Source organism: Pseudomonas sp. A-R-19 (assembly GCF_019956575.1).
Lineage (GTDB): Bacteria > Pseudomonadota > Gammaproteobacteria > Pseudomonadales > Pseudomonadaceae > Aquipseudomonas.
On sequence record NZ_JAHBDR010000071.1, the window covers coordinates 115344 to 228493 of the forward strand.

Annotated in this window: 104 protein-coding genes and 1 pseudogene (1 of these 105 only partly in view); 43 read left to right on the top strand and 62 right to left on the bottom strand. The window is 60.2% G+C overall.

Annotated elements, in window-relative coordinates:
• The 9 genes from KGA88_RS20510 to KGA88_RS20550 all read left to right on the top strand — a co-directional run.
• Positions 1 to 953, top strand: the 3' portion of a protein-coding gene (locus tag KGA88_RS20510) for an NAD(P)/FAD-dependent oxidoreductase (protein WP_223593937.1). The gene continues 331 nt to the left of window position 1, outside the view; the window shows 953 of its 1284 coding nt (coding positions 332-1284); the start codon falls outside the window, past its left edge; its stop codon occupies positions 951 to 953.
• A gap of 363 nt (positions 954 to 1316) precedes the next feature.
• The gene (locus KGA88_RS20515) at positions 1317 to 2450 is read left to right on the top strand and encodes an ABC transporter substrate-binding protein (protein WP_110660055.1); all 1134 of its coding nucleotides are present in this window, start codon (positions 1317 to 1319) and stop codon (positions 2448 to 2450) included.
• Positions 2451 to 2686: 236 nt separating this feature from the next.
• Positions 2687 to 3601 carry an ABC transporter permease subunit gene (locus tag KGA88_RS20520; RefSeq protein ID WP_110660054.1) on the top strand — a complete coding sequence of 305 codons (915 nt, stop codon included), beginning with the start codon at positions 2687 to 2689 and terminating at the stop codon, positions 3599 to 3601.
• Positions 3602 to 3604: 3 nt separating this feature from the next.
• Positions 3605 to 4888, top strand: a complete 1284-nt coding sequence (gene livM / locus KGA88_RS20525) for a high-affinity branched-chain amino acid ABC transporter permease LivM (protein ID WP_110660053.1) — start codon at positions 3605 to 3607, stop codon at positions 4886 to 4888.
• A complete protein-coding gene (locus KGA88_RS20530) occupies positions 4885 to 5760 on the top strand; it encodes an ABC transporter ATP-binding protein (RefSeq protein ID WP_110660052.1) in 876 nt (291 codons plus the stop codon). The genes livM and KGA88_RS20530 overlap by 4 nt, the downstream gene beginning before the upstream one ends.
• Positions 5757 to 6473 carry an ABC transporter ATP-binding protein gene (locus KGA88_RS20535; protein WP_110660051.1) on the top strand — a complete coding sequence of 239 codons (717 nt, stop codon included), beginning with the start codon at positions 5757 to 5759 and terminating at the stop codon, positions 6471 to 6473. The genes KGA88_RS20530 and KGA88_RS20535 overlap by 4 nt, the downstream gene beginning before the upstream one ends.
• A 307-nt stretch (positions 6474 to 6780) precedes the next feature.
• A complete protein-coding gene (locus KGA88_RS20540; RefSeq protein ID WP_223593939.1) occupies positions 6781 to 7029 on the top strand; it encodes a hypothetical protein in 249 nt (82 codons plus the stop codon).
• Positions 7030 to 7326: 297 nt separating this feature from the next.
• A complete protein-coding gene (locus tag KGA88_RS20545) occupies positions 7327 to 8088 on the top strand; it encodes an SDR family oxidoreductase (protein ID WP_110660048.1) in 762 nt (253 codons plus the stop codon).
• A gap of 219 nt (positions 8089 to 8307) precedes the next feature.
• Positions 8308 to 9213, top strand: coding sequence for a cation diffusion facilitator family transporter (locus tag KGA88_RS20550; protein ID WP_223593941.1), 906 nt, complete (start codon positions 8308 to 8310; stop codon positions 9211 to 9213).
• A 138-nt stretch (positions 9214 to 9351) separates the two neighbouring features.
• Here KGA88_RS20550 and KGA88_RS20555 read toward each other — a convergent pair whose 3' ends face one another.
• The 7 genes from KGA88_RS20555 to KGA88_RS20585 all read right to left on the bottom strand — a co-directional run bounded on the left by KGA88_RS20555 (position 9352) and on the right by KGA88_RS20585 (position 14655).
• Positions 9352 to 10485, bottom strand: a complete 1134-nt coding sequence (locus KGA88_RS20555) for an AGE family epimerase/isomerase (RefSeq protein WP_223593943.1) — start codon at positions 10483 to 10485, stop codon at positions 9352 to 9354.
• Between the two features lie 173 nt (positions 10486 to 10658).
• Positions 10659 to 11231, bottom strand: a complete 573-nt coding sequence (locus KGA88_RS20560; RefSeq protein WP_223593945.1) for a HupE/UreJ family protein — start codon at positions 11229 to 11231, stop codon at positions 10659 to 10661.
• Positions 11232 to 11258: 27 nt separating this feature from the next.
• Positions 11259 to 11873 carry an urease accessory protein UreG gene (ureG, locus tag KGA88_RS20565; protein WP_103397139.1) on the bottom strand — a complete coding sequence of 205 codons (615 nt, stop codon included), beginning with the start codon at positions 11871 to 11873 and terminating at the stop codon, positions 11259 to 11261.
• Positions 11874 to 11896: 23 nt separating this feature from the next.
• Positions 11897 to 12571: an urease accessory protein UreF gene (locus KGA88_RS20570; protein ID WP_223593947.1), complete on the bottom strand. Its 675-nt coding sequence runs from the start codon at positions 12569 to 12571 to the stop codon at positions 11897 to 11899.
• Complete coding sequence (gene ureE / locus KGA88_RS20575; RefSeq protein ID WP_110662232.1) at positions 12568 to 13068, bottom strand: urease accessory protein UreE; 501 nt, start codon at positions 13066 to 13068, stop codon at positions 12568 to 12570. Before ureE ends, KGA88_RS20570 begins: the two co-directional genes overlap by 4 nt.
• A 268-nt stretch (positions 13069 to 13336) precedes the next feature.
• Positions 13337 to 13969, bottom strand: coding sequence for a TetR family transcriptional regulator (locus tag KGA88_RS20580; protein ID WP_110662896.1), 633 nt, complete (start codon positions 13967 to 13969; stop codon positions 13337 to 13339).
• 173 nt (positions 13970 to 14142) lie between these two features.
• Positions 14143 to 14655 (bottom strand): hypothetical protein, encoded by a 513-nt coding sequence (locus tag KGA88_RS20585; RefSeq protein WP_162437075.1) that lies wholly within the window; start codon positions 14653 to 14655, stop codon positions 14143 to 14145.
• A 387-nt stretch (positions 14656 to 15042) separates the two neighbouring features.
• On the opposite strand from KGA88_RS20585, the gene KGA88_RS20590 reads away from it, so the two are divergent.
• A complete protein-coding gene (locus KGA88_RS20590) occupies positions 15043 to 17112 on the top strand; it encodes an AsmA family protein (RefSeq protein ID WP_223593948.1) in 2070 nt (689 codons plus the stop codon).
• Positions 17113 to 17177: 65 nt separating this feature from the next.
• On the opposite strand, the gene KGA88_RS20595 is transcribed toward KGA88_RS20590, so the two are convergent.
• From KGA88_RS20595 to KGA88_RS20605, 3 genes are all read right to left on the bottom strand, one after another.
• The gene (locus KGA88_RS20595; protein ID WP_223593949.1) at positions 17178 to 17867 is read right to left on the bottom strand and encodes a hypothetical protein; all 690 of its coding nucleotides are present in this window, start codon (positions 17865 to 17867) and stop codon (positions 17178 to 17180) included.
• Positions 17868 to 17945: 78 nt separating this feature from the next.
• On the bottom strand, positions 17946 to 18725 hold the full coding sequence (locus KGA88_RS20600) for a hypothetical protein (protein WP_223593950.1): 780 nt from the start codon (positions 18723 to 18725) through the stop codon (positions 17946 to 17948).
• 205 nt (positions 18726 to 18930) lie between these two features.
• Complete coding sequence (locus tag KGA88_RS20605; RefSeq protein WP_223593956.1) at positions 18931 to 19845, bottom strand: LysR substrate-binding domain-containing protein; 915 nt, start codon at positions 19843 to 19845, stop codon at positions 18931 to 18933.
• 109 nt (positions 19846 to 19954) lie between these two features.
• On the opposite strand from KGA88_RS20605, the gene KGA88_RS20610 reads away from it, so the two are divergent.
• The 3 genes from KGA88_RS20610 (at position 19955) to KGA88_RS20620 (ending at position 21886) form a co-directional block, all read left to right on the top strand.
• On the top strand, positions 19955 to 20593 hold the full coding sequence (locus tag KGA88_RS20610; protein WP_223593958.1) for an FMN-dependent NADH-azoreductase: 639 nt from the start codon (positions 19955 to 19957) through the stop codon (positions 20591 to 20593).
• Entirely contained in the window at positions 20594 to 20899 is a 306-nt protein-coding gene (locus KGA88_RS20615; RefSeq protein ID WP_223593960.1) for a DMT family transporter, read from the top strand.
• A 96-nt stretch (positions 20900 to 20995) separates the two neighbouring features.
• Positions 20996 to 21886, top strand: coding sequence for an esterase/lipase family protein (locus tag KGA88_RS20620; protein ID WP_223593962.1), 891 nt, complete (start codon positions 20996 to 20998; stop codon positions 21884 to 21886).
• Between the two features lie 14 nt (positions 21887 to 21900).
• Here the strand turns inward: KGA88_RS20620 and KGA88_RS20625 are convergent, their stop codons facing one another.
• Positions 21901 to 22776 carry a DMT family transporter gene (locus KGA88_RS20625; RefSeq protein ID WP_223593964.1) on the bottom strand — a complete coding sequence of 292 codons (876 nt, stop codon included), beginning with the start codon at positions 22774 to 22776 and terminating at the stop codon, positions 21901 to 21903.
• 97 nt (positions 22777 to 22873) lie between these two features.
• On the opposite strand from KGA88_RS20625, the gene KGA88_RS20630 reads away from it, so the two are divergent.
• The 3 genes from KGA88_RS20630 to KGA88_RS20640 all read left to right on the top strand — a co-directional run bounded on the left by KGA88_RS20630 (position 22874) and on the right by KGA88_RS20640 (position 25232).
• A complete protein-coding gene (locus KGA88_RS20630) occupies positions 22874 to 23668 on the top strand; it encodes an AraC family transcriptional regulator (protein ID WP_223593967.1) in 795 nt (264 codons plus the stop codon).
• A gap of 64 nt (positions 23669 to 23732) precedes the next feature.
• Positions 23733 to 24041 (top strand): PsiF family protein, encoded by a 309-nt coding sequence (locus KGA88_RS20635; protein WP_110662477.1) that lies wholly within the window; start codon positions 23733 to 23735, stop codon positions 24039 to 24041.
• Positions 24042 to 24218: 177 nt separating this feature from the next.
• Positions 24219 to 25232 (top strand): AI-2E family transporter, encoded by a 1014-nt coding sequence (locus KGA88_RS20640; RefSeq protein ID WP_223593969.1) that lies wholly within the window; start codon positions 24219 to 24221, stop codon positions 25230 to 25232.
• A gap of 160 nt (positions 25233 to 25392) precedes the next feature.
• Here KGA88_RS20640 and KGA88_RS20645 read toward each other — a convergent pair whose 3' ends face one another.
• Positions 25393 to 26667 (bottom strand): Hsp70 family protein, encoded by a 1275-nt coding sequence (locus KGA88_RS20645; RefSeq protein ID WP_110658135.1) that lies wholly within the window; start codon positions 26665 to 26667, stop codon positions 25393 to 25395.
• Between the two features lie 297 nt (positions 26668 to 26964).
• On the opposite strand from KGA88_RS20645, the gene KGA88_RS20650 reads away from it, so the two are divergent.
• The gene (locus tag KGA88_RS20650; RefSeq protein WP_223593971.1) at positions 26965 to 27912 is read left to right on the top strand and encodes a DnaJ C-terminal domain-containing protein; all 948 of its coding nucleotides are present in this window, start codon (positions 26965 to 26967) and stop codon (positions 27910 to 27912) included.
• A 27-nt stretch (positions 27913 to 27939) separates the two neighbouring features.
• On the top strand, positions 27940 to 28245 hold the full coding sequence (locus tag KGA88_RS20655) for a chaperone modulator CbpM (RefSeq protein ID WP_057712199.1): 306 nt from the start codon (positions 27940 to 27942) through the stop codon (positions 28243 to 28245).
• Positions 28246 to 28370: 125 nt separating this feature from the next.
• Here the strand turns inward: KGA88_RS20655 and KGA88_RS20660 are convergent, their stop codons facing one another.
• Entirely contained in the window at positions 28371 to 29498 is a 1128-nt protein-coding gene (locus KGA88_RS20660) for a sensor histidine kinase (RefSeq protein WP_110658139.1), read from the bottom strand.
• A gap of 248 nt (positions 29499 to 29746) precedes the next feature.
• Between KGA88_RS20660 and KGA88_RS20665 the strand changes: the two genes are divergently transcribed.
• Positions 29747 to 35017 (top strand): dermonecrotic toxin domain-containing protein, encoded by a 5271-nt coding sequence (locus tag KGA88_RS20665; protein WP_223593974.1) that lies wholly within the window; start codon positions 29747 to 29749, stop codon positions 35015 to 35017.
• A 65-nt stretch (positions 35018 to 35082) separates the two neighbouring features.
• On the opposite strand, the gene ureC is transcribed toward KGA88_RS20665, so the two are convergent.
• From ureC to KGA88_RS20695, 6 genes are all read right to left on the bottom strand, one after another.
• Entirely contained in the window at positions 35083 to 36783 is a 1701-nt protein-coding gene (ureC, locus tag KGA88_RS20670) for an urease subunit alpha (RefSeq protein WP_223593976.1), read from the bottom strand.
• A gap of 142 nt (positions 36784 to 36925) precedes the next feature.
• Positions 36926 to 37231, bottom strand: a complete 306-nt coding sequence (locus KGA88_RS20675; protein WP_223593979.1) for an urease subunit beta — start codon at positions 37229 to 37231, stop codon at positions 36926 to 36928.
• The gene (locus KGA88_RS20680; RefSeq protein WP_223593981.1) at positions 37231 to 37764 is read right to left on the bottom strand and encodes a GNAT family N-acetyltransferase; all 534 of its coding nucleotides are present in this window, start codon (positions 37762 to 37764) and stop codon (positions 37231 to 37233) included. Before KGA88_RS20680 ends, KGA88_RS20675 begins: the two co-directional genes overlap by 1 nt.
• A 6-nt stretch (positions 37765 to 37770) precedes the next feature.
• Positions 37771 to 38304, bottom strand: coding sequence for a GNAT family N-acetyltransferase (locus KGA88_RS20685; RefSeq protein ID WP_110658149.1), 534 nt, complete (start codon positions 38302 to 38304; stop codon positions 37771 to 37773).
• A gap of 9 nt (positions 38305 to 38313) precedes the next feature.
• Positions 38314 to 38616, bottom strand: coding sequence for an urease subunit gamma (locus tag KGA88_RS20690; protein ID WP_007999380.1), 303 nt, complete (start codon positions 38614 to 38616; stop codon positions 38314 to 38316).
• 136 nt (positions 38617 to 38752) lie between these two features.
• Positions 38753 to 39592 (bottom strand): urease accessory protein UreD, encoded by an 840-nt coding sequence (locus KGA88_RS20695; protein ID WP_223593983.1) that lies wholly within the window; start codon positions 39590 to 39592, stop codon positions 38753 to 38755.
• 253 nt (positions 39593 to 39845) lie between these two features.
• Between KGA88_RS20695 and KGA88_RS20700 the strand changes: the two genes are divergently transcribed.
• On the top strand, positions 39846 to 41216 hold the full coding sequence (locus KGA88_RS20700) for a DUF4329 domain-containing protein (RefSeq protein WP_223593985.1): 1371 nt from the start codon (positions 39846 to 39848) through the stop codon (positions 41214 to 41216).
• Positions 41217 to 41234: 18 nt separating this feature from the next.
• On the opposite strand, the gene urtE is transcribed toward KGA88_RS20700, so the two are convergent.
• From urtE to KGA88_RS20800, 20 genes and pseudogenes are all read right to left on the bottom strand, one after another.
• Positions 41235 to 41933, bottom strand: coding sequence for an urea ABC transporter ATP-binding subunit UrtE (urtE, locus tag KGA88_RS20705; RefSeq protein WP_223593987.1), 699 nt, complete (start codon positions 41931 to 41933; stop codon positions 41235 to 41237).
• Positions 41934 to 42062: 129 nt separating this feature from the next.
• Positions 42063 to 42932 carry an urea ABC transporter ATP-binding protein UrtD gene (gene urtD / locus KGA88_RS20710; protein ID WP_110658157.1) on the bottom strand — a complete coding sequence of 290 codons (870 nt, stop codon included), beginning with the start codon at positions 42930 to 42932 and terminating at the stop codon, positions 42063 to 42065.
• Complete coding sequence (gene urtC, locus KGA88_RS20715; RefSeq protein WP_110658159.1) at positions 42929 to 44008, bottom strand: urea ABC transporter permease subunit UrtC; 1080 nt, start codon at positions 44006 to 44008, stop codon at positions 42929 to 42931. Before urtC ends, urtD begins: the two co-directional genes overlap by 4 nt.
• Positions 44008 to 45510, bottom strand: coding sequence for an urea ABC transporter permease subunit UrtB (urtB, locus tag KGA88_RS20720; RefSeq protein WP_110658161.1), 1503 nt, complete (start codon positions 45508 to 45510; stop codon positions 44008 to 44010). Before urtB ends, urtC begins: the two co-directional genes overlap by 1 nt.
• A 164-nt stretch (positions 45511 to 45674) precedes the next feature.
• A complete protein-coding gene (gene urtA, locus KGA88_RS20725) occupies positions 45675 to 46940 on the bottom strand; it encodes an urea ABC transporter substrate-binding protein (RefSeq protein ID WP_007996683.1) in 1266 nt (421 codons plus the stop codon).
• Positions 46941 to 47269: 329 nt separating this feature from the next.
• Positions 47270 to 47692: a hypothetical protein gene (locus KGA88_RS20730; protein ID WP_110658167.1), complete on the bottom strand. Its 423-nt coding sequence runs from the start codon at positions 47690 to 47692 to the stop codon at positions 47270 to 47272.
• 212 nt (positions 47693 to 47904) lie between these two features.
• Positions 47905 to 48000 (bottom strand): annotated as a pseudogene (locus tag KGA88_RS20735) (transporter substrate-binding protein); the annotation flags it as partial.
• Positions 48001 to 48243: 243 nt separating this feature from the next.
• Complete coding sequence (locus tag KGA88_RS20740) at positions 48244 to 48657, bottom strand: hypothetical protein (protein WP_223593989.1); 414 nt, start codon at positions 48655 to 48657, stop codon at positions 48244 to 48246.
• 200 nt (positions 48658 to 48857) lie between these two features.
• The gene (locus KGA88_RS20745; protein ID WP_223593992.1) at positions 48858 to 49868 is read right to left on the bottom strand and encodes a FecCD family ABC transporter permease; all 1011 of its coding nucleotides are present in this window, start codon (positions 49866 to 49868) and stop codon (positions 48858 to 48860) included.
• Positions 49865 to 50824: an ABC transporter substrate-binding protein gene (locus KGA88_RS20750; RefSeq protein WP_223593994.1), complete on the bottom strand. Its 960-nt coding sequence runs from the start codon at positions 50822 to 50824 to the stop codon at positions 49865 to 49867. The genes KGA88_RS20745 and KGA88_RS20750 overlap by 4 nt, the downstream gene beginning before the upstream one ends.
• Positions 50821 to 51609, bottom strand: coding sequence for an ABC transporter ATP-binding protein (locus KGA88_RS20755; protein ID WP_223593996.1), 789 nt, complete (start codon positions 51607 to 51609; stop codon positions 50821 to 50823). The genes KGA88_RS20750 and KGA88_RS20755 overlap by 4 nt, the downstream gene beginning before the upstream one ends.
• Positions 51610 to 51727: 118 nt before the next feature.
• Positions 51728 to 53107 carry a PepSY-associated TM helix domain-containing protein gene (locus tag KGA88_RS20760; protein WP_223593997.1) on the bottom strand — a complete coding sequence of 460 codons (1380 nt, stop codon included), beginning with the start codon at positions 53105 to 53107 and terminating at the stop codon, positions 51728 to 51730.
• Positions 53108 to 53217: 110 nt separating this feature from the next.
• Positions 53218 to 55335: a TonB-dependent copper receptor gene (locus KGA88_RS20765; RefSeq protein ID WP_223594000.1), complete on the bottom strand. Its 2118-nt coding sequence runs from the start codon at positions 55333 to 55335 to the stop codon at positions 53218 to 53220.
• Positions 55336 to 55527: 192 nt separating this feature from the next.
• Positions 55528 to 55971 (bottom strand): DUF2946 domain-containing protein, encoded by a 444-nt coding sequence (locus tag KGA88_RS20770; RefSeq protein ID WP_223594001.1) that lies wholly within the window; start codon positions 55969 to 55971, stop codon positions 55528 to 55530.
• A gap of 21 nt (positions 55972 to 55992) precedes the next feature.
• Positions 55993 to 56472: a copper chaperone PCu(A)C gene (locus KGA88_RS20775; protein ID WP_223594003.1), complete on the bottom strand. Its 480-nt coding sequence runs from the start codon at positions 56470 to 56472 to the stop codon at positions 55993 to 55995.
• A 47-nt stretch (positions 56473 to 56519) separates the two neighbouring features.
• Positions 56520 to 56918, bottom strand: coding sequence for a DUF2946 domain-containing protein (locus KGA88_RS20780; protein WP_110657383.1), 399 nt, complete (start codon positions 56916 to 56918; stop codon positions 56520 to 56522).
• A 258-nt stretch (positions 56919 to 57176) separates the two neighbouring features.
• Positions 57177 to 57899, bottom strand: coding sequence for a cobalt-precorrin-6A reductase (locus KGA88_RS20785; RefSeq protein ID WP_223594005.1), 723 nt, complete (start codon positions 57897 to 57899; stop codon positions 57177 to 57179).
• Positions 57896 to 58993 carry a cobalt-precorrin-5B (C(1))-methyltransferase gene (locus KGA88_RS20790; protein ID WP_110657379.1) on the bottom strand — a complete coding sequence of 366 codons (1098 nt, stop codon included), beginning with the start codon at positions 58991 to 58993 and terminating at the stop codon, positions 57896 to 57898. Before KGA88_RS20790 ends, KGA88_RS20785 begins: the two co-directional genes overlap by 4 nt.
• Positions 58986 to 60197, bottom strand: a complete 1212-nt coding sequence (cbiE, locus tag KGA88_RS20795; protein ID WP_223594007.1) for a precorrin-6y C5,15-methyltransferase (decarboxylating) subunit CbiE — start codon at positions 60195 to 60197, stop codon at positions 58986 to 58988. Before cbiE ends, KGA88_RS20790 begins: the two co-directional genes overlap by 8 nt.
• A gap of 158 nt (positions 60198 to 60355) precedes the next feature.
• On the bottom strand, positions 60356 to 61003 hold the full coding sequence (locus tag KGA88_RS20800; protein ID WP_110657375.1) for a hypothetical protein: 648 nt from the start codon (positions 61001 to 61003) through the stop codon (positions 60356 to 60358).
• A 270-nt stretch (positions 61004 to 61273) separates the two neighbouring features.
• Between KGA88_RS20800 and cobG the strand changes: the two genes are divergently transcribed.
• The 7 genes from cobG to KGA88_RS20835 all read left to right on the top strand — a co-directional run bounded on the left by cobG (position 61274) and on the right by KGA88_RS20835 (position 68352).
• Positions 61274 to 62596: a precorrin-3B synthase gene (cobG, locus tag KGA88_RS20805; protein ID WP_223594009.1), complete on the top strand. Its 1323-nt coding sequence runs from the start codon at positions 61274 to 61276 to the stop codon at positions 62594 to 62596.
• A complete protein-coding gene (locus KGA88_RS20810) occupies positions 62589 to 63215 on the top strand; it encodes a precorrin-8X methylmutase (protein ID WP_223594011.1) in 627 nt (208 codons plus the stop codon). Before cobG ends, KGA88_RS20810 begins: the two co-directional genes overlap by 8 nt.
• The gene (locus tag KGA88_RS20815) at positions 63215 to 63946 is read left to right on the top strand and encodes a precorrin-2 C(20)-methyltransferase (protein WP_223594077.1); all 732 of its coding nucleotides are present in this window, start codon (positions 63215 to 63217) and stop codon (positions 63944 to 63946) included. The genes KGA88_RS20810 and KGA88_RS20815 overlap by 1 nt, the downstream gene beginning before the upstream one ends.
• Positions 63946 to 65649, top strand: coding sequence for a precorrin-3B C(17)-methyltransferase (gene cobJ / locus KGA88_RS20820; protein WP_223594013.1), 1704 nt, complete (start codon positions 63946 to 63948; stop codon positions 65647 to 65649). The genes KGA88_RS20815 and cobJ overlap by 1 nt, the downstream gene beginning before the upstream one ends.
• A 238-nt stretch (positions 65650 to 65887) precedes the next feature.
• Positions 65888 to 66655 (top strand): hypothetical protein, encoded by a 768-nt coding sequence (locus tag KGA88_RS20825; protein WP_223594015.1) that lies wholly within the window; start codon positions 65888 to 65890, stop codon positions 66653 to 66655.
• Between the two features lie 152 nt (positions 66656 to 66807).
• The gene (locus KGA88_RS20830; RefSeq protein WP_223594017.1) at positions 66808 to 67617 is read left to right on the top strand and encodes a hypothetical protein; all 810 of its coding nucleotides are present in this window, start codon (positions 66808 to 66810) and stop codon (positions 67615 to 67617) included.
• A gap of 51 nt (positions 67618 to 67668) precedes the next feature.
• Positions 67669 to 68352, top strand: coding sequence for a hypothetical protein (locus tag KGA88_RS20835; RefSeq protein WP_223594020.1), 684 nt, complete (start codon positions 67669 to 67671; stop codon positions 68350 to 68352).
• Positions 68353 to 68370: 18 nt separating this feature from the next.
• On the opposite strand, the gene KGA88_RS20840 is transcribed toward KGA88_RS20835, so the two are convergent.
• From KGA88_RS20840 to gcbA, 14 genes are all read right to left on the bottom strand, one after another.
• Positions 68371 to 68967 (bottom strand): MarC family protein, encoded by a 597-nt coding sequence (locus tag KGA88_RS20840; RefSeq protein WP_223594022.1) that lies wholly within the window; start codon positions 68965 to 68967, stop codon positions 68371 to 68373.
• 65 nt (positions 68968 to 69032) lie between these two features.
• Complete coding sequence (locus tag KGA88_RS20845) at positions 69033 to 71810, bottom strand: hybrid sensor histidine kinase/response regulator (RefSeq protein WP_223594025.1); 2778 nt, start codon at positions 71808 to 71810, stop codon at positions 69033 to 69035.
• 100 nt (positions 71811 to 71910) lie between these two features.
• Entirely contained in the window at positions 71911 to 73206 is a 1296-nt protein-coding gene (gene purD / locus KGA88_RS20850) for a phosphoribosylamine--glycine ligase (RefSeq protein ID WP_110657359.1), read from the bottom strand.
• 157 nt (positions 73207 to 73363) lie between these two features.
• Positions 73364 to 74971 (bottom strand): bifunctional phosphoribosylaminoimidazolecarboxamide formyltransferase/IMP cyclohydrolase, encoded by a 1608-nt coding sequence (gene purH / locus KGA88_RS20855; protein ID WP_110657356.1) that lies wholly within the window; start codon positions 74969 to 74971, stop codon positions 73364 to 73366.
• Between the two features lie 82 nt (positions 74972 to 75053).
• Positions 75054 to 75374: a DNA-binding transcriptional regulator Fis gene (fis, locus tag KGA88_RS20860; RefSeq protein WP_015093301.1), complete on the bottom strand. Its 321-nt coding sequence runs from the start codon at positions 75372 to 75374 to the stop codon at positions 75054 to 75056.
• Positions 75371 to 76381 carry a tRNA dihydrouridine synthase DusB gene (gene dusB / locus KGA88_RS20865; protein WP_103397188.1) on the bottom strand — a complete coding sequence of 337 codons (1011 nt, stop codon included), beginning with the start codon at positions 76379 to 76381 and terminating at the stop codon, positions 75371 to 75373. Before dusB ends, fis begins: the two co-directional genes overlap by 4 nt.
• Positions 76382 to 76565: 184 nt before the next feature.
• A complete protein-coding gene (locus KGA88_RS20870) occupies positions 76566 to 77810 on the bottom strand; it encodes a DUF3426 domain-containing protein (protein WP_223594027.1) in 1245 nt (414 codons plus the stop codon).
• Between the two features lie 30 nt (positions 77811 to 77840).
• Positions 77841 to 78719, bottom strand: a complete 879-nt coding sequence (gene prmA, locus KGA88_RS20875; protein ID WP_223594029.1) for a 50S ribosomal protein L11 methyltransferase — start codon at positions 78717 to 78719, stop codon at positions 77841 to 77843.
• Positions 78720 to 79001: 282 nt separating this feature from the next.
• Positions 79002 to 80360: an acetyl-CoA carboxylase biotin carboxylase subunit gene (gene accC / locus KGA88_RS20880; protein WP_110662154.1), complete on the bottom strand. Its 1359-nt coding sequence runs from the start codon at positions 80358 to 80360 to the stop codon at positions 79002 to 79004.
• A gap of 17 nt (positions 80361 to 80377) precedes the next feature.
• On the bottom strand, positions 80378 to 80836 hold the full coding sequence (accB, locus tag KGA88_RS20885) for an acetyl-CoA carboxylase biotin carboxyl carrier protein (RefSeq protein ID WP_110662153.1): 459 nt from the start codon (positions 80834 to 80836) through the stop codon (positions 80378 to 80380).
• Positions 80837 to 80860: 24 nt separating this feature from the next.
• Positions 80861 to 81316: a type II 3-dehydroquinate dehydratase gene (aroQ, locus tag KGA88_RS20890; protein WP_110662152.1), complete on the bottom strand. Its 456-nt coding sequence runs from the start codon at positions 81314 to 81316 to the stop codon at positions 80861 to 80863.
• Positions 81317 to 81448: 132 nt separating this feature from the next.
• Complete coding sequence (locus KGA88_RS20895) at positions 81449 to 83194, bottom strand: protein-disulfide reductase DsbD (protein WP_110662151.1); 1746 nt, start codon at positions 83192 to 83194, stop codon at positions 81449 to 81451.
• 208 nt (positions 83195 to 83402) lie between these two features.
• Positions 83403 to 85349 carry a methyl-accepting chemotaxis protein gene (locus KGA88_RS20900; RefSeq protein WP_110661296.1) on the bottom strand — a complete coding sequence of 649 codons (1947 nt, stop codon included), beginning with the start codon at positions 85347 to 85349 and terminating at the stop codon, positions 83403 to 83405.
• Between the two features lie 52 nt (positions 85350 to 85401).
• Positions 85402 to 87072, bottom strand: a complete 1671-nt coding sequence (gene gcbA / locus KGA88_RS20905; protein ID WP_110661297.1) for a diguanylate cyclase GcbA — start codon at positions 87070 to 87072, stop codon at positions 85402 to 85404.
• Between the two features lie 486 nt (positions 87073 to 87558).
• On the opposite strand from gcbA, the gene KGA88_RS20910 reads away from it, so the two are divergent.
• From KGA88_RS20910 to KGA88_RS20935, 6 genes are all read left to right on the top strand, one after another.
• Entirely contained in the window at positions 87559 to 88626 is a 1068-nt protein-coding gene (locus tag KGA88_RS20910; protein ID WP_110661298.1) for a DUF2333 family protein, read from the top strand.
• 3 nt (positions 88627 to 88629) lie between these two features.
• Complete coding sequence (locus KGA88_RS20915) at positions 88630 to 89187, top strand: NUDIX hydrolase (protein ID WP_110661300.1); 558 nt, start codon at positions 88630 to 88632, stop codon at positions 89185 to 89187.
• 301 nt (positions 89188 to 89488) lie between these two features.
• Positions 89489 to 89860: a translation initiation factor Sui1 gene (locus tag KGA88_RS20920; protein ID WP_007991289.1), complete on the top strand. Its 372-nt coding sequence runs from the start codon at positions 89489 to 89491 to the stop codon at positions 89858 to 89860.
• Between the two features lie 218 nt (positions 89861 to 90078).
• On the top strand, positions 90079 to 91992 hold the full coding sequence (gene speA / locus KGA88_RS20925; RefSeq protein WP_103397199.1) for an arginine decarboxylase: 1914 nt from the start codon (positions 90079 to 90081) through the stop codon (positions 91990 to 91992).
• A 231-nt stretch (positions 91993 to 92223) separates the two neighbouring features.
• Positions 92224 to 93543, top strand: coding sequence for a type VI secretion system Vgr family protein (locus tag KGA88_RS20930; RefSeq protein WP_223594031.1), 1320 nt, complete (start codon positions 92224 to 92226; stop codon positions 93541 to 93543).
• Positions 93540 to 94340: a DUF4123 domain-containing protein gene (locus KGA88_RS20935; RefSeq protein ID WP_223594033.1), complete on the top strand. Its 801-nt coding sequence runs from the start codon at positions 93540 to 93542 to the stop codon at positions 94338 to 94340. Before KGA88_RS20930 ends, KGA88_RS20935 begins: the two co-directional genes overlap by 4 nt.
• A gap of 16 nt (positions 94341 to 94356) precedes the next feature.
• On the opposite strand, the gene KGA88_RS20940 is transcribed toward KGA88_RS20935, so the two are convergent.
• Together KGA88_RS20940 and KGA88_RS20945 are read right to left on the bottom strand one after the other, a co-directional pair.
• Positions 94357 to 95706, bottom strand: coding sequence for an MATE family efflux transporter (locus KGA88_RS20940; protein WP_110659979.1), 1350 nt, complete (start codon positions 95704 to 95706; stop codon positions 94357 to 94359).
• Positions 95707 to 95900: 194 nt separating this feature from the next.
• A complete protein-coding gene (locus tag KGA88_RS20945; RefSeq protein WP_110659980.1) occupies positions 95901 to 96194 on the bottom strand; it encodes a hypothetical protein in 294 nt (97 codons plus the stop codon).
• A 173-nt stretch (positions 96195 to 96367) separates the two neighbouring features.
• On the opposite strand from KGA88_RS20945, the gene KGA88_RS20950 reads away from it, so the two are divergent.
• The 5 genes from KGA88_RS20950 (at position 96368) to KGA88_RS20970 (ending at position 100783) form a co-directional block, all read left to right on the top strand.
• Entirely contained in the window at positions 96368 to 96670 is a 303-nt protein-coding gene (locus tag KGA88_RS20950) for a MazG-like family protein (protein WP_007971343.1), read from the top strand.
• Positions 96670 to 97419: a methyltransferase domain-containing protein gene (locus KGA88_RS20955; protein ID WP_223594042.1), complete on the top strand. Its 750-nt coding sequence runs from the start codon at positions 96670 to 96672 to the stop codon at positions 97417 to 97419. The genes KGA88_RS20950 and KGA88_RS20955 overlap by 1 nt, the downstream gene beginning before the upstream one ends.
• Before the next feature lie 12 nt (positions 97420 to 97431).
• Positions 97432 to 98040: a DUF4136 domain-containing protein gene (locus KGA88_RS20960; RefSeq protein ID WP_223594045.1), complete on the top strand. Its 609-nt coding sequence runs from the start codon at positions 97432 to 97434 to the stop codon at positions 98038 to 98040.
• A 55-nt stretch (positions 98041 to 98095) separates the two neighbouring features.
• A complete protein-coding gene (locus KGA88_RS20965) occupies positions 98096 to 98659 on the top strand; it encodes a DUF4136 domain-containing protein (RefSeq protein ID WP_223594047.1) in 564 nt (187 codons plus the stop codon).
• 141 nt (positions 98660 to 98800) lie between these two features.
• Positions 98801 to 100783, top strand: coding sequence for a pilus assembly protein TadG-related protein (locus KGA88_RS20970; protein WP_223594050.1), 1983 nt, complete (start codon positions 98801 to 98803; stop codon positions 100781 to 100783).
• Here KGA88_RS20970 and KGA88_RS20975 read toward each other — a convergent pair.
• Complete coding sequence (locus KGA88_RS20975) at positions 100780 to 103521, bottom strand: PAS domain-containing sensor histidine kinase (RefSeq protein WP_223594052.1); 2742 nt, start codon at positions 103519 to 103521, stop codon at positions 100780 to 100782. The two genes, KGA88_RS20970 and KGA88_RS20975, sit on opposite strands and share 4 nt — an antisense overlap.
• Positions 103518 to 103958, bottom strand: coding sequence for a TadE/TadG family type IV pilus assembly protein (locus KGA88_RS20980; RefSeq protein WP_223594055.1), 441 nt, complete (start codon positions 103956 to 103958; stop codon positions 103518 to 103520). Before KGA88_RS20980 ends, KGA88_RS20975 begins: the two co-directional genes overlap by 4 nt.
• Before the next feature lie 75 nt (positions 103959 to 104033).
• On the opposite strand from KGA88_RS20980, the gene KGA88_RS20985 reads away from it, so the two are divergent.
• The 3 genes from KGA88_RS20985 to KGA88_RS20995 all read left to right on the top strand — a co-directional run bounded on the left by KGA88_RS20985 (position 104034) and on the right by KGA88_RS20995 (position 106643).
• The gene (locus KGA88_RS20985; RefSeq protein ID WP_223594058.1) at positions 104034 to 104504 is read left to right on the top strand and encodes a prepilin peptidase; all 471 of its coding nucleotides are present in this window, start codon (positions 104034 to 104036) and stop codon (positions 104502 to 104504) included.
• A 114-nt stretch (positions 104505 to 104618) separates the two neighbouring features.
• Positions 104619 to 105392 carry a response regulator transcription factor gene (locus KGA88_RS20990; RefSeq protein ID WP_110662346.1) on the top strand — a complete coding sequence of 258 codons (774 nt, stop codon included), beginning with the start codon at positions 104619 to 104621 and terminating at the stop codon, positions 105390 to 105392.
• A 945-nt stretch (positions 105393 to 106337) separates the two neighbouring features.
• Entirely contained in the window at positions 106338 to 106643 is a 306-nt protein-coding gene (locus tag KGA88_RS20995) for a DUF6124 family protein (protein ID WP_223594060.1), read from the top strand.
• Here the strand turns inward: KGA88_RS20995 and KGA88_RS21000 are convergent.
• From KGA88_RS21000 to cpaB, 5 genes are read right to left on the bottom strand one after another with little or no spacing between them, the layout of a single operon-like run.
• Entirely contained in the window at positions 106640 to 107530 is an 891-nt protein-coding gene (locus KGA88_RS21000; RefSeq protein WP_223594062.1) for a type II secretion system F family protein, read from the bottom strand. The two genes, KGA88_RS20995 and KGA88_RS21000, sit on opposite strands and share 4 nt — an antisense overlap.
• A gap of 2 nt (positions 107531 to 107532) precedes the next feature.
• The gene (locus tag KGA88_RS21005; protein WP_223594064.1) at positions 107533 to 108417 is read right to left on the bottom strand and encodes a type II secretion system F family protein; all 885 of its coding nucleotides are present in this window, start codon (positions 108415 to 108417) and stop codon (positions 107533 to 107535) included.
• A 9-nt stretch (positions 108418 to 108426) separates the two neighbouring features.
• Positions 108427 to 109707, bottom strand: a complete 1281-nt coding sequence (locus tag KGA88_RS21010) for a CpaF family protein (protein WP_223594066.1) — start codon at positions 109705 to 109707, stop codon at positions 108427 to 108429.
• Entirely contained in the window at positions 109704 to 110894 is a 1191-nt protein-coding gene (locus tag KGA88_RS21015) for a CpaE family protein (protein ID WP_110661096.1), read from the bottom strand. Before KGA88_RS21015 ends, KGA88_RS21010 begins: the two co-directional genes overlap by 4 nt.
• A gap of 26 nt (positions 110895 to 110920) precedes the next feature.
• On the bottom strand, positions 110921 to 111865 hold the full coding sequence (gene cpaB, locus KGA88_RS21020; protein WP_223594068.1) for a Flp pilus assembly protein CpaB: 945 nt from the start codon (positions 111863 to 111865) through the stop codon (positions 110921 to 110923).
• Between the two features lie 324 nt (positions 111866 to 112189).
• On the opposite strand from cpaB, the gene KGA88_RS21025 reads away from it, so the two are divergent.
• Positions 112190 to 112399 (top strand): Flp family type IVb pilin, encoded by a 210-nt coding sequence (locus KGA88_RS21025; protein ID WP_110661098.1) that lies wholly within the window; start codon positions 112190 to 112192, stop codon positions 112397 to 112399.
• A 65-nt stretch (positions 112400 to 112464) separates the two neighbouring features.
• Positions 112465 to 112878: a response regulator gene (locus KGA88_RS21030; RefSeq protein ID WP_110661099.1), complete on the top strand. Its 414-nt coding sequence runs from the start codon at positions 112465 to 112467 to the stop codon at positions 112876 to 112878.
• Positions 112879 to 113150: the final 272 nt, after the last annotated feature.

Consider the following 113150-nt stretch of genomic DNA (forward strand, 5'->3'; position numbering starts at 1 on the left):
TGGATAAATACAACATCGATTGCCAGTTGCGCCGCGAAGGCACGCTGCACATGGCGCACAACGCCCGTGGCGAAGCCGACTTGCGCAGTCGTGAAGAACAGTGGAAGCGTCGCGGCGCGCCGGTGGAACTGCTCACCGGTCAGGCCTGCGAGCAAGCCACCGGTACCAAAAAGATCGCCGCCGCGCTGCTCGATCGCCGCGCCGGCACGCTCAACCCGATGGCCTACACCACGGGCCTGGCCAAGGCGGCCATCGGCCTGGGCGGTCAATTGTTCGATCATTCCCCGGTCACCCGGCTCGAACGCCAGGGCCAGCGCTGGTCGGTGCAAACCGCCCAGGGTTCGGTCATGGCCGAGAAAGTGGTGATTGCCTCCAATGCCTACACCGAAGGCGACTGGACGGAACTGCGGCGCAATTTCTTCCCCGGTTATTACTACCAGGTGGCCTCGGTCCCGCTGACCGAAGAGGCTGCGCAGCAAATTCTTCCCGGCGGCCAGGGATCCTGGGACACCCGCCAGGTCCTGAGCAGTATTCGTCGGGATAAAGACGGACGCCTGCTGCTGGGCAGCCTCGGTAATGGCAATCAGAAACCGGCCTGGTTTCTCAAGGCCTGGGCCGACCGGGTGCAGCAGCACTATTTCCCGTACCTCAATCCGGTGGAGTGGGAGTGCACCTGGACCGGTTGCATTGCCTTCACCCCCGATCATTTGATGCGTCTGTTCGAGCCGGCGCCCGGTTTAGTGGCCGTCACCGGTTACAACGGGCGAGGCGTGACCACGGGAACGGTGGTCGGCAAGGCCTTTGCCGATTACCTGTGTAACGGAAATCCTCAAGCGCTACCGATTCCTTTTGCCCCCATGCAGCCTTTGGCCGGGGTGGGGTTGCGCAGCTGTCTGTATGAGGCGGGGTTCTCGCTGTATCACGCAGGCCAGTGCCTGCGGATCGTGATCTGAAGGTTGATTTTTGCAGTGGAAAGCGGCGCTTTTTCGATCTGCAGCTAGCCTGTAGTGGTGCGGGTTGTAGCAGTCCCGCACCAGCAGTGTGCACTTCGGTGACGCACGTTGTTACAGGCTGGTTGCACGTCGTTTAAAGCCGCGGTTGCAATGATGGCGCAGGCGGGTTGCGCCTCAAAAAAATAATGGTTTTACCTTCCGCGGTTTAGACGGTTGCACGCCCAATGAAAATGGGTCCGAAACAGTCGAAATAACAAGAAAGCAGCGACTTTTTTCAGAATAAAAAACCGATGGCACGGCCCTTGCTCTGAGCATTCAGTGAAGTCGCAGTGCCAACTAAAAAAAACCATGGAGCACCACCTCATGTCCCAGACGTTTTACAAGAAAGGCTTTCTGGCCCTCGCAGTGGCAACTGCGTTGGGTGTTTCTGCGTTTGCTCAGGCTGACATCAAGATCGGCGTAGCGGGACCAATGACGGGCGCCAACGCGGCATTTGGCGAACAGTATATGAAGGGTGCACAGGCGGCGGCCGATGCGGTCAACGCGTCGGGCGGCGTGAACGGGGAAAAAATCGTACTGGTCAAGGGCGATGACGCTTGCGAACCGAAGCAGGCTGTGACGGTCGCCAAGGATCTGACCAACCAGAAAGTCGCCGGCGTGGTCGGTCACTTCTGCTCTTCCTCGACCATCCCGGCCTCCGAGATCTATGACGAAGCGGGCATCATCGCCATCACCCCAGGCTCCACCAACCCGGCCGTTACCGAACGCGGCCTGAGCGCCATGTTCCGTATGTGCGGGCGTGACGACCAGCAAGGCATCGTGGCCGGCGACTACATCGTCGACGTGCTCAAGGGCAAGAAAGTGGTCGTGCTGCACGACAAGGACACCTACGGCCAGGGCCTGGCTGATGCCACCAAGGCTCAGCTTGAAAAACGCGGCGTGAAGCCTGTGCTGTATGAAGGCCTGACCCGTGGCGAGAAAGACTTCAGCACCATCGTGACCAAGATCCGCGGTGCCGGCGCTGACGTCGTCTACTTCGGTGGCCTGCATCCGGAAGCCGGTCCTCTGGTGCGTCAACTGCGTGAACAAGGCCTGAAGGACGTCAAGTTCATGTCCGACGACGGCATCGTGACCGACGAGCTGGTGACCACCGCTGGCGGTCCGCAATTCGTTGACGGCGTGCTGATGACCTTCGGCGCCGACCCACGCCTGCTGCCAGACAGCAAGACCGTGGTAGATGCGTTCCGCAAGGCCGGTACCGAGCCTGAAGGCTACACCCTGTACGCCTACGCTTCGGTGCAGACCCTGGCTGCAGCCTTCAACGGCGCCAAGTCCAACAAGGGCGAAGACGCAGCTGCATGGCTGAAGAAGAACCCGGTCAAGACCGTCATGGGCGAGAAGACCTGGGATTCCAAAGGCGACCTGAAAATCTCCGACTACGTGGTTTACCAGTGGGACAAGGATGGCAAATACCACCAGCTGGAAAAACAGAAGTAAGGGCTGACTCGACAGGCTGAACCCCACAGATCCCTTGTGGGAGCGGGCTTGCCCGCGAATGCGCCAGATCAGTCGACATCAATGTTGGCTGATACACCGCTATCGCTGGCAAGCCAGCTCCTACAAAGGGGGGCTGCCTGATCGTGATTGACATTGCTCCGACGTATATCTGTATTTTCCTTAGAAGAACCGCACCCCCCTCAGGTGTGCAGGTTCTCATTGCGTGAGATTGCGTTATGGATGGTATTTTCCTGCAGCAACTGGTCAATGGCCTGACCCTCGGGTCGGTCTATGGCCTGATCGCCATCGGCTACACAATGGTCTATGGCATCATCGGCATGATCAACTTCGCCCACGGTGAGGTTTACATGATCTCCGCTTACCTCGCGGCGATCAGTCTGGCTCTGCTGGCTTACTTCGGTATCGAATCTTTCCCGCTGCTGATGCTTGGCACACTGATCTTCACCATCATCGTCACGGCGGTGTATGGCTGGGTCATCGAGCGTGTCGCCTACAAACCCCTGCGCAACTCCACCCGACTGGCACCGCTGATCAGTGCGATCGGTATCTCCCTGATCCTGCAAAACTACGCACAGATCGCCCAGGGCGCGAAGCAACAAGGTGTTCCGACTCTGCTCACGGGTGCCTGGCGCGTTGATATCGGTACCGGTTTTGTGCAGTTGACCTACACCAAGGTCTTCATCCTGATCGCCGCGTTTGTCGGTATGGGACTGCTGACCTACATCATCAAGTACACCAAGCTCGGCCGCATGTGCCGTGCAACCCAGCAAGACCGCAAGATGGCTTCGATTCTGGGGATCAACACCGATCGGGTGATTTCCTACGTGTTCATCATCGGTGCAGCGATGGCGGCCCTGGCCGGCGTGCTGATCACCATGAACTACGGCACATTCGACTTCTATGCCGGCTTCATCATCGGGATCAAGGCGTTCACTGCCGCGGTACTCGGCGGGATTGGCTCACTGCCTGGCGCGATGCTCGGCGGGATCATTCTCGGCATTTCCGAGTCGCTGTTTTCCGGTCTGGTGAACTCGGACTACAAGGACGTTTTCAGCTTCTCGCTGCTGGTCCTCGTTCTGGTCTTTCGGCCTCAAGGCCTGCTCGGCCGTCCTCTTGTGTCGAAGGTGTAAGCGATGTCTTCAACCACTAAAAAAACCATTGATATCAAAAAAAGTCTGGTTGACGCGATTCTTGCCGGCCTCATTGCCCTGATTGTGTTCGGGCCGATTGTCGGCGTCGTTCTCGATGGCTATGGCTTCAACCTGGAAACCACCCGGGTGGCGTGGATCGTGGCGATCGTCATGGCCGGTCGCTTTGCCTTGAGCATGTTCCTGCAGACACCCAAGGGCCTGAAAATCCTCGAAGGCTTTGAATCGACAGGCTCCGGGGTGCACGTGCTGGCGCCTGACTACAAGTCGCGGCTGCGCTGGATCATCCCGCTGGTCATCGTGATCGCCGTGGTGTTCCCGTTTTTCTCCAACTCCTACCTGTTGGGCGTGGTCATCCTCGGACTGATCTATGTGCTGCTGGGGCTGGGGCTGAACATCGTGGTCGGCCTGGCCGGCCTGCTTGACCTTGGCTACGTGGCGTTCTACGCCATCGGTGCCTACGGTCTGGCGCTCGGTTATCAATACCTGGGGCTGGGGTTCTGGACGGTGCTGCCGCTGGCGGCGATCACCGCCGGCCTGGCCGGTTGCATCCTCGGTTTCCCGGTGCTGCGCCTGCACGGTGACTACCTGGCGATCGTGACCCTGGGCTTCGGTGAGATCATCCGCCTGATCCTCAACAACTGGTTGTCGCTGACTGGCGGCCCGAATGGCATGCCGGCACCGCTGCCGACGTTCTTCGGCCTGGAGTTCGGCAAACGGGCGAAGGATGGCGGCGTGCCGTTCCATGAGTTCTTTGGCCTCACCTACAACCCGGACGTGAAGTACTACTTCATCTACGCGGTGCTGTTCCTGGTGGTGCTGGCCGTGCTGTACATCAAGCATCGCTTGACCCGCATGCCGGTCGGCCGCGCCTGGGAAGCCCTGCGCGAAGATGAAATCGCCTGTCGTTCCATGGGCCTGAACCACGTGCTGGTCAAGCTCTCGGCGTTCACCATCGGTGCCTCGACGGCGGGTCTGGCCGGGGTGTTCTTCGCCACCTACCAGGGTTTTGTAAACCCGACCTCGTTCACCTTCTTCGAATCGGCCCTGATCCTCGCCATCGTCGTACTCGGCGGCATGGGCTCAACCATCGGTGTGGTCATCGCGGCCTTCGTATTGACCGTGGCTCCGGAGCTGCTGCGCGGCTTTGCCGAGTACCGTGTGCTGCTGTTCGGCATCCTGATGGTGTTGATGATGATCTGGAGACCGCGCGGCCTGATTCGGATCAGCCGTACCGGTGTGACCCCGCGTAAAGGAGTAGCGCCATGAGCGAAGTCGTACTCAGTGTCGAAAAGCTGATGATGCACTTCGGCGGCATCAAGGCGTTGAGCGATGTCAGCCTGAAGGTCAAACGCAATTCGATCTTCGCCCTGATCGGCCCCAACGGCGCCGGCAAGACCACCGTGTTCAACTGCCTGACCGGGTTCTACAAGGCCTCCGGCGGCAAGATCGAACTCAACATTCGTGGGCAACAGACCAACGTCATCAAACTGCTGGGCGAGTCGTTCAAACCAACGGATTTCGTTTCGCCGAAATCCTTCGCCAGTCGGCTGTTCTACAAGGCGTTCGGTGGCACTCACCTGGTAAACCGCGCCGGGCTGGCGCGTACGTTCCAGAACATTCGCCTGTTCAAGGAAATGTCGGTGCTGGAAAACCTGTTGGTGGCCCAGCACATGTGGGTCAACCGCAACATGCTGGCCGGCATCCTGAACACCAAGGGCTACCGCAAGGCCGAAAGCGATGCGCTCGACCATGCGTTCTACTGGCTGGAAGTCGTGGACCTGGTGGACTGCGCCAACCGCCTGGCCGGCGAGTTGTCCTACGGTCAGCAACGCCGTCTGGAAATCGCCCGTGCCATGTGCACCCGTCCGCAGATCATCTGCCTCGACGAACCGGCTGCCGGCCTCAACCCTCAGGAAACCGAAGCGCTGAGCGCGATGATCCGGCTGCTGCGCGACGAGCACGATCTGACCGTGGTGCTGATCGAACACGACATGGGCATGGTTATGAGTATTTCCGACCACATCGTGGTGCTGGACCACGGCATCGTCATCGCCGAGGGCGGACCCGATGCGATTCGTAACGACCCGAAAGTGATCGCGGCCTACCTGGGCGCCGATGAAGAGGAAGTGGTGCTATGAGCCAACCCATCCTCGAACTCAAGAACCTGGACGTGTTCTACGGGCCGATCCAGGCCCTGAAGAAAGTCTCGCTGCACATCAACGAAGGGGAAACCGTCAGCCTTATCGGCTCCAACGGCGCCGGCAAGTCGACCCTGCTGATGTCGATTTTCGGTCAGCCAAGGGCGGCGGACGGGCAGATCCTCTACCAGGGCGTGGACATTACCCACAAGTCGTCCCACTACATCGCTTCCAACGGCATCGCGCAATCGCCGGAAGGGCGACGGGTGTTCCCCGACATGACAGTCGAGGAAAACCTGCTGATGGGCACCATCCCTATCGGTGACAAGTACGCCAAGGAAGACATGCAACGCATGTTCGAGCTGTTCCCGCGGCTCGAAGAGCGACGCACCCAGCGGGCGATGACCATGTCCGGCGGCGAGCAGCAGATGCTCGCCATCGCCCGTGCCCTGATGAGCCGGCCCAAGTTGTTGCTGCTGGATGAGCCGAGCCTGGGCCTTGCGCCGATCGTGGTGAAGCAGATCTTCGCGACCCTGCGGGAATTGGCCAAGACCGGTATGACCATCTTCCTGGTGGAGCAGAACGCCAACCACGCACTGCGGTTGTCGGACCGGGCGTATGTGATGGTCAACGGTGAAATCCGCATGACCGGCACCGGCAAGGAGCTGTTGGTCAACGAGGATGTGCGTAACGCCTATCTCGGCGGGCACTGAGTTTCAGTGGTTATACACAAGCCCCGGCGCGCAATCGCCGGGGCTTTTTTATGACACTGATTCACTGCAAATCTCCTGTAGGAGCGAGCTTGCTCGCGAAGGTCTCCAGGGCAACGCATTCATCCAGAATGTTCGCGTTATCGTTGACGCCCATCGCGAGCAAGCTCGCTCCTACAGGGGGCGGTGGCGGCATTCGGGGAAATTGTGGAAAACAAAATTTCCGAGCTCCGAAACCGCGACATAAAGCCGCTGCAAATAGTTGTTTTGCCACGGTTTTGACTTGTCCCCGTTTGCTGTGGAACCGGTTGTGAATAACGTGGGAGTAGCTGGCTGTAGGCCTTTCAAACCGTGGCTTGCAGGGCTGTGGCTATTTTTTGATCAAGTGTTTTTGCGCAGCTTTAAGGCCGCTTTGTCAACCTTTTTGTTCGGGGTGAAAGTCCGTGGAATCGCTGTCGGCAAGGCTGTGGATAAGTCTGTGGTTAAACTCTGGAAAGACTCGGCTGAAGGCCGTGGTTACTGGCTTGGCGCCATCGCTGGTTTGACCCGCCAGTCATGAAAATCGCCAAGGGCTACACAGCGGACGGTTGAGGGTCAAGCAAAAAAGTTTCAAAACCCCGCGCAGAGCCTTGTAGATAGCGGCTTGCAGCTTTTTCACTTGCCCCCAAAGACTGTGGACCGGCCTGTGGATAACGTGCGCGCACATGGCTGCAGGCCACGCTGGCCAAGGGTTTGCCTGGGTTGAGCGTTTTTTGAACAGTTTGAACGGTGGTTGCCGCTGTGAACAAGGCCGGGCATGCTGCCTGCTGATTTTCTATTCCAATGGCTGGCGATCAGCCGAAGCAAGGAGAACACGATGTCCAACACCCTGTTTATTACCGGCGCGACCTCCGGTTTTGGTGAAGCCTGTGCCCGTCGTTTTGCCGAGGCCGGCTGGAAACTGGTGCTGACAGGCCGTCGTGAAGAGCGCCTCAATGCGCTGTGTGCCGAGCTGTCGAAGCAGACCGAAGTCCATGGCCTGGTGCTCGATGTGCGTGATCGCAAGGCCATGGAGGAGGCGATTGCCAATCTGCCGCCATCCTTTGCCAAACTGCGCGGGTTGATCAACAACGCCGGGCTGGCCCTGGGTGTTGATCCGGCGCCCAAGTGCGACCTGGACGATTGGGACACCATGGTCGATACCAACGTCAAGGGCCTGATGTACAGCACCCGCCTGCTGTTGCCGCGCCTGATCGCTCACGGTCGCGGTGCTGGCATCGTCAACCTGGGCTCCATCGCCGGCAACTACCCGTACCCGGGCAGCCACATCTATGGCGCGACCAAGGCGTTCGTCAAACAGTTCTCCCTGAACCTGCGCTGCGACCTGCAGGGCACGGGCGTACGGGTCAGCAACATCGAACCGGGCCTGTGCGAGAGCGAGTTCTCGCTGGTGCGTTTTGCCGGTGACCAGGAGCGCTACAACGCCACTTACGCCGGCGCCGAGCCGATTCAGCCGCAAGACATCGCCGAGACTATTTTCTGGGTGCTCAACGCTCCGGCGCACATCAACATCAACAGCCTGGAACTGATGCCGGTCAGCCAGACCTGGGCCGGGTTTGCTATCGAGCGCAAGTCTTAATTGTGGCGAGGGGGCTTGCCCCCGTTGGGCTGCGAAGCAGCCCTGAAACCATAACTCTCATTTTTTCAGATGTACCTTATCCTCCGGTTTGCGACTGCTCCGCAGCCGAGCGGGGGCAAGCCCCCTCGCCACAAGAGCTGTCTAAACCGGACATCAGCTAGACTCCTCCCTCAAGCAGCCCGCCACACCCGGCGGTCTAGAGGTATTAGAGGAGATCCAGTGAGTAATCGAGGCGAGCAGTCGCTGCTCAAACAATCGACCTTCCTGATGCTCGCCGTGACGTTCGCCGGGATCATCACCGGTTTTGTTTCGGGCGCCCAGTCCATCCTGTTCGATGGCTTCTTTTCGTTAATCGCGGCCTTCATCAAGGTGCTGATGCTGATCACCGCCAAGCTGATCGCCAAGGAAAGCAATCAGCGCTTCCAGTTCGGTTCCTGGCACCTGGAACCCATGGTGCTGGTGATCGAGGGTTGCTTCATTTTCCTGGTCGCCATTTATGCCTTTCTCAACGGTGTGTTCGGCATCATCAGTGGTGGCCGAGAGGTCGAGCTCGGGCTGGTGATCTTCTACGCTGCGTTCTTCACTGTCGTTGAGCTCATTTATTTCTTTTACGTCCGCCATCGCAATCGCACACTCAAATCATCGCTGATCCAGTTCGACAACATCAGTTGGCTGGTGGACGCGATGCTGTCGGCGGGACTGTTGGTGAGTTTCCTCATCGCGCTGCTGCTCAAGACTCAGGGTTACGACCAGTGGGCGGTGTATGTCGACCCGATGATCCTGATTCTGCTGGCCTTGGGCATGCTTCCCCCGGCCTTCAAAATCCTCGGCCCGGCATTGCGCGATGTGTTGGGGATCGTCCCGGATCAACTGGACGACAAGGTGCGTCAGGTAATGGAAGTTGCGAAGGTCGAGCATGGTTTCGAAGACTACATTTCCTACGTGCAGAAACACGGCAGGGCCTGTTTTATCGAGATTCACATCGTATTGCCGAAGGATTACTGGCTCGATGGTGTGGGGCAACTCGACAGCTTGCGCGAGGAGATATCCACAAAGCTTGGCGAGCCGGATGCCGCAAGATGGCTGACCATCAGCTTTACCGGGGACCGCAAGTGGATTGAGTGATTGGTATCCACTTTGTGGCGAGGGGGCTTGCCCCCGCTGGGCTGCGAAGCAGCCCCAAAACCTGGTTCCCGGGTATTTCTTGTTGCAAATACACGGTTGCTGCGCAACCGAACGGGGGCAAGCCCCCTCGCCACAAAGTCAGCCGAGATATTCCGCCAACCCGTGATAACAGGTCGCCAGGTGATAAGGCGTGGTCGACGGCATGTCGCGGCGGCTGACTTCACCGTGCTCGTCACGGCACTCAAACCAGCCGCCGGTATGCAGCGAGCGTTGCTGCAATGCCTGCAATTGACGCAGAACAGCCGCTTCGCTGTCCGGGCGCAGCGTCAACGCGCGCAGGTATTCGGCCTGGGCCCAGATACGCTGCGTGGCGTCCCGCACGCCGCCATCCGATTCAAGGTCGAGCATCGCCCGTACGGCGCCAGTCTGCTCTTCGACGCCCACTTGCTCGGTAAAGGCGAAGGCCCGCTCCAGATCGGCGTGCAGCGTCGAAGTGCGCAACAGCGCCGAGGATTCCAGCAGGAAATACCATTCGAACTGGTGCCCCGGTTCAAACCAGTTATCCACAGACCCCAGCGGCTTTTCCATCAATACGCCGTGCTGCGGATCGATAAACCGCGCGTGCATGGCTGTGCATAACTCGACGAGCGCGTGTTGCACGTCGAGGTCCTCACGCACCGACAGAGTGGCGAGGAACGCTTCGGCCAGGTGCATCAGCGGGTTTTGCAAAGGGCCGCTGTCCAGCGATGCCCAGTCGCGGTCGAGCGTGGCTTCGTACAGACCGTCGTCCGTGGCGAAACGCTGCGCAATCACTTCCAGCGAGGCGTTGAGTACCGACTCGACCAAGGGCTCGCGGACCTTGTCCCAGTAATGGGCGCAGGCGAACAGGATGAAGGCGTGGGTATAGAGGTCTTTACGCTGATCCAGCGGCGAACCTTGCGCATCGACGCTGTAGAACCAGCCACCGTGCTCGGCATCGTGGAAGTGCCGTTGCAACGAGCGGAACAAGGCGGCGGCACGCTCTTCGGCGCCCGGCACCTGATCGATCAGGCTGGCAAACAGATACAACTGCCGCGCACAGGCCATGGCCCGATAGCGTTGCGGTGGCAGCGGCTGGTGTTCGGCATCCAGCGCCTCGTAGGGCAACGCCATGTCGGCGTTCCAACCCGGACCTTGCCAAAGCGGCACGATGACGTTCAGGAAGTGCTGTTGCACCGAGGCGAACAGGGCGGTCAGTTCAGGCTGAGAGGCGGAGCGGGAAACAGGCGGCATTGGCTGGCGTCGTCACGGCAGGGGCGATTGCGCGACATGTTAGCAGGCCTGAGAGGGGTGGTGTCTGTCAGGCCGCTTTCGCGAGCAAGCCCGCTCCCACAATGGAGTTGTGTACACAGCACCCATGTGGGAGCGGGCTTGCTCGCGAAGAGGCCGTGGAAGGCGCTAGAGAATTAACCTGCCAGCAACCACACCCCGGTCGCCGCCGAACCCGCGCCGGCCAGTCGCACCAAGGGTGCCGCCGCCTGCGGCAACACTCGCACCAGCGCATAACCCGCCGCGTGCAACACCGCGGTCGCCGCGACAAAACCTGTGGCGTAGGTCCAGGGACTCGACATGTCGGGCAGTTCCAGTCCGTGCGCGACGCCATGGAACAGCGCAAACAACGCCGTCGCCCCTACCGCCATCGCCAACGGTGGACGCACTGCCAACGCAACCGCCAGGCCCAGCGCCAGCACCGACGTAGCAATCCCGCTCTCCAGCCCCGGCAGGTTCAGTCCTTCAAAACCCAGCAATCCGCCGATCAGCAGGGTGCCGACGAAGGTGCACGGCAGCGCCCAGCGTGCGGCGCCTTGTTGCTGTGCGGCCCACAGACCGACCGCGAGCATCGCCAGCAAGTGGTCGAGACCGCCAAGGGGATGGCTTATACCGGCGATCAAACCGTTGTCGCCGTGCCCCGGGTGGGCGAAGGCGAGGGCCGGGGTCAGCAGCAGGGCCAGGGCGCCGAGAATGCGTTTGAGTGTCATGGATAAGCTTCCTTGTTGAAATCGTGATCAGGCCGCGGTCAGCAAGCCCTGGCGTTCGATGAAGGCGATGATCTGTTCCAGACCCTGGCCGGTTTTCTGGTTGCTGAACACGAACGGCTTGCCGTTGCGCATGCGCGTGGTGTCACTGTCCATCAGCGTCAGCGACGCCCCTACCAGCGGCGCGAGGTCGATCTTGTTGATCACCAGCAGGTCGGACTTGCAGATCCCCGGTCCGCCCTTGCGCGGCAGCTTGTCGCCGGCCGAAACGTCGATCACGTAGATGGTCAGGTCGGACAGTTCCGGGCTGAAGGTGGCGGAGAGGTTGTCGCCACCGGACTCCACCAGAATCAGGTCCAGGCCCGGAAAGCGGCGGTTCAGTTGATCCACGGCTTCGAGGTTGATCGAGGCGTCTTCGCGGATGGCCGTGTGCGGGCAGCCGCCGGTTTCCACGCCAATGATGCGTTCGGGCGCGAGGGCTTCGTTGCGCACCAGAAAGTCGGCGTCTTCGCGGGTGTAGATGTCGTTAGTGACGACGGCCAGGTTGTAGCGCTCGCGCAGGGCCAGGCACAGGGCCAGGGTCAGGGCGGTTTTGCCGGAGCCGACCGGGCCGCCGATGCCGACGCGCAGGGGTTGTGTGTTCATGTGATTCTCCAAAACAAGGGGCCCTAGGAACGGAACAGGCGGCTGTATTGGCGCTCATGGGCCATACACGCCAGGGACAGGCCGAAAGCGGCGCTGCCGTAATGGTCGGGATCGATTTGCGTGGCGTTGTGTTGAGCTTGTTGAAGCAGCGGCAACAGTTCGCTGGTCAGGCGCTGGGCGGCTTGCTGGCCCAATGGCAAGGTTTTCATCAGCACCGCCAGCTGGTTTTCCAGCCAGCTCCACAGCCACGCGGCCAGAGCGTCTTGCGGGCTGATCTGCCAGGCACGCGCGGCCAACGCCCAACCCAGGGCCAGGTGGGGCTCGGTGCGTTGTTCGAGAAATGCGCGAGCCGCAGCGTCAAGCTCCGGCAAGCCGTTGAGCAATTGCTGCAACGAGTAGCCCATCTGCCGGCTCTCCTGATGCAACTCGCGGGTTTCGCGACTGGCGCGGTGTTCTTCGCAGCGTTGCAGCAACTCGTCCCAGTTGTCCTCGCTGGCGGCCACGCAATGGGCGAGCAATAACGGCGCTTCGAAGCGCGCCAGATTCAACAGCAACTGATCGCTGATCCAGCGTCGCGCACTGTCGGGGTCGTGTACGCGGCCGTTATCCACAGCCATCTCCAGCCCTTGGGAGTAGCTGTAGCCGCCAATCGGCAATTGTGGACTGGCCAGGCGCAGCAGCGCCCAGGCCGGGTTCATGGACGTACGCCGAACTGGTGCAGTTTCGGCGCGTAGTTGAAGTCTTCATCGCCATGGCGCGAATGATGATGTCCACCGCCGTAGGCGCCATGTTCCGGCTGGAACGGTGCTTCAATGTTCTGGGTATGGGCGCCGAGTTGTTCGAGCATGGCCTTGAGCACGTAGTCGTCGAGCAGGCGTAACCAGCCGCTGCCGACTTGCAGGGCGACATGGCGGTTGCCCAGGTGATAGGCCGCGCGGGTCAGTTCGAAGGCATTGGCGCAGGTGACGTGCAGCAATTGTTCGGGGCGGGCGCAGACACGCACGATTCGCCCGTCTTCGGCTTGCAGGTATTCGCCGTCAAACAACGGCGGCTGGCCGCGCTCCAGAAACAACCCGACGTCCTCGCCCTCGGCACTGAAACAGCGCAAACGGCTTTTGCTGCGGGCCTCGAACGTCAGGTGCAGTTCGGCGGCCCAAAGGGGTTGAGGGTCGATTCTGCGATGAATCACCAGCATCGGAAGGCTTCCAGCTATGGACAATGCTCAGGCTAGAGCAAGGGGCTTGCCAATCGACGCGATGTGTAGGAAATGGCTGTGGGATAGGTCGGATAAGTTGCGAGGTGATGGGCTTTTTGGATGAAGTTGGTGCGCTGTTTTTGATTTGCGCACCAAGTTGAGGCGGTGAGGTTCAGTGTGGGAGCGGGCTTGCTCGCGAAAGCGGAGTGTCTGTCACATGAATGCTGAATGTGCTGGCGCCTTCGCGAGCAAGCCCGCTCCCACGGGTTTATTCGGTGCTTCCCAGCCCTTGCCAATGCTTGAGGCCGATAAAGATAAACCGCAGCTGCTGGGTGATTTTCGCCTGGGGCGTCAGGTGTTCGGGCAAGGCCTCGGCTGGCGGATCGATGATGTCCGGCAGGGTGGCGAACACGCTTTTGACGATCAGGTCCGCCATGACGCTCAGGTCGTCGATGTCCAGATGCTGCAGTTTTGGCATCAGCGACAAATCCGCCGCCAGGTCCGAACTGATGTTTTCACGCAAGCGGCCGATGGCCTGGCGCACCGGCAACGAACCACCGTATTGCTCGCGGGCGAGAAACAGGAACTGCGAACGGTTGGCGCTGACCACGTCGAGAAAGATCCGCACCGAGGCATCGATGATGCCGCCCATCACGAACTCGTTGTGCCGTACCAGGCGAATGGTTTCGCGGAATGTCTGGCCGACTTCGCTGACCAGCACCAGGCCCAGTTCATCCATATCGGCAAAATGGCGATAGAAACCGGTCGGTACGATGCCGGCGGTTTTCGCGACTTCGCGCAGGCTCAGGCTGCCGAATCCTCGGCCGCCATCCATCAGGCGCCGGGCAGCGTCCATCAGGGCGTTACGGGTCTGTTGTTTCTGTTCGGCGCGGGGCAGCATCGCAAGGGCGTTTTCTGGATGGGGACGCGGCGCACTCTAGCAAATCGGCTTTGCCGGCGTCGAACGACTGTAGGGGGGATCAAGCGGGGAGGTGCGATATCTATCAAGCGGACCGCTGAAAAGTCAAAAGCCCAATCCGGGGATTGGGCTTTTTTTCAGGGCGGCCATGGGGCTTAGCTCAGGGCGCTGTTGCGTTCGATCACACGGTCACCACCGCCTTCAGCAAGGGTTTGACCTTGTGGAGTGCGATCCGAACCGTCAGCAGCCAGGGTCTGGCCTTGTGGAGTGCGGTCGGAACCATCAGCAGCCAGGGTTTGACCTTGTGGGGTGCGATCGGAACCATCAGCAGCCAGGGTTTGACCTTGTGGGGTGCGATCGGAACCATCGGCAGCCAGGGTTTGACCTTGTGGAGTGCGATCGGAACCATCGGCAGCCAGGGTCTGGCCTTGTGGCGTGCGGTCCGAGCCATCCTGGGTGATCAGGCCTTTTTCTTTCAGGCGATCGTTACCGCCTTCGGCAAGGGTCTGGCCTTGAGGTGTGCGGTCCGAGCCATCGGCGGCGACGGTTTGGCTGAACACCGAGCGGCTGTCTTTCACTTGAGGAGTCGCCTGGTCAGCGGCAGGCAGTGCAAAAGCAGTGCTGGCCAGCATCGAGAGGGTAAGGCTAAGCAGTAGTTGGCGTTTCATGATTGTTTTGCTCCTTGGGAGGGCGAAAAAGTGGGTACGAGGGCAATGCTACTCTCGATAAGTCGATATAAAAGTTCATAAACGCAATGGTAATAATCAACGGAATTGATTGTTTGCTGCGCAGGCTCTAGAACGGGCGTTTCCGGCGAGTTGTCTTGCACCGGTTTGGGTATTTTCGACTCACCTGTGCCATGCAGAAGTGCGGGGCCGGTAACGCTGAATGACTGATGGGTCAGTATTGGACTGGTCGAATTCGGCGAAATCGGTCTTTCGATTAAACCTGCCGGGCTTTTATCAGTCGTAGACTTCATGGCGAGCCGCTTCCGGCTCACCGTTTCACATGTGCGTCGCAGTCGGGGCGCTCAGTCGTATCAGGAGCCCTGTGCAATGACGCGCACTCAAAAGACGTTTGTCTGGACCCTTTCCACTTTTCTGACCTTGCTGGTGGTGCTGGTATTGATCATCGTGTTCTTCGACTGGAACCGGATCAAACCGCCGCTCAACGCCAAAGTTTCCGAAGAACTGCACCGCGCTTTTGCCATCAACGGCAATCTGTCGGTGGTCTGGCGGCCCGAGCCCGATGAAAGCGGCTGGCGCGCCTGGGTGCCGTGGCCCCATGTGGTGGCCGAGGACCTCAGCCTGGGTAATCCGGACTGGTCGAAGCAAGCGCAGATGGTCACCCTCAAGCGAGTCGAGTTGCGTATTTCACCCCTGGCATTGCTGGCGCAGCGGGTGGTGATCCCGCGTATCGATCTCACCGAACCGAATGCCGAGCTGCAACGCCTGGCTGACGGGCGTGCCAACTGGACGTTCAAGTTCGACCCTAAAGACCCGACCGCAGAGCCATCCAGCTGGGTGGTGGATATCGGCGCGATCGGTTTCGACAAGGGCCACGTCACCCTCGACGATCAGAGTCTGAAGACTCAACTCGATGTGCTGATCGATCCATTGGGCAAACCGATCCCGTTCAGCGATATCGTCGGTGATAAAGCGGCGAAAGCCGCGCAGGAAAAGGGCTCCTCACCCCAGGATTATGCGTTCGCCCTCAAGGTCAACGGCCAGTACCACGGCCAGAAACTCGCGGGCCAGGGCAAGATTGGCGGGCTGTTGGCGCTGCAGGACGCGGCGCGGCCGTTTCCGCTCCAGGCACAGGTGAGGATTGCTGATTCCAGCGTTGAATTGGCCGGTACCCTGACCGATCCGCTGAATCTCGGCGCTCTGGACCTGCGCCTGAAACTGGCCGGCACCAGCCTGGGCAACCTCTACCCGCTGACCGGCGTGATCCTGCCGGACACACCTCCCTATGCCACCGACGGCCATCTGATCGCCAAGCTGCATGAAACCGGTGGCGCGGTGTTCCGCTATGAAGAATTCAACGGCAAGATCGGCGAGAGCGACATCCACGGCAATCTGACCTATGTCGCCAGCCAGCCACGGCCAAAACTCAGCGGCTCGCTGCTGTCCAATCAACTGCTGTTCGCCGATCTGGCGCCGCTGATTGGTGCCGATTCCAACGCCAAACAGAAGGCCCGTGGCGGTGACAGCAAACAACCGGCGGACAAAGTGCTGCCGGTCGAAGAGTTCAAGACCGATCGCTGGCGCGATATGGACGCCGATGTCGAGTTCACCGGCAAGCGCATCGTGCACAGTGAAAAACTGCCGTTCAACGACCTCTATACCCATCTGGTGCTCACCGATGGCGTGCTCAGTCTCGAGCCGCTGCGCTTCGGCGTGGCCGGCGGCAAGCTGGATGCGCAGATTCGCCTGAACGGACACACCGACCCACTGGAAGGCCAGGCAAAACTGACCGCGCGCGGGTTCAAGCTCAAACAGTTGTTCCCCGGTTTTGAGCCAATGAAAACCAGTTTCGGCGAACTCAACGGCGATGCCGATATCAGCGGGCGCGGCAACTCGGTGGCCAAGCTGCTGGGCAGCGCCAACGGCAATCTGAAAATGCTCATCAACGATGGCGCCATCAGTCGCGAATTGATGGAGTTGGCGGGTTTGAACGTCGGTAACTATGTGGTCGGCAAGATCTTTGGCGACAAGGAAGTGAAGATCAACTGCGCGGCCGCCGACTTCGGCATCCAGTCCGGCCTGGCCAGTACCCGCTTGTTTGTGTTCGACACCGAGAACGCAGTCGTCTACATCGATGGCACCGCGAACATGGCGACCGAACAACTGGACCTGACCATCACCCCGGAATCCAAGGGTTGGCGCCTGATTTCATTGCGCTCGCCACTGTATGTGCGCGGCAAGTTCATCAAGCCCGATGCGGGGGTCAAGGCCGTGCCATTGATGTTGCGCGGGGCCGGGATGGTGGCACTGGGGGTGATCGCCGCACCGGCGGCCGGGTTGTTGGCGCTGGTGGCGCCGAGTGGTGGCGAGCCGAATCAGTGTGCGCCGTTGCTGGAGCAGATGAAGATGGGCAAGGCGCCCAAGACGGTAAAAAACTGAGGGTGCCGGTGAACAGTTCAAGCGCCCCGATTCGGGGCGTTTGAACGTATTGCAGGCTCGATCTTTCAGTTCAAGTCGGGGGGGGCAGGGATGTGCAGCAGTTTTGTTTCAATTTTGCACCCGAGTTTCTTGAGAACATCTTCTCGTATCTCATTGTAATAACGCTCATCCAGTAAACAGCACAACTGCCAACTGTTGGTCTGGTCGTTATTGATGGCGTTCAGTACAGGCTGGACGAGTAGTTCGCTTTCCAGCTCGTGGGTCGTTTCGAATGTCACTTGCAGGGTGACTACGGTTTTATCGTTGCGAATAATTGTGAGCAATGCAGCCGTTGAAGCCGTTGCATGGGGGTTGGATTCACTCACGGTAGCGTTTCTTTGAAGTTTCTCGACGATTGCCCTGATCGCTGGTGAGTCAGGCTGGAGATTTGTCAGGTGACCCCATGCATTGGTGAGCGCTTGCCGTTCATCTTTTGACAAGGTACTCCCTGCGCATTCTCCAATGAGACTCAACAGACTGCTGTTTTCAAAGTCGAGGCGCTGGTTCCCTCGGCTATTACCCATCCAGCCAATTTTTTGAACGGTAGCTGTATAAGTTGGCCAGGAAACCACAGGGTTATCGCTTTTTTTTGACGCTACCAGTTCGCCAAACAGGCTGGACGATAAGATGTCTTTTTTAAAGCTGTCTTCGTGCGATCCACAAAAAACTGTTATGTTTCCATTAATTAGCCAAGTGTCGAAAATGATATTTTTCATGTGTTGTCCTGCGCGAAAGTGTGCACAAAAAGTTGTTTAAATCGGAAGGTTAGGCCGATTTAAACATGTTGGTGGCGGTTACATTTCATCGAGGTCAGGCATATCGATAATGTACTTCTTGCCGGTCGCGCTGAATTTGTTGTACAGGTCATCGCGCAGGCCGGAAAAAACTTTGCTGTCCAGGTAAGTACGAACAGCGCCGGTTTTTATTGTGGTGGACTGCTGGGTCGACTTCCAGAACAGAATGCCGCGGGTGCTCTCCCTTGCATCCAGGGAAATGCAGTTGAGGACCATATTCGGTTGCATGTTGTTGTCCACCCAGATCGGTGCAATGTCGAATTTCGCCTGCTTGCCCAGCTTTTGGTTACGATCAAACAACTGAATGGCGCCGGGATTTTTCTGCACTGCTTCGACGGTCTTTTTAGCAACATCAGCCAGAACCTTTGCAGCATTGCCGCCAATCAACCCTGCGGTCACTTCGAGCGCAACCTGATCCATCGTCAGGCCAACTTTCCGGATGGTGACTTCCTGGATATTCCTGTTTTGCGTCACCCAGCCCAGTTTGCTCAGGCCGTCGACATAGTAGCGGTACCATTCGAAAAGTTGCGCATCTTCGGGGAATTTTTTGGTGGCCGCGTTCTGCATGACGAGTTTGCACAAGTTGATGTCGCTGATGTTTTCCTTCGAAACGCCGGGCAGGAAGGCGTCGATAGTGCCGGGCATTACACTGGCGGTTGGTTTGTTGATGTCGTGCTCAGGTTCATTTGAAAGCGAATCAGAGTAAAATGCCGAACGCTGTATCTGGATCGGTAAGGACGGCAGGGAGTCAATGAATTCCAGTCGTTGTTCAAGTAGCATAAAAGTAATCCTTTACTTGTTTGTGTGAATAGCCGGTTGGCTGGAGTTGTTAGGATAATTCCATTATTCTTAAAGTCTAGTTGAGGTTTGTAACTTGGATTTTTTAGTTGTGTTTAGTGTTGGTGGTGTGTGGTTGTTTTTAGTGTGCGGGGCAATCTAAAGTTATTGCTCAACTAAAAACTATTTGAACTGTTGTCGATTCCGCTCAGCGCACCGCATGCCCGGACAACAATGCCTCTTCACGCAACCACGCAAAAAACGCCCGAACCGGTGGATGCCGCTCACGCCCCGGCACACACAATGCGCTGTAGCCGGCGCCATCGACCTGAATTTCCCCCCGGTACGGCAACAACAGCCCGCTGGCCACGCTTTCCGAGACCAGAATATTGCTCGCCAATACCAGGCCTTGCCCGGCAATCGCCGCTTGCAGGGCGTAGTGCTCTTCGTCGTATTCACGCACGGCGGGCTGGCCGTTCAGCCATGTTTCACCGGATCGCGCACACCAGGCTTCCCAGCCGTGGGCATAGAGCTTGGAGTTGTGCCAGCGCACGCTGATCAGCACCGGTGTGCGACTCGACGCCAAGGTCACCTGTTCCGGCGAACCGTAGACACCGAAGGACTCATCGAACAGGCACTGGCCGTACAGGTTCGGGTAATCGTCGAGGCTATAGCGCACCACCAGATCGACACTGGCGTCCTGATGCAGGTCGATGACTTCGCAATGGGTATCGAGGCGCACGCTGATGTTCGGGTGCCGGGCGTAGAAACGTCCCAACCGTGGCACCAGCCACAGCGCGGCAAAGGCCGCGGTGGTGGAGACCGTCAGGTTGGCGCTGCTGCGTTGCGGGCGCAGGGTATCGACACTTTGCGCCACTTCGAGGAAGGCCCCGTGCAGGCTCTGGAACAGCCGTTCGCCGCATTCAGTCAGGCGCACCTGACGTGGCAGGCGCTCGAACAATGGCACGCCGAGCCAACTCTCCAGCGAGCGGATCTGATGGGACACCGCCGTCGGGGTGACCGACAGTTCTTCGGCGGCGGCCTTGAAGCTCAACAGGCGGGAGGCGGATTCAAAGGCCCGCAGGGCGGTCAACGGCAACGAAGCAAACATTGAACACTCCATGGATGAAATAGATTCATCCAGACTGATTTCTGCTCATTTGAACGAGAACGGTGGTGAGCTTCAAGCTGCAAGCCACAAGCCGTTTGAGTTTAACCCTGAGGAGATTCAGATGAGTAAAATTCTTGCCGTTCATGCCAGTCCCCGTGGTGATCGCTCGCACTCGCGCCGTTTGGCCGAAGTATTTCTGTCGGCCTGGCAGGCCCGTTATCCACACTCACAGTTGACCCGACGCGAAGTCGGTCGGGCGCTGATTCCACCGGTCAACGAGGCATTCGTGGCCGCCGCGTTTTACCCCGAGCCCGACGCTCGGCCGTTGTCGATGCAGGCCGATCTGGCGCTCAGCGACGAGTTGGTCGGCGAACTGCTTGGCCACGATGTGTTGCTGATTTCCACGCCGATGCACAACTTCAGCGTTCCGAGTGGCCTCAAGGCCTGGATCGACCAGATCGTGCGGGTCGGCCTGACGTTCGATCACACCCTGGACAATGGCGTGGCCCAGTACCAACCGTTGGTGCAGGGTAAAAAAGCCCTGATCATCACCAGCCGTGGCGGCTTCGGTTTTAGCCCGGGAGGTGAACTGGAAGCGATGAACCATGCCGACAAGCTACTGCGCACGGTACTCGGGTTCATCGGCATCACGGATGTCACCGTGGTGGCTGCCGAGGGTGAGGAGTCCGCCGAGCGCACCTTCGAAATATCCTCCGCCGAGGCCGAACAGCGCTTGTTGGCGCTGGCCGGGGAGTTCTAGATGGCCTGGCTGTTTCTGCTGATCGCCGCCGGGTTCGAAGTCACCTTCGCCATGGGCATGAAGTACGCCGAGGGCTTCACCCGGCCCTGGCCTTCGGTGATCACGGTGGTGGCCGCTGTGGCCGGGATCTACTTCCTGACCCTGGCCATGCGTGAGTTGCCGGTGAGCATCGCCTACCCGATCTGGACCGCCATCGGTTCGCTGGGCACGGTGTTTCTCGGTTTCGCACTGCTGGGCGAAAGCCTGAGCGTGATCAAACTGGTCTCGGTCGGGCTGATCGTCGCGGGTGTGGCGGGGTTGAAGTAGGGCGCATGACATAGACTTGTCATCTTCGCTGGCGATGCTTGGCGGATGTCTTGCATCCCGCCTTGCGTCACCACCCGACCACAAGGATGTCCGCCCATGTCCCAAGGTTCTGCCCCGCTTTACCCGCTGGTGTTGGTCCCGGGAATGCTCGGGTTCATCCGCCTGGTGCTTTACCCGTACTGGTACGGGATCGTCGAGGCGCTGCGCCGCGCCGGTGTGGTGGTGTTCGCCGTGCAGGTCTCGCCGCTTAATTCGAACGAAGTGCGCGGCGAGCAACTGCTGGCGCGTATCGACGAAATCCTGCGCGAAACCGGGGCCGCCAAGGTCAACCTGATCGGTCATAGCCAGGGTTCGCTGGCCGCCCGTTATGCGGCGGCCAAACGCCCGGACCTGATCGCCTCGGTCACTTCGGTAGCGGGGCCGAATCACGGTTCGGAACTCGCCGATTACCTGCACGAGCATTACCCCCATGACAGCGCACGTGGTCGTCTGCTGAGCTTTTTGCTGCGGGTGATCGGCGCGCTGATGGGGTGGCTGGATACCGGTTACCGCGGGCCGAGGCTGCCGGTGGATATCCATGCGTCACACCACTCCCTTACCACCGCTGGCGTGGCGCTGTTCAACCAGCGTTATCCACAGGGCTTGCCTGAAACCTGGGGCGGTCACGGGCCGGAAGAGGTCAATGGCGTGCGCTATTACTCCTGGTCCGGCACCTTGCAACCGGGCATTACCGATCGCGGGCGCAATCTGCTGGACGGCACCAACCGCAGCTGCCGGCTGTTCGCCAAAACCTTCGTCCGCGAAGCCGGGCATTGCGATGGCATGGTCGGGCGCTACAGCTCGCACCTGGGCACGGTAATTGGCGATGAGTATCCGCTGGATCACTTCGACATCGTCAACCAGTCGCTGGGGCTGGTGGGCAAGGGGGCCGAGCCGATTCGCTTGTTTGTCGAACATGCGGCGCGACTGAACGCGGCAGGGCTGTAGACCGCCACAAAAAGCTAAGTGCGCCCCAACACCGTCGTCCAACGCTCCGAAACAATCACCCCACCCAAGGTCAACACCCCGCCCACCAGGTGATACAGCGCCAACTGCTCATGCAGCACCACCGCCGCGATCAGGGCGGTAATCAACGGCAGCAAATTGAAAAATTGCGTGGTCCGGCTCGGCCCCAAACGCACCACGGCCTGCATCCACGCCAGCGGCGCGACCATCGAAGCCAGCAGGCAGGCATACAGCACCAGCGGAATGTTCTGCAGGGTCGGGCCGATTTTCGGTGAGGCGAGGAACAACGGAAACAGCACCACCACGGCCACCAGCACCTGCAAATACAGGAGCACCAGCGGCGGCAGTTTCAGCTGCCATTTTTTCAACAGGGTGCTGTAGATCGCGTAGGCCAGGGTGGCGATCAGCATCATCGCGTCGCCCAGGTTGACCCCATGTTCGAGCAGTGCGCCAAGGCTGCCGGACGACACCACCACCAGGACGCCGGTGAATGACAGCACCGCACCGGCCAGGGCACCCATGGTCAGGCGCTGGCCGAGGCTGATGATCGCCATGGCAAGCGACATCAGCGGCATCAGCGACAGGATGATGCCCATGTTCGTGGCCGAGGTCAGGCTGGCGGCGAAGTACGCCAGGCTTTGATACACCGCCATGCCGAGAACACCAAGGACAAAGACCTTGCCCAGGTTCGGGCGGATCAGCGGCCAATGGGTGAGCACCGGTTTGAGCATGAAGGGCGTGAACAGCAACCCGGCCAGCAGCCAGCGGTAGAAACCGATCTCGGCGGGGAAGATCGCCCCGGCCGACATTTTGGTGATCACGGTGTTGCCGGCCCAGATGAAAATGGCCAGCAGGGGATAAGCGTATTGCATCGGGAAAAACCAGAACGTTAATGAAGGGCAATTATCCGCTTGTCTGGATACAAGCCTATACTTCGATCCAGACAACCGGCCCCTGATGACGGACAGCATGAGCAGTAAACACATCGACCTGCTGGATTTCAGCGAGCTGCCGTCGGCGGTGTACTTCCGCTACGCCGATTTCGACGCCCATGAATACGCCGCGCCCCACCGGCATCCCTGGGGGACGCTGGAGTATGCCGCCCACGGCGTGCTGCACATGGACGTCGACGGCAGTCGCTTCATGTCGCCACCGCAATACGCGGTGTGGGTGCCGCCGCAGATCGAGCATAGTTTCTATAGCCACCAGCCGGTCAACTACCGCGCCGTCTGCCTGGCACCCAAGGTCTGCGCCGATCTGCCATCGCGCGCCTGCACCCTGGCCATCAGCGACATCCTCAAGGCGATCCTCAAGGACTTCGCCGCCCGCGACGTGAAAATCCCCGAACAGGTTGCCGACCAGCGTCTGGCCCAGGTATTGGTGGACCAGTTGCAACAGGCTCCGGTGCACGAGTGCTATCTGCCCTACGCCAGCAGCCCCGGACTGCTGGGGATCCTGGAGGCGTTGCAGGCCGAGCCCGGGGATAACCGGCCCCTGTCGCAATGGGCCGCACGCATCCATGTCAGTGAACGCACCCTGGCGCGGCAGTTCGTGCGGGAGCTGGGCATGAGTTTCGGCGAGTGGCGCCAGCGCCTGCGGTTTCTGGCGGCGATCGAAGCGCTGGACAGTCAGCGCCGCATTCAGGAAATCGCCTTCGACATGGGCTACAGCACCGGCTCGGCGTTTATCGCCATGTTCCAGCGCCAGGCCGGATGCACACCGGAGCAATATCGACGCAGTCACCTGGAGAACAGGAAGGTGTAACAGGGGTTGTCTACACTCCAGTACGAGGCCGCGTCCTTCGGTGCGGCAACAAGGAGAAAACTCCATGAAGCTAATGCGCGTCCCTTTGTTGATGATCGGTTTGCTGCTCTGTTCCCAGGGCTTCGCCGCCACAGCCCAACAGGAAAAGATGACTACCTGCAACGCCGACGCCACGACCAAGAGCCTCAAGGGCGACGAGCGCAAAGCCTTTATGAGCACGTGCCTGAAGGCTACTCCGGCGGCAAACGATGCCGGCAAGGCCCTGACTCCACAGCAGGAGAAAATGAAAACCTGCAACGCCGACGCTGCCACCAAAGCCCTCAAGGGTGACGAGCGCAAGGCGTTCATGAGTGATTGCCTGAAGAAAAAATAATCTGCACTTGCAGGAGCCGGCTTGCCGGCGATGAAAATGACGCGGCGTATCAGGTCACCGTGGTGAGCCTATCGCTGGCAAGCCAGCTCCTACAGGTCGCCCCACACAATCCTAGTGCTCGCCCCGGATCGCTGGCAGACTGCCAATCCTTTTTATGCCGTTCGTTGTTGAGGCTGTATGCCAACGTTTTCTCAGCGTCAAGTTTTGCTGGTCATCAGCTGGGTCATCATTTTTGGCGGGCTGCTGCTGGTCCTGCCGCTGCGGTTGCTGCCGAGCCTGCTCGCCGGGTTGCTGGTGTTCGAACTGGTCAACATGCTCACCCCGCAACTGCAACGACTGATCGAGGGCCGACGTGCGCGCTGGCTGGCGGTGGCGTTGCTGGGGACTCTGATTGTCAGCGTACTGTCGCTGATCTTTGCCGGCGCCATCAGCTTCCTGCTGCACGAGGCGGAAAACCCCGGCGCTTCCCTCGACAAGTTCATGGGGGTGGTCGACCGCGCACGCGGGCAACTGCCGCCGTTCATCGACGCCTATCTGCCGGCCAGTGCCGCCGAGTTCCGCGTGGCGATTGGCGAATGGGTCAGCAAGCACCTCAGCGATTTGCAACTGGTCGGCAAGGACGCAGCGCACATGTTTGTGACGTTGCTGATCGGTATGGTGCTGGGTGCGATCATCGCCTTGCAGCGTGTGCCGGACCTGACCAAGCGCAAGCCATTGGCCGCCGCATTGTTCGATCGCCTGCACCTGCTGGTCCAGGCGTTTCGCAACATCGTGTTCGCCCAGATCAAGATTTCCCTGCTCAACACCTTCTTCACCGGGATTTTCCTGGCCGTGGTGCTGCCGATGTTCGGCATCAAGCTGCCACTGACCAAGACCCTGATCGTCCTGACGTTCCTGCTCGGCCTGCTGCCGGTGATCGGCAACCTGATGTCGAACACCCTGATCACCATCGTCGGTCTGTCGCTGTCGATCTGGGTGGCCATGGCGGCGTTGGGTTACCTGATTTTCATCCACAAGCTCGAATACTTCCTCAACGCGCGCATCGTCGGCGGGCAGATCAGTGCCAAGTCGTGGGAGTTGCTGTTGGCGATGCTGGTGTTCGAGGCAGCGTTCGGCCTGCCGGGGGTGGTGGCGGGGCCGATTTACTACGCGTATCTGAAGAGTGAGTTGAAGCAGGTGGGGATGGTTTGATCCGCTGTTGATCTGATTGTGGCGAGGGGGCTTGCCCCCGTTCGGTTGCGCAGCAACCGCAGTCAGTTTGAATCAACAAATCTGACTGTACGCGGTGTCTGATTTCGGGGCTGCTGCGCAGCCCAACGGGGGCAAGCCCCCTCGCCACAGAGATTTCGGATCAGTCCATCGAGCCGTAACGCTTGGCAGCCTCGATCGCCAGACCACTGCCGATGCTGCCAAAGATATTCCCTTCCACATGCCGAGCATTCGGCAACATCGCCGAAACACTGTTGCGCAGCGCCGGAATCCCGCTCGAACCACCGGTAAAGAACACCGTATCCACCTGATCGACCCGCACGTCGGCGTCTGTCAGCAATTGGGTGACGCTGTTGCGCACCCGCTCCAGCAGATTGTCGATGGCCGACTCGAACAGTACACGGCTCAAGTCCACGCTCAGGCCCGCTTCAATGCGATCCAGCGGCACGTGGCGGTTGTCGGCGTGGGTCAGCTGGATCTTGGTTTCTTCCACTTCCATGGCCAGCCAGTGCCCGGCGCGTTGCTCGATCAGCTTGAACAGGCGGTCGATGCCACCAGTGTCTTCGATGTCATAGCGCATGCTGCCCAGGGCCAGTTGGGACTTCTGCGAGTACACCGAGTTGATCGTATGCCAGGTCGCCAGGTTCATGTGGTGGCTGGTGGGCATGTAGGCGCCGCTCTTCATCCGGCTGCCGTAGCCGAACAGGGGCATCAGGCCGGCCAGCGAGAGTTGTTTGTCGAAGTCGGTCCCGCCGATGTGCACGCCACCGGTGGCGAGGATGTCGTCCTGGCGGTTATCCACAGCGCGACGTTCCGGCGACAGGCGCACCAGGGAGAAGTCGGAGGTACCACCGCCGATGTCGACGATCAGCACCAGCTCTTCTTTCTCGATGGTCGACTCGTAGTCGAATGCCGCGGCAATCGGTTCGAACTGGAAGGAGACTTCCTTGAAGCCGATCTTGCGCGCCACATCGACCAGGGTGTCTTCGGCTTCCTTGTCGGCCATCGGATCATCATCGACAAAGAACACCGGACGACCCAGCACCACTTCTTCGAATTCCCGACCGGCGGCGGCTTCGGCGCGGTTCTTGAGCTGGCCGATGAACAGCCCGAGCAGGTCCTTGAACGGCATCGCCGTGCCGAGGACGCTGGTGTCGTGCTTGATCAGCTTGGAGCCCAGCAGGCTCTTGAGCGAGCGCATCAGGCGGCCTTCGTAGCCTTCCAGGTACTCGTGCAGCGCCAGGCGGCCGTACACCGGGCGGCGTTCTTCGATGTTGAAGAAGACCACCGACGGCAGGGTGATCTTGTCGTCCTCCAGCGCGATCAGCGTTTCCATGCCGGGGCGCAGCCAGCCGACGGTGGAGTTGGACGTGCCAAAGTCGATACCCACGGCACGGGCTGGAGATGCGTTGTTCATGTCTTTCAGGTTCCGGTTAAAAAACGGCCGCGCAGTGTATGTCAGAGCGCGCCAGATTCGAAGGCCGGTTATCTGCTAATTCTTCGCAAACAATGCCTTGAAAGATGGGACATTCTCCCCAAACTACCCTGCATCAACCGGACAGCCGCGGGAGTGCTCGCAAGAAGCCCCGCCTGCTGCCGATAAACTTCTGCTGCGCCAGCCGGTCACAAACTTGAGATCGGTCGGACCAATGGCTGCAAACAAGCGCATGCTGTGGCCTGTGGCGCGATTTGATAACGGATGGTGATTCCCGCGATGGACTTTAAAGACTATTACAAGATTCTCGGTGTGGAACCGACCGCAGACGATAAGGCGATCAAGGCCGCCTATCGCAAGCTGGCGCGCAAATACCACCCCGACGTCAGCAAGGAAAAGGATGCCGAGTCCAAGTTCAAGGACGCCTCGGAAGCCTATGAAGCGTTGAAAAGCGCCGACAAACGCGCCGAATACGATGATTTGCGCCGCTATGGCCAGCACGGCCAGCCGTTCCAGGGACCACCAGGCTGGCAGAGCCGTAGTGGTTTCGGTGGTGGCGGCCAGGACACGGGCGATTTCTCGGACTTTTTCAGTTCGATATTCGGCAACCGTGGGCCAGGCTTTGGTGGTGGAGAACAGTCGCGTCGCAGCACCGGACGTCGAGGGCAGGACGTGGAAATGGAACTTGGGGTTTTTCTCGAAGAAACACTGTCGACCGAATCGAAGAAGGTCACCTTCCAGGTACCGCAGTACAACGCGGCCGGCCAGCATGTGAGCAACACCAGCAAGAGCCTGAACGTGAAGATTCCCGCCGGCGTGACCGACGGCGAGCGCATTCGCCTCAAGGGGCAGGGCGCTCCGGGTGTGGGTGGCGGGGCCAATGGCGACCTGTACCTGACGATCCGTTTCGCACCGCACCCGAAATTCGACGTCGAAGGCGAGAACCTGATCATCACCTTGCCATTGGCTCCGTGGGAGCTGGCGCTGGGTGCTGAAGTCGCCGTGCCGACCCTGACCGGCAAGATCAACCTCAAGGTCCCGGCCGGCAGCCAGAACGGCCAGCGCATGCGCGCCAAGGGCCACGGCCTGATGAACAAGGCCGGTGAGCGCGGTTACCTGTTCGTGCAACTGAAGGCCGTGATGCCGAAGAAGTCCGACGAAGACACCAAGGCCCTGTGGCAGGAGCTGGCGAAAAAAGCGGCATTCGATCCGCGTGAGAATTTTTGATCCCTTAGAACCAAGGAGTCACTGACAATGAGCAGTCCCCTGATCGTTCAACTGGACATGGCAGAATTCTGTGAGGCGACCGAGCTGTCGGACGTCTACGTGATCGAAATCGTCGAACACGGCATCCTCGAACCTCAGGGCGCTCAGCCCAAGGACTGGGTTTTCAACGACTACGAGCTGACCCTGGCCAAGCGCGCCGCCAAGCTGCGGCGCGACCTTGACCTGGAATGGGAAGGCGTCGCCCTGGCGCTGGACCTGCTTGAGGAAGTCCAGCAACTGCGGGCCGAGAACCGGATGTTGAAGCAGCGGTTGGGGCGGCTGGTGGTCGAGTAGGTATGCTGTGGCTTTTGCAGGGCCTGTCAGGCCGATTTCGCGAGCAAGTCCGCTCCCACAGGGGAATGCATTTCAAATGTGGGAGCGGGCTTGCTCGCGAAGAACGATAACGCAGTCTCCCGACCTCACACCTTCCTCGGCAACACCACGGTAAACATCGTGCCATCCATCTCGCTGGAGCTGACTTCAATCGTCCCCTGATGGGCGTCGACCACTTCCTTGACGATAAACAGCCCCAAGCCAAGGCTGGTCGTGGGCTCACCGAGTTCTTCGCTGGCACTGCGCACCAGCGGGTCGAAAATGGTCGGGATCGCATCGGTGGGAATCGGGACGCCATCGTTGTGCACGGTCAGTCGAATGCTGTCGGCCTCGCCCTTGAGGCATAGCTTCACTTCACGTTTGCTGGAACCATGCTGCAAGGCATTGCCGATCAGGTTTTGCAGCATCTGATCCAGCCGGCGCGGGTCCCAGGTGCCGCGGGTGTCACCCTGTACATCCAGGGTCGGATCGCATTCCGGTTGACCGGCGCACGCCCGGGCAATCGCTTCCCGTGCCGCATCGGCCATGTCCATGGGCGCCGGTTCGATCGGCAGGCGCTTGCTCAGGCGGCTACGCACCAGTTCCAGCAAATCCCCAACCATCACCGCCAGGTGCCCGGTACTGCGCTGGATATTGATCGCGCACTTGAGTGCATCACCCTCGAGGGCGGCTTTGCGCAGGAGTAATTCGGTGGACATGCTCACCGCTTGCAACGGCGCACGCAGGTCATGGCCGAGGATCGCCAGAAAGATATCCCGCGAGCGATTGACCATTTCGGCGTAGGTGGCGGTGGACTCGGCGAGCGCTTCGTCGATGGCTTCGTTGAAACGGATCATGTCCTGGAAGTAGGCCAAGTCAGGCGATTGCAGGCTGTTGACCCACAGGCGGATGACGCAGGCGCGCAAATGACGGAATTCACTGGTCATCTGCACCAGGTCAAAACCCACGGTATGGCGCAATTCGCCATGGCTGGCCCCGGCCTCGTTCAGGCTCGGGGTTTTTTCCGGCCCTTCACCGCGTGCCTTGGCCGCTTGTTCGGAGGGTGTCTGGGGTTTGCACATGTCCCGGGCCGCGGCCAGCAGGATCGACCGGGCATGGTCGCGCAAGGCGACGCTGTCCATGGTCTCGGCGGCCGGAGTGATGGTTTCGGCAAACAGCTCCCACTCATCGACGATGCGATCAACGTGCGACACGATGAATTCGGAAAGACGCATGGCGGTTACCTGGGCATGAATCGGGGGCAGCGAATCGAATAGTAGTCCCTTTGCCGGAAAAAACACGACCGCTCATGCCGTGGCATAAACCAACGCCTCCATGGCGGTACTTATGTGTTGAAGGCTCTTTGATTTTCGAACGATGGGAGCCCTTTTCGAGGGCTGGTCCAACCGTTTTTTGCACTTTTGTTTGAGGGCAAAGTTGTTGAACCTGTGGGCTCCCATCCAGCCATCAAGGTGATGAAGCAGTGTCTGAATTGCATGGAAGCCATTCACAGCAAACGATTGAAGCCGCGGGCGGCGAACACAACGGCGTGCATTTTCGCCGTGTGTTTGACGCGATACCGGGCGCCATAAAAAATGCCCCGCTAGCCAGGCTGAAATCCCTCGAAACCCGCAAGCCCGCGATTCCAGATTGGTTCAGCGGAGCACGGGTCATTGACCGCCAGTACCTGAAGCAATTGATCGACGAGCGCTGGCGTGCACAAGGCGTACTGGACAAGACCCTGGGTAACTTGCAGGACGACATCCAGGCCTTCGCCGAACCGCTGGTCAGTGAGAAATTGCAGGCGAATTACCCATCGGTCGAACGAATCAGCGAACTGACTGTACAGCTCGAAGTGCCCAGCACCATCGGCTTCGTCATCGACATCGGTGCCAGCCGTGTCCGGCAGTCCACATTACTGGAGGCGGCGCTGCACAACTTTGAGGAAGCTGAAACCGCCGAAGGTGCGTTTCGAAACAGTTCCGGTATTTACCGCAAGGACAATCAGGGCAGTCTCAGCCTTGAACCGGCCATCAGCCTCCCGGCGTTTGCAACCCTGTGCCGCAGCCTCGACATCGGCGGGCAATACCAACGGCACATCAAGTCCGTTTTGTCGCCTGGTACCGAAAAGGCACGAAAAACCCTGCAAAAGGATTCGGTCACCAGTGAAAAGGCCGCCTTTCATGTGGCCGCACTGATTGCCCGTTTGAAGGGAGACATCAGTGATCATGCCTACGGCAAACTGGGGCAGATGCGTGAGGGGCAGCCAAACATCACGCTGTACGAGCTGCCTTTGCAGTGTCATCGGTTGTCGCTGATGGGCTGTCGATTGACCGGTATTGTGTTGTTCAGTGCGGTCAGCGATCCATCGCAAATAGAGCGCGAAGTTAAAGCGTTGACGCCGACCCTGTTGAGCTTCTGGATAAACTGGTCGCGCCGCATCCCTGTTCTGCCAGGCCAGGAATACGACAAATTCAAACTGCTGCAGGCCTTCTTTGCCAATGGGCCGCAAGGTTTGAGCGATGAGCTGTTGCGCCGCGAAGATATATTTAAGCAGAGCCGATTGAGCGGCCCATTGATCGCCTATGTCCCGGACGATCCAGACCATCCCTTGAAGGAGTATCCCTCGCTCACCGCGTTCATGAAGGTGCTCCTGGGGCAGTTGAGAAGTACGGATTACCAGTCCTTTTTCAGCCGCTTTGTGGCGCAAAAGGACAAAGGGCTGTTTTTCACCCGGGTCAAAGAGCGTCTGACGACCGTCACCTGGCATGAGCGCGAACCGCTGGACATGGGCCCGTGGTGGCGTGAAACAGCGGTCGAAAATCCCGATGCGGAACCGGTCACTAACCAGATCGCGGATGATCTGTGGGTCACGCTGTTTCTGGAGCGGCGCGACAAGGCCATCGCCGATGCCCGGCTGATTGCCGTACCAACCGACGACGAGGATGCCAACGCACGCTTCAAGCGCCTGACCAGTTACCTTTCAATCGGCTGGAATGTGTTCAATTTTGCCGCAATGCTGGTCCCCGGCCTGGGTGAAGCCATGCTCGGCATCATGGTCGCGCAGATGCTCGCCGAGGTGGCCGAAGGGGTCGAGGACTGGAGCAAGGGTGACAAAGAAGAAGCCTCTGCCTACTTCAACGGGGTATTGATCAACTTCGCGCAATTGGCGCTCATGGGGGCCGGCCATGTGTTGCCGGGCGCCAGTGTCGCGCCAGTCAAGGTTTCGTCATTTGTCGAGGGCCTCAAGCCCGTAGAGGTTGGCGGCAAGACGCGATTATGGAACCCGGACCTCGGCCCTTATGAGCAACCAATCGTGTTGCCTGAAGAGGCACAGGCCGGCGATCAAGGGCTGTATCGACATCAGGATCAGGACCTGCTGCGCCTTGATGACAAATGCTATGGGGTCAAGCAAGACCCGGGCACCGGCGAGCATCGTTTGCAACACCCGACCCGCGCCGACACTTATCAGCCGCTGCTGGAACACAATGGCGCCGGCACCTGGAAGACCGAACTCGACCAGCCACTCGAATGGGACAAGCGCCAGTTGCTCAGGCGGCTGGGCGCTTCGGTGGACGGGATCTCCGATGAGGCCCTGGAGCAGATCCTGACCGCCAGTGGCGTGCATGAAAATGCACTGCGCAGGCTGCATGTCGATCATGAAACCCCGCCCGCGCTGCTTGGCGACACACTCACGCGCTACAGGGCCGATGTCGATGCGGCGGGCTGCGTGGACGAGATCCTGGGCAACCGGGTGGGCGAGGAATGGGCCGATTGTGCTGTGCGTTTCATGACGGAGTTGCCGGGCTGGCCAGGCGACAAAGCCATCGAGGTGTTCGAGAAGCCAGGGCTGCAAGGTGCAAGGATCAAGGAAGGCTTTGCCGATGCGACAGCGGTGAATGCGTTGCAGTTGACCTGGGAGGAGCTGCTTGGCGGCAAGCTGCCCGAGCGTGTGGTCGAGTTTCTTGATGAACAGGCGCTGCGTGAAATGTTGGGGGAATGGTATTCCAGTGATCGGGAAGCGCGGATCGAGGCCCTGCGCGATCGTTTCGCCGAGCACGCACGAGGGCAGAAAAAGCGCCTGTTCGATTTGCTGTACTTGCGCCGTACGCGCTCGACAGACTCGTCAGTGAACCTGCTCAAGAACGACTGGGCCGAACTCTCGACCCGTCAGGCGCAAGAACTTCTACAGCGCGCAGACCCGTCGGATGTGAAGTATCTGGCGGAGAAAAAGCGCGTGCCCCTGAGGCTCGCCCAACAAGCCCGGGAAGCCTCAGAGCAACTGCGCGTGACGCGGGCCTATGAGGGCCTTTACCTCGACGCGCTGCACAACAGCGATACCCTGCACTTGCAATTGCACTCATTGGAAACCCTGCCGGGTTGGCCGTCGGACCTGCGCCTGGAAGTTCGCGAGTACGGTTTGAACGGCGTATTGAAGGACAGTATCGGTGCGGAGGATGCATCGGTGCGCAAGGTCCTGGTGCTGGCTGAGGACGGGCGCTACGAGGCGCGTGACGCGCAAGATCAACAACTGCACGGCGCCGACGATTTTTATGCGTCGGTCCTGCACGCCTTGCCCGACTCGCCGCGCAAGGCCCTGGGCTTCGAGATCCACGAAGGCTCGAGGCTTGAGCAAGCGATCAGGTCCCGGCCACTGGAGCGTTCGCTGTTCGAGCCCGTCCTGCGGGACAACCCCAACGTCAAACCGGCCTTCGACCCAAAGGCCATGCGTCTGCGTGGCGGCATGCCCGGCTACGCACGACAGGTGCCGCGAGGGCGGGGATATCGACATCGGCTGCGTGCGTTACATCCGGGTTTTACAGATGAAGAAATTGAAACGCGACTGACGCAGTTCAGTCAGAACGATGGATCGGTGGAGGCTAACCTCACCGCTCGGGAGAGCGCGTTCAATCAATTCAACCGTGACATGCAACGCTGGATGAACTCACCGACGGCCTCCTTTCGGTTCTCCCCGGCGGGTGTTGCGGAGTGGGTTTCGCGAAACAGGTTTTACGCGGCGCTCAGGCAGTGCTTGCAGCGAACGGGACCGGAAGGGGTACAGATTGCGGGGATAATGCGGCCGCAAGCCTTGGTGCTGGACAACATTGCTCACTTGGGCCGGCATCTGGAGACGCTGCCCAGGCTGGAGGCCGACTTCAGTCACGTTACCAGCCTGACCATGCGCAACTGCGGGCTCGGTGTCGAGCACATGCCTTTTCTCGATTCGTTCCGCCAAGTGCGCTATCTCAACCTGCAAGACAATCTGCTGACGGCCGTTCCGCAAGTGCTGAAGGACATGCGTCATCTCACCGATCTGTCCCTCAACAACAACCGCATTGAACTGGATGTACTGGCGGTGGATCGTCTGAAGAATCTGACGCGCTTGAGGGCGTTGGGGCTGCGCGGCAATCCATTGAAGCTCATACCGGATGTCAGTCGGATGCCGCATTTGCAGGTGCTGGTGTTGACTGATGCCGGTCTGGACACTTGGCCTGTCGGGCTGTTTGCTCAATCGCGGCCACGCAGTATTTTCATTGAACTGAGCCGCAATCCCATCAGCCGGATACCGGAAGTTGCACCCGGATCGTTTCGCGCCGAGTTGCTGGCACGCACGGTGATCAGCCGTGAGCCAGAGTGGATCTCGGCGGAAAACCTCGACATCCTGAAGTCTTACATCGAGTCGGTCGGCATGGACCCGGAGCGTCCTTATCCGCCCCGTGGCGTGCTCGACAGTTCGGACTGGGCGGCGGGCATGACCGAGCGGCAATGGCAGGAAAAACAGCAAGCCTGGAACGCAGTCGAGGATGAGTTCGATTCGGTGCCGTTTTTCAACGAAGTCCGCAGGCTCACCGAGTCCGCCGACTTCAAGGCCGGCGGCACCTATCAAACGGAACTGACGGCCAAGGTCTGGCGCATGCTTGAGGCCATGGCCAGCGACACTGAACTTCGAGTCAATCTGTTCGGCGAAGCTGCAGTTCCCGCCCGATGCGTGGATGGCGGCACGCAGCTGTTCAACGCCATGGGCGTGCAGGTGTTGGTCCACGAAGCTTACGCCCTGGAGCGAGCGGACTTGATCGAAACACAATTGCTGGAATTGGCCCTGGGCAAATCCCGGCTCGATGAACTCGGCGCCATCGCCCGTCACCGGGTGTCCGAGCGGTTGGCGAAGGGAGAGCAGCTGCGTCGGACCGGCGCCGATGGCGAGGTGACCGGCACTATCGATGAAGTGGAAGTGCACCTGGCCTACATGACCGATCTGGCTGAGCGCCTGGATTTGCCATGGCAGGCTCGGGGCATGCAGTTTCGTGGTATCGCCGAGGTCAGCAAAGAGTTGATCGAGGCAGCGTTCCAGCGGATCAAGGCGTTGGAGGAGGGTGATCTGCTGATCGAACGGATCTTCGAGCAACCACTCTGGAAAACCTGGCTGGAGTCGACTTACCGCGAGGAATTGAATGGCTTGAAACACCAGATCGATGCCACCACCGATTTGCAGGATGCGTTGCAGCGCAGGGCCGAAGGCGCACGGCTCACGGCAAAGGAAAAAGCGGATGTGGAGGTAGAAATAACAGCGCTTTGCCGCGAACTGGGCAAAAGTGAAAGTGATTTCGCGGATGGCCAGATCATGACGGACGAGGCGTATTTTCAAGCCTTGAATGACATCGACGGGCGAATCACGGAGCAACTGAAAACGTTGACCCGAGAAGCGATGATTCGCGCCAAACTGGACCGGCTGCGGATTTTATCCACTCAATAACCACAAGCAAGGCAAAGGCCTCGACACACTGTGTGCGAGGCCTTTGTGTATGGCGCAACAAAGCTTCAGAACAGGAAATAACGCTGGGCCATTGGCAAGGTGTCTGCCGGCTCGCACCACAGCAACACGCCGTCGGCCTTGACCTGATAGGTCTGCGGATCGACGTCGATTTTCGGCAGGTAATCGTTGTGGATCAGGTCGGTTTTCTGCACGTCGCGGCAGCCTTTGGCCACGGCGATTTTCTTCTTCAAACCCAGCGCCTCGGGCAAGCCTGCATCCTGTGCGGCCTGGCTGATGAAGGTCATGCTGGTGGCGTGCAGCGAGCCGCCGAAGCTGGCGAACATCGGACGGTAGTGCACCGGTTGCGGTGTCGGAATCGAGGCGTTGGCGTCGCCCATCAGGCTGGCCGCAATGGCACCGCCCTTGAGAATCAGCGTCGGTTTCACGCCGAAAAATGCCGGGCGCCAGAGCACCAGGTCCGCCCATTTGCCCACTTCTACCGAACCCACTTCATGACTGATGCCGTGGGTGATCGCCGGGTTGATGGTGTACTTGGCGATGTAGCGCTTGGCGCGGAAGTTGTCGTTGCCGGCGCCATCGCCGGGCAGCGGTCCACGCTGTTTTTTCATTTTGTCGGCGGTCTGCCAGGTGCGGGTGATGACTTCGCCGACGCGGCCCATGGCCTGGCTGTCGGAGCTGATCATCGAGAACGCGCCGAGGTCGTGGAGGATGTCTTCGGCGGCAATCGTCTCGCGGCGGATGCGGCTCTCGGCGAAGGCAACGTCTTCGGCAATGCTCGGGTCGAGGTGGTGGCAGACCATCAGCATGTCGAGGTGTTCGTCGATGGTGTTGCGGGTGAACGGCCGGGTCGGGTTGGTCGAACTCGGCAGCACGTTGGCAAACCCGCAGGCCTTGATGATGTCCGGCGCGTGCCCGCCACCGGCCCCTTCGGTGTGATAGGTGTGAATGGTGCGGCCCTTGAAGGCGGCGAGGGTGGTTTCGACGAAACCGGATTCGTTGAGGGTGTCGGTGTGGATCGCCACCTGCACGTCGAACCGGTCGGCCACGCTCAGGCAGTTGTCGATGCTTGCCGGGGTGGTGCCCCAGTCTTCGTGGAGCTTGAGGCCGATGGCACCGGCCTTGACCTGTTCGATCAACGGTTCCGGCAGGCTGGCGTTACCCTTGCCGGTGAGGCCGATGTTCATCGGAAACGCATCGGCAGCCTGAAGCATGCGCGCCAGGTGCCACGGCCCCGAGGTGCAGGTGGTCGCATTGGTGCCGGTGGCCGGTCCGGTGCCGCCGCCGATCATGGTGGTGACGCCGCTCATCAATGCCTCTTCGATCTGCTGCGGGCAGATGAAGTGGATGTGCGTGTCGATGCCACCGGCGGTGAGGATCATGCCTTCGCCCGCGATGACTTCGGTGCTGGCGCCGATGGCGATGGTGACGTTGGGCTGGATGTCCGGGTTGCCGGCCTTGCCGATGGCGGCGATACGCCCATCCTTGAGACCGACGTCGGCCTTGACGATACCCCAGTGGTCGATGATCAGCGCATTGGTGATCAGGGTGTCGACCACCTCGGCGGCCAGCAACTGACTCTGCCCCTGGCCGTCACGGATGACTTTACCGCCACCGAACTTCACTTCTTCGCCGTAGGTGGTGAAGTCCTGTTCCACTTCGATCCACAACTCGGTATCGGCCAGGCGCACCTTGTCACCGACGGTGGGGCCGAACATGTCGGCGTAGGCTTGACGGGAAATCTTCATTCGTTCGCCTTGAGATTCAATTGAATTTGAGACTGTTCGCTTCGCTCACAGATTCGCGAGCAAGCCCGCTCCCACATTTGGAATGCATTCCCCTATGGGAGCGGGCTTGCTCGCGAAGGCGTCAATAGGGACACCGCATGACTCAGAGGTCACCCATAATCCTGCCGGCAAACCCGAACACCCGACGATGCCCCGCCAAATCCACCAACTCCACCTCGCGGCTCTGCCCCGGTTCGAAGCGCACGGCCGTTCCGGCAGGGATGTTCAGGCGCATGCCACGACTGGCGGCGCGGTCAAATGTCAGCGCGTCGTTGGTTTCGAAAAAGTGGTAGTGCGAACCGACCTGGATCGGCCGGTCGCCGCTATTGGCCACCTTCAGGCTGATCGTGCGCCGGCCGACGTTGAGCTCGATTTCGCCGGGTTCGATCTGGTATTCACCGGGAATCATCAGTGGGCTCCCTGGAGGATCTTGTAGTAGAGGGCGGTCGGCTTGTAGCGGCCGCTCGGGTCGCAGGCGTAGTCGGGGATTTCACCGGCGCGGGTATAGCCCAGCGATTGATAGAAATCTTCGGCGGGCGAGCCGGCCTCGGTGTCGAGGAAGAGCATGCCGCGCTTGTACTGCAGGGCGGCCGCCTCCAGGGAGCTCATCAGTTGCTGGCCCAGGCCGCGCCGCCGCGCATGTTCACGCACCAGCAGTTTCTGCACTTCGGCGCGGTTCAGGCCGTTGGCTTTCTGGCACAGGCCCAGTTGCACGCTGGCCTGCACCTGCTCGTCCTTGACCACCACCCACAGCAGCACGTTGCCCTTGTTGAGGTTGTCCTGGACCTCATCGAAATAGGCGTGGGCCTGAGTCGCATCAAGGTCAGCCATGAAGCCGACACTGGCGCCGTAGCCGACGGCATCGAGCAGCAGGTCGATCAGGCCCTGGCGATAATGCGCAAAGCTTTCAACGTTGACGCGTCGCAGTTGAGCGGCGTTCATCGGGCATTACTCCTTGTGGGCGCTTGGCGGCTCGGCGCCTGGGTTGAGGGTCAGTTGCATGAATGTCAGGTCCAGCCAGCGGCCGAACTTGGTGCCCACCTGGGGCATCTGCCCGGTGGTGATGAAGCCGACGCGTTCATGCAGACGGATCGAGGCAGCGTTACCGCTTTCAATGGCCGCGACCATCACGTGTTTGCCGCAGCCCCTGGCGCGTTCGATCAGCACGTCCATCAGTTTCGGGCCGAGGCCGTTGCCGCGTTGGTCGCTGCGCACATAAACCGAATGTTCGACGGTGTGACGGAAACCGTCGAAAGGCCGCCAGTCGCCGAACGAGGCGTAGCCGAGCACCGTGTTGTCGACATCAACGATCACCAGGATCGGATAGGCCTGGGACTGCCGGGCGCTGAACCAGGCCTGGCGGTTGCCGAGGTCGACCGCCTGTTCGTTCCAGATCGCCGTGGTGTTGAGCACCGCGTCGTTGTAGATGTCACGGATGGCCGGTAGATCGGCATGCACGGCATCGCGGATGTGGTAAGTCATGGCGCGGCCTCAGGCGATGGGTTGGTGGACGGTGACCAGTTTGGTGCCGTCGGGAAAGGTGGCCTCGACCTGGATTTCCGGGATCATTTCCGGGATGCCTTCCATCACCTGTTCGCGGGTCAGCAGGGTGGTGCCCAAGTGCATCAGGTCGGCCACGGTCTGGCCATCGCGGGCGCCCTCGAGCAGTGCCGCGGAGATGTAGGCCATGGCCTCCGGGTAGTTGAGTTTCACGCCGCGAGCCAAACGCCGCTCGGCCACCAGGCCGGCGGTGAAGATCAGCAGCTTGTCTTTTTCGCGTGGGGTCAGGTCCATTGTAGACATCCATCTGGGCAGATTAAAAAGTGTTGGATCTGTTAATACCGACCCTGTAGGAGCTGGCTTGCCAGCGATGCCTTTGGCGTCGGCAAGTACGCCTTCGCTGGCAAGCCAGGTCCTACAGGGATCGGTGTCAGGTGTTCCATATTCTTGGAGGTATTGCTTCGCGACCAAGCAACGCGGGCCTAAGCAACCGCCACAAATCGATAAGCCACCCCCGCGCCAACAGCGCTTCACTCGCCAGGCACCGTGCAACCAGTAAGCCCGGTAACTGAGTCAGATCCCCGCGCACATCGTTGGGCAGCGTGCGGCAGGTTTCCAGCAGCTCGCTATCAATTTCACCCGTCACCAACAACGTCGCAAACACCGGTTGCCCGTCGAGCCCGATGGGCGAATCAAGCAAACCGTCCGCCCCGACAATGCGCTGGCGTTCATGCCAGAGCAACTGGCCGTCGCGGCGGATGTCCAGTTGCGCCTGGAAGTGCCCAAGATCGAAGCGCTCGCCGCTGGCTGGCCGGCCCAGGGCCACGACGTCCCAGTAGAACAGTCGCGCATCGCCCTCAAGGTCGATGCAGGTACTGAGCTGTGCCTGGGCCGCGCTGAAAATGATCGTTTCCTGGGGCAGCCATTCCAGTGTCGCGCCGGCCGCCACCTTCAAGTGCAACTGCTGATAGGCCGGGCCGGCAGCGCGATACCACTTGGCCGCGCCGGGGCTGGTGATTTGTGCCCAGGCATCGCCCTCGACGCTGGCCGAGATGTCCAGCCGATCGCCACCGGCAATCCCGCCGGGCGGGTGGACAATGATGTGCTGGCAGACTTCTGGCCCTTCGGCATAAAGGTGTTTTTGTACCCGCAACGGACCCTTGTGACGGCGCTGGACTGGGCGCGTGGTGTTGTCGAACCGGGCATAGCCCAGTTCCAGTTCGGCGTGCCAACTGGGAGTGAACAAGGCGCCGGAAGCGGGAAGGGTCATAGTCAGTGCTTATCGTGAGCTCATCAGGATGTTTGCAAAGGCTGTGCCGCAAGGTATCCCCCGGCAGGACACAGCTATTGCGTGGCTCGGTGCACCAACAAGAGGCGCGCCATGAAATGTTGCGCAACAAATTGGTGCTTCGCTCGTCTTTCCAGACATACATATGTACCGCCATCCGTGCCCCCGGAAAACTCAGGATCCTGGCGTGCGCTTCCTCTTTCTGCGGGGCGACCGAACAACCTGGAGTTTCTTGATGACTACCGATACAGATCGTGAAAATGCACGCGAATTACTTGAGCAACGTGAACAACCACCGCATGAACAACCACCGACGACTGCGCCGGTGTTGCCACCCGTTAGCCAACCCTTTATTTGCGCAGACGATGCTGCGAATTGGTTTCACCAGCATGAGCGCGTGACTGACAGAGAGAGCGGTTCACTGATTTTGCAGCGCCCGGATGGCAAGTTTGTCGCGACTACCCCCATACAGGATGAGACGAACACTTTTGATTTTGAGCGTTTGCTTTCTTACGACCGAGTTACCCGAACGATCAGTCATCCAGCGGGATATCTTTGCGTGGGCAAATGCCATAGCCACCCGGACATTTCCGAGTGGATTGCCAAGAATTACCGCACCTTCAACGAGGGACAGGTCAAACTGTTAAATTCGCTCCCTTCGTTACCCGATCTCCATACTGCGTTCAATCAGAGAGATTTCTTTAAACACAGTTATGTTTCAGGTCCATCTGGTTCTCTGGTGGCTTACTCCATCAATCCGCCGGACTCACCCTATAGCCCCATATACCTTATGGGGCCGCCCCCCGAAGATCGGGTCAGGAGGATTGCGGCCATCGGCCAGATTCGTGTCCTTGATCCAGGCACGGTCTGGGGTGGGTTTCGCGGCCGCATCACTTCTGAATGGATTCCCTTCCAACCGGCCATACCCGGACCTCCCACTCTCCAACCGTTCTATACGTCGGTTTTTGAAGACCCGGCCTCTGCGTTGAACGATGCCTTGCGTCGTGTGCCAGCGATAGCGGAACACCAGCGCGTAGGGTTTATTCTCAAACGCCACGACCGTGAGGAATACATCGCGACATTGCCGCTCCACCGACCTGATGGACTGTTGGCCATCGAGCAGGTGTTTCCAGCCATTCCAGACGGTTTTCTGTTGCCAGACAATCAGACGTTGGCAGGTATGTATCTGGGGCCAGAGCGGTTGGCGACGCCACTACCGGAAAAAGACGCTGACCTGTATCGACAGTTTTTCTCGCCCCAGCAATTGGTATTCAGTGTCCAGCAGGCTCGGGAATCAAGGTTGGTGGACAGCTCCTTGGGTTATTCGGTGTTCCTCCAGACCCCGGATGGTGCATTGCTGAAGTACCACAGCACGTTTTCTGAAGCCGAAGCCTGGGTTATCAAGACCGAAGGGGCGATGGGCGCCAACATCGATAAGCTCTTGCTGGGTGGACATCTGAGCGCTAAGGATTTTGTCTTGAGTGTTGCCGTAACGGGCGTGCTGACGGTCGAAAACAGCAGCCCGCTCTGGGATGTTGGCGGCGTTGTGGGTTCTGGATGGTTGCCCTATGCAGGGACAAGCCGCATCACCCCGGACCCTGAATGAGCGCTGATAGATAACGGCTCAGATCGTGACCAACCCGCGCACACCCTCGGCTTCCATGTTTTCACCGCGGCCCTGTTGCACGATCTCGCCCCGGGACATCACCAGGTATTGATCGGCCAGTTCGGCGGCGAAGTCGTAGAACTGCTCCACCAGTAAAATCGCCATATCGCCCCGGGCCGCGAGCTTCTTGATCACGGCGCCGATCTCTTTGATCACCGACGGCTGGATGCCTTCGGTGGGCTCGTCGAGGATCAACAGGCGAGGGCGGCTGGCCAGCGCTCGGCCAATCGCCAATTGCTGTTGCTGGCCACCGGACAGATCGCCGCCGCGCCGCTGTTTCATTTGTAGCAGCACTGGGAACAATTCGTAGATGAACGCCGGCACTTCCTTGGCTTCGCTGCCCGGGAAACGTGAAAGTCCCATCAGCAGGTTTTCTTCCACGGTCAGGCGGCCGAAGATTTCCCGGCCTTGCGGCACGTAGGCGATGCCGGCATGCACGCGTTGGTGCGGCTTGAACGTGGTGATCGGTTTGCCTTCCCAGTTCACCGCGCCTTCCTTGGCCGGCAACAGGCCCATAAGGCATTTGAGCAGGGTGGTCTTGCCCACGCCGTTGCGGCCGAGCAGGCAGGTGACTTCGCCGACCTTCACGTCAAACGTCAGGCCGCGCAGGATGTGGCTACCGCCGTAGTACTGGTGCAGTTTTTCGATTTGCAGCATGTTCGAATTCCTCTCCGCCTCTGTAGGAGCCGGCTTGCTGGCGATGGCGGCGTACCAGCCACCAACAATATTGCCTGACCCACCGCTATCGCCGGCAAGCCGGCTCCTACAGGGGTATGTATTTGCAGATTAACGACCGAGATAAACCTCGATCACCCGCTCGTTGTCCTGCACCTGCTCCAGCGATCCTTCCGCCAGCACGCTGCCCTGATGGAGCACCGTGACGTGGTCGGCAATCGATCCGACAAAGCCCATGTCATGTTCCACCACCATCAGCGAGTGCTTGCCAGCCAGGCGCTTGAACAGTTCGGCGGTGAACTCGGTCTCGGCGTCGGTCATGCCCGCGACCGGTTCGTCGAGCAGCAGCAATTGCGGGTCCTGCATCAGCAGCATGCCGATCTCCAGGAACTGCTTCTGCCCGTGGGACAGCAGGCCGGCCGGGCGATTGACCGACGAGGTCAGGCGAATGGTTTCGAGCACTTCGGCGATGCGGTCTTTTTGCTCGCCGCTCAAGCGTGCCCGCAGGCTGGCCCACACCGACTTGTCGGTTTTCTGTGCCAGTTCCAGGTTCTCGAACACACTCAAGGCTTCGAACACCGTCGGCTTCTGGAACTTGCGACCGATGCCGGACTGGGCGATCTGCACTTCGCTCATTTGCGTCAGGTCCAGGGTTTCGCCGAACCAGGCCTTGCCGTGACTGGGACGGGTCTTGCCGGTGATCACGTCCATCAGCGTGGTCTTGCCCGCACCATTGGGGCCGATGATGCAGCGCAACTCGCCGACGCCGATGTACAGGTTCAGATTGTTCAGCGCGCGGAAACCGTCGAAGCTGACGCTGATGTCTTCCAGGGTCAGGATGGTGCCGTGGCGCGTGTTCAGGCCTGGCCCGACGCGTTGGCCAAGGCCGATGGCATCGCGGCTGCTGCCGGCGTCCTTGTTCGGTTCCACAGGAAAGAACGCCGGTTCGAGCATGAATTCAGCGGTTGCAGTGACTCTCATTGCTCACCTCTTTTCTTCAACAGGCCGATCACGCCCTTGGGCAAATACAGGGTCACGACGATGAACAGCGCGCCGAGGAAGAACAGCCAGTACTCGGGGAATGCCACGGTGAACCAGCTCTTCATGCCGTTGACCACACCGGCACCGAGCAACGGACCGATCAAGGTGCCGCGACCGCCAAGCGCGACCCAGACGGCTGCCTCGATAGAGTTGGTCGGCGACATCTCGCTCGGGTTGATGATTCCCACTTGCGGCACGTACAGCGCACCGGCGAGGCCGCACAACACCGCGCTCAAGACCCAGACAAACAACTTGAATCCGCGCGGGTCATAGCCGCAGAACATCAGGCGGTTCTCCGCATCGCGCAGCGCGGTCAACACCCGGCCGAATTTGCTTTGCGCCAGGCGCCAGCCGATGTACAGGCTCGCCACCAGCAACAGCACCGTGGCGAAAAACAGCACCGCGCGGGTGCCCGGTTCGGTGATGCCAAAACCAAGAATCGTGCGGAAATTGGTGAAGCCGTTGTTGCCGCCGAAGCCGGTTTCGTTGCGGAAAAACAGCAGCATGCCGGCGAAGGTCAGGGCCTGGGTCATGATCGAGAAATACACGCCCTTGATCCGCGAACGGAAGGCGAAGAACCCGAACACCAACGCCAGCAACCCCGGCGCCAGTACTACCAGGCACAAGGTCCAGAGGAAGCTGCTGGTGCCGGTCCAGAACCACGGCAGCTCGGTCCACGACAGGAACGTCATGAACGCCGGCAAGCCATCGCCCGAGGCCTGGCGCATCAGGTACATGCCCATGGCATAACCACCGAGGGCGAAGAACAGGCCGTGACCGAGGGACAGCAGGCCGGCATAACCCCAGACCAGATCGAGCGCCAGGGCGACGATGGCGTAGCAAAGAATCTTGCCCACCAGCGTCAGCGTGTAGGCGGAGACGTGCAGCGTACTGTCCGCCGGTAACAGCGACAGCAGTGGCAGCGCCAGCAACAGAACGAGGATCACCACACCGACGGCAATCGTGACTTTCGGGCCGGCCTTTTGCGTGGCCGTGAGCATCAGGGGCTGGTTCATCAGTCGATCACCCGTCCTTTGAGCGCGAAGAGGCCTTGCGGACGTTTCTGGATGAACAGAATGATCAGCGCGAGGATGAGGATTTTGCCGAGCACGGCACCGATCTGCGGCTCGAGAATCTTGTTGGCGATGCCTAGACCGAATGCGGCCAGCACGCTACCGGCCAATTGGCCGACACCGCCGAGCACCACCACCAGGAACGAGTCGATGATGTAGCTCTGGCCGAGGTCCGGGCCGACGTTGCCGATCTGGCTCAGGGCCACGCCACCGAGGCCGGCAATGCCCGAGCCGAGGCCGAAGGCGAGCATGTCCACACGCCCGGTGGGCACGCCGCAGCAGGCAGCCATGTTGCGGTTCTGCGTGACTGCACGCACGTTCAGACCCAGGCGGGTCTTGTTCAGCAGCAGCCACGTAAGCACCACCACAAACAGGGCAAAAGCAATGATGACGATGCGGTTGTACGGCAGCACGAGGTTGGGCAGCACCTGAATCCCGCCCGACAGCCACGCCGGGTTGGCCACTTCGACGTTCTGCGCGCCGAACACCAGGCGCACCAGCTGGATCAGCATCAGGCTGATGCCCCAGGTGGCGAGCAGGGTTTCCAGTGGACGGCCGTAGAGGTGGCGAATCACCGTGCGCTCCAACGCCATGCCGATGGCCGCGGTGACGAAAAACGCCACCGGCAGCGCGATCAGCGGATAGAACTCGATCGCCTGTGGGGCGAAGCGCTGGAACATCAGTTGCACCACGTAGGTCGAGTAGGCGCCGAGCATCAGCATCTCGCCGTGGGCCATGTTGATCACGCCCAGCAGGCCGAAGGTGATCGCCAGTCCCAGGGCGGCGAGCAGCAGGATCGAGCCCAGTGACATGCCACTGAAGGCCTGGCCGAGTATCTCGCCGATCAGCAGTTTGCGTTTGACCTGGGCGAGGCTGGTCTCGGCAGCGGTGCGCACGTTGGCGTCGGTTTCGACCCCTGGATCGAGCAAGCTTTCGAGGCGAGTGCGGGCCAGCGGATCACCGGTTTCGCCGAGCAGGCGCACAGCAGCGAGGCGCACGGCCGGATCTGCGTCCACCAGTTGCAGGTTGGCCAAGGCGAGGCTCAATGCTGCGTGGACACCTTCGTCGTGCTCACCAGCGAGTTGCTGATCGAGGAATTTCAACTGCGCCGGCTTAGCGCTTTTCTGCAATTGCTGGGCGGCGGCCAGTCGGATTTTGCCGTCGACAGCGAGTAACTGATGACTGGCCAGGGCCGTATCGATCAGACCCCGCAGACGGTTGTTCAGGCGTAGGGTTTTCAGTTGGCCATCGATGGTCAGTTCGCCTTGCTGCAGGGCGTTGATCAACTCGATACGGGCCGGATCGGGCTGCGCGGCCCAAGACTCCAGCAGCCTGGCTTGCTGCACGGGATTGGCGGCGACGAAGTCTTCGGCGTCGCCGGCGTGGGTGGCCATCGGCAACAGCAGGGCGATGGCGAAAATGAAGCGGTAAAGGGCGGTGGGCATGTCTAACGTCCTGGTCATGCGCGGACCCTGTAGGAGCCGGCTTGCCGGCGAAGGCATCAGCTCGGAGCATCAGGTGCACCGAATCGTTTGCATCGCTGGCAAGCCCGCTCCTACAGGTGTTGTGTCGGGCCCGGCGGGAGTGTCCGGGCCCAACATCGCGGGGCTTAGTTGCTCTTCACCGCATACTCCGGCTTCTTGTCGTTGCCCGGGATGAAGGGGCTCCACGGCTGGGCGCGGATCGGCCCTTCGGTCTGCCACACCACGTTGAACTGACCGTCAGACTGGATCTCGCCGATCATCACCGGCTTGTGCAGGTGGTGATTGGTCTTGTCCATGGTCAGGGTGTAGCCGGACGGCGCGGCAAAGGTCTGGCCGGCCAGGGCTTCGCGGACTTTGTCGACGTCGGTGGATTTGGCTTTTTCCGCCGCTTGCGCCCACATGTGGATACCGACGTAAGTGGCTTCCATCGGGTCGTTGGTCACCGCTTTGTCGGCGCCCGGCAGGTTGTGTTTCTTCGCGTAGGCCTTCCAGTCGTCGACGAACTTCTTGTTGACCGGGTTCTCCACCGATTCGAAGTAGTTCCATGCCGCGAGGTTGCCCACCAGTGGCTTGGTATCGATGCCACGCAGTTCTTCTTCACCGACCGAGAACGCCACGACCGGAACGTCGGTGGCCTTCAGGCCCTGGTTGGCCAGCTCCTTATAGAACGGCACGTTGGAATCGCCGTTGACGGTGGAGATGACCGCGGTCTTGCCACCGGCCGAGAACTTCTTGATGTTGGCGACGATGGTTTGATAGTCGCTGTGACCGAACGGCGTGTAGACCTCTTCGATGTCCTTGTCGGCCACGCCTTTGGAATGCAGGAACGAACGCAGGATCTTGTTGGTGGTGCGCGGGTAGACGTAATCGGTGCCGAGCAGGAAGTAGCGCTTGGCGCTGCCGCCTTCTTCGCTCATCAAGTATTCAACGGCAGGGATCGCTTGCTGGTTCGGCGCGGCGCCGGTGTAGAACACGTTCGGCGACATTTCTTCACCTTCGTATTGCACCGGGTAGAACAGCAAGCCGTTGAGTTCTTCGAACACCGGCAATACCGATTTGCGCGACACCGAGGTCCAGCAACCAAACACCACGGCGACCTTGTCCTGAGTCAGCAACTGACGGCCCTTTTCAGCGAACAGTGGCCAGTTCGAGGCCGGGTCGACCACAACCGGCTCGAGCATCTTGCCGTTGACGCCGCCCTTGGCGTTGATCTCGTCAATGGTCATCAACGCCATGTCTTTCAACGACGTTTCTGAGATTGCCATGGTCCCGGACAACGAATGCAGAATACCGACCTTGATGGTCTCGGCGGCCTGGACAGTCCAGGTCATGCCCATAGCGGCAATGGATGCCGAGAGAGTGAAAGCCTTGATCAAACTGCGACGCTTCATTGTGCGATCTCCATGAACTTATGAGTTTTCTTGGTTGGCAGATGCGGACTACTGAAGGTGTGTTTTGCAAGGGCTGTGCCCGGTCGGCAAAAGGCAGGGAAACGTCGTTTTAGAGCGGTTGAACAGTTTGAAGGCGCACCATGAAGGATCGCGTCCGGCGCGTTGGTGCGCAGAGTTGCGCCAGATTGGGGCGAAGAGTTTGTGGGCAACAAAAATCAACTGTGGGAGCGGGCTTGCTCGCGAAGAGGGTGTGTCAGACAACATAAATGGTAACTGAAACACCGCATTCGCGAGCAAGCCCGCTCCCACAAGGTCAGCGGCGCATCAACTCAGCTTTTGATGCAGGTTTCAAAACCATGGCCGCCCCCTTCGTACTCCGGGCCGTAATAGTATTTGGTGAATGAAGTTTTTCCGTCAGAAGTTGTAGCAATTTTCGCAATCCCGACACCGTAATCCTTGAGGGACGGATCCGTATGGGCAAAGTAAATCGCCAGGGAACTCAAATTGGCGGCAGCGAATCCGTCATACCGGGAATTGTCGAGCAACGTCAGGGTAAAACCGTAGGCACCGTGTTCACCGGTACTTTGTTTGGCATTGAGCTTCATCTCTACAACACCCTCAAACGGACCGATATGGCTGTCCACTCCGGTGCATTGATACCGGCCACTGTAATCAACGCCAGTAAAGGGTGGTTGCACTGCCCATGCGGGCGCTGAAACAAGTGCAATGGATGCAATGAGTTTCTTGAACATGCTTGCCTCTTTCCGTTCTTGTAAGAATTGTGGCGATTAAATTGTAGGAATAATCGCCATTGAAGTGCGCGAGCGTTTTATAGTTGAACTCGCGAGTGCGGAGTATGAACATGATGGTTAACTTTTTAAGCGTTAACTCAATGCGAGGTTTTTCCAGGCGTAAATGCAGTCTTGAAACTCTTTAATTAAAAATGGCGTTAACGACGTCGCACGACCGATTCGAAGTAGTTCCAAGCCGCAAGGTTGCCCACCCATGGCTTGGTATCGATGCCGCGCAGTTCTTCCTCGTCCACCGAGAACGCCACGACCGTGTTTCGCAAGGGCTGTGCCCGGTCGGCAAAAGGCATGGAAGTGTCGTTCTAGAACGGTTGAGCGGTTTGCTGGCGCACCATGAAGGATCGCGTCTGGCGCGTTGGTGCGAAGAGGTGCGCCAGATTGGGGCGAGTAACATCGATCAAGTGTGGGAGCGGGTGTGTCAGACAACATAAGTGGCAACTGAAACACCGCGTTCGCGAGCAAGCCTACTCCCACAAGGTCAGCGGCGCATTAGCTTAGCGTTTAATGCAGGTTTGAAAACCATGGCCGCGACCTTCGTACTCCGGGGTGTAATAGTATTGGGTAAATGAAATTTTCCCGTCAGAAGTTGTACCAATTTTCGCAATCCCGACGCCGTAATCCTTGATCGACGGATCCGAATGGGCAAAGTAAGTTGCCAGCGTACTCAAGTTGGCGGCAGCAAACCCGTTAAACCAGGCGTTGTTGGGCAGCGTCAGGGTAAAATCATAGGCGCCATGATGGCCGGTACTTTGTTCGGCATTGAGCTTCATGTCGAGGACAGCACCGATGTCGCTGTCTTGTCCGGTGCAATGATATTGGCCGCTGTAGTCAACGCCAATAAAGGGTGGCTGCACTGCCCATGCGGGCGCTGAAACAAGTGCAAGGGATACGATGAATTTCTTGAGCATAGTTACCTCTTTCCGCTTTTGTGGGAGTTATGACGATTTAAGTGTAGGAATAATCGTCATTGAAGTGTGTGAGTGTTTTATTGTTCAAACTTGCGGAGGCAGAGTATGGCCGTGGCAGTGAGTTTGTTAAGCGCTAACTCAATACGAGGTTTTTCCAGGCATAACTGCAGTTCTGAAGTTTGTTTTAATTAAACATGGCGCTAACGACGGCGCATCAAACCGATGAAAAACAACCCGCCAATCGCCGCAGTGGCAACACCGATGGGCAAGTCTTCGGGGGCGATCAGCGTCCGTGCTGCGACGTCGACCCAGACCAGAAACAGACTGCCGAGCACCACGCACACCGGCAGCACTCTTCGGTGTTCGGCCCCGACCAGGCGCCGTGCGATATGCGGCACCATCAACCCGACAAATCCGATCGAGCCGCTGATCGACACGAGCACGCCGGTCATCAATGACGCGATCAAAAACACTCGCAGGCGCACGGTGCGCGTATTCAGGCCGAGGGTCACCGCCGTCTGCTCACCGGCCATCAGCGCATTCAATGGTCGCGCCATGCCCAGCAGTAAAACCAGCCCGAGCAACACACTGGCTGTCGGTACCGCCAGCAATTCCCAGCGTGCCAGCCCGAGTCCGCCGAGCATCCAGAATATCACCGTCGAACTGGCTCGATGGTCGCCCATGAACAGCAGCAGATTGGCCATCGCCATCATCACGAACGACACCGCCACGCCGCACAGCAACAGCCGATCACTGTCGAGGCGACCGTGGCGGCTGGCGATCATCAACACCACCAGCATGCTCAGCAATGCACCGATAAAAGCCGCGATGGGCAAGGTCAGCAAGCCAGCGATTTCCCCGACATGCAGCACCACGATCACCGCGCCCAACGTCGCGCCGGAGGTGACGCCGAGCAAGTGCGGGTCCGCCAGCGGGTTGCGCGTCACCGCTTGCAGCACTGCGCCGATCAACGCCAGGCCGGCGCCCACCAGCGCGCCGAGCAGCATGCGCGGGACGCGGATCAGCCAGACGATGTGCTCTTGTCCGGGGTTCCAGTCCGGCACAGCGAAACCGAACAGTTTGTGCAACAGGATGCGCCACACCACATCCAGCGGCACCCGTGCCGGGCCGAAACCCAGGGACACCACGCATGACACCAGCAACAGCGCAGCGAGGGCAATCAACAACAAGGCGTAGCGACGGTTGATCATTCGCCGTGGAAGCCCTTGGCCAGGGTTGCGACCGCCAGCACGTTATCGATCCCCGGCGTGGCTTGTACGTAAGGGATGACGATGAAGCGCCGCTGCTTGATCGCGTCCACCGATTGCAGGGCTTTGTTGGCCAGCAGGAATTGAATCTTCTGTTCGGCGGTGATTTCGCTGTAGTCGACGATCACGATCACCTGCGGATTGTGCTCGACCACGGTTTCCCAGTTGACCCGGGTCCAGCTCGCGTCGACATCCTCCAGAATATTGCGCCCGCCTGCGGCGTCGATCAGCGCCTGTGGCATACCTAGACGGCCTGAGGTCATGGCCCGGTCTTCGCCGCTGTCATACAGGAAGACCCGTGGTTTTTCCGCGGGCAGGTCTTTGCCAATGTCCGCCACTTGCGCCTGCATGTTGGCGATCAGGGCGTTGGCGCGATCCTGCACGTCGAAGATTCTGCCGAGGTTGCGCAGGTCGTTGTAGGTGTCTTCGAGGCTGGCCGGCGGGCGCTTCATCACGAAGGCGCAGGATTCACTCAACTCATACACATTGATGCCCAGCGGTTGCAGGGTTTGCGGCGTGAGGTCGCCGCCGATGCGCATGCCGTAGTCCCAACCGGCGAAGAGAAAATCGACGTTGGCATTGAGCAGGGTTTCCACCGACGGGTACTTGGCCGCCAGCTCCGGCAGGCCTTCGAGAATGCCCTGCATCTGAGGTGTCACGGCCTTCCAGCCACTGATGCCGCTGTAGCCGGCCATCCGGGGCTTGAGGCCGAGGGCGAGCATCATCTGGGTCATGTTGATGTCGTGGCTGAGGGCGTGTTGCGGTGCCTGCTTGAAGGTCACTTCGCGGTTGCAGCTTTTGATGGTCAGCGGGTAATGGGTGGCTTCGGCCAAGGCTTGAGCGCTGCCCAGCAGCATCACGAGAGAGAGGCAGGAGCGCAGCAGGGAACGCAAAGTCATGATTGGGTTATCCAGGTAATTCGTGGGTAGCCGTGCAGCGGATGTTCATCGATCAACGCTTCGACACCAAACACATTGCGCAGCAATGCAGCCGTCAGGACTTCCTTCGGTGTGCCGCTGGCGACGATACGGCCATGGTTGATCACGTACAGCCGATCACAAAAAGCCGCGGCCAGGTTGAGGTCGTGGATGCTCGCCAGGGTGCCGATGTGCAAGCGCTTGACCAACTGCAACAGCTCCAGCTGATAGCGTGGATCGAGGTGATTGGTCGGCTCGTCGAGGATCAGCAACTGTGGCTGCTGGGCCAGGGCGCGGGCGAGGATCACCCGCTGTTTCTCGCCTCCGGAGAGGGTGGCGAAGCCGTGGTCTTCGAACCCCTTGAGGCCGACCGATTCCAGGGCCTGATGAATGAGTTTCGAGTCCTCAAGCGTGTCGCCATCGAACAATCCTTTGTGCGGTGTGCGGCCCATGGCAACCACTTCCTCGACGGTGAGGCCGAAGGCGTCGGGGAACTCCTGCAAGACCACGGCGATGCGTTGTGCGCACCAACGCGAGGACTGTTTCCAGACGTTCTGGTGATCGAGCCTGGCCTCGCCGCTTTCCGGTTTACTGAAGCGCCAGGCACAGCGCAACAGGCTGGTCTTGCCACTGCCGTTGGGGCCGATCAGCCCGACGAACTCACCGGCGGCTACGTGTAGCGAGGCATCACGCAGCTGGAATTGGTGGTGGCAATGGCCGTGTCCCAGTGGGGTCCAGGTCAGGTTTGTGAGGTTCAGCGAGGTCATGCAGTGACTCTTGAGGTGATGCTGATGGCCTCATCGCTGGCTTGCCAGCGATGGGGCCCAAAAGGGTGAAACGCGGGGGAAGTCTACATTGCTGACCCCTGTACGCATCTCGCCTGTTTCATGATGAAGATGAGGCGCTCTCAGTCTGCCGGGTAAAACGCGACAACAGCACGCGATCCAGCACCCACACCACCACCAGCGAAGCCCCCACCAACGGGAAGGCCACCGCCAGGGCGAACATGATCACCATGGCGGTTTTCCATTTCGGCAGGTCGTGGCGCAGTGGCGGTACGCCGAGTTTTCCTTGCGGGCGACGCTTCCACCAGATCACCACACCGCTGACGGCACTGAGCAGGATCATCAGGCAGATCAGCAGTACGATGATCTGATTGAGCGTGCCGAACATTTTGCCTTCGTGCAGCATCACACCGATTTCCGTGGCGCGGGCGACGGTGCTGTAGTGCTCGAAACGAACATCGGCCAGGACCTTGCCGGTGTATTGATCGATGTGCAGCGTGGCGTCATTGCGCGGGTCGTCAGCGAACACGGCGATGGTGAACACCCCGGTCGCGGTGGTCGGCAGGGTGATGCTGTAACCCGGTTCGACCTTGCGCTCGCTGGCGATGTTTTGCACGTCTTGCAGGCGGATTGTCGGCGCGGCCGGGCCGGCCGATGCACCGTCGTGGGCCATGTGTTCGGCGTGGTCGCCGGACATCGGCATCGGCGTGTTTTCCATGGCCCACGGCACGGTCTGGCGGGTCGCGGTGTTGAGGCTGCGCGCCTCGATATCGGACTTCGGCACGTCATCCCACATGGCTGCCGGAAACACGTTCCACACTTCGGCGTATTGCTTGCCCCAGAAGCCGGTCCAGGTCATGCCGCTGAGCAGCATCACCAGCAGCAGGGACGCGCCCCAGAACCCGGTGACCGCGTGCAGGTCGCGCCACAATACGCGACCACGACTGTTCAGGCGTGGCCACAAGATGCCTGCCGCCTGACCGCGCGGCCACCACAGGAAGATGCCGGACACCACCAGCACCACGCCCCAACCGGCGGCCAGTTCGATCAGTCGATCACCCACGGTGCCGATCATCAGTTCGCCGTGAATCGCACGGGCAATGGCTTGCAGGTTCTTCTTGGCGTCTTGCTCGCCGAGGATATCGCCGTGGTAAGGGTCGACGAAAACGTTCAGCTCCTTGCCATCGTTGAGCACGACAAACTGTGCGCTGCGCTCGGCGTTGACCGGCGGCAGGTATTGCGTGACCTGGCCTTGTGGATAAGCCGTTTTCACCCGCGTCAGCAGGTCGTCGGCCGGCACGGTGTGATGCCCGGCCGGGACGTTGAGCAGGCTGCTGTACATCAACGAGTCGAGTTGCGGTTTGAACAGGTAGATGGTGCCGGTCAGGGCCAGCATCACCATGAAGGGCGCCACGAACAATCCGGCATAGAAATGCCAGCGCCAGGCCAGGTTGTAGAAATTCACTTTGGGCTGTTTCATCACGTGTGCTCCGCTTGGCTGGATCTTTTAGTTGTTTGTTTTGCGGTTGCCTTGCAACCGATCGCGGGCAAACCCGCTCCCCTGTAGGAGCGAGCTTGCTCGCGAAGCTTTTAGAAGCTCATGTCCACCTTGGTCCAGAGCGTGCGCCCCGGTTCCTTGATGGCTTGCGGGTCATTGGCGGGGTAGCCGAAACCGGCGTTGCCGGCCAGGTTCAAGTGCTCGGCGTACGCCTTGCCGAACAGGTTGTCGACGCCGCTGCTGACCTTCCAGTTGCTGTTGATCCGATAGGCACCGTTGAGGGAGAACACGCCGAAGCCCGGCGTCTTGTCGAAGTCCTTGCCGACCACGTTGCCCTTGTTCTGGTCGATGCGGTTTTGCGCGGTGACCACTCTCCACAGTGCGCCGGCGCTCCAGTTGTCTTCGCTGTAGGTCAGGCCGAAACGGGCATCCAGCGGCGGCATCTGCGGCAATGCACTGCCATCGCTGCTGTTCTTGCCCCAGGCGTAGGCCAGGGTCGCGTCGGCTTTCCAGTTGTCGGTGAAGTTGTAAGCGGCGCCCAGTTCGCCGCCCATGATTCGCGCGTCGATGTTCTCGGCTTGCGAGGTCATGCCCATCATCGTCGGGGTGTAGTTGAACAGGATGTAGTCGCGTACCTGCCCGACGTAAGCCGAGGCCCAGGCTTCGAGGGTTTCGGTCTTGTATTGCAGACCGAAATCGAGCTGGGTGGTTTTTTCCGGCTTGATCGAATCGAAGGCATTCACTGAGCCGGCGGGGCCGGAGTTGGGTGAAAACAGCTCCCAGTAATCCGGGAACCGCTGGGTGTGACCGAGGCCGGCATACAGCGTGGTCGGGCTATCGGCCAGGTCGTGCTCGTAGCGGATGAAGCCGCTCGGCAGGGTATCGGCGCGGGTGTCGTCGGCGGTCGGGTTCGGGCGGGTCATCATGCCCGAGCCGGTGGTTTGCCGATAATCCTTGGCCGAGGCGCGGTCCAGGCGTGCGCCGCTGATCAAGCGGTCACGGTCGGCGGCGTACCAGGTCAGTTCGCCGAACACACCGTAGTTATGGAAGTCGGCATCCTTGGTGTACGGCAGGTCCTTGTAGGTGTCGACGCCCATGGCGCTGCGCTGACGATGTTCGTTGGTCTGCGCGTCGATGCCGCTGACCAGCTGCACATCAGCCCAACGCCAGGTGGCCTTGACCCGTGCACCGAGGGTGCGGCGGTCGACGTTGGAGGCCATGGGGCCGGCCATCATTCCGGTGCCGGACGGCGTGCGCAGGGTGTAGTTGTCCATCACGTGGTCGGCGTAGTTGTAGTAGACCTGCGCTTCGACCTTATCCAGTACCTCGCCGATGTTGGACTGCTCGAAACGCAAGCCGAGGCTTTCGCGCAGGAATTGCGCACCATCCATGCCGCGGCCGGCGTACCGGGCATCACCGTCGCCACGGCCGGCGGTCAGTTCCAGCAAGGTGTCGGCATTCGGCGTCCAGCCTAGCGCCACATCGCCGTTCCATTTTTCATAGCGCGACGCCACGGTGTCGTTGTTGCCGTCCTGATAGTCGTCGGAGTGCGCGGTGTTGCCGATGACCCGTATGTAACCCGACTGGCCGCCGGCTGCGGCGTCCACCAGTTTGTCAAAACGGCCGTAGGAGCCGGCCAGCACGCTGGCGTTGACCCGTGTGCCAAGTTCGCCGAAGTGCTCCGGCTCGCGCTCGAACAGGATGGTGCCGGCCGAAGAACCCGGCCCCCACAACACGGTTTGCGGGCCTTTGATCACGGTGAGCTTGTCGTAGGTTTCCGGCGAGATGTACGAGGTCGGGGCATCCATCCGGCCCGGACAGGCACCGAGCATCATGCTGCCGTTGGTGAGGATGTTCAGCCGCGAACCGAACATGCCGCGCAGCACCGGATCGCCGTTGGTGCCGCCATTGCGCACCATGGCGAAGCCGGGGATGGTTTTCAGGTAGTCGGCGCCGTCGCTGGCCGGCACCGGTTGGCGCGGGTCCTTGGGATTGGTGACGATGGTCAAGGGTGAGCTGGGCGCAATGGCGGTAATCACCGTCGGGCTCAATTCTTCACGATGACCGGCATGTTCATCGGCGAGCGCAGAGGGCGCCAGCAAAGCACCGCACAAAATCGCGGTGGCGTGCCTGAAACGAACGCCGGATTCGTTCAGGGCATAAGAGGCTTGGGCAGGGCTCAAGCACGGGACAGCAGAAAAGCTGGACATGACAATTTCCATCGAACAGTCGTAAACGACACGGCCGACAGCCTGCGCAATTCCCTGTAGTAGCGGGCTTGCTCGCGAAGAGGGCGTGTCAGTCAACACAGATGTCGCCTGGCACACCGCTTTCCCGAGCAAGCCCGCTCCCACAGGTTGCTGTGGCTGTCTTGCGGACCGTGTGAAATCAGATGTGAGTGTTTACGCGACGACGGGCGGGGCGCGGGTGCGGGCGCCGGGGAAGAAGGTTTGCCGGGCATGGCCCAGGCGCGGAGAGGGTGTGGTGAAGGTGTTGACGGGCGGGATGACGAAGTTGGCGAAAGACACGCCACCGGTCAGTGCCGGGCAATTGAACAGCAGGCTGCAATAGCCGCACTTTTCCCACAGCACGTGGTGCCCCGGGGCTGGCGGGCAATGCTCGGCAGTGGCTTGCGTGCCATGGTCGGCATGCTCCATCGCCGACATGTCCATGCTCATACCCACTGGCATGGTCATCGACATGGCGCGCGAATCCATCGGCATCGACTGGGAAATCAGCGGACCGATAAAGATCATCAGCATGGCGAACAGGCTGATCCAGCTGCCGCGTGTCAGACTCAATGCCTGATTGCGTGACCTGGATGACCTGGCGCTAAGCGGGCGCATGGGCGTTTTCAGCTCAGGCGATTACGGATTGTGCACGTGCGCTTGCATGCTGTCCGGCGCCTGCTTCTGCACCGCGACTTCGACCGTTACATTACCGGCCTTCTCGAAGTGCAGCGTCATCGGGAAGCGCTTGCCATCAACCAGCAGGCTGCGGTCCTTGAGGCCAAGCAACATCACGTGATAGGCCATCGGGGCGAAAGTGACCTCGCCACCGGCGGGCACTTCCACGCTCGGTACGTGCTGCATTTTCATCACGTCGCCTTGCATCAGGTGCTCATGCAATTGCGCTTCGCCGGCAATGGGGGTGTCGACGCTGAGCAGGCGGTCCGCGGTCTGGCCTTTATTGTCGATCACGAAATACGCCGCGACAGTAGGCGCATTGGGTGGCAATTCCTGGGACCACGGATGAGCGATTTCCAGTGTGCCGACCTTGTATTCGTGGGCATTGGCAAAGCAGGCAGGCAGCAGCAACGCGGCCAGAACGATGAATTTGTTCAACATGGCAGTTCTCCGGAACGATTTAAACGCAGGTCAATTGCGAGAAAAAATCACACCAGAGGGGACGCGCGGGGGTTGAGACTCGGCCATTGCTGGCGCGGTGACGGGCTTTGGAGAGAGGTCGCAGGCAGGCTTCGGTTGGACTCGAAGTGCGCGAAATACATCTGTGGCGTATGCCCTGGCAACGCCACCAATGGCGCCGAACCCGAGCAGCACCAGCAATGCTGCATGTTGGAATGATCGTCGTTTTGCGGGGCTTTCTGTTCAAGGTCGCCGATGGAAATCGCCACCATCCTGGTGCCGCTGGAGCTGCAGAAGCTGCCCCACAACAATTGCTCGGCGGATGACTTCGCCGTTTGCGCCATCGCTCCGGACATCGGCATGGCGAGCAGGTTGAACAGCACTGCGAAGCAGGCTATCCAGGCAATTGCGAGCCGTTGTCGGGACATGGGACAAAATCCGTTTGGGTGGGCGATCAGGCGCGGGCTATTTAGCCTGATCAGGGCCGATAAGTAAAAAGGCGACGTGCGGTGTGGTGTCGCAGCGCGATCCTTTCGTAGCTTTAATGATAGTCGTGAATTTCAAAGTGCCAGTAGTGCTTGAGCTTTGTTCAGATTCCGCCGGACTATAGGGTTGGAATCCGGGAATGGATAATCGGCGTGCTCCGAAAGAGCCGTAAGAAAAATCTCGGCGGGTAGGGATCAAGATCAGTCGAAGAGCGACAAGGCGGTCAGGATTTCTGTCACCCTTTCAAACTCCCGATCAACTCCCGGCAACGTCGGCCGTTTCAATACAATCACCGGCAGACCACGCTCACGCGCCACTTCCAGCTTCGGCTCGGTCGCCGTGCTGCCGCTGTTTTTGCTGATCAGCACGTCGATGTTTCGCCGTTCGAACAGCTCACGTTCATCGTCAATCAGGAAAGGCCCCCGTGCGCCGATCACTTCGCAGCGCTCGTTGCCCGGATACACGTCCAGTGCGCGCAGGGTCCAGAATTGCTCCGGGGGAATTTCATCCAGGTGTTGCAGGGGCTCGCGACCGAGGGTGAACAGCGGCCGGCGGAAAAGCTTCAGGGCTTCGATCAGTTCGCCCCAATCGGCGACTTCCCGCCAGTCGTCTCCCACCTGGGCTTGCCAGGCCGGACGCCGTAGCGCCCAGCAGGGAACGCCGCTCAAGTGCGCGGCAGTCGCGGCGTTCTGGCTGATCTGGGCGGCGTAGGGGTGAGTGGCGTCGAGCAGCAGATCGATCCCTTCATCGCGAATGAATTGCGCCAGGCCCTCGGTACCGCCGTAGCCGCCGACACGAACCTGGCATTGCAGATCGGTCGGCACCCGACCGACCCCGGCCAGGCTGTAGATATGCTGCGGTCCCAGCGTGCGGGCAATCGCCATGGCTTCGGTCACACCGCCGAGCAACAGGATGCGCTTCATTGAAAAGCTCCCGCATGGCCGACAATCCCGCCCTGGCGATCGATGGCAAAGACTTCCACCTGGACCTGAGTCGGCACCACGCTGCGGGCAAAATCCAGGGCGTGCTGACAGACTGCATCACCCAGGGCGACCCCGGCGGCGGCGGCCATGGCCAATGCCTGCTGGCTGGTGTTGGCCTCGCGGATGCTCTGCTGCAACGCCGCATCGGCGCCGACCTGCGCTGCCCATAGCGCCAGTTGCGGCAGATCGATACTCGAATGGCGACTGTGCAGATCCATATGCCCGGCCGCCAGTTTGCTGATCTTGCCGAAACCACCGCACAGGCTGAGTTTATCCACAGGGACTTTGCGCAGGTGCTTGAGCACGGCGCCAACGAAGTCGCCCATTTCGATCAGGGCGATTTCCGGCAGGTTGTAGACCCGGCGCATGGTGTCTTCGCTGGCATTGCCGGTGCAGGCGGCGATGTGCAGGTAACCGTTGGTTTTCGCCACGTCGATCCCCTGATGGATCGAGGCGATGTAGGCCGCGCAGGAAAATGGCCGGACGATGCCGCTGGTGCCAAGGATCGACAGGCCACCAAGAATGCCCAGGCGCGGGTTCATGGTTTTCAGTGCCAGTGCCTCGCCGTCCTCGACATTGACCGTGACCTCGAAACCACCGCTGTAGCCGAGTTCGTCGGCCAGTCGGGCCAAGTGTTCGCTGATCATTTTGCGTGGCACCGGGTTGATCGCGGGCTCGCCGACACCCAGCACCAGCCCGGGCCGGGTCACGGTGCCCACGCCGCGGCCGGCATGGAAGCGAGTCCCCGGCTCGGGGCTCAGGCGCACCTGGGAGTAGAGCAGGGCGCCGTGGGTCACGTCGGGATCGTCACCGGCATCCTTGAGGGTTCCCGCTTCGGCGCCGTCCCCGGTGAGGCGACAGAATTCCAGGCGCATCTGCACCTGCTTGCCTTTGGGCAGCACGATTTCCACTGCATCGGCCGATGTGCCATCCAGCAGCAGGCGCGCGGCGGCGAGGCTGGTAGCCGTGGCGCAACTTCCGGTGGTCAGGCCACTGCGCAGGGGGGCGGGTTGTTCGGCGGTTTCGTCACGCATCGAAGGGTTTCGTCACGTCCAGCAAGGTAATCGGCAAGGCCTGGCGCCAGGTGTCGAAGTCGCCCAGCGGTTGTGCCTGCGCGATATGAATGCGGGTCAACTCCCCGCCATGTTGCTCGCGCCAGGTCATCAGGGTCATTTCACTTTGCAGGGTGACCGCGTTGGCAATCAACCGGCCGCCGGGCTTGAGTTCGGCCCAGCAGGTATCGAGCACGCCTTCGCGGGTGACACCGCCACCGATGAAAATCGCATCCGGCCGCTCCAGCCCGGCCAATGCCTGTGGCGCGCTGCCGCGAACCAGTTGCAGGCCGGGAACGCCGAGGGCATCGCGGTTGTGTTCGATCAACGCTTGTCGGCCCGCATCGGCTTCGATGGCCAGCGCGCGACAACTTGGGTGAGCGCGCATCCATTCGATGCCAATCGAGCCGCTGCCGGCACCGACGTCCCACAACAACTCGCCGGGGACTGGGGCCAGGCGCGCGAGGGTGATGGCGCGCACATCGCGTTTAGTCAGTTGGCCGTCGTGTTGGAAGGCCGAGTCCGGCAGGCCGGCCAGTCGCGACAGGCGTAGCGTGTTCGGCTCGGCGATGCACTCGATGGCGATCAGGTTCAGGTCGGCGATCAGCGCATCGTCCCAGCCGCTGGCCATGCCGTCGACACGCCGCTCGGCTTCCCCGCCCAGGTGCTCCAGCACGGTGAGGCGGCTAGGGCCGAAGCCACGTTCGCGCAACAGTGCAGCGATGGCGGCGGGACTGCGGCCGTCGTTGCTCAATACCAGCAAGCGCACGCCGCTGGACAGGTGGGCGTTGAGTGCGGCGACAGGCCGGGCCACCACCGACAGAGTGACCACATCCTGCAGGGGCCAACCCATTCGCGCTGCGGCCAGTGAGCAGGAGGACGGCGCGGGAAGCGTCAGCATTTCGGCCGCGGGGAGTTGCCGGGCGAGGCTGGCGCCGACGCCGAAGAACATCGGATCGCCGCTGGCCAGCACGCAGACGGGGTCGCCACGTCTGGTCAAAATCGCTTCAAGGGTAAAAGGACTTGGCCACAACTGCCGTTCCCCACGGATGCAGGCTGGCAGCAGATCCAGTTGCCGTTGACCACCTATGATTCGCGAAGCGTTCAGCAGAGCATGCCGGGCATTTTTTCCAAGCCCCTTGAAGCCGTCCTCTCCGATGCCTACTACTGTCAGCCAGGGGGTCATGCTGTTCCTCATCTATCAATCGAAGCCAAATCACGGTGCCGGTCCGTGACGGGCGGGCGGTTGCGCATCATACCTCGGTGTGGCAGTCGCCTGTCGTCATCGAGTGAAAGCGTGCTTTTGACAGTGATGAAAGCGTTCAAGTGCTAGGGTGTTCAATCTTATGTTGGTTTGCGCAGTTCAAATCTCCTCATGGTGATTTCGCGAAGCTTTTTTTTAACCAGCGATCTTTTGTCATCGTATTTGTTTGTATCAAATTTAAAACTGGCTCGCCTCTGGATGATTTGTGATTCCTGATCTTCCCAGTCCCAGAACAGGAAGCTACTTTTCCTTGTGAGCACTTCCAGTTCAAGATTAAAGACGGCTATTTCCAGATCCCCGCTCGAATTGTAGCGTGCCGGTATTACCTGAAAGCTTTTTCCCATATTGCTCTCTTCGTCCAGTGAAAATAGCGCCGGCCTATCGGGCTTCAGCGCGTCGAGCGTGTCAATCATGGCATTTCCTTGGCGGGAGTCGCGCATGCCTTGGGCGCTTTGCACCAGAAACTCCGCAACGCTGTGTGAGATGACGATGCTGGTGCGGGTGAAAATCGCGTTTTCAAAGACAGACCAACCCAGGAAGTCCAAGGTAGTTACATATTCATGCATCCACTTTAACGAATCAGCGAAACGGCTGCAGACCATGTCGGCGGACTTTGTGGCTAATTGAGTGCAATCGGTAAGGTCTTCATGGGCTTGCAGTGATAGTTCGTCTATACATGAAGTAATATTGTGTCCGGTTAGTACTCCGGAGATATTGTTTTTGTTCATATGTTGCTCCTGATATTTAATTATGTCTTTGTGGGTGGTTGCTCATGATTGAAAGTACAGGAGTCAATAGGGAGAATTAAATAAGAACAGGTTGTGGGGGGTTTTTTTGTTGTTAGTGTTTTTTGCGAACTTTTATTCCTGCCAATTCGGGCGTCAGAACAGACAGCCTTGCACGGGCCCAAGCGCTTTTCGTCGTCAAGCTGCCCGGACTTTTCATCCTGCCAGACAAAGCAGGCATAATGCTGCCCTTCGTCTCGTACCGGACATCCAGTGAATTCTCGCCAGAAATCCAACCCCTTACGTCCTTCGGCCTGTCCCGGGTTGCTGCGTATTGTCCCGGCGTTGGACGGCGGCATTTGCCGAATCAAACTCAGCAGTGGTTCCATCAGCGCACAGCAGGCCGTCGCGGTGGCCGATGCAGCCGAGCGATATGCCGGTGGCGTGATCGAAGCGACCAACCGCGCCAACCTGCAGATCCGTGGAATCGGCAGCGAACAGGCAGCCTTGATCGACTGCCTGCTAGCCGCAGGGTTGGGTCCGAGCAATGCGGCGGGCGACGATGTTCGCAATCTGATGCTCAGCCCAGCTGCCGGGTTCGATCGGCAGATGCTGTTCGATACCCGTGCGCTGGCCGAGCGAATTTTGACCACGGTGCAACAGCACGAACGGTTTCACGATCTCAGCGCCAAGTTCGCCGTGCAGCTCGATGGCGGCGAAGCCCTGGCAATGCTTGAGCATCCCCACGACCTGTGGCTCGCAGCCTTCGAGCGAAACGGTGAGCGACGGCTGGCGTTTGGGATGGCCGGATGCCCGACGGACACACCGGCAGGTTCGGTCGCGCTCGACGATGGCCATGCCCTGGTCGTCGCGGTGCTTGAGCTGTTCCTTGAACTGGCGCGTCCCGAGCAGACGCGTATGCGTCATTTGCTGGCCGAGTACTCGGTCGAGGGCCTTCTGCTTCGGTTGGCTGGGCGTGTATCGCTGCAAGCGGTCGTCGATTGGCAGCGGGTTTCGGGTGGCGCTGATTTGCACATTGGCGCACATCCCCAGGCCGAGCCTGGTGTTGTCTATGTAGGGGCTGTCCCGCCGTTGGGGCGGCTCGATCCGACGATGCTGCGCGGTGTGGCACAACTGGCACGCGAGTTCGGTGATTCCAGTCTGCGCTTCACGCCCTGGCAAAGCCTGCTGCTGCCCAACGTCCGCGCGAAAAACGCCGCTGAGGTCATTCGGCAATTGCAATGTCTGGGCTTGCAGTGCGAAGCCGATCAACCCTTGTCCCGGTTGATCGCCTGCACCGGCTCAAACGGCTGTGGTAAAGGCCTGGCCGAGACCAAGGGCGATGCCCTGAAACTGGCCGCGCTGCTGCACCGCCATGGACCGGCGCTGAACATACACCTGAGTGGCTGTCCGCGTTCCTGCGCTGCCGCACATACCGCGCCCGTCACACTGTTGGCCGTTGCCCCCGGCCACTACGATCTCTATTTTCGCGATGCAGCGCAGCCAGGTTTCGGCGCGCTGCACGCACACAACCTTACTATTGAAGCGGTCGCGACCTTGCTCGACGCCCGCTCACGGAGCCCCCTTGATGCTTGATTACATCCGCGATGGTCAGGAGATCTATCGCAACTCCTTCGCGATCATTCGCGCCGAGGCCAACCTCGACCGAATTCCGGCCGATCTGGAGAAACTCGCCGTTCGTGTGATTCACGCCTGCGGCATGGTCGAGGCCATCGACGGTTTGCAGTTTTCCGAAGGGGCGGGCAAGGCCGGGCGTGATGCGCTGGCGGCCGGCGCGCCGATTTTGTGCGATGCACGGATGGTCTCCGAAGGTGTGACCCGCGCGCGCCTGCCGGCGAACAATGCAGTGATCTGCACCCTGCGTGATGAGAGCGTTTCAGGGCTTGCCCTTGAATTGGGCAATACCCGCTCAGCCGCTGCGCTGGAGCTGTGGCGTCCACATCTGGAAGGCAGTGTAGTGGTCATAGGCAACGCTCCGACGGCGCTGTTTTACCTGCTGGAAATGCTCGACGCCGGTGCGCCGAAGCCGGCGCTGATCCTCGGTTTTCCGGTGGGCTTTGTCGGCGCCGCCGAATCCAAGGCTGCGCTGGCGGCTGACAGCCGGGGTGTGCCTTTTGTCATCATGCAAGGTCGGCTGGGCGGTAGCGCCATGGCCGCCGCCGCTGTCAATGCCCTCGCCACGGAGATCGAATGATGCAGCAACCTGGACGTTTGATCGGCCTCGGCGTCGGCCCTGGTGATCCGGAACTGATTACAGTCAAGGCGCTGCGGTTGCTGCGCGAGTCGCCTGTAGTGGCGTACTTCGTCGCCAAGGGCAAGAAAGGCAACGCCTTCGGCATCATCGAAGCGCATCTGCAGGAAGCACAGAATCTGTTGCCACTGGTGTACCCGGTGACCACCGAAGCCTTGCCGGCGCCGTTGTCCTACGAGCAAGTGATCAGCGACTTTTATGATGACGCTGCGCAAGAGCTGGCGGCGCATCTGGATGCCGGTCGCGACGTGGCGGTGATTTGCGAAGGCGATCCGTTCTTCTACGGCTCCTACATGTACCTGCACGACCGGCTTGCCGAGCGTTATCAGGCTGAAGTCGTGCCGGGCGTGTGCTCGATGCTGGGTGGCGCCTCGGTGCTCGGTGCACCACTGGTGTATCGCAATCAGAGTCTGTCGGTGTTGTCCGGTGTGTTGCCGCACGACGAACTCAAGCGTCGCCTGGCCGATGCCGATGCGGCGGTGATCATGAAACTGGGGCGCAACTTTCCCAAGGTGCGCCAGGTGCTGGAAGAACTCGGCCTGGCCGAACGGGCGCTGTACGTCGAGCGTGCGACCATGGCCAATCAGAAGATCGTGCCGCTGGATCAGGTCGAGCCGATGTCATCGCCGTATTTCTCGTTGATCATCGTTCCCGGTGAAAGGTGGCAAGGCTGATGAACCGTCCAGTTCCGGCGATTGTCATTCTCGGCAATGGTAGCCTCGCGACCGCGCGCCGTATTCAGCAGGTGTACCCCGAAGCCCAGATCCTTGGCCTGGCCGAACGGGTCGAAGGCGCGGATCGGGTCTATCACGAATTCGGCGCGACCCTGCGCGAGCTCTATCAACAGGGCACACCGATCATTGCCCTGTGCGCGGCCGGGATCGTGATTCGCACGCTGGCGCCCTTGTTGCTGGAAAAAGGCGCCGAACCACCGGTATTGGCGGTGGCCGAAGACGGCAGCGCCGTGGTTCCACTGCTAGGCGGTCTCGGTGGGGTGAATGTGATGGCGCGCGAGATTGCCGCCACGCTTGAAGTCGCTGCGGCGATCACCACCAGCGGCGAGTTGCGTTTTGGCACCTGCCTGCTCAATCCGCCCAGCGGCTATGCCTTGGGCGATCTGGAACTGGGCAAGCGTTTCGTTTCCGATTTGCTCGCCGGGGAAACGGTGCGCATTGAGGGTAAGGCCCCGTGGCTGGCGCAGGCGCAGTTGCCTGAAGATGCGCAGGCCCGATTGGCGGTGCACGTCAGTCATGCCGAACGGGCACCCGCAGCCAATGAACTGTTGATCTACCCGCGCAATGTGGTGGTCGCTGTTGAGGTTGGTCTGGTTAACGTAGCGGTGGTAGTTCGCGAGGTATTGCATCAGGCCAAAATCGCCGTGCAGTCGCTGGCCTGTCTGTTGGCCGCCGATACCGAAATGGCCAGTCCGGCGCTGCGTGAAGCGGCGCTTGAGTTGGGCGTGCCGTTGCGCTTTGGCCAGACTGGGAAGGTCCTTGGCGAACGTCTGCGTACTGCCGTGGGTCAACCTGTTTCCCTGCTTGGTAACGACACCGTTGCCATTGCGATAGCAGAGCAGCCGCTGGACTCGTTGCAGATTGGCCGGCCTCGTGGACGGTTGGCGGTGATCGGCCTTGGGCCGGGCGCTGCTGAACTGATGGTGCCGGCAGTGAAGGCGGAGCTGGCCCGCGCCAACGATGTATTGGGCTACGAAACCTACGTGCGCATGGCTGGGCCGTTTCGCGCCGATCAGGTGCTGCATTGCACCGACAACCGCGAAGAGATGCAGCGCGCCCGTCACGCTTTCGAACTGGCGGCCCAGGGACGTTCGGTGGTGGTGGTTTCTTCGGGGGATCCGGGGGTTTTTGCCATGGCCGCGGCGGTGCTGGAGGCGCTGCACGAATCCACTGACGTCCATTGGCACAACGTCGATCTCGAGATTTTGCCGGGAGTTTCCGCCTCGCTGGCGACGGCTGCCCAGGCCGGCGCACCGCTGGGGCATGACTTCTGTGTGCTGTCGCTCTCGGATAACCTCAAGCCTTGGTCGATTATCGAGAAACGCCTGGATTTGGCCGCTCAAGCCGATCTGGCCCTGGCCTTCTACAACCCGATCTCGCGTTCACGGCCGTGGCAGTTAGGGAGGGCGTTAGAGATAGTCGCCGAGCATCGCGCGCCTGAAACACCAGTGGTCCTGGGTCGGGACATTGGTCGTCCGGGCCAGACCTTGCGCGTTACGACGCTGGGGCAGTTGACCCCGGATCAGGTTGACATGCGCACCATGGTGCTGATCGGCTCGTCCACCACCTGCTCTTTCCCTCGTCCTGGGGGGGGCGAATGGGTCTACACGCCGCGTTGGTATGGCGACAAACCCGCTTCCTGAATCAAGACGCCTCTTTGGAGGCGTTTTTTTTGCGAAGTATCCTGCATCAACAAGTTTCTGGTTTGTGGGTTTTTTTTGCTGGAAATATAAGTTTAAATATTGAAAGTATTTATAAGTGGCTGTTTTGATATTGTGTGGTGTGCCTGTTGATAACGATTTCTTGGCGTATGTTTTTATATGTCGGGAATTTCGTTGTTTCGATAGGGTGTGCAATATGTGTTAGTGGAGAGCAATAAATATGGATTTTGATTTTTCTGTTATCCCTAATCTTGAACAACGCCTTGAGTTTATTCGGAGTATGGACCTTCTTCGTGTCCAGCGTTCAGGCAAGATCAGGAAGTTTGCCGTTGGCGATAACGTCGGGGCATATGATGATCGAGCGCAAAGTGCGATGTTGATTGGCAGAACGCTGCTGGGCTGTATGGCAGGCTTGAGCCGGGAAGAAAAGAAAGAAATCAAGAACAGCATCAAGATTGCCAGTCTGCTGTGTGATACATACGAAAATGAGGAACTTGGTCTTGGCGATTGGCTGAATCGCTACGCGAGAACGCTTAATCATTTTGGATGGTATTCGGATCGACATCCGGGTGAAAAAGTTTATAAGGACCTGTCCAGTACAGTTTCCGGGAAAATGATTGAAACGGTTCGGCAACTGGGTAACGAACCCATGCTGACCAACAGTATAGCGGCATTCAAGGCGCTAGAATCTGACTCTCGTGGGCTGACGGCTTATGCCGGAGCTACGCTGTACGGCAAATCCTTTCAAGTTGCACCAGCAGGGCGTGATAGTAAGGGGAGACTGACGATGGAGCTTAATCATGCGCGGTTGAACGTCAAGCGAAAAACCGAGAGTTTCCTGTTTGTCAGTTGGCAGAAGGGTGAGGCCGAGTTGCAGCATAATTACCGAAGCTTTTATCTCGACAGAAACGCTTACGCGGACACGAAAGAGAAGTTGGAGGCTGTCCTCGAGGAAAACGATATGGCCGAAATCGAGCTAAGGCTTTGAAAGCACGTTGCCGCTATTTTGTAAGTAGTGGTTATTGTGATTTGTTGTGTGTCGTTTTTAAATTTGGCCGGTATTGACACTCAGTTGTGAATTGATTAGCTTTGGTTTTGGGCCGGGATTGGCTCTTTTAATACATTATATGGATATTCAAAATGACTAATATTACTGCAGTAGAAATGAACGAAGCGCAATGTCTGGAGTTTATCGAGGAAAGTCTGAATGAAACTTTGCCTGTCATTCAGCAGCAGAACTCCGGTGGACGAGTTCGCCGTGCCGCCGGCGGGGTTATTGATACCGATAAGTTGAATGCGGCAATTCTAAACTCCACGATGGTTTCGTTACCCGTGGGCATGAGTTCCCGCAATAAAACAATCATAAAGCGAACCTTTTTGTTTGCCGACCTGTCTGCGCAGATCAAGTTTCCCAACGAGCAAGATCAGGTTCAACGCTGGGAACACATGCTTAAAGGGATGCGGGTCATGGGCTGGACCATGTTCGGCAACCCGACGATCAATTACCAGGAGTCGGCGAGCGGCCTGCTAATGTCCAACCTGGTGCTGGACATTGCCAAATCGATGATAGGCGGTCTTGGCGGTGGTCTAGGACCTATCTTGAAGCTAGGGGCGGAAAAGGCGATCGAAGGTCTGCAAGCCAATAAAGAAGCATTGAAGCTCTATGAAAATAACGGCAAGAAAGGCGATGGCGCAAACTTCGGTCTCGCAAGCTGTGCACAGGATAGCGATGGTGAAGTCAGCCTGGTGATGAGCGCTATCAGTTATTACACCACGTCCGGAAATACCAAGATCGCTTTCTTTGACAAGACCTCTTCATCTGGCAGGTTGTTTCAATCCAAGGGTGTTTTCAGCATCCATGCCGATGACTATACCGAGAGGAAGGAGGATGCAGCCAACAAGTTCTATGAGGCTGTCGATAAGCGTCTGGAAATGGAGTTTGGTATCTGATTTCCAGTCTGGTCAGGTGCGCTGCACCTGACCTTTTACGGAGTGTGCAGTATGAGTAGTAGTGGTTATGTTAATGCAGGGTGCTTATTGGTCATTTCATCATCGCTGTCGGCATCGGTGCGTGAAGATGTCCTTTCTTCATTTCTCTATGCACAATTGACCTCGACCAAGAGTTACCCGGAATTCAAGGACTTCAACGCGTGGAATGCCAGGTGTACCGAGGCATTGAAATTTCTTCTCTATAAAGAATCGGGCCGGGTGGGGGATGGTTTCTTTTCGTCTTCTGTGGATAAAAGCGTAACGTTCGAGAGCCTTGTCAGGCAACGGCTGACGCCTTTGTTGGCGCCTGATGAATGCTGCTCGTTGGATCTTTTGCTGCAACACGCCTTGAGTCTTGGAGTGCAGAGCCCTGGTCTCGATTTGTTGACGCGATACGCCGTGGAGGCGGGAGGGACGGATAGCGGTAGTGCCCAAGTTGTCAACCGTATCAGGATCCATGCCGGCGTGGTGGATGAGTCTGCAACCCTGAGAATGCTGACAATCAACCTCGCTACCCGTACACCCATTGAACCGGGTTTTCTCAACCAGAGTTTCATGTTGAGCGAGATTGTCGGAGATGTTGAAACGAGATGCGTTGTCGCCCAACTGGGCGAAGACTACGCAGAGTACAAAAGAAAGAGGGTGCTCGACACTCTCGGTGGACGGCGTGAAAAGGAGGTTGAAAGACTTTACTGATGTGTTCTTGTTAACCCATCACGGCACCAGATAACCCTTCACCCCGGTAAAAATGATCTGCGCCGCCAGCGCACACACGAACAACCCCATCAAGCGGCTGACGATCTGCAGTCCCTGGTCGCCAAGAATGCGCTCGATGCGACCAGATAAAAACAGCACCACGCCCACGGTAAAACTGGCCAGGGCAATGCCGACAATGGCGGTGAGCTTGTCGTCCCAGTGCGGCTGGCTCACGCCCATCACCAGTAAGGCACCGATGGTGCCGGGGCCGACGGTCAGGGGAATGGTCAGCGGGACGATGGTCACATCCTGCTGCACGTTGTCAGTCTGTACCGCCGACTTGCCTTGCGCCATCCCGAGTGCCGAGATGAACAGGACGCTGCCGGCGCCGATGCGGAAGGCGTCCACGGTAATGCCGAAAACACTGAAAATCACTCGGCCGAACAGGTACAGCAGCACACTTGAGACCAGTGTGGCGACCGCTACCTTCCAGGCCAGCCGACGCTGTTCCTTGCGCGAGTAACCACGGGTCAGGCTGATGAAGCAGGACAATACGAAGAATGGGCTGTAGAGCACCAGCATCTTCAAGTAAACGCTGAACAACACTTGGAGCATGATGCCGGGCTCACTGGCGAGGGAAGTCGAGGGGGAGTCTATCAGGGGTTGCGCAGTCTGTCGGCTCAGGACGTTTGGGTCGTTGCCCGATTCTGTTGGTCACGTTGGGCGACCCAGTGTTCGATCAACTCGCGCAACTGCGACAGTTCGACCGGTTTGGCCATGTGTCCGTCCATGCCGGCCTGCCGTGCCCGTTCTTTGTGTTCGGCCAGGATATGGGCGGTCAATGCCACTATGGGCGTACGGACACGCTGGTTGCCGACTTCCCAGGCACGCAATTGCTGGGTGGCCGAGAAGCCGTCGAGGATCGGCATTTCGCAGTCCATGAGCACCAGGTCATAACGCTGGGCTTTCATCGCTTGCAAGGCTTCTTCGCCATTGCAGGCGGTATCCGGTTGCAGGTTGAGCTTGCTCAGCATGCCGCGGATCACCTTGGTCGAAATGCTGTTGTCTTCGGCCACCAGAATACGGAAATCGCTGGGGACCTTGACCGGCAGGGCAGGGCCGCTTGGCAGTGGCTGGGTGACGACCAGACCTTTGTTGCGTTGGGTCAGCTCGTCGGCCAGGGTGGTCTTGAGGGTGTAGCCGGCCACCGGTTTGGCGAGGATGCGCTTGATCCCGGAGTTGCGCGCGATGATCTTGCTCGGCGCATTGCTGATGCCGGTGAGCATGATCAGCAGGATGTCGTGGTTCAGGCTCGGGTCTTCCTTGATCTTGGCCGCCAGTTGCATGCCGGTCATGCCGGGCATGTTCTGGTCCAGCAAGACCACATCGAAGTAATCGCGCAAATGCGCCTTGGTGCGCAGCAGTGCCAGTGCTTCCTTGCCGGAAGGCGCGGCGCTGACGTTCAGGCCCCAGGCGCTGCATTGCTGCACCAGCACCTTGCGACAAGTGTCGTTGTCGTCCACCACCAATACCCGCGCACCTTGCAGTGGGCCGTCGAGGTCGGAGGTCGGGTGTTCGAGGCGATCCGGGTCCAGCGGCAGGGTCAGCCACAGGGTGCTGCCCTGGTTGCTGCCACTCTTGATTCCGAACTCCCCTTGCATCAAGCGGATCAGCTGGCGGGCAATCACCAGCCCCAGGTTGCCGCCCAGGTGGGTGGCCGACAGAAAATGCCGGCTGTGCAGTTCGGCGTGCATCAGGGCGTCGCGCTCTTCGGCGTCCATGGGCTCGCCGCTGTCCTGTACGGCGATACGCAGGCGTTGTTTGGAGTTGCGCTCATCGAGCGCCACGACGATGAGGATTTCGCCTTCATCGGTTTTTTTCAGGGCGTTTTCCAAAAGGCTCAACAGCGTCTGGCGCAGGCGTGTCGGATCACCGCTGATCACCCGCGGCACTTGCGGCTGGATGAAACTGATCAACTCGACGTTTTGCTGTTCGGCCTTGGCGCGGAAGATGCTCAGGCAGTCTTCGATCAGTGCGTTGAGGTCGAACTGCACATCGTCCAGCTCGATCTGTCCGGACTCAAGTTTGGAAATGTCGAGAATTTCGTTGATCAGGGTCAGCAGCTCGTTGCCGGCGCTGTGGATCGTCTGCACATAGTCGCGTTGCTTGACCGAAAGCGGTGTGCCCAGCAGCAGCTCGGTCATGCCAAGGACGCCGTTCATCGGAGTGCGGATCTCGTGGCTGATCTTCGCCAGGAACTCGGCCTTGGCGTTGATCTCGGCGTTGCTGGCCGCCAGGTCTCGGCTGATGCTGAAACGGTCTTCGGTGATGCGGCGCTGACGCTCGCTTAACGCAATGCTCATCAGCAGGCCGCTGATGCAGATGAATGCCAGCAAGGTGGTGATCAGGCCATGGGGTTCGATCAGGGTCAGCCCCAGCAGTGCGGGCAGGATGACCAGCGTCCCGAGGTTGAACACCACCATGGCTGCTACGAAGAGGCGAGCCGGGCGATAACCCTTTTGCCAGTGATAGGCGCTGATGAACAGCATGGTCAGGCCCGCCAGGGCTACCAGGCCATAGGTAATGAAGTTCAGCGGCAAGGTGTTGACGAACAGCAGCATCAATCCGCAGGCGGTGATGAGCAGGACCTCGCCGAGCAGCAACCGGTTCAGCGGGTGCGGCCCGAGCGGGGAGAAGAAGCGATAGGCGAGCATCAGGCCGCAGGGCGCAGTCAGTAGCAATGCCAGATAAGCCCCCGGCGTTTGCAGTGCGTGCCAGTCCGGGAGCCAGGGGCCGGCGAGGTTCAGCAACAGTAGCAGGCTGAGCATCAGCAGCCCTTCGCACGCCGCCAGCCAGAGGGCGCTGTGCGAACGAGTGTAGGCGTAGCGGATGAGGTTGTGCAGGATCAACATGGCGATGCAACCGAACAACAGGCCATAGATCAGCGTCTGGTTGTGGTTGGCCGCTGCGATGACCGCCGATTGCAGGGTGATGTAGGGTCGCAACTGATGGTCGGAGGCCAGCCGCAGGTATACGTCCAGGGGGCTGTCGCTTTGCGGTAGGGCCAGCATGAAGTCGCTGCTGGGCAATGGCCGCTCGGATTGGGGCTGTTCGTTGCCTGTGCTGGATTGATCGATCAGCTTGTCGCCGTCCAGCACATACATGTTGAACTGGCGCAGGTCAGGCGCGAACACCCGCAGCACCTGTTCGTGTTTGCCCGGTGCAAGCTTGAATCGCAACCATAACGCGCCATCGGGCTCGGCCGCGGTGATGCGGTCGAGTTCGATAGGGCTGAATTGATTGGTGTAGCGTGCGGAACGGATGTCGCTCAGTTGCAGGTCGCCCTGTTCGTCGAGCAATACTGCCCAGCCACTGCCTTGCGCGGCCTGGGCCGGTAGCATGCAGAGCAAGGTCAGCAACGTGACGGTCAAGCTTATGGCGATCCTGAGCCAGCGCACGGCGAAATCCCTTCGTTAGGTTGATGCCAGAATATAACGATGCGCGGCGCCAGAATAGCCAGGCAATAAACGGTGTTCATTGCCTGGCGCGGTGTTTACCTTATTCCTGGTTTTCGCCACGCTCGCGGGCGATGGCACGGTAGCCAATGTCCTTGCGATAGAAACAGCCTTCCCAGTCAATCGCTGCCGCCAGCTTGTAGGCCTGCTGCTGTGCAGCGTCGACGCTGGCACCCATGGCTGTGGCGCACAGCACACGACCACCGGCCGTCACTACCTGGCCATCCTTGAGCGCAGTGCCGGCGTGGAAAACCTTGCCTTCCAGTGCGGCGGCTGCATCCAGGCCATTGATGGCCACGCCTTTGGCGTAGTCACCAGGATAGCCGCCAGCGGCCAGGACGATACCGACGCTTGGGCGTGGATCCCATTGTGCTTCTACTTTATCCAGTGCCTGGGCCAGGGCGGCTTCGACCAGCAGTACCAGGCTCGACTGCAGACGCAGCATTACCGGTTGGGTCTCAGGGTCGCCGAAACGGCAGTTGAATTCGATGACTTTTGGGTTACCAGCCTTGTCGATCATCAGACCAGCGTACAGGAAGCCAGTGTAGACGTTGCCTTCCTCGGCCATGCCGCGCACGGTCGGCCAGATCACCAGGTCCATGACGCGCTTGTGCACGTCGGCGGTGACCACTGGCGCCGGGGAGTAAGCACCCATGCCGCCGGTGTTTGGACCGGTGTCGCCGTCGCCGACGCGTTTGTGGTCCTGGCTGGTGGCCATTGGCAGCACATTCTTGCCGTCGACCATGACGATGAAACTGGCTTCTTCGCCGTCCAGGAACTCTTCGATGACCACGCGCGAACCCGCTTCGCCAAAGGCATTGCCCGCCAGCATGTCGCGCACGGCGTCTTCGGCTTCGGCCAGGGTCATGGCGACGATCACGCCTTTGCCGGCGGCCAGGCCGTCGGCCTTGATCACGATCGGAGCGCCTTTTTCACGCAGGTAAGCCAGGGCTGGCTCGATTTCGGTGAAGTTCTGGTAATCGGCAGTCGGGATCTTGTGGCGCGCCAGGAAGTCCTTGGTGAAGGCTTTCGAACCTTCCAGCTGCGCAGCGCCAGCGGTTGGACCGAAGCAATCCAGGCCGCGGCTGCGGAACAGATCCACAACACCGGCAACCAGCGGCACTTCGGGGCCAACGATGGTCAGGGAAACGTTTTTCTCGGCAAAGTCTGCCAGTTGCTCAAGCGCCAGTACGTCGATGGCGACGTTCTCGCACTTGGCTTCGATGGCGGTACCGGCATTGCCCGGAGCCACGAACACCTTCTGCACGCGCGGATCCTGAGCCACTTTCCAGGCCAGGGCGTGTTCACGGCCACCGCTGCCAATGATCAAAACATTCATTTCAAAAACCTCGGATGACGCTAATTCTGTTGAGCACCGCTGGGATGCTTTACCTGTGGGAGCGGGCTTGCTCGCGAAAGCGGTGTGTCAGTCACATGAATACTGAATGTGCTGCCGTCTTCGCGAGCAAGCCCGCTCCCACATTTGAATCGGTGTATCAGTGACGGAAGTGGCGCATGCCGGTGAAGACCATGGCGATGCCGGCTTCGTCGGCAGCAGCAATCACTTCAGCATCACGCATCGAACCGCCTGGTTGGATCACGGCAGTCACGCCCGCCTTGGCCGCATTGTCCAGACCGTCGCGGAACGGGAAGAATGCGTCGGAGGCCATCACTGAACCGGCTACCTGCAGGCCAGCGTGCTCGGCCTTGATCGCGGCAATGCGCGCGGAGTTCACGCGGCTCATCTGGCCGGCGCCGACACCGATGGTCTGGCGATTCTTGGCGTAGACGATAGCGTTGGACTTCACGTACTTGGCGACTTTCCAGGCGAAGATCAGGTCGTGGATTTCCTGCTCGGTCGGAGCGCGCTTGGTCACCACTTTCAGGTCGTCGGCGCCGATCATGCCGATGTCGCGGCTCTGCACCAGCAGGCCACCGTTGACGCGCTTGTAATCCCAGGCAGCAGCGCGGTCAGCCGACCACTCGCCGCAGGCCAGCAGGCGCACGTTGGCTTTGGCGGCGACAATGGCGCGGGCTTCTTCGCTGACGCTTGGGGCGATGATCACTTCGACGAACTGACGCTCGACGATGGCCTTGGCGGTCTCGGCGTCCAGCTCGCGGTTGAAGGCGATGATGCCGCCGAAAGCGGATTCGGTGTCGGTGGCGTAGGCCAGGTCGTAGGCCTTGCGGATGCCGCCTTCGGCATCAGGGCTGACAGCCACGCCGCACGGGTTGGCGTGCTTGACGATCACGCAAGCCGGCTTGACGAAGCTCTTCACGCATTCCAGCGCGGCGTCGGTGTCGGCCACGTTGTTGTACGACAGTTCCTTGCCTTGCAGTTGGGTCGCGGTGGCGATGCCGACTTCGGCAGGCTTGGCTTCCACGTAGAACGCCGCGCTCTGGTGCGGGTTCTCGCCGTAGCGCATTTCCTGGGCCTTGATGAACTGGCTGTTGAAGGTGCGCGGGAATTCGCTGCGACCTTCGGTGCTGAGGGTGTCAGCGGCCTGGTTCACGGTGCCCATGTAGTTGGCGATCATGCCGTCGTAGGCGGCGGTGTGCTCGAAGGCCTTGAGCATCAGGTCGAAACGCTGGGCGTAGGTCAGGCCACCGGCCTTGAGGTTTTCCAAGACGCTGGCGTAGTCGCTGGCGTTGACCACGATGGCCACGTCCTTGTGGTTCTTGGCCGCTGAGCGAACCATGGTCGGGCCGCCGATGTCGATGTTCTCGATGGCGGTCGGCAGGTCGCAGCCTGGCTTGTTGATGGTGGCTTCGAACGGGTACAGGTTGACCGCTACCAGGTCGATCGGCTTGATGCCGTGCTCGTTCATGATGGCGTCGTCGATACCACGACGACCGAGGATTCCGCCGTGGATTTTCGGGTGCAGGGTTTTCACCCGGCCGTCCATCATTTCCGCGAAACCGGTGTAATCAGCGACTTCCACTGCGGCAACGCCGTTGTCCTGCAGCAGCTTGAACGTCCCGCCGGTGGAGAGGATCTCGACGCCCAGGGCTTCAAGCTCCTTGGCGAATTCGAGGATCCCGGTCTTGTCGGAAACGCTGATCAAGGCGCGGCGGATCGGCAGGCGGGTAGTCTGGTCGGTCATCTCAATTTCCATCAAAAGCAAAGGAAGTCAGCAAAAAAGGCGACCGGTTTTACGCGGGCGCCTTTCTGGTTTTATTGAATGCTTACAGCAAATCGTACTGCTTGAGTTTCTTGCGCAGCGTGCCCCGGTTCAGTCCGAGCATCTCGCTGGCCTTGGTCTGGTTGCCCTTGACGTAGTTCATCACGCACTCGAGCAGGGGAGCCTCGACTTCGGAGAGCACCAGGTTGTACACATCCGTGACGGCAGCGCCCTCAAGGTGGGCGAAATAATTGTGCAGCGCCTTCTCGACACTCCCGCGAAGGGTCTGGCCTTCTTCGCTTGGCGTATTGAGGTGCTGTTTCAAATTTACGTTGTCGCTCACGGGTGTTGTTCCACTCACTAAAGTCTCGGTCATCATCGTCATGCGGCCACCCACTCTCCGTCCCCTGTCAGGCTCTTGTAACGCTCGGCGAAAAATGCCCGAACGTTGGCGCATTGTGTATCCGTACCATCCAAACGATTGAAGTGGGCGCGAAACTCCCTGGCGCCCGGCAGGGTTGCGAGATACCAGCCCACATGCTTTCGAGCAATGCGCACGCCCATGACATCGCCATAGAAGGCGTGCAGGGCAGCCAGATGCTCTAGCAGAATGCGTTCCACCTCGATCAGCTCCAGCGCCGGGAGTTTCTCGCCGGTACGCAGGTAGTGGTCGATCTCGCGAAAAATCCATGGCCGCCCCTGGGCAGCCCGGCCAATCAACAAACCATCGGCACCGGTCGCGTCGAGCACGTACCGGGCTTTTTCCGGCGAATCGATATCGCCATTGGCGAAGACCGGGATCGACACCGCCTGCTTGATCGCGGCAATGGTGTCGTACTCGGCTTCACCGGTGTACAGGTCGGCACGGGTGCGGCCATGCACTGCCAGCGCCGTAATGCCTGCCTGCTCGGCGATCTTCGCCACCGTCAGGCCGTTCTTGTTGTCCCGGTCCCAACCGGTCCGGATCTTCAGGGTAACCGGCACATCGACCGCAGCCACGACGGCCTGCAGGATCTCGGTTACCAGAGGTTCATCCTTCAACAGTGCGGAACCGGCAGCCTTGTTGCAGACTTTTTTCGCCGGACAGCCCATGTTGATATCAATAATCTGCGCGCCCATTTCAACGTTGGCACGGGCGGCGTCCGCCAGCATCTGCGCGTCCCCACCGGCGATCTGTACCGAGCGTGGCTCGGGATCACCTTCGTGGATCATGCGCATGCGCGACTTGCGGGTGTTCCACAAACTCATGTCGCTGGTGACCATTTCCGAGACTACTAGCCCCGCGCCCAAGCGCTTGCACAGCTGACGAAAGGGCTGGTCGGTGACACCCGCCATGGGGGCGAGGATCAAGCTGTTATGCAATGTGTATGGACCGATGCGTACCGCCGACATAGGACTTCCCTGTTGTGGGGCCGGATCATGAGAGTTCGAAAAAGGGTTGGCATGATACCCGCTCTCGATGACTGGATAAAGGCTGAATTGAACAAAATCTGAACAGTTAATCTGTTATTACCCGTGGTTTGGTTTGCCAGGGGGAGTCAGAAAGTCAGCGTCAATCGGGGATCGATGAAGCGTTTCACTCCGGCGAGTGAAAGCTCAGACTGTAGTTCACGGCCTTGGCGCCGGGGTCGAGAATGTCCAGGGCGATGTGGATCGGCGTTTGCGGAGGCATTTCCGCCATGCCTTCGAGATCACCATTGAGGTATTCACCGGGTTTGAAGCGGCGACTGGCTATTAGATGGCCATTGAGGTCGGCGAAGCGCAGTTCCAGCAGCGGGAAGGGCTGGGAGAAGGGCGCGCGGTTGTAGATGATTGCGTCGACCACCAGGGCGCCGTTGAACTCGGGATGGCTGCGTACAACCAGGTTGCTGCTTTTGATCTTCGCAATGTCGACTTTGGAGGGCACGGTGCAGCCGATCTGCGGGCACAGTTGCTGGAACCACGGGCGATATTGATCCTGTCGCGCCAGTTCGTCGAAATGGTAGGCGATGTACTGGCCGGCGAGGGCGCCAGCGGCAATCAGCACCAGCAGCAACCACATCAGCCGTCGGCCCCAGGGCGAGCGGCGTTTTTGCCAGTCCAGTTGCAGCGGGTCGTCGGTCAGGTCTTGCAGCACTTCGGCGCGTACGCCTTGCTCGCTGCGTTCGCGTCGCTTGCGCAGCGGTTCGATCGAGGGCAGGTCGTCGTCGATTTCGCTCTCGTCGGCGGCCGACAGGCGTTCGTGGTGCAGCGGCGCATCGAGAGGGTCGTGCAGGCGCAACTGGGGTGGCTGCGGTTCGTCGTCGAGATCAACCGGCTCCAGGGACAGCGAAGGCTCGGTGCGCGAGGCTTTGCCCGGTTCAGTCGACGGCTCTGGCGATTCAAGGCTGTCGAGCGGTTCGTCGACTTGCGCGCGATCAGCCGCCGATTCACTGAACAGGCTGTCGGACCATTGCTCCTCGTCATCCTGCCCGGTGCTGTCGCGACGGGCGCTCAGCGAATCGTCGCGATGGCGGCCGAGTTCGGTGGTCGGCTGGATTTCCCGCTGTTCGAGCCGGGCGAGTTCTTCGTCGAGGTCGAGACTGTCCAGGTCCAGCTCGGTCGCACTCCATTGCTTTTGGCTGATGGCACGCGGTTCTGCGGGGTCCGGCGTTTCGGCAATGACCGGAGCGGTCGGAGCAACCGGTTCTTTGCCGGCCTGCTCAAGCAGCTGTTTGGCTGCGTTGAACACTTGCAGGCAGGAGCCGCAACGAACCACTCCGCGAGCCACGCTCAATTGGGCATGGCTGACGCGGAAGCTGGTTTGGCAATGCGGGCACTGGGTGACGAAGCTATCGGTCATGCGGCGATCCGGATTATGCAGGCGGCCATTCTAGCGCCGACGGCCAGTGATGCGCACCCAGCCATCGCGATTGGCGATCGGGTCCAGATCGAAGTCCTTGGCGTAGGCGGCAGCGACGTCGTCGCCCTGTTCGGCGAGGATGCCCGACAGCGCCAGGCGCCCGCCCGACTTGACCAGGCGGGACAGCTGCGGTGCCAGCGAGACCAGCGGGCCGGCGAGAATGTTGGCTACCAGCACGTCCGCCTGCACTTGCGGCAAGTCTTCCGGCAGGTACAGCGGGAACAGATGTTCGGCAATGTTGTTGCGTCCGGCGTTGTCGCGGGAGGCTTCCAGCGCCTGCACATCGATATCGGTGCCCACGGCCACTTTGGCGCCGAGCAGCAGCGCAGCAATCGCCAGGATCCCCGAGCCGCAACCGAAGTCCAGCACGTTGCAGTCTTTGAGGTCCTGACCGTCGAGCCATTCCAGGCACAGCGCGGTGGTCGGGTGGGTGCCGGTGCCGAACGCCAGGCCTGGGTCCAGCAGCAAATTCACGGCATCAGGTTCCGGCGCGGCGTGCCAGCTCGGCACGATCCACAGGCGCTGGCCGAAACGCATCGGCTGGAAACCGTCCATCCAGCTGCGTTCCCAGTCCTGGTCTTCGATCACTTCGCTGTGGTGTTCAGGCAGTGGGCTGCCGGTCAGCAACTCCAGGTGGGCCAGTACCGGGCCGGGCTCGGTGCCACCCTCGAACAGGGCCAGCAGGTGCGTGTGCGACCACAGTGGCGTGGTGTTGAGTTCCGGCTCGAAGATCGGCTGATCTTCGGCGTCCATGAAGGTCACCGACACGGCGCCCACTTCAAGGAAAGCGTCTTCATAGGTTTCGGCTTGTTCTGGGCTGATGGCGAGACGTACTTGCAGCCAAGGCATGGCGGGCACCTTTGAAAAATGTTGATTGCAGCCTAGCGGGCTGCGAGAAGCGCGCAAGTTTACGCGAGAGTGCGGGTTTTGTGGGAGCTGCATTAGCTGCGCAGATGTTGAGCGAAGCAGGGCCCTGTTGGAGCGGGCTTGCTCGCGAAGAGGGAGTGTCAGTTAATGAATGTTTGGCTGATACGCCGCTTTCGCGAGCAAGCCCGCTCCCACAATGGGATTTGAGTTACTTCCAGATACAACAAAGCCGCCCGAAGGCGGCTTTGTCGATGGGGTCGAAGCTTAGTGCTTCTCGGCAGCCAGCTTGTGCTCGAGGTAGTGAATGTTCACGCCCCCTTTGCAGAAGCCTTCGTCGCGGGTCAGGTCGCGGTGCAGCGGGATGTTGGTCTTGATCCCGTCGACAACGATCTCGTCCAGCGCATTGCGCATGCGCGCCATGGCTTCGTCACGGGTTGCACCGTAAGTGATCAGCTTGCCGATCAACGAGTCGTAGTTCGGCGGAACGGCATAACCACTGTACAGGTGCGAATCGACGCGAACGCCGTTGCCGCCTGGGGCGTGGAAATGCTTGACCGTGCCCGGGCTCGGCATGAAGGTTTTCGGGTCTTCGGCGTTGATCCGGCATTCCAGCGCGTGACCGCGGATGACCACGTCATCCTGGGTGAACGACAGCTTGTTGCCGGCGGCGATGCTGAGCATCTCCTTGACGATGTCGATACCGGTGACCATTTCCGAAACCGGGTGCTCTACCTGGACACGAGTGTTCATCTCGATGAAGTAGAAACGACCGTTTTCGTACAGGAACTCGAAAGTGCCTGCACCACGGTAACCGATGTCGATGCACGCCTTGACGCAACGAGCCAGAACTTCCTGGCGGGCCTGTTCGTCGATGCCCGGTGCTGGCGCTTCTTCGAGAACCTTCTGGTGGCGACGTTGCAGCGAGCAGTCGCGGTCACCCAGATGGATGGCCTGGCCCTGGCCGTCGGACAGCACCTGGACTTCGACGTGACGCGGGTTGGTCAGGAATTTTTCCAGATAGACCATCGGGTTGCCGAACGCCGCGCCAGCTTCGGTGCGGGTCAGTTTGGCGAAGGAGATCAGGTCTTCTTCCTTGTGTACCACGCGCATGCCGCGACCACCGCCGCCGCCAGCGGCCTTGATGATCACCGGGTAACCGACTTCGCGACCAATGCGCAGGGCGGTTTCTTCGTCTTCCGGCAGCGGGCCGTCAGAACCCGGAACGGTCGGTACGCCAGCAGCGATCATGGCGTGCTTGGCCGATACCTTGTCGCCCATCAGGCGAATGGTGTCGGCTTTCGGGCCAATGAACGCGAAGCCGGAATTCTCGACCTGTTCGGCAAAGTCGGCGTTTTCCGCAAGGAAGCCGTAGCCCGGGTGAATGGCGGTGGCGCCAGTCACTTCGGCCGCGGCAATGATTGCCGGAATGTGCAGGTAGGAGTGGGCCGCCGATGCCGGACCGATGCAGACGGATTCGTCTGCCAGGCCCAGGTGCATCAGTTCCTTGTCAGCCTTGGAGTAAACGGCGACGGTCTTGATGCCCATCTCTTTGCAGGCGCGCAGGATCCGCAGGGCGATCTCACCGCGGTTGGCGATCAGAACTTTTTCCAACTTCGCAGTCATCAAAGGCTCTCCGCGGTTCAAACGATGGTGAACAGCGGTTGGTCGTACTCAACCGGCTGGCCGTCTTCGACGAGGATGGATTCGATCACACCGCTGGTTTCAGCTTCGATGTGGTTCATCATCTTCATGGCTTCAACGATGCACAGGGTGTCGCCTTTCTTCACGGTCTGGCCGACTTCTACGAAGGACGGCGAGGTTGGCGAAGATTTGCGATAGAACGTACCAACCATCGGCGAACGGGCAACGGTGCCGTTCAACGCTGGAGCGGCGGCAGCAGCAGGTGCCGCAGCGGCAGCCGGAGCGGCGGCAGGCGCGGCAACCGGAGCAGGCATTGGAGCCGGTGCGTAGTACTGCTGAGCCGGGGTCTTGCTATGACGGCTGATACGTACGGACTCTTCGCCTTCCTTGATCTCGAGCTCGTCGATGCCGGACTCTTCCAGCAATTCGATCAGTTTCTTAACTTTACGGATATCCATGAATCATCAACTCCCAAGGGTCGGTCAGGGGCGGTTAACTTGTAGTTCAAGCTGTTCCAGGGCGGCCTCCAGGGCCAGTCGATAACCGCTGGCGCCAAGGCCGCAGATCACTCCCACCGCTACGTCGGAGAAGTAAGAGTGATGGCGGAAAGGTTCGCGTTTGTGCACGTTAGACAAATGCACTTCGATGAATGGGATGCTCACCGCCAGCAGCGCGTCACGTAATGCGACACTTGTATGTGTAAAAGCTGCTGGGTTGATCAGAATGAAGTCCACGCCTTCGGTGCGGGCGGCGTGAATGCGGTCGATCAATTCATACTCGGCATTGCTTTGCAGGTGCAGCAGATGGTGACCGGCTTCGCGGGCACGGCGTTCCAGGTCCTGGTTGATCTGCGCCAGCGTCGTGGCGCCGTAGGTGCCCGGTTCACGAGTGCCGAGCAGGTTCAGGTTGGGTCCGTGCAGAACGAGTAGCGTCGCCATCGGCGGTTCCTTTGTTATCTGTGTGCAGTTGTCAGAACCCGGCGACTATGCCGCAAAGCCTTTGTGACTGTCCAGTTCTCTGCAATAGCCAGCACGATGACCGATGTTTGCGCGAAATATATGACTGCTTGATTAAATGTGGTCATTCGCCCTGGCAACACGATCGGCGAAGTCTTTGGCGTTGATCTCGCCGATCACCCGCACATTGGCGCGTTCGACGCCGTCCTTGCCGAAAAACATCAGGGCGGGCGGGCCGAACAACTGGTAACGGTCGAGCAGGGCGCGTTGCTCGGCGTTGCTGGCGGTGATGTCGAAGCGGACCAGCCGGTAGCCCTTGAGGTGTTCGACGACGACAGGGTCGTTGAGCACTTCGTGCTCGATGACTTTGCAACTGATACACCAGTCGGCGTACCAGTCGAGCAGCAGCGGGGTGCCAGACGACCGGGCCTCGGCGAGCACGCGGTCCAGATCGGCGGGTGTGCTGATGGTTTGCCAGGCACTGGAGTCTTGCCCAAGCTGGTTGCTCTCGACGACGCGCGGCTGGCCAATCGGATTGAAGGGGTCGGTCTGGCCGCTGAATGCGCCGTACCAGCAGGCCAGGGCGTAAAACACCAGGAACATTCCGAGCAACTGCCCGAGGCGCTTGCGCGGCGGCTTGTAGACGAACTCCAGCGCGCCCATGAACAACCCGACGCCACCGGCCAGAAGGCCGATCAACAACAAAGTGATCTGGCCCGGCAGTACGCGGCTGAGCAGGCCTATCGCCAGTCCCAGCAACAGCACACCAATCGCGTTTTTCACGTAGACCAGCCATGGGCCGCTTTTCGGCAGCCAGGCTGCGCCACCGGTGGCCACCAGCAATAGCGGTGCGCCCATGCCGAGGCCGAGCATGAACAGTTTCAAGCCGCCGCCCAGCGCATCGCCGCTGGCGCTGATGTACAGCAGTGCGCCGGCCAAGGGCGCGGAAACACAGGGTGAAACCAGCAAGCTGGAGACCACGCCCAACACCGCGGCGCCCCACAGGGACCCACCTTCGGTGCGGCCGGCGATGCGGTCCAGGCGACTGCTGATGGCGTGCGGTAACTTGAGTTCGAAGACGCCGAACATCGCCAAGGCAAATACGGCGAAAAACATTGCGAACGGCACCAGCACCCAGGCCGATTGCAGGCGCGCCTGCAGATTGAGTTGGGCGCCGAACAGGCCCATCAGGGCTCCGAGCAGGGCAAAGCAGGCGGCCATCGGCAGCACATAGGCCAGTGACAGATTGAAACCACGCCAGCCGCCGACCTGGCCGCGCAGTACCACACCGGAAAGTATCGGCAACATGGGCAGCACGCAGGGCGTGAACGTCAGGCCCAGGCCGGCGAGGAAAAACAACGCCAGTTCGCGCCAGCTCCAAGCATAAGCCGTCGCCGGAGCGCCGCCGCCGTCGATGCTCAAACGCTCGGTTTCCGGCGGATAGCACAGGCCTTTGTCGGCGCAACCCTGATAGGTCACGGCCAAGGTGAAGGCGCGTGGGTCGGTGCGCGGTAGCTCGACATCGAGAATGCCGTGGTAGACCTCGACATCGCCGAAGTATTCATCGTGTTTTTTCTGGCCGTCGGGCAGTTTCGCCGCGCCGAGGACGACTTCGGCCGGATCGGCGCGAAACTGAAAACGGTGACGGTAGAGGTAATAACCTTCGGTGGCGACGAAGCGCAGCTTGATCGATTGCGGTGTGCTTTCTACCAGGCTCAGCTTGAAGGCTTCGCGAACCGGCAGGAAATCGGCGCTGTTGTTGATCGAGCCCAAGGTGGAGCTGGGTCGGTTCTCCAGCAGGCCAGTGGCGCCGGCCGGCAGGGCGAACACTAAAAACAGCAGGCAGAGCAAGCGGCGCATGACGATCTCGCGTATCGGAATTGGGGGGATGATAGCGGACAGGCGAAGTGTATGCAGGCACGCGTTTGTGGCGAGGGGGCTTGCCCCCGTTTGGACCGCGTAGCGGGCCCAAAACAAGCGACACCGTGATTCCTGTCTGAGCGTGTGGTTTGACATTGCGGTCGCTACGCGACCGAACGGGGGCAAGCCCCCTCGCCACAAGGGTCTATCAGACGCGGAACGCCTGAACGGCCGTGTGCAATCGTCCACCCAGCACCAGCAAATTCTCCCCTTGCTCGCGCCCTTCGCCGATACGCAGCAGGTTATCCCCACCCAACTGGTGAATCCGTTCGCTATGGTCACGAATCTCGCTGACAGCGCCGCTCTGCTGGGCGGTGACATCGGCAATGCGTACCGCCGTGTCGGAAATGGTCTGGATCGCCCCGACGATTTTATCCAGCGCGCCATCGGCGGCTTGGGCCTGGTTGGCCGTGGCTTCGGCGTGTTCGACCTGGGCGCGCATGCCTTCCACCGATTGCCGCGCGGCGGTCTGCAGCCCGGCGATCAGCGTCTGGATTTCTGCCGTGGCCCCGGCGGTCCGTTGCGCCAATGAGCGCACCTCTTCCGCCACCACGGCAAAGCCGCGCCCCATTTCCCCGGCGCGGGCCGCTTCGATGGCGGCGTTCAGGGCCAGCAGGTTGGTCTGGTCGGCAATCGAGCGGATCACCGTCAACACGCCGCCGATGGTCGCGGACTCTTCGGCCAGGTGTTCGATCATTTGTGCATTGCCTTGCACTTCGTCCACCAGCGCATGCAGGCCGGTGAGGCTCAGGCCGATGACTTTCTGCCCGTGCTCCACCGCCAGGCCGGCGTGGCGACTGGCGTCGGCGGCCTGGCTGGCATCGCCGGCGACTTGTTGAATGGTCGCTTCCAGTTCGCTGAGGGAGTCACGGATCAGTGCCGTGTCGCCGGCCTGGTGCTCGGCGCCGCTGTGCAAGTCGTTGCTCAGGTCGGCCAGGGTGCGGCTGCTGCCGGCCACTTGCTCGGCATTGACGCGAATGGTCCCCACCAGGTCCACCAGATAAGCGCGCAAGCGGTTGAGCGAGGCTTCGATGTCATGCAATTCGCGGTTGGTGTTGCCCAGTTGAATGTCGCGGCTGAAGTCGCCTTCGGCCCAGGTCGACAGGGCCGGGGCGAGATTGGTCAGGGTCCGGGCGAGTTTGCGCTGCAGGGTGTCGATCAGCAGTGCGATCAGCAGAATCAGGCCGATCATCACGCCTTGCATCAGCCGCACTTCACCCTGGATCTGCCCGTGCTGGGCGCGTACAACCGGTTCCAGCCCGGCAATGGCCTGTTGCACGTCGGCGATTTTCAAGTGAGTCGCGCTGCTGAGGTCGGCGCGTTTCTGGATTTGATCGCGGGTGCGCGCGAGCTCGGCCGGGTAGCGGGTGAGCAGGCTGTTGAGCTCGCGCTTGAGGCCGACGCCGGCATCTTCGGCAACGGTTTTTTCCTTGTTCTCAAGGCCCATCATCGAGGCGAAATCGTCAGTGTTCGACTCACTGCTGGTGGTCACGCCCAACAATGGCAGGGCGTCGAGTTTTTCGGCCTGGGTGCGGATGCTGGCCACTTCGCGCTCAACGTCGGCGGCCAGTTCACTGCGGCCGCTGCTGACCAGTTTGTCCCGGGCCAGGGACAATTTACCCAGGTGCTGCGACGCGGTGAGCAGCGGTGTCAGGTAGGCCGCATTACCGCTGGCGTACTGGCTGAGTTGATCGAGGCTGGCGCCCAGTTCCCGTTCGGCTTGCAGCAGCAAGGCCTGTGGGTCGCCGGCCAGTTTGCCGGCAGCCAACAGGTCGGTTTTGCTGAATTCTTCGAGGGTCGACAGGCTGGGACGCAAGGTCTCGGCCAGGGCCGGTGGCAATTCGCCGAGTTGTTTTTGCAGGCTGTCGATGCCTTGGGCGGCACTGCTCAGGCGCAGTGCATCGCCGCTGCCGAGGTAATCCTCGACGCTGCGCGCGACTTCATTCTGAAACTGCTGCGACAGGCCCAGGTAGCGCTCCATTAATAGATACGGACGCTCAAGGGCCTTCTGCGACCACCACAGCGTAGCGCCGAGGGCGACGCACACGGCCACCAGAAGGAGGGTATTGAGATTGGTCAGCAGCTTCAGGCGCATTACGGACTACCAACGGCAGAAATGGTAAGTGCCTGAAGTTATTGCGTTTCTGTTACAGGGTTATGACTGTATCGGTCGAATCCGATAAAAAAGTGGCACTTTGCTTTGATGTGCGCGCCGCTTGTACGCGATTGCGTCCGCCACCCTTGGCGCGATACAGCGCTTCATCGGCCAGGCTGGCCATCATCAGGCTGTCGGAGCTTTCGCATAACTCCACCACCCCGGCGCTGAAGGTGCACCACAGGTCCTGGGGTTGCGCGGGGTAGTGAATCTCGGCAAAACGTTGGCGGATTTCATCGAGCACGTTATAGGCCGCTTCGATATCGGTGTCCGGCATGACGATGGCGAACTCCTCGCCACCGTAGCGACCGATGAAGTCGGTTTTGCGCAGGCGTTGCTTGAGAAACAGCGCCAGGCTCTTGATCACCCGGTCGCCCATGGGGTGGCCGTGGCTGTCGTTGACCCGTTTGAAGTGGTCGATGTCGAGCATGGCAAAGCTCAGCGGCTTGCTTTCGCGACGGGCGCGGAACGAGCAGTCTTCGAGCAATTGCAGGATATGCGTGTGGTTGTACAACCCGGTGAGGCTGTCGCGAACCATCCGCGCCTTGAGGTTGCGAGCCCTGGCGGCGCGGTTGCGCACGGTGGTGATCAGGTGCCGGGGCTTGATCGGTTTGGTCAGGAAGTCATCGCCGCCTTCGCTCATGGCGTCAAGTTGCTTGTCCAGGTCGTCTTCGGCCGACAGGTAAATGATCGGCACGCTGACGTAACGGTCGTTGTGGCGGATTACCTTGGCCAATTCCGTACCGGTGCAGGCCGGCATGTACATGTCGAGGATGATCAGGTCCGGCTGGAAATCCGCCAACTCAGCCATGGCCTGGATCGGCTCGATCAACGTGCGGGTGACGATCCCGGCGCTGTTGAGCAGGCGCTCGGTGTGCAGGGCCTGGGCGCGGGAGTCGTCGATGATCAGCACTTTATAAGGTTCGTACTGGGCCACGCAGGTCAGGACTTCGATCTTCTCCAGCAGGCTCGACGCTTCGAGGGTGCCGGTGAGGAACTCCTGGCCGCCGGCACGCACGGCGGCGAGGCGGGTCGGGGTGTCGGTTTCGTGCAGGCTGAAGAACAGCAGCGGCAGTTGATGGTCGAGGCCTTCCTGGGCTTCGGCGGCCAGTTTCAGGCCGACGCCGGGGCCGCTGAAATCCACGTCCATGACAATCGCCGCCGGTAAACGCTCGACCATCGATGAGCGAAACGCGACTACGCTGTCCAGGGACTGGGCACTGAGGCCGAAGAACTCCAGTTGTTTGGCCAGGCGCTCGGCACGGTCGTGATCCTGCAACACTACATAGATGGGCTTGCGCAGTGGCGGCAGGAAGGTTTGATCGAGTTGGTCGCCATGGCGCAGGCCGGTGCGCGACAGGCGCTGCATCAAACGATTGAGATCGGTGATCAGGCCGCTGCTAAGGCGTCCGCGATTGGCGTCGACCGCCTCCAGGGATTGACCGATATGGCGCGCCAGTTGCGTGTGTTCCGGTTGCTCGAAGCGCTCGGCGAAACGCAGCAGGCGCAGATTGGCCTCGCTCAGTTCCGAAAGGTCGGCGGTGGACCACTCACTGCGTTGCAGGCGCTGCCATATCTCAAGAATCTGACGAGCCTGATGAATTACCCGCTGGGCAAAGTGGTGCTTGAGGCGCTCGCGGCTGGGGTCTTCTGGCTCGGTCATATCCTGACTACTAGTTAGGGTGCACACTGAGGTCGACTGGTGGCTCTATGCTAGCACCACTTTTCCGTTACATGAGTGCTGTGCGTCAATAATCTGCAATGTAGCCTCATTCAGTTTGTGACCGTGCGGTCTGGTTCTAGCCTTTTGGGTCGCGGTGTGCGGAGGGCGAAGTGCCTTGATCAGGGCACTTGGCAGGTGTGGGGTGGCCAATGACGAGTGACTGGCTTTGGGCTGCGCCTGAGTTTTTTGTCAGTTCTGATCGGTTGGTTTTTTCGGGTTTGCGAGGGTCGGGGATTCCCTTAGAGGCGCAATCCAAACCATTAGGTGGTTTTCGAGGGCCGCAGTGTCATCGTATGGGCGGGAACACTGTTTATCCGTAAACCCGGTAATTTTCCCCATCGGTGCGATGGCGGGTGCCGGGCCAAGGCACGTTGTTGTATGGTTGTGGTCGAACCGTTGAACTCAAGAGATTGAAAGGATATCGCCATGCTGGACTGGAAGAACCGCACAGGCAGTGCGCCTGAACGTGCCGCTGAACCGAAGTCGGAGGCCCGCAGTTATCTGGGCGGTCTGTTGTTCAGCCGGGCGCTGGCCACTCTGCTGGGCATCTACCTGTTGGTGGCGAGTGTCCTGGGCTGGTACTGGAGCCAGGAGCCGGCACTGTTCCCGGTCCAGCAAACCGCGCAGATGGCGGCCGAGAAAGAAGGCAAACAGATGGTCGTCGGTTACACCACGGTGGAAACCCTCAAGACTGTCGCCGGTACCTTGCTGACCAAGCCGGGTGGCTATATTTCCAACGACCGGTTCCCGCCAGGCCTGTGGATGGACAACATGCCGAGCTGGGAATATGGCGTGCTGGTGCAGGTTCGCGACCTGAGCCGTGCACTGCGTAAAGACTTCGCCCGTTCGCAGTCGCAGTCCGCCGAAGACGCCGACCTGGCCAAGGCCGAACCGCGTTTCAACTTCGACAACAAGAGCTGGGTGCTGCCGTCCAGTGAGTCCGAGTACCAGGAAGGCATCAATTCCCTGAGCCGCTATCAGGCACGCCTGTCCGATCCGAACCAGAAGAGCGCGCTGTTCTATGCCCGCGCCGACAACCTGAACAACTGGCTGGGTGATGTCGGTACCCGTCTGGGCTCGCTGTCACAACGGCTGTCGGCCAGTGTCGGCCGGGTCAAGCTCAACACTGCGCTGAAGACCGAAGTGGTGACGCCGGGTGTGGCGCCGCAAGTCGATGAAGAGATCGTCGAAACGCCATGGCTGCAGATCGACAACGTGTTCTACGAAGCTCGGGGTCAGGCCTGGGCCTTGTCGCACTTGCTGCGCGCCATCGAAGTCGACTTCGCCGATGTACTGGCCAAGAAGAACGCCACGGTCAGCGTGCGCCAGATCATTCGTGAACTGGAAGCGTCGCAGGAACCGGTTTGGAGCCCGATGATCCTCAACGGCAGTGGCTTCGGCGTACTGGCCAACCACTCGCTGGTCATGGCCAACTACATTTCCCGGGCCAACGCCGCGGTGATCGATTTGCGTCAACTGCTCAATCAGGGCTGAGTCATGGTTGATAACACCAGGGAAGCCGCGCACCGTGCGGCCTCCGATGCCGAACAAATTGCCTGGGTCGACGAGCAGGACAACCTGCTCGGCGCCCTGGTCCGTTCCGATTTACGCGAGCGCGGGCTGATCGGGCGCGGCACCTACATCATGTTGTTCAACTCCGCTGGCGAGCTGTGCGTGCACCGGCGCACCCTGAGCAAGGCGATCTATCCCGGTTACTGGGATGTGGCGGCGGGGGGCATGGTGCTCGCCAGTGAAACTTACGCTGAGTCGGCGGCAAGGGAGCTGGAGGAAGAACTGGGCGTGAGTGGCGTGGAACTGACTGCCCATGACCACTTTTTCTTCGAGGACACCGGTAATCGCCTGTGGTGTTCGGCGTTCTCGGCGGTGTGGGACGGCCCGTTGACCCTGCAACCGGAAGAGGTGCTCGAAGCGCGCTTTATCCCCATCGATCAAGTCATGCTGGAAATCGAGCAAAAGCCTTACTGTCCGGACTCTCTGGCCGCGTTGAAGCGCTATTTGCGCTCACGCGGGATCGACGTCGCAAAACAGCTATAAATTGGCGCCGATTGGCTCTTAGCAATCGGCGTTTTTGCCGTTACACTGCGCGACCTTTTCAAACTGAACCGGTATTGCTGGTTGTTGCTGTTGTAGGAGCGAGCTTGCTCGCGAAGAACGAGAGTGCGACACGTGTAGCCTGATGCCACGCGTTATCGTTGACGTCCATCGCTGGCAAGCCAGCTCCTACAAGTTAGGGTTGTACCGTTTCAGTAGCGCTGCCCCTGCCTGAGTGGGGCTTCGCGGTCGATAGCCTTCCCAAGTGCTGCGACCAGTCTTTGTCCTCCGAAGAGGATTGCCGGTGGCCAAAAAAGCCGCATCCTTCGCCGCCTTGGGCGGCCTGGTATTTTCCACCGACGCAGGTCGTCATTGTCCGGAATGCAGTAAACCGGTGGACGCCTGCATCTGCAAACAGACCGTTATCCCGGCCGGCGACGGCATCGCGCGCGTGCGTCGCGAAAGCAAGGGCCGTGGCGGCAAGACGGTGACCACCATCACCGGCGTGCCATTGGCTGAAGACGCGCTCAAGGAACTGGCCACGACGTTGAAGAAACGCTGTGGGACCGGTGGGGCGCTGAAAGACGGTGTCATCGAAATCCAGGGCGATCATGTCGAGCTACTCTTGGCAGAACTGATCAAGCTCGGTTTCAAAGCGAAGAAGTCCGGCGGCTAGCAGCCTCTGTGAAAACCACCCTCGGCTGATCCGGTCCTGATGGCATTCAGGCCTGGTGTCGTCCACATGGTTTTCACAGAGCCTGTTCATGACCGGTTTCTAAACTCACTGCGGTCGGCGGGGTCTATTGCCTCGTTGACGAACCGTCATTTTCATTCTTTAGACTGCGCCGGCCTGAACCCAGGCGACGCACTATGACTTCTTTATAGGGGACTTCGATGTCCGTACGACGCACACGCAAAGACGATGGCAGCCAATGGACAGTTGCGGACAGCCGCAGTGTTTACGGGATTCGCCATTGGGGGGCCGGGTATTTCGCGATCAATGACGCCGGTCGCGTCGAAGTTCGTCCGAACGGTCCGAGCAGCTCGCCTATCGACCTGTTCGAGCAAGTCGACCAGCTGCGTAAAAGCGGCCTGTCCTTGCCGTTGCTGGTCCGTTTCCCGGACATCCTGCAAGACCGTGTGCGTCAGCTGACGGGCGCATTCGACGCCAACATCGAACGCCTGGAATACCAGAGCAAGTACACCGCGCTGTATCCGATCAAGGTGAACCAGCAGGAAGCGGTGATCGAAAACATCATCGCCACCCAGAACGTTTCCATCGGCCTGGAAGCCGGTTCCAAGCCTGAGCTGCTGGCGGTGCTGGCATTGGCGCCGAAGGGCGGCACCATCGTCTGCAACGGATACAAGGACCGCGAGTTCATTCGCCTGGCACTGATGGGCCAGAAGCTCGGCCACAACGTGTTCATCGTGATCGAGAAAGAATCCGAAGTCGGCCTGGTGATCGAAGAAGCAGCCTCGCTCAAGGTCAAGCCTCAGGTCGGCCTGCGCGTGCGCCTGTCGTCCCTGGCCTCGTCCAAGTGGGCGGACACCGGCGGCGAAAAATCCAAGTTCGGCCTGTCGGCGGCGCAACTGCTGTCGGTGGTCGAGCGTTTCCGCGCGGCGGGCCTGGACCAGGGCATCCGCCTGCTGCACTTCCACATGGGTTCGCAGATCGCCAACCTGGCGGACTACCAGCACGGTTTCAAGGAAGCGATTCGTTACTACGGCGAGTTGCGCAACCTTGGCCTGCCGGTGGACCACATCGACGTCGGCGGTGGCCTGGGCGTGGACTACGACGGTACGCACTCGCGTAACGCCAGTTCGATCAACTACGACATGGACGATTACGCCGGCGTCGTGGTCGGGATGCTCAAGGAATTCTGCGATGCGCAGAGCCTGCCGCACCCGAACATCTTCTCCGAAAGCGGCCGCTCCCTGACCGCGCACCACGCCATGCTGGTGATCCAGGTGACCGACGTCGAGAAACACAACGACGACGTGCCGCAGATCGAGAACAAGGAAGCGCTGCCGGAAACCGTACAGTGGCTGGTGGACCTACTGGGCCCGACCGACATCGAAATGGTCACCGAAACCTACTGGCGCGCCACGCACTACATGAGCGATGTCGCCGCCCAGTACGCCGACGGCAAGCTGACCCTGGCCGAGAAAGCCCTGGCCGAGCAATGCTACTTCGCCGTGTGCCGTCGCCTGCACAACTCGCTGAAGGCGCGCCAGCGTTCCCACCGTCAGGTGCTGGACGAGCTCAACGACAAGCTGGCGGACAAATACATCTGCAACTTCTCGGTGTTCCAGAGCTTGCCGGACACCTGGGCCATCGATCAGGTCCTGCCGATCATCCCGCTGCACCGCCTCGACGAAGAGCCGCTGCGTCGTGCGGTACTGCAGGACCTGACCTGTGACTCCGACGGCAAGATCAACCAGTACGTCGACGAGCAGAGCATCGAAACCAGTTTGCCGGTGCACGCGCTGAACGAAGGCGAAGACTACTTGCTGGGTGTGTTCCTGGTCGGTGCCTACCAGGAGATTCTTGGTGACATGCACAACCTGTTCGGTGACACCGACTCGGTGAACATCTACCAGAACGCCGATGGCAGTGTGTATCACGCCGGTATCGAAACCCACGACACCATCGAAGACATGCTGCGTTACGTGCACTTGTCGCCGGAGGAGTTGATGACTCACTACCGCGACAAGTGCGCCAATGCCCGCATCAGTGCATCCGAGCGCACGCAGTTCCTCGATGCCTTGCGTCTGGGGCTGACCCGTTCGTCTTACCTGTCTTCCTGAGGTAAGCGCCAGGCTGATCAGGTTGTCTGAAAACTTTCCGTTTGCCGCGGAAATTTCAGATGACCTGGTAGGGAAATTCACCTGTTCCAGGTGAATTTTCCCGCACCTTGGCGACCCAACGCATTTGGTCTTCTTTTTGCGTAGGTTATTTCCTAATTTGTATTTCGGCACTCTACTCGGCCATGTCTCTCAGCGAGAATCCCCGGCCGCCCCTCCTGTAGAGAAACGCCGATGTTCAATCCAGTCAGCGAACCGTCTTTTCGTCTGGATGTTGCAGGTCTGCCTGACTCCTTTGAAGTTCTGGCCTTTACCGGTAGAGAAGCCATCAGCGAGCCGTTCGTGTTCGAGTTGGAACTGCTGATCGATGACCCGCTGCTTGACCTTGCCAGTTTGCTGTACCGCCCGGCCTCGTTGCACTTTGGGCCAGCAGGAAGCCATGTGCATGGACAACTGCATGAACTCGTCCAGCGTGATCATGCATCGGGGCCCCGACTCTGCCAGGTGCGCCTGGGGCCAAAACTGGCTTGCCTGGCCCAGCGCTTCAGCCAACGAATATTCAGCGCCCGTTCAGTGCCGCAAATCCTCGATCAGGTACTCAAGGAGCACGGTATTACCGGCAAGGATCGACGCCTGGAGCTGAGTGGCGACCACCCACCCCGGGATTTTTGCACGCAATATCGAGAGTCAGACCTGCAATTTCTCCAGCGACTGTGCGCCCAGGAACGGCTTCACTACCACTTCGAACACCGGGCCCGCGGGCACTGTGTGGTGTTTGGCGATGATCAGCAGCATTTTCAAACCGGCGAACCGGCGGTATTGCGCAACGAGGGCGATCGGCCAGCGGTGCGGCAGCTCGAACGCCAGCGCTGCACGGCGACAGCGGCGCAGTGTGCTGAAAGCCGGACAGACCTGGCGACCTTGCGCAGCGGTCGGCTGATGCCGCTGTCCGGTCATCCGGTTGCCGATTGCAATCGACTCTGGCTGCTGACCTACGTTGAGCATTGGGGCAGCCAGGATACGGCGACGCCTTACCACAATCAGGTCCGCGCCGTGCAGTGGCCGGCACCCTTCGAGCCGCCCCGTGCGGTGGTCAAGCCACAGATGCATAGCCTGCAACGGGCGTGGGTCGTCGAGGTCGATGAACCGGGTCCCGACCCGACAAGACCGGTACCGGTGCAGTTCGACTGGCTTTATCAGGGCGAAGGGGCAGCCCCTAGTCACTGTTGGTTGCCATTGGCCGGACCGTTGCAGGCCGAGACGTTCTCGCCCTTGTGCGAAGGAACCGAGCTGGTCGTGAGTTTTGTCGAAGGCGATCCCGACCAGCCGCAGATATCCGGGGTGCTGCATGCCCCGGCACCGGTCGAGGTGACAGGCGCTGCCGGGCCCCAGCCCATCTGCACGAATGACGCTGGCCTGGAGCAATGGTTACGGTCGGCGGAGCCGTTACTGATGCTGTGCCTGCTGCCCGGCGGTGGCAGCTTCAACCATTGCGCGCAGGCGTTGTGCACCTGTCGTCTGGCGACACAGTTTGGCCAGAGCTCTGGAGCATGATCGTCACATGCACGCCCGAGGCACCCCCGCAGTGGCTGTTGCTGGATGTGCCGGGCACGCCGCAGGCGGGGGCCACACTTCGGCAGATGTTTGCGCGAGCCCGGTGGTCCGGGTTGTTCGAAGGTACGCAGTGGCATGCTCTGCATGAGCAGGGACCGGTGCTGGTCGATCTGCGCACCTGCCCGGCGCTCGCCGACTTATGCATCGTCGACGGACAACGCTGGCCCGGACTGCTGATGGTCAGCGAGGCCAGCACTGCGTCGTTACTGGCGCATTTGCGGCGCATGCTCACGGTTACGCTTGGCCTGCACCGGGCCCTTTTGAGTTACTACAACCCGATCACCGCCAGCTATTTTTTCGATGCCTGCGATGCCGTTGAACTGAGTCGCTGGCTAGGGCCTATCCACCAGTTACGCTGGTTCGGCGGCAGTTGGGCCGACCGCGCGATGGGGTGTGAGGGCTGGCAGCGCTTGTCCAACCCGGGACTGGCGGTCAGGCCGCTGGCAGTCGAGGAGAGCCTGAGCGCCGGACAACAGGAAAAACTGCAGACCTGCCTGCTTGAGCAACATGCCTGGCGCTGGAGCCAATCCACCGGTGCCGATTTTTCCCGCCTGTGGACCCATGTGCAGGAGGGACTGGCGCTGGGTTTCAGCGAACGCCCGGTACTTGATGGCTGGATATGGCTTCGCCTGCAGTATCCCGACGCGGTCCCCGTGCAGCCGCTGTCGGGACGGACTCAACAGGAACGCCTCGATAGCCTGCGAAGCCTGTGGCAGAACGACCGACCCTGGCCGTGAGGTCGAAACAGTCCGTTCAGTGAGTGCTGCCAGCGAACCAGCCATCGTTACGGCGCAGGCGCCAGGCGATCATGCCGAGGGTCAGGCTGCGCAGGAGCATGAACAACAGAAAGGTCAGCCACAGGCCATGGTTGCCCCACCCCTGCAGTGCCCAGCCGAAGGGCAGCACCAGCACCACGGTCAGCAGCATGCCGTTGCGCATTTCCCTGGCCCGGGTGGCGCCGATGAACAGGCCGTCGAGCAGGTAACTCCAGACGGCAATCAGCGGCAGCACGGCGAGGTAGGGCAGGTAGATGAACGCGGTGTCGCGCACGCTTTGAATGTCGGTTTGCATCTCTATGAACAAGTGCCCGGCGAGCAGAAACAGCGCGGCAAAACCCAGACTCGCCAGCAGCGACCAGCCGCCAGCCACCACCAATGAACGGCGCAGGGCATCGCGGTCGCGGGCGCCAAGCGCATGCCCGCACAGGGCTTCGACGGCGTGGGCCAGGCCATCGAGGGCGTGGGCGGTCAGCAGTAACCCGTTGAGCAGCAGGGCATTGGCCGCGACCGTGGCGTCGCCCAGCCGTGCGCCTTGCACCGTGATCAGGAAGAACACCGATTGCAGCGCCAGGCTGCGGATGAAGATGTCGCGGTTGACCGTCAGCAATGGCCGCCAACTCTGCCACAGGGCCAATGCTGCCCAGGCAATATGCCCGGGATAGGCGCGCAGGGCTTTGCGGGTCATCAGCAAGCCGATCAGTGCCCCCGTCCACTCGGCAATCACCGAGGCCCGGGCAGCACCCACCACGCCCCATTCCAGGCCGAGGACGAACCACAGGTTCAGGGCAATGTTGACCAGGTTGGTGCTCAGCAAAATCGCCAGCGGCGCTCGTGCATTCTGGGTCCCGAGGAACCAGCCGACCAGCGCATAACTGGCCAGCGCCGCCGGCAGGCCAAACAGGCGGGTGTGAAAAAACTCGCGGGTCAGTTGATCGAGCTCCGCCGACGGTTGCATGAAGTGCAGCGCCACCCCGCTCAAAGGCACGCCCACCGCACCTAACACCACGGCCAGGCCGAGGGCGAGCAACAGGCCTTGCAACAGAATCTGCCGCAACGCCGCACCATCCCCGCGTCCCGCCGCCTGGGCGGCGAACCCGGTGGAGCCCATGCGCAGAAAACCCATGGCCCAGGCGAGGAAGGTATACAGGCTGGCCCCGACCGCGACAGCGCCGAGTTGATGGGCGTGGGGCAGGTGACCGATGACGGTGCTGTCGACCAGCGCCACCAGCGGTACGGAAATGTTCGAGAGAATCATCGGCGCGGCGAGCGCCCAGACCCGGCGATGGGTCGGGCGGTCGCGCCAGTCGGCGGTCAGGTTGGACATGCAGGCTCCTTGGGGGAGCGGGCATTGTAGCGACACATCAATAACCTGCTGCGATCAATTGTGGCGACGGAGCTTGCTCCCGTTGGGTCGCGGAGCGGCCCCAGCATTTTTTCATGCAACCGCGTGGGCTGACTTTACGACTGCTTCGCAGCCGAACGGGAGCAAGCTCCCTCGCCACAGTGTGTGGGGTGGTGTCAGTGAATGATCCAGCTGAGCAACCAAAGCCCCAGCATCAACCAGATGATCCCCATGATGAACGACGCATTGAGAAATGCGCGGATCGCCGACCACAGCAGTATCAGCCCGAGGATCAAGGTCACGATGCTGACGACCGAGGTATCCATGCCCAGCGCCTGGGACAGGCCTTCGACAAAATTGCTGCTGGCGTTGCTCAACAGATTGAACAGCCCACTGAGGCCATCAACGATAAAGCGGATGATCGAGCCGAGTACCTGGCCGAGCCATTCGGAAAAACCTTCTACCTGCATGGAGTGGCGTCCTGATTAAAGAGAATCGAGTCTTGGGCTGTCGATCATGCTGTCGAGTTCCCACAAGCATAGAGGGTTGCACCGTTCCCACAAAAAACCTACAGGGCACTCAACCGTTGTCACTTGCCATCCTCGGTCATCCCCCCGAAGCTATACGCCTTCAGGAGAGCCCGATGAACCTTGTTGAACTGACCGAACGCCTGCACGCCATTCGTGACCGCAATGACTGGCGGCAATTTCACAGCCCGAAAAACCTGGCCATGGCCGCGAGCGTGGAAATGTCCGAGCTGGTGGAGATTTTCCAGTGGCTGACCGAAGACCAGTCACGCCAGTTGCCAGCGGACAAACTCGCCCACGCCGGGCAGGAAGTCGGTGACATTGTGCTTTATCTGTTGCTGTTGTGCAGTGAGCTGGGCCTGGACATGGAGGCCGTGGTGCGCAGCAAGCTGGCGGACAGCGAACGGAGGTTCAGCTGATGAGCGACCGTCATTTCGATCAACTGGCGACCCGTTTCGCCGAAAAAATCTACGGCGGTGCCAAAGGTGCGATCCGCCTGGCGGTGTTGCAGGCCGATCTGGCCGAAACCTTGCCCGACCGGCCGCTGCGCGTGCTGGACATCGGCGCCGGCCTTGGCCACATGTCGCTGTGGCTGGCTCAGCGCGGCCATCAGGTGACCCTCGCCGAACCTGCCGAGCCAATGCTCGAAGGCGCCCGCCAGCGCTTTGCCGAAGCCGGGCAGAGCGCCACGTTCATTCAGGCGCCCTGGCAGGAGCTGCTCGGCCAGCTCACGGAACCCTACGACCTGGTGCTGTGCCACGCAGTGTTGGAATGGCTGGCCGAACCCCACGCCATTTTGCCGGTGCTGCATCAACTGACCAAGGCGGATGGCTGGCTGTCCCTGGCGTTCTACAACCGCGACGCGCTGATTTATCGCAACTTGCTCAAGGGCCATTTCCGCAAGATGCGCAAGAACGACATGGCCGGTGAGAAGCAGAGCCTGACCCCGCAGCAGCCCCTTGATCCGCGCGAACTGGCGGCGCAACTTGAAGGTCTGTGGCAGGTCGAAACCCAGAGTGGCGTGCGGGTTTTTCACGATTACATGCCGGTGGAATTCCAGGCCCGCGCCGAGCTGGTGGACCTGCTGGAAATGGAACTGGCCCACCGCCGTCATCCAGCCTTTGCCGGGCTTGGGCGTTACTTGCACTGGATCTGTCGGCCTGTCTGATCGGAGCACAAGATGAAAAGTCATTCAGGTGTACTGATGTTCTGCCTGGGGCTGGCCGCTTGTCAGGGCAGCAACCCCTATGTCGCCACCTCCAATCCTTTGCCCCCGGCGCCGCCACAGGCTGCCAATACCTTCGATCGAAGCGCCTACCCGGCGGCGCCCCGTGATTACGCCAAGTACCGCAGTTGGGCCTGGCTCAACGGCCATCTGCCACCGGGCACCGCGTGGGCGGACTCGGCGCAGGTTGCCGAAGCGGTCAGCAATGCGCTGGATCAACGCGGCCTGCGCCCGCTGCATGACAATCGCCCGGCCGACTTGTTTGTCAGCGCCGACCTGCGCCTGGAAACTCGCTTGCGTCAGGTTCAGGACGACTATTACGGCGGCGCTTATGGTGGCTACAACGGCTACGGCCCTGGATATGGCGGGTACGCCACCGTACCGGTCATCCGTACTTACCAGGAACAAGTCGTGGTCGTGCAGGTGGACATGTTTGACGCCAAAAGCGGTCAGCCGATATGGAGCGCCAGCGCTGAAACCGGCAACCGGGGCAGCGAAAGCGAGCGGGCCGATGCGATACGGGAGGCTGTGGAAAAGGCAATGTCGGCGTATCCTCCTAGTTAGCTTCTTGTAGATAAGAAGCATTCCACAGGATCATGCCTTCAACCGGAGAACCATCATGTTCCGCCGCTTTATTTTACTGGCAGTGGCTGTGCTGCTCAGCGCCTGCACCGCCAACCAGGTCAATCATGACTTCGACGCCAGCCGCGATTTTGCTGCCTATCGCAGCTGGACCTGGAAAGAACCCGCCCTGCAGTACCGTCCCGATGATCCACGGATCAAGAGCGACCTGACCGAACAGCGCATCCGTCAGGCGGTTGCCGATCAACTGGATCAGCGCGGTCTGCGCCCGGCTGCCGCAGGCGCCAAGGGCGATTTGAATGTACAGGCCTACCTGATTGTCGAAGAGCGCCAGCAACAGGTGACCACCAATTACGGCGGCGGCTGGGGTAACCCGTGGTATGGCTACTATGGCGCCCCCATGTATAACGAAACCCGCAGTGTCAGCTACAAAGTAGCGACCATCCAGATCGACCTGCTCGATGGCAAGGACGGCAAGCTGGTGTGGCGCGGCAGTGACGAGCAGATACTCAGCCGCACGCCGAACCCGACGGATCGGCGCGATGCCATCTGGGAAACGGTCACGCGGATATTGGCCAACTACCCACCGCACTCAACCTGATCCGCTAAATACTAACAATCATCCCACAGGGTTTTTTATTGTCTGCGCTGGCAAGTTGCCAGCAGCCACCGCCACCCTTGTCTACACTGCTGGTCACCCATGGAGGTTGCGCCCGGCTGTGTGCCGGCAAAGGAGTGCGCCATGTCTCCCCGCCTGCAGTTTCGCGGCCCGGCCCGGCAACGGGGGGCGATCGGCCTGATGGCTGCTTTGACCCTGACCCTGGCGTTGGCATTCATGTTGTTGGTGGTCGATACCGGCAGGCTGTACCTGGAAAAACGCAGTTTGCAGCGCGTGGCCGACATGGCCGCGCTTGAAGCTGCAACACGGGGTGGCGACTGTTCCGCCAGCTCAACCGCGAACACCTATGCCACGGCCAGTGCACAACGAAATGGTTTCGCCATTCCCTCCACCGGGCGCGCACTGGCTGTGGCGTGCGGCGCACTGACCCTTGATGCCAACAACCTTCGGGTATTCGGTGCAGACCCAAGCAAAAGCGAGGCTATTCGGGTTATCGCCAGCCATGTCGTGCAACAGAGTATTGCCGGCGGCATCGGCGCTTTGTTTGGCGGCGCACCAGCGGGTTCAACGATGACGCTGAGCGCCACGGCGGTCGCTGCGCTGCCGCCACCCCTGGCTTCCTTGACGATCCGCAGTACAGCCCTGACCTTCGATACCAGCAAGGCCGCCATTACCAGTCTGCTTTTCGGGGGATTGCTGGGGGGGAACGTCACTGTCAGTGCGGCGGGTTGGAACGGTTTGGTCAATACCAACATCAGCCTGCTCGGCTACCTCGATCGGTTGAAAATTGACCTCGGCTTGACCGCCGCCGGCTACAACCAGGTTCTGGGCAATACAGTCAATGTCAGCCAGTTGATCCAGACAGCCATCAACGTGCTGGACCCCAACGGCACACTTGGCGCAACCGCAACGATCGTCAGCCTGCAAGCACTGAAGGTGGCAGCGGGGACGACGTCCGTCGTGCTGGGCAATATGTTGCATGTTGAAAGTGGCACCGACATCTCGGCCCTTGCCGTGAATCTGAAAGCGTTCGATCTGATCGAAGGGTTCGTGCAACTGGCCAACAAGAAGAACGCCCTGGTCGCGAGCTTGCCGATCAACATCGCAGGGCTGGCGCAAATCACTGCACGGGTGCAGGTGATGGAGCCGCCGCAACTGTCTGCCATCGGCAATCCGAAAAACGCGGCATTGGCCCCCTTGGGCCCCAACCGCATCTATGTGCGCACGGCTCAGGTCAAGACATTGCTGTCGATCAACCTGCCCGTACTGGACGCCATCACGCCTCTGGTCAATGCCGTCATCAATCTCGTTGCGCCGTTGACCAATACCCTGAATGCATTGCTGCATCTTGACCTGGTGGGTGTTGTCAACTCATTGACCTGCGCGTTGCTCGTGCCGTGTGACACGCCGGAAATCAAGCTGTTGCCACCACCGATACGGATCGACGTGGCACTGGAAGCGGCTGGAGCCTGGAGTTATGTCACGGCTTACAGTTGCGTGAGTGCGACGAATAAAAGTCTGACGACCAACACCACCACCACACTGATCGGATTGAAGATCGGGCAGATCAACCCTGCCGATGTGTTTGGCTCACCGACGGTTCCACCCAGCAACAACGTCAATCCTCTGAAGGTCATTGATATCGGCGTGCAGACCTGCCAACGGCTGCTGATCCTGCCGCCAACCTGTTACAACCACCAGCCCGGCGTTGGTGGTGGCATCGATATCATGGTCAACATCCCGATTGCTCAAAATGCCAACATGTCCCACGTCTATTCAGCGCCGGCAGCGGCCAACCTGCCGGAGATCAATCAGCCACCGTTTTACTACGCCTTCACCACGACCAATATCGTCAACAGCCTGAGCACCACCGTCAGCAACCTTGGCGTCAATATGTATGGGCCGTCGGGCAGTATCGTGGGTGGCTTGGGGGGCATTTTGAGTGATGTCAGTGCCGCGCTGGTCAATGCGATCAACACCGTACTCAGCCCGTTGCTGGACACATTGATCAACACGCTGCTGGCGAGCCTGGGGATCGACCTGAACAAAGTCGAGGTGGGTGCCAACCTCAGTTGTCACTCGGGACGCCCATCCCTGGTGATCTAGTCTGCCGGCACAATCGGCAGTTCGATGCAGAAGCGCGCGCCCTCGGTGGAGTTCCTGACGCTCAGTTTTCCGCCCATGTTCTCGACGATGCCGTAGCTCACCGACAGCCCCAGACCGGTGCCAACGCCGACCGGTTTGGTGGTGAAGAACGGCTCGAAAATCCGCTCCAGCAAACGAGGGTCGATACCGCCGCCGTTGTCTTCGACCCACAGGCGTACCGAGTGCGTATCCCGTTCGGCGTACAGCGAAATCCACGGCTTGAATCCGAGGTGTTTTTCGCGCTTGTCGAGCAGGGCATCCCGGGCATTGACCATCAGGTTGATCAGCACCTGTTCAAGCTGGTCGACGTAACCGCGCACCTGTACTTCAAAACCGGTCTCGCTGATGCGCAGGTCGACGCCTTTGCCGCGCATGCCCTCGGACAATAGCGACAGCGTGCCTTCGATGGCCTGGGCCGGGTTGAACGGTTGCTGTTCGATTTCCGAGCGGCGGCCGAACACCCGCATGTGGTCCACCACCCGCGCGGCGCGTTGCACCTGGGAATCGATGCGGGTGAGTTTGTCGATCAGGTAATCGACCTGCACATCGCCGTTGCTCAGGCGCTTGAGGACATTGACGATGGCCATGCGCATCACGTTCAACGGCTGGTTGATCTCATGGGCCAGGCCGGTGGCCATTTCACCGAGGGTGGCCATTTTCGCGCTTTGTGTGAGCTGCTGCTGCGAGCGCCGCACCTCGGTGTTGTCGCGCCCCACGGCCTGGATTTCGAGCAAGCGGCCCTGTTCATCGAACACCCCGCGATCGGACCAGACCCACCAGGCGTGTTCGCGGCCGGGCAGTTGCAGGTTGATCTCGGCGGTGCTCACCGGGAACTCGGGGCTCAGTTGGCTCAGTCGTTGGGTGAACGCATCGCGCTGTTCCGCGGACATCCAGCTGCCCAGATTCACCCCCGGCAACTGCTCCGGCGCCAATTCCAGATACGTGGCCAACGGTCGGTTGCCGAAGGTCAGGGTCAGGTCGGGCAGGTAGCGGCAGATCATCGCCGGCGAATCTTCCACCAGAATCCGGTAGCGTTCTTCACTCTGCCTGACCTGTTCGGTGGCCAGGGTCGCGTCCGTGACGTCCAGCCACAGGCCCACGGCTTCCACGGGCAAGCCGAGGTCGTCGCGCAACAACTTCGCTTCATCGAGCAGCCAGTGATAGTCGCCGCGACTGTCGCGCAACCGATAGCGGGCGCGCACCGAGCCTTCACGCAGCAACTGCCGGGTGCGCTCGAAATACTGCGGGCGGTCGTCGGGATGCACCCGTTCCACCAGCGTTCCGGGTGCGCAGTCGGCCAGGGTCCAGCCGAGCAGCGGCAACAGACTGTCGCTGAAGAACACCGGTTGCAATGCACCTTCGTCATAGCGCTGGACATAAATCACCGCCGGCGAGCTGGCGATCAGGTTGTCCAGGCGCGCATGGGCGGCGGCGGCGCTCTGCTGCTGATTCTTGATGTCACTGATGTCGAGCATGAAGCCCACCAGCCGACGGTTTTTCCCCACGCCCAGCGCCTGGCCCTGCAGGCGATACCAGACCGGTTCGGGGCCATCGTCGGGGCGATACAGGCGCACGCACGACAGCAGTGGCATGCCTGAGTCCTGCAAGTCTTGCAGGCCGATGCGCAGCTCTTCGCGGTCGGCGGGATACACCTGATCGAGCCAGTCCTGCACGGATAAACGTGACGTTCCAAGGTTCAGGGCCGTGGCCAGCGACGGTGCCAATTGCACCTCGTTGCTGTGGCTGAAAACTTCCCACCAGCCGGTGCCGAGCAGCGCTTGCAGCGATTCCAGGCGTTCCAGTTGCAGATGATGACGATGCTCGCGCAGGCGTTCGAGCAAGGGGCTGGCGAGCGCGGCGGTGATTTGCAGCCAGTCGCGTTCAGTGACATCGGGGGCGCGTTGGGGCGCCGTGAAGAAACCGCACAGCAACCAGGCGACCACCCCTTGCGCATCGTGATAGGGCACGGCGAAGCCATCGGTATTGCCGAAAGTGTCTTGCAGGCGCGGGTGTTCACGCAGGGTCAGGTGCTGCGGTGCCGAGCCGCTCAAACTGTCCAGCCCCGTGCCCAGGCGTTGATCGTTTTGCCACAGTTGCGGTGCATCGAAGGCCGCGTAGTGCTGGTGAATCTGCCAACCCTGCTCCTGCTCATCGAGCAAGGCCAGGGCAATGCAGGGCACCTGAAAACGCTGGGCCAGGCTTTGCAGTTGTTCGCCCAGCACCTCGGGCAGGCGCGTCAGGCTGCACAGGCGCAGCTGTTCGGCGATTTGCATCGCCAGCACCTGGCATTGCTCTCGGTTGCGTGATTGCCGGCGTTCGAGCAACAAGTCGCCGATGTCGAGCATCTGCAACAGCCAGGCATCGGCCAAGGGTTGCACCCAGCCGCGTAAATGCAGCGGTGGACCGTTGAGGCTGTAGAAGTCCAGGTCCAGGGTTTGTCCCCGCCAGTCCGCCGGCGCACCTTCGATGACGAGGCTGCTGTGGGGCAACAGGAAGTCGAGCAGATGCGCTGCCTGCGCGCCGGGGCTTTGCTGCGCGAGCAGGTGCCGCAGCGGACCGCTCAGTTGAATGACACGCCCCCCGGCATCGAGCTGCATCTGCAAGCCGAAGCTGTGCACCCGCTGTGCCTCTTGCGGCTCCGGGGGAGGGGGCGGATGGCGGTTGAGCAGGCGCCCGAAGAGTTTGTCGCCGGCACTCAAAATTGCAGGCTCGCGCTAGCCGTAAGGGTCGCTGGCAGATTCGGCACCTGACCGATGCCTGGCAGGTTCAGGAACGGGATGGCGGCTTTGATTTTATTGGTGGGGTAACTGATGCGGACTGTCAGCAACCCGCTTACAAACGTGACGGTGGCATCGGTGGCGGTATTGAAATTCAGGGCCGGCGGAATCCAGGCCGTTTGCGTGGTCAGTTCCGTTTTCGCGCGGGCGATCAGCGCGGCAGCGTAACCGGGGGTGGACGGATCCAGCGCGACGCTGCGGCGCACGGCTTCGGCGGTCGACTGGTTGAACGACTGCATCAACAACAGCGGCAGGCTGTAGCTGATGATGGCGTAGAACACGCCGAAAAAAATGATGAACACCAGGGCGAATTCAATCGCGGCGGCACCTTTTTGTTTGTGGGGGAGGCTGGCTTTCATGAGTGTGTCTACCCTGACCAACACTGTGTAATGTCAGCATAGAATCATTCAGCCAAAACGGACGGTTTTTACCGAATGCAGAGCTTTGTCCTACTGATCTGGCTGGCACTGTGTGCCGCGCAGGATGCCCGGCAACGGCACATTGCCAATGGCCTGACCCTGGGTGCTGGCGCCCTGGCCCTGGCCTGGTTGCTGTGGAGCGGCACGACCTGGCTGGGTGCCGAGGCGCAACAGGGCGGCTGGGCGTTGTTACTGGCCCTGGGCTTCACGCTACCTGGCTATTCGATGAAGCGCCTGGGCGGCGGCGACGTGAAACTCATGGCCGCGCTGGGTCTTGCGACGGACGGTATGCACGTGCTCGGTACGTTTATTGGCGCCGGATTGGCCAGTGTTTTCTGGCTGCTGCTGGCGCCAAGAGTCTGGCTTCATATGAGTCAAGGGCTTAGAACCCATCTTTTTTATATGGCGCCTGAAATGTCAAAGAAGCAGCCGTTTGCACCGTTCGTGCTGGTGGGGCTGATGCTGACATTGGCCTGGCTCCACTAGTCGGCCCTTTTATGTACAGAGCCTGAAACTACGTCTACTTTTCAGACAGCAGGTGTACAGCCGGTGGCTGTCGGTGAGGGACGGGTCAACCTTTGGCCTGACAGGGAGTTACACGTGAGCAAGTTTACTTCGGCAGTAAAAGTCCTTGTGGTCGACGATGCGCCATTGATCGTTGAAGAGCTTTGCGAGTTTCTGGAGGGCAAAGGTTACCGTTGTGTTCCCTGCGAGTCGGGCCATCAGGCGATCGAGCGTTTCAACGAGGACCTCGATATCGGCCTGGTCCTGCTGGACTTGCACATGCCTGGCATGGATGGCCTTGAGCTGATGCAGGAGCTGCAGCGGCTTTCGGGCAAGCACCGGGCGTTCGAGGCGATCATGCTCACCGGGTGCGCCGACAAGCAGGACGTGATCAAGGCCCTGCGCGCGGGTGTTGCCGACTATTACCAGAAGCCAATCGATCTGAATGAGTTGCTCGAAGGTTTGCAACGTCAGGAAGTGGCCCTGCAGGAGAAGCACAAGAACCTGCAGTTGGGGCATTTGAATCAGAAGCTGCAGTATTTGTCCGAGTCGATCGATGATCTGTATCAGGACCTGGACAAGGTTCGGCGGGGACCGCAAGCGGGTGACCGGGGTGTTGCCGAGGTTGATGCAGTGGAGATTCCGGCGATTTTCAATCAGCTGTCACCGCGGCAACTGGAGGTGGCGCAGTTGGTGGGCAAGGGGCAGACCAATTATCAGATTGCCTGTGAGTTGGGGATTACCGAGAACACGGTGAAGTTGTATGTGTCGCAGGTGTTGCGGTTGACGCATATGCATAATCGGACGCAGTTGGCGTTGGCCTTGTCGCCCAGTGGTTCCGGGGGGCGGCTGCGGGTTTCGGCGCACTGATATCCACTGTGGGAACGGGCTTGCTCGCGAAGACTTTGCGTCAGGCTATGTGTTTATTTGCGGGTGTACATATCCGTTGCTGCGGTAACGGCGGCTTATGGTTTCGCCCTTACGGCGAGTCCCTTTTGGCAAACGCCCCAAAAGGAACCAAAAGGTCTCGCCCCTGGCGTACGGCCCCTCGCTAAGGCTCGGGGTTCCTTCGCTCCGGTATTCATCCGGGGGCATCGCCCTCCGGTTGGCTTCGCTGGCACCTACATGCGATGAGTTCGACTGCGTCGAACGGCGCTGCGCGCCCATCCCCGGATGAACACCTCCACTCAGCCTCCCGAGGGGGCGGGTGGATCAAGATCAAGAGCTGCAGGCGAGCTAACGCTCGGCCTGATGAGTGGTGAGGGGCGTGGGTGTACGCCGCTCTTCTTTTGCTCTTCTGTAGGAGCTGGCTTGCCAGCGATGGCGGCCTGCCAGCCGACCTGCCTCTATCGAGTGTACTCGGTCAAATTGTGGGAGCGGGCTTGCTCGCGAAGACGGCCTGCCAGCCGACCCATTTCTTTCAGATGTACCCGTCCCAACTGTAGGAGCGAGCCTGCTCGCGATGACGTCCTTTCAGCCCACACATTCCTGTGAAGTTTTCCTCAAATCCCCGAGGAAACCTCCGACATGTTTTTCAGGTTGTCCATCGGAAGTGTGATCTCTAGCCTTTCTCCGTCACTGCAAGTTCAGTGATCGGGCTGTCGCGGCCTGTTAAGTCTACTTGGTGCATAATCCACCGGCCCAAACCGGAGCGCTTCGGTGCTTGTCGTTTGATGTAATGGTGGCTGTGCGCGGGATACCTTCGGGTATGCCGGGTTTCCAAGTAGCTCGGTCCGCGACCCCGCGTACAGCTGCCACCCTTGATTGCTGTCGCGGCGATCAGTGGCAGCTCTATCTCATACTTGGAGCTTCACCATGATCAAACCCACTCCCAATCCCCCCGAAACCCTCGACCGTACCCACGATCACTACCTGAATCCCCCCAAGCAACCAGTCCCCCACAAACCCGGCACGATGTTCGTCATCGCCCCGGACATCAATACCGAAACCCTGCTGGCCCACGCCTGTGAATCACTGGCGTCGGCGAGTGTGATGGCGAGTGATTTCGCGGGGTTTCTGCAGGGCTCGCAGCGCAATACGCTGCTGGGGATTGCGCAGGTGATCATGCTGGGCGAGTTGGCGGTGAATCGGGCGCTGGATATTCTCGATCCGCAGGATTAGTGGGCAAAGGCCCGACCCAGGGCCGTGAAGCCCGGGCCGGCGAGGACGATCAATAGCGCCGGGAAGAGAAACAGCATCATCACCAAGGACATTTTGGCGGACATCTTGGAGACGTATTCCTGCAGGCGTGTCAGGCGTCGGTCATCGAGCAACTGTTTGAGCGCCAGCAGGGACTTCATCGCGCCACCCCCCTGATGGATCAATTGTTGAAGGATCACGCAGGTGTCGGTGAACTCGTCTACCGAAAGCAGTCGGGTGCTTTTGTTCAGCTCTTCGCCGAGTTCCATGCCTGAGTCGACACGGGCCAGAACCAGGCGCAATTCATGGGTCAGGGCGGGCAGTAACTGTTTGCCTTCCTGACTCAGTACGCGCAGCGATTGCTCCACCGCCATGCCCGATTCGAACAGGGTGCGCAGCAGCGCAATGAAGGTTGATGTCTCGGTGGCGAGTTGTTTTTGCCGATGCTGTGCGGCGGCGGCCAGCCAGCGTTTGGGTAGCAGATAACCGAAGCTGGTGGCGAGTATCGGGGCGATCCAGTGGTTCTCCACATTCGGGTAGAACAGCCCCTGGATCAGCAGGCACAAGAACAGTGCCAGCACCGGAGCACCCACCTGCAAGGCAGCAAACATCGAACGTTGGCGAACGCTGCGCCAGCCCAGGCGGTTGAGCAAGGTGTGGGTTTCGTTGTCCATCTTTACCGACTTTTGCCCTAGGCGGCTGGCGCCCAGGGCATGCAGCAGTTCGCTGAAGCGGCTATCGCCAGGCGTCTTGCCATCGAGTCGATGGGCCACCTGGCGCGCTCGTCGGCGTTGCTCCAGCAAGGCGCTGAGCAGCAACAGGGCCGCCCCGAACAGGAACAGTGCACTGATCAGCAAGAGCATCTTCATATTCATAGGCTACGCAACATGCGCCACAGCGCCAGGCAACCGATCACCTGAAATCCGAAGGCACTCGCCAGCATGGTTTGCCCCGAGCTGTCGTGCCACATGGAAAGCAGGTAGGTCGGATTGGTGAGTAGAAAGTAGCCCGCGACCGAGACCGGCAGCAGGGCCAGGACCACGGCCGTGATGCGGGTTTCGCCGGTCATGGCTTTCAATTGGCGAGCCGCTTGCTCGCGTTCGCGGATCATCTTGATCAGGTTTTCCAGCAGTTCACTGGCATTGCCGCCGTAGCGGTGGTTGACCTTCAAGCCGAGTGCGAGCAGGCGCAGTTCATCTTTTTCGTACAGCTCGGCGAAGTCCGACGCAGCGTCCGCCAGGCTGACCCCCAGTTGCACATTGCGCTGAATCCGGCCCATGGCATTTTTCAGCGGGTCTTCGGCGGCATCGATGGCGCCGAGCACGGCATCGGCCAGGGTCCGCCCGGACTTCAGGCTGCGTACGGCATGGTCGAGCAGCATCGGCAGTTGTTCGATCATGCGACTGAGGCGACGCTGATAACGCCAGCTGATGAACAGTCGTACCACTGCCGGAGGAATCAGCAGCAACAGCAGTGCGCCGATCCAGCCAGCCAAGGCAAACCCCAGCAGCACCCCGAGTATCCAGAGCACCAGCCATTGGCCCAGGCGTTCGGTGGGGCGTCCGAGCCCGGCGCGCAGGAACGCCCGCTCAAGCCCTGTCCACGATGATTTCTGCACGACCCGTTGCGGCTGCCCCTGGCTCAGGCGTCCCAGAATCCGTTCGTTGCCGGTCTGGCGCAAACCGTTGTAGAGCAGGCGCAGCGACAGGCCGAGAAAGATCACGCAAGCGAGGATGAGCAGCACTGGTTTGAGCATGCCGTGGCCTCAGTACGCCGAGGGAGAAAGCGCCGAGTCCCGGCGCAATTTGTCGCCAGCCGGGTTGACCGCTTCGCGCAGGAAACCGAACCCGCTGCGACGGTCGAGACGGAACAGCGTGTTGGTGACATACACGTCGTCGCGCACGCCGACGACTTCCACCACTTCGCTGACGCAACGGCGACCGTCAGGCATGCGCGTGAGCTGGATGACCACATCGAGCGCCGCGCAGATCATTTGCCGCAACGTGCGCTCGGCGATGCTGCGACCGGTCAAACCCACCAGGGTCTCCAGGCGCAGCAACGCATCCTGGGCGTTGTTGGCGTGTACGGTGCTCATCGAGCCGTCGTGGCCGGTGTTCATGGCGGTCAACACATCGACCACTTCGACACCGCGAATTTCGCCGAGGATGATCCGGTCCGGGCGCATCCGCAGGGCGTTGCGAATCAGGTCGCTGGCTTTCACCTCGCCATGGCCTTCGGCATTCGGTGGACGGGTTTCCAGGCGCACGACGTGAGGGTGGCCCAGTTGCAGTTCGGCGACGTCTTCGATAGTGACCAGGCGTTCGTGGGGGCTGATCAACTGGCTGAGAATGTTCAGCAGCGTGGTCTTGCCGGTGCCGGTGCCGCCGCTGATGAGGATGTTGCAGCGCTTGCCCACGGCGTCCTGAATGAATTCGTAGATCGCCTGATCGATGGTTTGCATTGCCATCAGGTCGGAGCTTTTGAGCATGTCCTGGCGGAATTTGCGGATCGACAGGCACGGGCCATCAAGGGCTATCGGCGGGATGATGGCGTTGACCCGGCTGCCGTCCGGCAGGCGCGCGTCGACCATCGGTGAGGACTCGTCGAGCCGCCGGCCCAGCGGCGCAAGTATCCGTTGCATGACACGCTCGACGTGATGCGAATCGATAAAGCGCAAGTCGCTCAGATGCAGCACGCCTTCGCGTTCGACAAACACCCGGTGTGGGCCGTTGACCAGGATCTCGGTCACCGCCGTGTCGCGCAGCAGTACTTCCAACGGGCCGAAACCGGTAAGCTCGTCGACGATCTCCTCGGCCAGGCGCTCCATCTCATAGCGCGAAATAGCCAGGTGCAAACGTGCGATGTACTCGGCCACTTTGTCGATCACGAACTGCGACAGCGCCTGCCGCGAACCTTCCAGCAGGTTTTTCCCTGACTCTTCGATGGCGTCGATGATGTAGCGGTGCAGCACCAGTTTCAGGCCATCGTGGTCGGTATTGCCAACCGCGCCACGCTGGGGTGAGCCAAAGAGTTTTTCACTGTTCATTGTGCACCCCTCAAGCGGTTGAACCAGCCGGTCTTGGGCTTGGCCAGGCCTTCGGAGTGCTTGGCCAGGCGCTCGCCGAGGGTGCGCAGGCCCTGGGTGAGGCCTTCGCGTGGGGCCAGTTCGAACAAGGTCAGGCCCTGGTTCTTGGCGTTGAGCCGGACTTCCGGGCTGTAGGCGAGGGTGGCGATGATCTCCAGGCCGAACGTCTTGCCCAGGGTGTCGGAGTCCGGAGCGACGCTGCGCAGGTAGCGGTCCACGAGCAATTTGGCGTGATCGAGCTTCATGCCTTTTTCGCGCCAGAGATTGAGCACCGCGAGGTTGCGGCGGCAGTCGAGCACGTTTTGATCGGTGTACCACAGCAGTTTGTCGCAATGGCTGACGAAGGTACGCAATGCTTCGCTGTCCGGCTGCCCGGTGAGGTTCACCACGATGTGCTGGAAGTGTTGGCGCAGGGCGCTGAGGAGCATGTACAACTCGGCGGCGCTGGTGTGTTCCAGCGGTTCATCGCCACTGGCATAGGCGAGGATGCGCAGCCCGGCTTCGCAACTGGTGAAGGCGCTGTCGATCAGCGTCGCGTCGAGGCGGCGCAAATGACGCAACGCATCGCCGAAATGAAACGAACTCTCCAGGCCGAGCAAAGCCAGGCTGTCACCGCGAGGTAAACCAAGGTCCAGCAGCAGCGTGTGCTGACCGCTTTTTTGCACCACCTGCGCCATGTGCGTGGCCAGCAACGCGCCGTCAGCACTGCTCTGCACGCCGTACAGTACGGTCAGGCGACCCAGGTGCGTGTTTGGCGCGACGGGGGGCAGGCGTTTGCTCAGGCGCCGCACCAGCCCCGCGACTTCACTGGAGCGTGAACCATAGGCCACGAAATCCCTGGCCCCGGCACGCATCGCATTCAATACGAGCTGGTTGTCCATGCCGTCGCCCAGCGCGACGATCGCCAACATCGGTTTGGCTTCCAGCGCGCCTTCGATCAACGCGCTCTGGGCCACCACGTGGTCGCGGTCCAGGCCGATGAACACCAGGCTGGCGAACGTCACGTCCACCAGTGCCAACAGCTCGTCGAGGCTGCCGCCACCGGCACTGACCACCTGACCCAGGGGCGCCAGTGCGCCTTGCAACCATTCCAGGTCGGTGCTGTTGCGCGTAATCGCGAGGAAGGTTTGACTCAGGTTCTGGCTCATTGCGATAACCCGCTGTGGTGCTCGATTCAGGGTGTTTGTTGAGTGATTTCATTGCCGCGAATGACTGCCACGCTGGTTTTGCGCGGCGCGGCGCCAGGACTGGCAGCGGGTTTGGGCGGCGCGGTCATGGCCAGTTGGCTGAATTGCAGTAACTCGCGGTTGGCATTGGCCAGGCTCGCGGCAGAATTGCTTTCACCGGCCCAGTAGTGCGCCAGGCGTTTTTCATCGGCGCTGCGCACGGCCAGGCGCAACACGCCGGCCTGGGTCGCGAGCATCAGGCGGCTCACCAGTTGTTCAGGAACGGCGAGCAACACGGTGCGGGCCGTGGCGCGCGATTGATCCTGTCTGAGCTGTTCATCGGTGCTGCGGGCCGGGCTGGAAGGCTGGCCGTCGTTGGTCAAACCCAACTGCTCGCCGACCCCGAGCACCCGCAAGGCCGGCACCACGAGTTGGGCCGTTGGCTGAGGATTGAGGGTGTCCATGCGCAGGAACAGCAGCACGTCGACATAGTCGCCGGGTGTCAGTTGCCCGCCGATATTGATCACTTCGTCCACGGCGACCGCCAGGGCGCGCTCATCGGAGCGGATCATCCGCGACAGTTTGCTGCCGGCTTCGAAGCTTTCGTCGTTGAGCCAACTCCCGGCCGTCAGGGTGCGCCAGGGTGTGCGGCCAATCGCCTGGTCAAGGCTGGTCAGGCTGCCGGCCGGGACGGTGCGCAGTTTTTCCAGGGTGACATCGGCGGCGGTGATCGGCGCAAACGGCGCAACGTCGTTGACCAGCACGACCACGGGATGGCGGGTAGGGTCATCTGCCGGTACGGCCGCCTGTGTGTTGGCGAGCGGTGCACTGACTGTGGATTGGGCAACGGATTCGGGGACCGGTTGACGACTCAATGTGAGCCCCCAGTAACCGGTAATGATTGCACCGACCAGAAGCAATCCGGCGAGGCCCAGGGTGACACGGCTGTTCATGTAGGCTCTCCCTTTCCTGCTGCGCAAAACCCCGTCATATCTAACGAGACAACTTCGCAATCAGGCAGCTATGAACATGGAACTATTTCGCTATTTGACCGTAGCGCAGGTAGAGCGAAATGCCATTAGTGCAGGGGAAATATCTAACGAAAGTGCAAAGTTGCGCTGAAATGACCTGTTTTTTGACGTCAACGAAACGGTTAATACTTTCGTGTTAATGCGTATTTACAGTTGTTGGGGCGGGGAATGCCGACAATGCTGGTGCTGGCACTGGGGAATCATGTTGCGTCCGTGCAACACCCGTCGTCGTCCAGGAGAAATGCCATGTCTTTTTCCAAGCTTGTTCAGAAGGTCAAATCCGAAATCGCTTTCTACAAAGGTCTGGTCAAGGATACCGAGGGTGCATCCGGTATCGAGTACGCGATTGTTGCCGGGATGGCGGCGGTTGTCCTGGTGACTTTCATGACGCCTATTGCCGGAGCGGTAAAGGGGATTTTTGACATCATCAAGTTAAATCTGGTTCCGACGCCCTGAGTGCGGTGGCTGGCTGACTTGTCCGATCTCAACGTTTGTGTCCAGTCCCTTGCAGGTGTTAGCTCATGAACGCTCTCGCACAGCCGCGCCAACAACTGCTTCTGGTGGATGACGAAGAGGAGGCATTGCTTGAGTTGGCGGAGTTGCTGGAGGGTGAGGGGTTCAATTGTTTTACGGCCACTTCGGTCAAGCTCGCGCTGCAGCATCTGACCCGGCATCCTGATATCGCTTTGGTGATCACTGATTTGCGCATGCCGGAGGAGAGCGGGATGTCGTTGATCAAGCGTTTGCGCGAGCATACGTCGCGCCAGCATTTGCCGGTGATTGTGATGTCGGGGCATGCGGGCATGGATGATGTCAGTGACTTGTTGCGTTTGCAGGTGCTGGATCTTTTTCGCAAGCCGATTTATCACGTGCGGTTGTTGGAGACGCTGAATAATCTGTTTCCGCAGCCGCAGGTTTATCGGGTTACAGGTTGAGCCGTTGACTTGGCGGCCTCTGGGCCGACCATGTTGTGGTTGATTGAGTACATATCCGTTTCTGCGGTAGCGGCCACTGGCGGTTTCGCCCTTACGGCGACTCACTTTTTTACAAGCGCCTAAAAAAGTAAGCAAAAAACGCTCGGGTATGACTCACCCACATAGGTAACAAAACAGTTCAAGCACATAGGTAACAGTCTTTAACTGGCACTGGTCGATTCCGAGGATCTGACCATGCCGTGGCGAGAGCTGAAACCTATGGACCTGAAAGT

Coding starts and splice junctions, on each gene's coding strand:
- KGA88_RS20515 (WP_110660055.1), top strand. CDS start 1,317: ATGTCCCAGACGTTTTACAAGAAAGGCTTTCTGGCCCTCGCAGTGGCA.
- KGA88_RS20520 (WP_110660054.1), top strand. CDS start 2,687: ATGGATGGTATTTTCCTGCAGCAACTGGTCAATGGCCTGACCCTCGGG.
- livM (WP_110660053.1), top strand. CDS start 3,605: ATGTCTTCAACCACTAAAAAAACCATTGATATCAAAAAAAGTCTGGTT.
- KGA88_RS20530 (WP_110660052.1), top strand. CDS start 4,885: ATGAGCGAAGTCGTACTCAGTGTCGAAAAGCTGATGATGCACTTCGGC.
- KGA88_RS20535 (WP_110660051.1), top strand. CDS start 5,757: ATGAGCCAACCCATCCTCGAACTCAAGAACCTGGACGTGTTCTACGGG.
- KGA88_RS20545 (WP_110660048.1), top strand. CDS start 7,327: ATGTCCAACACCCTGTTTATTACCGGCGCGACCTCCGGTTTTGGTGAA.
- KGA88_RS20555 (WP_223593943.1), bottom strand. CDS start 10,485: ATGCCGCCTGTTTCCCGCTCCGCCTCTCAGCCTGAACTGACCGCCCTG.
- KGA88_RS20560 (WP_223593945.1), bottom strand. CDS start 11,231: ATGACACTCAAACGCATTCTCGGCGCCCTGGCCCTGCTGCTGACCCCG.
- ureG (WP_103397139.1), bottom strand. CDS start 11,873: ATGAACACACAACCCCTGCGCGTCGGCATCGGCGGCCCGGTCGGCTCC.
- KGA88_RS20570 (WP_223593947.1), bottom strand. CDS start 12,571: ATGAACCCGGCCTGGGCGCTGCTGCGCCTGGCCAGTCCACAATTGCCG.
- ureE (WP_110662232.1), bottom strand. CDS start 13,068: ATGCTGGTGATTCATCGCAGAATCGACCCTCAACCCCTTTGGGCCGCC.
- KGA88_RS20580 (WP_110662896.1), bottom strand. CDS start 13,969: ATGCTGCCCCGCGCCGAACAGAAACAACAGACCCGTAACGCCCTGATG.
- KGA88_RS20585 (WP_162437075.1), bottom strand. CDS start 14,655: ATGAAACGCCAACTACTGCTTAGCCTTACCCTCTCGATGCTGGCCAGC.
- KGA88_RS20590 (WP_223593948.1), top strand. CDS start 15,043: ATGACGCGCACTCAAAAGACGTTTGTCTGGACCCTTTCCACTTTTCTG.
- KGA88_RS20595 (WP_223593949.1), bottom strand. CDS start 17,867: ATGAAAAATATCATTTTCGACACTTGGCTAATTAATGGAAACATAACA.
- KGA88_RS20600 (WP_223593950.1), bottom strand. CDS start 18,725: ATGCTACTTGAACAACGACTGGAATTCATTGACTCCCTGCCGTCCTTA.
- KGA88_RS20605 (WP_223593956.1), bottom strand. CDS start 19,845: ATGGAGTGTTCAATGTTTGCTTCGTTGCCGTTGACCGCCCTGCGGGCC.
- KGA88_RS20610 (WP_223593958.1), top strand. CDS start 19,955: ATGAGTAAAATTCTTGCCGTTCATGCCAGTCCCCGTGGTGATCGCTCG.
- KGA88_RS20615 (WP_223593960.1), top strand. CDS start 20,594: ATGGCCTGGCTGTTTCTGCTGATCGCCGCCGGGTTCGAAGTCACCTTC.
- KGA88_RS20620 (WP_223593962.1), top strand. CDS start 20,996: ATGTCCCAAGGTTCTGCCCCGCTTTACCCGCTGGTGTTGGTCCCGGGA.
- KGA88_RS20625 (WP_223593964.1), bottom strand. CDS start 22,776: ATGCAATACGCTTATCCCCTGCTGGCCATTTTCATCTGGGCCGGCAAC.
- KGA88_RS20630 (WP_223593967.1), top strand. CDS start 22,874: ATGAGCAGTAAACACATCGACCTGCTGGATTTCAGCGAGCTGCCGTCG.
- KGA88_RS20635 (WP_110662477.1), top strand. CDS start 23,733: ATGAAGCTAATGCGCGTCCCTTTGTTGATGATCGGTTTGCTGCTCTGT.
- KGA88_RS20640 (WP_223593969.1), top strand. CDS start 24,219: ATGCCAACGTTTTCTCAGCGTCAAGTTTTGCTGGTCATCAGCTGGGTC.
- KGA88_RS20645 (WP_110658135.1), bottom strand. CDS start 26,667: ATGAACAACGCATCTCCAGCCCGTGCCGTGGGTATCGACTTTGGCACG.
- KGA88_RS20650 (WP_223593971.1), top strand. CDS start 26,965: ATGGACTTTAAAGACTATTACAAGATTCTCGGTGTGGAACCGACCGCA.
- KGA88_RS20655 (WP_057712199.1), top strand. CDS start 27,940: ATGAGCAGTCCCCTGATCGTTCAACTGGACATGGCAGAATTCTGTGAG.
- KGA88_RS20660 (WP_110658139.1), bottom strand. CDS start 29,498: ATGCGTCTTTCCGAATTCATCGTGTCGCACGTTGATCGCATCGTCGAT.
- ureC (WP_223593976.1), bottom strand. CDS start 36,783: ATGAAGATTTCCCGTCAAGCCTACGCCGACATGTTCGGCCCCACCGTC.
- KGA88_RS20675 (WP_223593979.1), bottom strand. CDS start 37,231: ATGATTCCCGGTGAATACCAGATCGAACCCGGCGAAATCGAGCTCAAC.
- KGA88_RS20680 (WP_223593981.1), bottom strand. CDS start 37,764: ATGAACGCCGCTCAACTGCGACGCGTCAACGTTGAAAGCTTTGCGCAT.
- KGA88_RS20685 (WP_110658149.1), bottom strand. CDS start 38,304: ATGACTTACCACATCCGCGATGCCGTGCATGCCGATCTACCGGCCATC.
- KGA88_RS20690 (WP_007999380.1), bottom strand. CDS start 38,616: ATGGACCTGACCCCACGCGAAAAAGACAAGCTGCTGATCTTCACCGCC.
- KGA88_RS20695 (WP_223593983.1), bottom strand. CDS start 39,592: ATGACCCTTCCCGCTTCCGGCGCCTTGTTCACTCCCAGTTGGCACGCC.
- KGA88_RS20700 (WP_223593985.1), top strand. CDS start 39,846: ATGACTACCGATACAGATCGTGAAAATGCACGCGAATTACTTGAGCAA.
- urtE (WP_223593987.1), bottom strand. CDS start 41,933: ATGCTGCAAATCGAAAAACTGCACCAGTACTACGGCGGTAGCCACATC.
- urtD (WP_110658157.1), bottom strand. CDS start 42,932: ATGAGAGTCACTGCAACCGCTGAATTCATGCTCGAACCGGCGTTCTTT.
- urtC (WP_110658159.1), bottom strand. CDS start 44,008: ATGAACCAGCCCCTGATGCTCACGGCCACGCAAAAGGCCGGCCCGAAA.
- urtB (WP_110658161.1), bottom strand. CDS start 45,510: ATGCCCACCGCCCTTTACCGCTTCATTTTCGCCATCGCCCTGCTGTTG.
- urtA (WP_007996683.1), bottom strand. CDS start 46,940: ATGAAGCGTCGCAGTTTGATCAAGGCTTTCACTCTCTCGGCATCCATT.
- KGA88_RS20730 (WP_110658167.1), bottom strand. CDS start 47,692: ATGTTCAAGAAACTCATTGCATCCATTGCACTTGTTTCAGCGCCCGCA.
- KGA88_RS20740 (WP_223593989.1), bottom strand. CDS start 48,657: ATGCTCAAGAAATTCATCGTATCCCTTGCACTTGTTTCAGCGCCCGCA.
- KGA88_RS20745 (WP_223593992.1), bottom strand. CDS start 49,868: ATGATCAACCGTCGCTACGCCTTGTTGTTGATTGCCCTCGCTGCGCTG.
- KGA88_RS20750 (WP_223593994.1), bottom strand. CDS start 50,824: ATGACTTTGCGTTCCCTGCTGCGCTCCTGCCTCTCTCTCGTGATGCTG.
- KGA88_RS20755 (WP_223593996.1), bottom strand. CDS start 51,609: ATGACCTCGCTGAACCTCACAAACCTGACCTGGACCCCACTGGGACAC.
- KGA88_RS20760 (WP_223593997.1), bottom strand. CDS start 53,107: ATGAAACAGCCCAAAGTGAATTTCTACAACCTGGCCTGGCGCTGGCAT.
- KGA88_RS20765 (WP_223594000.1), bottom strand. CDS start 55,335: ATGTCCAGCTTTTCTGCTGTCCCGTGCTTGAGCCCTGCCCAAGCCTCT.
- KGA88_RS20770 (WP_223594001.1), bottom strand. CDS start 55,971: ATGCGCCCGCTTAGCGCCAGGTCATCCAGGTCACGCAATCAGGCATTG.
- KGA88_RS20775 (WP_223594003.1), bottom strand. CDS start 56,472: ATGTTGAACAAATTCATCGTTCTGGCCGCGTTGCTGCTGCCTGCCTGC.
- KGA88_RS20780 (WP_110657383.1), bottom strand. CDS start 56,918: ATGTCCCGACAACGGCTCGCAATTGCCTGGATAGCCTGCTTCGCAGTG.
- KGA88_RS20785 (WP_223594005.1), bottom strand. CDS start 57,899: ATGAAGCGCATCCTGTTGCTCGGCGGTGTGACCGAAGCCATGGCGATT.
- KGA88_RS20790 (WP_110657379.1), bottom strand. CDS start 58,993: ATGCGTGACGAAACCGCCGAACAACCCGCCCCCCTGCGCAGTGGCCTG.
- cbiE (WP_223594007.1), bottom strand. CDS start 60,197: ATGACCCCCTGGCTGACAGTAGTAGGCATCGGAGAGGACGGCTTCAAG.
- KGA88_RS20800 (WP_110657375.1), bottom strand. CDS start 61,003: ATGAACAAAAACAATATCTCCGGAGTACTAACCGGACACAATATTACT.
- KGA88_RS20810 (WP_223594011.1), top strand. CDS start 62,589: ATGCTTGATTACATCCGCGATGGTCAGGAGATCTATCGCAACTCCTTC.
- KGA88_RS20815 (WP_223594077.1), top strand. CDS start 63,215: ATGCAGCAACCTGGACGTTTGATCGGCCTCGGCGTCGGCCCTGGTGAT.
- cobJ (WP_223594013.1), top strand. CDS start 63,946: ATGAACCGTCCAGTTCCGGCGATTGTCATTCTCGGCAATGGTAGCCTC.
- KGA88_RS20825 (WP_223594015.1), top strand. CDS start 65,888: ATGGATTTTGATTTTTCTGTTATCCCTAATCTTGAACAACGCCTTGAG.
- KGA88_RS20830 (WP_223594017.1), top strand. CDS start 66,808: ATGACTAATATTACTGCAGTAGAAATGAACGAAGCGCAATGTCTGGAG.
- KGA88_RS20835 (WP_223594020.1), top strand. CDS start 67,669: ATGAGTAGTAGTGGTTATGTTAATGCAGGGTGCTTATTGGTCATTTCA.
- KGA88_RS20840 (WP_223594022.1), bottom strand. CDS start 68,967: ATGCTCCAAGTGTTGTTCAGCGTTTACTTGAAGATGCTGGTGCTCTAC.
- purD (WP_110657359.1), bottom strand. CDS start 73,206: ATGAATGTTTTGATCATTGGCAGCGGTGGCCGTGAACACGCCCTGGCC.
- purH (WP_110657356.1), bottom strand. CDS start 74,971: ATGACCGACCAGACTACCCGCCTGCCGATCCGCCGCGCCTTGATCAGC.
- fis (WP_015093301.1), bottom strand. CDS start 75,374: ATGACGATGATGACCGAGACTTTAGTGAGTGGAACAACACCCGTGAGC.
- dusB (WP_103397188.1), bottom strand. CDS start 76,381: ATGTCGGCGGTACGCATCGGTCCATACACATTGCATAACAGCTTGATC.
- KGA88_RS20870 (WP_223594027.1), bottom strand. CDS start 77,810: ATGACCGATAGCTTCGTCACCCAGTGCCCGCATTGCCAAACCAGCTTC.
- prmA (WP_223594029.1), bottom strand. CDS start 78,719: ATGCCTTGGCTGCAAGTACGTCTCGCCATCAGCCCAGAACAAGCCGAA.
- accC (WP_110662154.1), bottom strand. CDS start 80,360: ATGACTGCGAAGTTGGAAAAAGTTCTGATCGCCAACCGCGGTGAGATC.
- accB (WP_110662153.1), bottom strand. CDS start 80,836: ATGGATATCCGTAAAGTTAAGAAACTGATCGAATTGCTGGAAGAGTCC.
- aroQ (WP_110662152.1), bottom strand. CDS start 81,316: ATGGCGACGCTACTCGTTCTGCACGGACCCAACCTGAACCTGCTCGGC.
- KGA88_RS20895 (WP_110662151.1), bottom strand. CDS start 83,194: ATGCGCCGCTTGCTCTGCCTGCTGTTTTTAGTGTTCGCCCTGCCGGCC.
- KGA88_RS20900 (WP_110661296.1), bottom strand. CDS start 85,349: ATGCGCCTGAAGCTGCTGACCAATCTCAATACCCTCCTTCTGGTGGCC.
- gcbA (WP_110661297.1), bottom strand. CDS start 87,072: ATGACCGAGCCAGAAGACCCCAGCCGCGAGCGCCTCAAGCACCACTTT.
- KGA88_RS20910 (WP_110661298.1), top strand. CDS start 87,559: ATGCTGGACTGGAAGAACCGCACAGGCAGTGCGCCTGAACGTGCCGCT.
- KGA88_RS20915 (WP_110661300.1), top strand. CDS start 88,630: ATGGTTGATAACACCAGGGAAGCCGCGCACCGTGCGGCCTCCGATGCC.
- speA (WP_103397199.1), top strand. CDS start 90,079: ATGTCCGTACGACGCACACGCAAAGACGATGGCAGCCAATGGACAGTT.
- KGA88_RS20930 (WP_223594031.1), top strand. CDS start 92,224: ATGTTCAATCCAGTCAGCGAACCGTCTTTTCGTCTGGATGTTGCAGGT.
- KGA88_RS20935 (WP_223594033.1), top strand. CDS start 93,540: ATGATCGTCACATGCACGCCCGAGGCACCCCCGCAGTGGCTGTTGCTG.
- KGA88_RS20940 (WP_110659979.1), bottom strand. CDS start 95,706: ATGTCCAACCTGACCGCCGACTGGCGCGACCGCCCGACCCATCGCCGG.
- KGA88_RS20945 (WP_110659980.1), bottom strand. CDS start 96,194: ATGCAGGTAGAAGGTTTTTCCGAATGGCTCGGCCAGGTACTCGGCTCG.
- KGA88_RS20950 (WP_007971343.1), top strand. CDS start 96,368: ATGAACCTTGTTGAACTGACCGAACGCCTGCACGCCATTCGTGACCGC.
- KGA88_RS20955 (WP_223594042.1), top strand. CDS start 96,670: ATGAGCGACCGTCATTTCGATCAACTGGCGACCCGTTTCGCCGAAAAA.
- KGA88_RS20960 (WP_223594045.1), top strand. CDS start 97,432: ATGAAAAGTCATTCAGGTGTACTGATGTTCTGCCTGGGGCTGGCCGCT.
- KGA88_RS20965 (WP_223594047.1), top strand. CDS start 98,096: ATGTTCCGCCGCTTTATTTTACTGGCAGTGGCTGTGCTGCTCAGCGCC.
- KGA88_RS20970 (WP_223594050.1), top strand. CDS start 98,801: ATGTCTCCCCGCCTGCAGTTTCGCGGCCCGGCCCGGCAACGGGGGGCG.
- KGA88_RS20980 (WP_223594055.1), bottom strand. CDS start 103,958: ATGAAAGCCAGCCTCCCCCACAAACAAAAAGGTGCCGCCGCGATTGAA.
- KGA88_RS20985 (WP_223594058.1), top strand. CDS start 104,034: ATGCAGAGCTTTGTCCTACTGATCTGGCTGGCACTGTGTGCCGCGCAG.
- KGA88_RS20995 (WP_223594060.1), top strand. CDS start 106,338: ATGATCAAACCCACTCCCAATCCCCCCGAAACCCTCGACCGTACCCAC.
- KGA88_RS21000 (WP_223594062.1), bottom strand. CDS start 107,530: ATGAAGATGCTCTTGCTGATCAGTGCACTGTTCCTGTTCGGGGCGGCC.
- KGA88_RS21005 (WP_223594064.1), bottom strand. CDS start 108,417: ATGCTCAAACCAGTGCTGCTCATCCTCGCTTGCGTGATCTTTCTCGGC.
- KGA88_RS21010 (WP_223594066.1), bottom strand. CDS start 109,707: ATGAACAGTGAAAAACTCTTTGGCTCACCCCAGCGTGGCGCGGTTGGC.
- KGA88_RS21015 (WP_110661096.1), bottom strand. CDS start 110,894: ATGAGCCAGAACCTGAGTCAAACCTTCCTCGCGATTACGCGCAACAGC.
- cpaB (WP_223594068.1), bottom strand. CDS start 111,865: ATGAACAGCCGTGTCACCCTGGGCCTCGCCGGATTGCTTCTGGTCGGT.
- KGA88_RS21025 (WP_110661098.1), top strand. CDS start 112,190: ATGTCTTTTTCCAAGCTTGTTCAGAAGGTCAAATCCGAAATCGCTTTC.
- KGA88_RS21030 (WP_110661099.1), top strand. CDS start 112,465: ATGAACGCTCTCGCACAGCCGCGCCAACAACTGCTTCTGGTGGATGAC.